The organism is Pseudomonas sp. Irchel 3E19 (assembly GCF_900187585.1).
GTDB lineage: Bacteria > Pseudomonadota > Gammaproteobacteria > Pseudomonadales > Pseudomonadaceae > Aquipseudomonas > Aquipseudomonas baetica.
The window spans coordinates 1-106,102 of record NZ_FYDT01000018.1 but is presented as its reverse complement, the minus strand read 5'-3'; the positions used below and the strand labels follow the sequence as shown (position 1 = coordinate 106,102).

The following is a 106,102-nucleotide window of genomic DNA, read 5'->3' as shown; positions in this document are numbered from 1 at the left end:
AGCACAGATGGCCAGGGGCGTCACCCCTTCAGCGAGCAAAAGGAGCATCCGCGCCCGCTGGCTGAGGCTTTGCTCCAGCGTACTCATGCGCAACCAGTCTTGAAGCGTAATGACGTCGGCGGGCTGCTGTGCAAAAGGAGCAATTGGTCGAGGCATGCGTGGAACCATCTCGGGACGAGGGGGCGCACAGTATATCTTTACATGTTAGAAAACAAACTAACCGCTCACGACACTAGGGTCTTTCTCACGCCTACGGCTTGTTCCTGCCCTCTAGGCGTGCTTATGAATTTACACCTGCCATTTCCAGGTGGAGGAGTAGATCCAAATCCCCATCTCCTCCCAATATGCGCGAACCCACATGTCTGTACCGTTGGTTTGTTTCAAGTCTGATGCCAGCCTTTTATAAACGTCTTCGGTAATGCGGCTTGGTTTGTTAGCCAGATTTGTAAGTTTTGCGGCATAATTTGCTGCGCGGCCCACCCAAACTAAGTCGTTATCACCTCGCACGCCAATTCGTGCTGCTTTCAATTGACTGGTGTCGATTCCTACAACATGCTTTAAGACAAAATCTGTGGTCCATACTTTTGAAATGGCGGGTTGAATAATATTTTGCACAGCGAAGTTTTTTTTAAAGCGCAGCGCGCTGCGGAGGTGTTTTTATATTCACCGGTGAAAATCCCCATAACGCGATCCCCATCGTACGCGGTGATTATCCCACCTTCGTTTTTAATGATGTCGGAAGCACATTTGAGGAAGGTTTTATAAATTTCGGTGCTGAACTCCCATTTTTTCATATTCACCATATCTGTAGAACCGTCCAGATCAGCATATAATACGGTCGCTGAATTCAGATCTTTTGCGTGATTTGAGTTTAGGCGAAGGTCTGCTGGGTTAGGAACTCCGGTCGTCTCTTGAACTTCCCAAACAGCTGTGAAGGTTTCGTCTACCCATTTTTCAGATCCTCAGCTAATGCCATATTCCATTCCTAATTGGTTATCGTGGTCAAGAGATAGGATTTCTGCACTGGCCACAGTTAGTAACTTTAGCAGTGAACGTTCGTGAGCAACCGAATGCCACTAACAGATCATTATGGTCGCAACCCTGACCTCCTTGTGGGCTAGGGCAGGATCAATATCAATGAAGCGAGCTATGGAGGTCTTATTAATTAGATATGTATACATCGTGATATTGAAAAGATAACAAAATCCGATGGTCTAGGTCGAAGGGGAACTGCTTCAGAATCAAAGGCCATATTCCATTTCGGAGATGAAATCTTCAAATTTTGGATCGTGCTCAATAGATTCATAAATGTGGTTGAGCACGAACAAAGCTGCAACCATTAGTTCAGTGTCCCTTCGGTTGTCATGCCGTTTATCACCGTGGAACAGATTGTTCCTGGCGATTTTTATGCAATCAAGCAACTCTGGCATTGTAGTCGGCGTAGTGGGTTTTCCGGACCATTGAACGCCTTCACCTGCATCGGCCACCAATCGATCCGGTGGCGCGTCGAAATAAATTGCCACCTCGGATGTCGCTCGCAAGCGGGGAAAAATATCCACTGGCAGATGGTTCGCGAATTTGGTCCATGCCGCATCAGTGCTTTCACCACGCCGAAAACCTCTTTTTTTCATCGCGTATTCAAAGCGAGAGAAAACCGCGAACAGATCATAGGCTGCCTGTGAAACACGTCTGCGAAAGTAATCTTGCAATTGGATCATGATAGTAAGCCCTAGGTAGGGTGGGCCAAGAATAATGGCAGACGCGAGCCGTTCTTCCCAACAAAGTCAACAGCTCAATGTAATGAATTGCCTTGGGTATTCTAAATACTTTCCAAGCTTGCAGCTTATCGTTTTTCAAACGCTACCGGAAACTGATCGTCCCAGTTTTGGATAGAAGCGGAGTGCCTGCTTTGGCCCAGTGCCGCCGGTGGCGACAGGCAGTGGTCGCCACCCTCTCTACTGGTCAAGGTGATTTCCAATCGTCATTCCATTGATAACTACAAATTGGGAATAGTATTTAGTTTTAGTAATGTACTAAAGCTTGGATGCCCTGAGGTGCCCGTGATCTCTAGGTATACGCGCTTTTAGTACATTGCGTGCTGTCAGGTAAGCGGGGCTCCGTTTTTTTTGCCCGGTTTTTTTCAGTTAGACCGAGTCGCGGCATTCGCGAGCAACCCCGCTCCCACAGGGGAACGCATTCCAAATGTGGGAGCGGGCTTGCTCGCGAAAGCGGAATAACTGTTAGTGCGAAATTTGTTTTGTGAATCACCATTCGGGTGCAAAACAGGCCAAAAAAAACCCCTGATTTATATCCTGTGCACCATTTAATTTCATAACTGCGACATTTTGCGCTGTTCCTGTGCGCAAATCGTTTGTTACAGTCCGGCTCAATCTCTTCCAACGACAATAAATTTGCCGAGACTTTTCCCATGATCGAATCCGTCGAATCCTTCCTCGCCCGCCTGAAAAAACGCGACCCGGATCAACCCGAATTCCACCAGGCCGTTGAAGAAGTCCTGCGCAGCCTGTGGCCGTTTCTCGAAGCCAACTCGCACTACCTGACTTCCGGCATTCTGGAGCGCATCTGCGAGCCGGAGCGGGCGGTGGTGTTCCGCGTGTCGTGGGTCGACGATCAGGGCAAGGTCCAGGTCAATCGCGGTTTCCGTATCCAGATGAACAGCGCCATCGGCCCGTACAAGGGTGGTCTGCGGTTTCATCCATCGGTGAACATGGGGGTGCTGAAGTTTCTCGCCTTCGAGCAGACCTTCAAGAATTCCCTGACCTCGCTACCGATGGGCGGCGGCAAGGGCGGTTCGGACTTCGATCCGAAGGGCAAAAGTGACGCAGAAGTCATGCGGTTCTGCCAGGCGTTCATGAGCGAGTTGTACCGCCACATCGGCGCGGACGTTGACGTGCCGGCCGGTGACATCGGCGTTGGCGCGCGGGAGATCGGTTTCCTGTTCGGCCAGTACAAGCGCCTGAGCAACCAGTTCACCAGCGTGCTGACCGGCAAGGGCATGACTTATGGCGGCAGCCTGATTCGCCCGGAAGCCACGGGGTTCGGTTGCGTGTACTTTGCTGAGGAAATGCTCAAGCGCCGTGAGCGGCGGGTCGAAGGCAAGCGCGTGGCAATCTCCGGTTCCGGCAACGTCGCCCAGTACGCGGCGCGTAAGGTCATGGATCTGGGCGGTAAGGTGATTTCCTTGTCCGACTCCGAGGGCACGTTGTATTGCGAGGCAGGCTTGAGCGAAGAACAGTGGCTGGCGCTGCTGGAGCTCAAGAACGTCAAGCGCGGGCGGATCAGTGAAATGGCTGCGGCGTTCGGTCTGGAGTTCCGCGCTGGTCAGCACCCATGGTCGTTGCCGTGCGACATCGCGCTGCCCTGTGCCACGCAGAACGAGCTCGACGCCGAAGCCGCCCGCACGCTGTTGCGCAACGGATGCGTGTGCGTGGCCGAAGGGGCGAACATGCCAACCACTTTGGAGGCTGTGGATATCTTTATCGAGGCGGGGATTCTGTTCGCGCCAGGCAAGGCCTCCAATGCCGGCGGCGTGGCCGTGAGTGGTCTGGAGATGTCGCAGAACGCCATGCGTCTGCTGTGGACGGCGGGCGAGGTGGACAGCAAGCTGCACGCGATCATGCAGTCGATCCACCACGCTTGCGTGCATTACGGCGAAGAGAACGGGCGGATCAATTACGTCAAAGGCGCGAACATCGCCGGCTTCGTCAAAGTCGCCGATGCGATGCTGGCGCAGGGCGTGGTTTAAGCGGGTTCGACGCGGATCACTTCAATCACTTGATCACCGGCGGGGCGTTGCCACAGCACCTCGTCGTTGAGACGCGCACCGAGCAAAGCCCGGCCCAAAGGTGAGCCCCAATTGATCAGGCCTTTGGCGGCGTCGGCCTGATCTTCGCCCACTAGTTGCACCCGGCGTTCGGTACTGTGTTCGTCAGCGTAGGTGACCCAACTGCCGATTTGCACCTTGTCGGTGGAGGTCGCGGCGACGGCGACCTGCGCGCTGCCCAGGCGCTGGTTGAAGTAACGCAGATCCCGTTCGAGATCGGCCAGACGCTGTTTGTCAGCCTGTTCGCCCTTGGCCGATTGCTCGGCGTGCAAGGCTTGCAGCTCGGCGACTTTCGCCTGCAACTGCGTCAGTCCCTGCGGCGTGACGTAATTGGGCTGCGTGCTGACCTGCCGTTCAACCGGCTGATCGGCTTGCGCGGCGGCGTTGTCTTCGTTGACGAAAGCGCGGCTCATGGTGTCCTCCTCTTCATAGAGTTTGGGCCATGGTCGCTGGCATTTGGTTTCACTGGATGTCTGGAAGCGACCTACTGCGAGCGATAAGCCCGCCCGGCGCCCTGGTCTTTCTGTTGCTGCCAGGCACGTTCGCGCTCATCCCAGTGTTCGTTGCGATAGTCTTCGCGACCTTTGTTTTCCAGCATCGCCTGACACTGGCGGAAGCCGTCGGTCCAGCCTTCGGCGTATTGCTTGTCCTTGAGATAGCGCGGCACGTTTTTGCGGAATTCACCGCTGATCGAACCGGCGGCTTGCCGGCCGCTGACACAACCGTCATCGAAACCGTCGGCGAAGGCCGGTGGGTAACCTTTGGCGATCAAATCTTCATGAGTGGTCTGGCAACCGCCCAGCAACAGCAAAACCCCCAGCAAACCCGCACACCGCCGCATCGCACACTCCCACGCCGGTTCTCGGCTGATAGGGAGAGTCTAGAAGGGGATTCGTTGGATGTTGGTGAAAGGCATGTGAGTAATTCGTTGAACACTGCAAAACCAATGTGGGAGCGAGCCTGCTCGCGAAAGCCATCTGTCATTCAACATTGAGGCTGACTGGAAGACCGCTTTCGCGAGCAGGCTCGCTCCCACAGGAGAGTTGCATTGGATTCAGATCAGTAGTGGTACCACTTCACCTCGAGCATGACCTCGGTTTCAGGCGTCGCGAGGTGACTGAACTCGCGCTGCGCACTCAAGCGCAAACCAAGATTGCGCGACAGTTCCCACTGCTGATTCAGGCTCAGGCTGCGGCGCACTTCGCCATTGAAGAAGTAATCGCCTTTGGCTTCCAGGCTGAGATTGCCCAGCGGGTTTTTCCACAGCACGCCGGTATTGAAACCGCCCGCCGGGGAAACGAACTCGGCGAAGTCATTGTTGTGTTCGACGCGCACCGTACCGAGAGCAAAACCGAGCACATCGTCGCCCAACTGCCATGTGCCGCCACCGCCACCATTGACGTGGCTGACCAGCGTCTCGTCATCATGCTTGCCCGGCACACGCTCAAGACCACCGGTGACTTGCCACGACAGCGGCTGCAGCAACTCATTGCGCGGCGTGAGCGAGCGAATGGTCGCCAGATCCAGTTGCTGGAATTGCCAGTGATTGCCTTCGTACTGACGCAGCTTCATTTGCAGGATTTCGATCTGCGCACCGAGCGGGAAGCTTTCGGCGTTGTCGTTGAGATCGTGATAGGCCATGCGCAAGCCGTACTCGCCAAACGCGCGATCACCACGGGTGCCGAGCCCGGCCTGCCATGTCCGCGATTCGTGGCCATCTTCGGGCAAGCCCGGTTGTGGAATTTCCAGCTCCGGCGCCGGGTTCTTGTTGATCGCCCGTAGCAGTTCGAAACTGCGCTGCGCCCGTTGCGGATCACGCTCCTGACCATTGGCGCGGTAGCGCTCCAGACGATATGCCGCGTCGATGATCAAGGCTTGGCGGGCGCGGGGCAGGGCCTTGAAGGTCGGGTCTTGCAAGACTTGCTGATCGGCGCTGACTTTCAGCACCCACTGCTGTTCTTCATCGCTTAACGGCTCGGCGCGACTGAGCAGTTCACGCTCGCGCGAGGGGCGGTACTCGATGCTTTCCACCAGCCCGGCTTCTTTCACGGCCTTGACCGTGTCGGTGGGGATCGCGGTCAGCGGGAATTGTTCGGTCAGGTGCAGGCTCGGCCGCGCCACTTGCAGCAATTCGAGCAAGCGGTAGGAGCAGTTTTCGTCGAAGAAGAAATAGTCGAACTGGATCTGCTTCAGCTCCCACACATGCTCGACCATGCGCGCGGTTTCTTCCTGCGTCAGATTCAGCCGGTATTCCCACAGATCACGGTTTTCCAGGCTGCGGTATTCGGAGAGTTTCTCCTGATACGGCACCAGCGCGAACAGGCCGGGATAGCCGCCCATCAAACCTTTCCAGGCGTAGAGGATGCTGTTGTCCGATCCCTCGATGTAAGCGCCGAAGTTGATCGCGTAACTGAGCAGCGACGTCTTGTCGGCCTGCACGTCAGCCTGATCGATGCGCAGCAACGTGTGGCCGAACATCGACGAAGGGCTATTGAGGTAAGCCGCCGGGAAGATCATCACCGCGCTATGCGGCGAGACGTCCTTGAACCACTGCTTGTACTCGGCGCACGCAGGCGTCGGCAGATCGGTCAGGTTGAGCTGCGCTTTCAGCCAGCGGCTGCGCGCCGGGTAGACGCATTGCGCGTGTTGCTCGCCCAGACTTGCCGGGGCGTACAACGCTTGCACCGTCGCGGCGAGTTCGTGATCGGGGTGTTCGTTGCCATCGGGCGCGAGAAAGAATTTCTGGTCGCTGACATAGCTGCGCCAGCCGCCGAGCTTGGCGGTTTCGTAATGACCGAGGGAAATCCAGAAGCGGTCGTTGGCCAGTTGCTGCAAACGTTGAGGGTCGATGTTTGGCGCGGCGGACAGCGGGGCGCAGACACAGAGCGCCAGCCAGGCAAGGCGTTTGAGCATAGTCGGCAACTTGAACAGGAAAGAAATAAAGACCCAAGGAGGGGCGGGCCGAAAAAATAAAACCCGCTCCCCGAAGGAAGCGGGCGGGGTCGAGCTTAAGCCTGAGTGGCGTACTTGGCCAGACGTGGGTCCGATTTCAGTACGGCCAGGGTGTTGGTATGCACGTCTTCAGCGGTCACGTCAGCCTTGCTGAAGATCTGCTGGAAGTGCTCGTGAGTGACTGCAGCGAAGTGCGCACGGTCTTCCGGCGCCACACCCAGTACCACGGCATAGGTGGTCAGCGCTTCGCCGTTACCTTTTGCCATGTCTTCGGACAGCTCGTTCATCATGCCATTCATGGCAAACCAGGATTTGCCGCCATAGGTCAGCGACGCGTTGGTCGAGCAACCGTTGGTGCCGGAAGTCATACCGAACGTGGCGTTACCGGAAGTGCCGTTGGTGGTGGATGCCAGGAAGTGAGCCGGGGTGCCACGCTGACCTTCGAACAGCATGTTGCCCCAACCGCAATCCGGGCCGCCTGGAGCTTGCGCCATTGCGTTGATGGATACAGCGGTGAAGAGAGTACCGAGAAGAATCCGTTTCATAGCTTTTATCTCTTTATGTGCATACCAATGGACAGGGTTCTGACACCTGACGGTGCCAGTGGGCCAGTATTAGTTCCAGCCGCGCAGTTTGGAGTTTAGGCACGTTCCCGGGGTTCCGTGAGTTTTTATAAAAGATTTGGCGATAACCCTGATTTCAAGGGGGGCAGGGCAGGGGCGGGCGGTTGTCTATGCTTTGTCACATGGCGCGCCTTGCCAGTGGGGCACGGGCAGCGCCAGAATGCCGCTATCTGCCCCGCCTGATTGTTAAGGAAGCCCGATGCCTGATCCTGTTGCTGCCAGCCTGCGTATAGCGCCCGAAGCGCTGACCCGTCCGTTTTCCGCTGAACAGTTCAGCTTCACTACCACCAATGATCTGGAGCCCTTTCGCGGTGTGCTCGGCCAGGAACGTGCGGTCGAAGCCTTGCAGTTCGGTGTGGCCATGCCACGCCCCGGTTACAACGTATTCGTCATGGGCGAGCCCGGCACCGGTCGCTTCTCGTTCGTCAAACGCTACCTGAAAGCCGAAGGCAAGCGCCTGCAGACCCCGGCGGACTGGGTCTACGTCAATAATTTCGATGAGCCACGCGAGCCACGCGTCCTGGAGTTGCCATCGGGCACGGCAGGCGCGTTTATCGGCGACATCAACGGTCTGATCGACAACCTGCTGGCCACTTTCCCGGCGGTGTTCGAACACCCGTCCTACCAGCAAAAGAAAAGCGCCATCGACCGCGCCTTCAACCAGCGCTATGACAAGGCCCTGGACATCATCGAGCGTCTGGCGCTGGAAAAAGACGTTGCCCTGTACCGCGACAGCAGCAACATCGCCTTCACGCCGATGCTCGACGGCAAGGCCCTGGATGAAGCCGAGTTCTCGCAGTTGCCGGAAGCCGATCGCGAACGTTTTCACGAGGACATTTCCGGCCTCGAAGAGCGCCTGAACGAAGAACTCGCCAGCCTGCCGCAGTGGAAGCGTGAGTCGAACAACCAACTGCGTTCGCTCAACGAAGAAACCATCACCCTGGCCTTGCAGCCGCTGCTGGCGCCGTTGTCGGAAAAGTACGCGGAAAACGCCGCTGTCTGCGGTTATCTGCAAGCCATGCAGGTGTACCTGCTGAAAACCGTGGTCGAGCAACTGGTCGACGACAGCAAGACTGACGCCGTCGCGCGCAAGCTGCTGGAAGAACAATACGCGCCGAGTCTGGTGGTCGGTCATCCGGTCAGTGGCGGTGCGCCGGTTGTCTTCGAGCCGCACCCGACCTATGAAAACCTGTTCGGCCGTATCGAATACACCACCGATCAGGGTGCGCTCTACACCACTTACCGCCAGCTGCGTCCGGGTGCCTTGCACCGCGCCAACGGTGGTTTCCTGATTCTTGAAGCCGAAAAAATGCTCAGCGAGCCGTTTGTATGGGATGCGCTCAAGCGCGCTCTGCAATCACGCAAGCTGAAAATGGAATCGCCGCTGGGCGAGATGGGCCGCTTCGCCACGGTGACCCTCAACCCGCAGCACATTCCGTTGCAGGTCAAAGTCATCATCATCGGTGCGCGGTCGCTGTATTACACGCTGCAAGACCTTGATCCGGACTTCCAGGAAATGTTCCGCGTCCTGGTCGATTTCGACGAAGACATCCCGATGGTCGACGAAAGCCTGGAGCAGTTCGCCCAGCTGTTGAAAACCCGTACTTCGGAAGAAGGCATGGCACCGCTGACCGCCGATGCGGTGGCGCGTCTGGCGACTTACAGCGCACGTCTGGCCGAACACCAAGGGCGCTTGTCGGCGCGCATTGGCGATCTGTTCCAACTGGTCAGCGAAGCGGATTTCATCCGTCACCTGGCCGGCGATGAGATGACCGATGCCGGGCACATCGAACGCGCCCTGAAAGCCAAGGCCACTCGCACCGGACGTGTGTCGGCGCGGATTCTCGACGATATGCTCGCCGGCATCATCCTGATCGACACCGACGGCGCGGCGGTCGGCAAGTGCAACGGGCTGACCGTACTGGAAGTCGGCGACTCGGCGTTCGGTGTGCCGGCGCGGATTTCCGCCACGGTGTACCCGGGCGGCAGCGGTATTGTCGACATCGAGCGTGAGGTCAACCTCGGCCAGCCGATTCACTCCAAAGGCGTGATGATCCTCACCGGCTATCTGGGCAGCCGGTATGCCCAGGAGTTCCCGCTGGCGATTTCCGCGAGCATCGCGCTGGAGCAATCCTACGGTTACGTCGATGGCGACAGTGCGTCGCTGGGCGAGGCGTGTACGCTGATTTCGGCGCTGTCGAAGACGCCGCTCAAGCAGTGCTTCGCGATCACGGGTTCGATCAACCAGTTCGGCGAAGTGCAGGCGGTGGGCGGGGTCAACGAAAAAATCGAAGGCTTCTTCCGTCTTTGCGAAGCACGCGGGTTGACCGGCGAGCAGGGCGCGATCATTCCGCAGGCCAACGTGGCGACGCTGATGTTGGATGAGAAAGTGCTGGCGGCGGTGCGCGCCGGGCAGTTCCACGTTTACGCGGTGCGTCAGGCCGACGAGGCGTTGAGCCTTTTGGTCGGCGAGCCGGCCGGTGAACCGGATGCAGACGGTCAGTTCCCTGAAGGCAGCGTCAACGCACGGGTGGTTGAGCGTCTGCGGGTGATTGCCGAGATGATCAGCGAAGAAGATCTGAAGGAAGCCGAGAAGGAACTGGCGCAGGAGGCGTTGGCCGAAGCCAAACCGGCGTAAGCCTTAACCCAGTTAAAAACCGGGCTGGAAATTGTGGGAGGGGGCTTGCTCCCGAAGGCGGTGTATCAGTTAACGAATCTGTTGCCTGACGCACCGCCTTCGGGAGCAAGCCCCCTCCCACCGTGTTTTTGTATAAATTCATCGGAGTTCGCCACAACTCTGACGTCAATATTCACACAATGACCATTCGGCGCCTTCTGGTTCCATAAAGTTTGCGCGGCGAACTTTTCTTCTATTCTCAGCTCAAGGATATCGACAGTATCACTGGATCGAGCCAGTCCTCCCGTGAGGGCTGAATACCGGCTTCACCGAGGGTCGCCGCCATGTCGCGCAACCTCTGCCTCACCCGTCAATGCCTGGGTCTTGTGACCCGTATCGAATGCGCCATCAAGCCGTTGGCCGGCGATACCGGCATGTGGACGCTGCTCTTCGCTGCCGGCATGGCCGGCGAACAACCTTCCGCAATCAAAGCCCAAGGCCCGTTTCACGGCCCGGTCGCTGCCGAGTCGATCCTCGATACCATCGTCGAAAGTCTGACCCTGCACGGCTATGAACTGGCCGACGATCCGCAAATCTGGAGCCTGCACCTGCAGGCTCAGCTTCGGCAGATCAACGGCGGGCGGGGGCGCAGCCTCAACAGTTAGGGCGCAGCGTCAGGCGTTTGCGTCTTGTCGAGTTTGACCTCAAAACCATATTGCACGGTGGCGAGGTCGGTTCGCTGATAGGTTTCTACGTGAGTCGGGCGGCCGTAAAAGTAATGCACGCCAAACAGCGCCGGGCCCTCTGGGCTCGCATCGTGGCTGACCGAGAGGATCTGCTTCAGGTACTTACCGCTATCGTCCTTGACGAAGAACCGCCATTCGTTGGCGGGGAATAGCTTCAGGTCTACTACCAGCGTGTTGTTTTTGATCTCCAGGCCTTTGGGCAAAGCCTTGGCTTGGTAGGTTTTCTTGTCGACCGTTGCCAGAAACAACGGCATCGAACCGACGGCAATTGCCGGGTTTTCCGGGAACAGATTCAAATCGTAGGTGATCGTCGCTCGCAGCGGATCGACTTGATACGCCTCGGGCGGCAGTTCGATCGGTTCATCAAGTTTGCCACTGCGCTTTTCGGTGAAGAACGTCACCGGGCTGACGCCGGGGTTGAAGTCATCGCCGAGCAATTCATCATTGAAGGTGCGGCGGTGAGAGAACTCGATTCGCGCAGCGCTAGGGTCTTCCACGGATTGATGAATTCGGATCCCCGCTTTCAACTGGTCTTCGGTCAGGCTCGCGCCTTTGAGCCAGTTCACGGCCATATCGTCGTACACCACCACCACCGGCAGATCCAGCGGCTGGATGGATTTTTCTGTGGTGTGCTGGTTGAAGGCGCGAATCGGCAGATCCAGGTTTTTGCGCGTTACGGTTGCCGAGGAAAAATCCAGCACACTGACTTCCAGCGTCTCGATCGGGCCGTTGAAGTAAACCTTGTTGTAGCGCTTGGGGTGTTGCTGCTCGAAGGCTTGCTGCTCGTCACTGAGCTGTTTTTCCAGAGGCTCGCTCCAGGTTTTCAGCTGCTGCAACTGCTTCAGTTGTTTTTCGTAGAACGCCACCTGTTCCGGGCTCTCGTTGATCGAGCCGGCGCGCACCAGGTATTGCCCGGTGGCGTCGCGGGCCTGGACGATCAATGGGTTGAGCTGAGCGTCGGCGACTTCCGGCGCCAGCGGCAGGCTGTTGCTGAATTCGACTTCGGCGTAGTTCTTCGCCAGTTTCAGCAGTTTGACGCTGAGGTTGTCATTGGTCCGGGTCTGGCCGACGTCTTTCTGCGTCAGGTCGAAACTGTAGAGTCGGCGCGGTGCGATGACTTCGACCTGGCCTTGCAGGCTCACCGGTTGCGGCTGGGTTTTCTTGTCCACATTCAGGCCGTCGATAAACGGGTAGGTCACAGTCAGGTCATCGGGGTTGGTGACGTTGGAACTGGACGGGCTCAACTGAATGCCGGGATCGGTTTCCGACCACTCCGGCTGATAAGCGATGACGCGCTTGTTGCTCAGGGTCACCGATTGCCATTCCACGCGATGGGGGAACAGGAAGCCGCCGGGAATATTCAGGTGGAAGGGGAATACCGGTTGCAGATCAGTGAGGTAATCGGAGCTGGCGTCCTTGTGCAGCACGAAAAGGCCATTGATGAATGTTTCGACCAGTGCCTGCGGGGTAGGGTAGTGCTTGAGTACGCCAAGCGCGTCTTCACCGTATTCGGTTCTTGCCGGATTGTTCTCGAGTTTCTGCTGTGCGCGTTCCAGCAGCAGCAGCGATCCGCCGAGCTCGGTGATGGCATCCTTGAGCTTCGGGTCGGTGATGGCGTCCAGTGACTGTTCGAACTTTGTGGTCTTTTCTTCAAGGCTGGCAGCGTGCTTGTCGTCGCCGGGCGAGCAACCGCCGAGTAACAGGGCAAAGCCAATTGCGGCAATCGTTATCGGCAATCGCAGATCCATTTCCACTCGTCCTGTCCACTGTCGCTGGGCTGTCAATGGTTTGGACACTAGCAGAAAAACTTTGAGACACACACGCAGGTGGCGGATTTCCGGGCGGTTTCTGGCTGTCACAGGTCGCTGGTATACTCGCCACCCATTACAACCCCCTTGTGTGAGATTCAATGGAACGCTTTATCGAAAATGCAATGTACGCCTCGCGCTGGCTGCTGGCGCCGATCTACATCGGATTGTCTCTCGGGCTGCTGGCGTTGGCGCTGAAATTTTTCCAGGAAGTTTTCCACATCCTGCCCAGCGTATTCTCGATGGCCGAGTCGGAGCTGATTCTGGTGCTGCTGTCGCTGATCGACATGGCGCTGGTGGGTGGCTTGCTGGTGATGGTGATGATTTCCGGCTACGAAAACTTCGTTTCCGAACTGAACATCGACGAAGGCAAGGAAAAACTCAGCTGGCTGGGCACCATGGACTCTTCGTCGCTGAAGATGAAAGTGGCGGCCTCGATCGTGGCGATCTCCTCGATCCACTTGCTGCGGATCTTCATGGACGCCAAGAACGTCGATCCCGAGCACCTGATGTGGTACGTGATCATCCACATGACGTTCGTGGTCTCGGCATTCGCCATGGGTTACCTGGACAAAGTCACCAAGCACTGATCAACGTTTAAGCTGAAAAACACCGCCCGTCTGTTGCGAAACAGACGGGCGGTGTCGTTTGTGGCTTGTGCTTTGTGGCGTGCGGGCATATCCCTGTAGAGGTCTTGGCTCGCCATTGCGTGAGGTGTGTTCATGAACCTGCAAGAGTTGAATGCCTTTGCTATCGCCAGAAAGGTCGATGAGCTGAACCTGATCTCCATGGAGGGCGGGATTTATCTGCTCGAAGCACGTATGCATGGCGCGGCGTATCCTTTGAGTGATCTCAAGGGCAACATGCTGACGCTGCGCTCGGTTGAGCATGCGCGGGATTTGCTGCATGCCTTTCCGGTATTGCCCTTCAACCTCGTACACACCTCGGTACATGATGAAATGTGTGGCTTGGGCCCCAGTGGCGAGGAAAGCCTGAAAGTGCCGCTGGCCTGGCGTTCTGCCCTGTAGGCGTTGCGCGCCATCGCCGGAACATCTGTGCTAGTCTGCTCGCCCTTTTGGTTCCGGGCGCGCCGGGACGCGCTGTGCACGCACGGCAAGTCTTTTGGCCGTCCGCACAGCGGAGCAGTGTCATGTCCGAAGTAAATCTGTCCACCGACGAAACCCGCGTCAGCTACGGCATTGGCCGTCAGTTGGGTGACCAGCTGCGCGACAACCCACCACCGGGCGTTAGCCTGGACGCGATCCTGGCCGGTCTGACCGACGCTTTTGCAGGCCAGCCAAGCCGTGTGGGTCAGGAAGAAATGTCCGCCAGCTTCAAGGTGATCCGCGAGATCATGCAAGCCGAAGCGGCCGCAAAAGCTGAAGCCGCTGCCGGCGAAGGCCTGGCATTCCTGGCTGAAAACGCCAAAAAAGAAGGCATCACCACGCTGGCTTCCGGTCTGCAATTCGAAGTGCTGACCCAAGGTGAAGGCGCCAAGCCATCCCGTGAAGACACCGTGCGCACTCACTACCACGGCATGCTGATCGACGGCACTGTGTTCGACAGTTCCTACGATCGTGGCCAGCCTGCAGAATTCCCGGTTGGCGGCGTGATCGCCGGTTGGACCGAAGCCCTGCAATTGATGAATGCCGGCAGCAAATGGCGTCTGTACGTGCCAAGCGAACTGGCTTACGGCGCTCAAGGCGTTGGCAGCATCCCGCCGCACAGCGTTCTGGTATTCGACGTCGAGCTGCTCGACGTTCTGTAAGACCTCATTGTTGGAGCGGGCTCGCTCGCGAAAGCGGTGTGTCATTCAACGATGATGTTGAATGTTATGGCCTCTTCGCGAGCAAGCCCGCTCCCACAGGGCTCGCTCCGACATGTTGCATTTTCATAGTTCGATCTTATGGTGCAGTTCATGCGAAGGGCGCAAGGCCCGGGCATAGCAGAACAGAAACAGATTGCGCACCAGCTCCTTGAGCACCAGCGGCTCGCTGGAATTAAGGCTGCTGACATCCAGATCCCCTTGATCCTGCAACTCATGCAGCGCTTCTTCTTCCAGCACAGCGCAGACTTCGCCGGTTTCCCGATGCAGGATTCTCAGATAAGGGTGTGGGCGATCCAGCCAGGCGTCGATCAAATAAGTCATGGTTCTCATCTCCTTGAAGGGTTTCAATGAGAATAATTCTTATTCATCAAATAGCAAGCGCCTATTGGCAGATTGCGAATTTTTCCGGGTAAAGATTGCGTAAGGTCAAAACGGCTGGCGTTTGGCTATTGCGTGGTTTTCTGGGGGAAAGCGAGGAGGGTGCAGCTCCATCCCACGGCTGGCGCGGGATGGATGACAACTGGCTCAGACTTTTCTGACGAACTCGGATTTGAGCTTCATCGGGCCGATGCCGTCGATCTTGCAGTCGATATCGTGGTCGCCATCGCACAAGCGGATGTTCTTGACCTTGGTGCCGACCTTGACCACCAGCGAGGTGCCCTTGACCTTCAGGTCCTTGATCACGGTGATGGTGTCGCCGTCTTGCAAGACGTTACCCACCGAATCTTTCTTCACTGCATCATCAGAGGCCACTTCGGCTTCGCCATTGGCAGACCACTCGTGGGCGCACTCCGGGCAGATCAGTTGGGCACCGTCTTCGTAGGTGTATTCGGAATTGCATTTCGGGCAGGGTGGCAACGTGCTCACTAAGGCTCCTTGGGGTGTGGATCGTTAAAAGTCGCACATTGTATAGGGTTTTACGCGAAGGAGGGCATAGCGCAGAAACAACTGTGGGAGCGACGGTGCGACGATTCGACTTGCTCCCACAAAGGGCAGAATCAGTGCGTACGGGCGACCGCAAACTCGCTCAGTTCAACCAGTGCATCGCGGTATTCGCTGGCCGGCAGCGCATCGAGGCACTTGATTGCACGGGCCACATAATCACGGGCCAGTTGCGCGGTGTACTCCAGCGAACCGGAGGCTTCAACGGCGACGCGGATGCTTTCCAGGTCTTCGATCCCGCCTTTCTGAATCGCTTGACGCACCAATGCAGCCTGCTCAGGCGTGCCTTCGCGCATGGTGTAGATCAGCGGCAGGGTCGGCTTGCCTTCGGCCAGATCGTCACCGACGTTCTTGCCCAGGGTTTGCGCGTCGCCCTTGTAGTCGAGCAGGTCGTCGACCAGTTGGAACGCCACGCCCAGGTGATCGCCGAAGGTACGCAGGGCTTCGCTCTGCTCGGCGGTGGCGCCGGCCAGTGCAGCAGCGCTGTGGGTTGAGGCTTCAAACAGCATCGCGGTCTTGCCGCGGATGACTTCCATGTAGGTTTCTTCGGTGGTGCTGGCGTCGCGCACCTTGGACAGCTGCAACACTTCGCCTTCGGCGATGATGCGCGTGGCCTGGGACAGGATCTTCATCACGGGCATCGAGCCCAGTTCGACCATCATTTCGAACGAGCGCGAGTACAGGAAGTCGCCGACCAGCACGCTCGGAGCGTTGCCCCACATGGCGTTGGCGGTCGAGCGGCCACGGCGCATGCCGGACATGTCGACCACGTCGTCATGCAGCAGAGTGGCGGTGTGCAGGAATTCGATGGTGGCGGCCAGCAGGCGCATATCGTCGCCTTCGCGACCCAAGGCCTTGCCACACAGCAACACTAATAAAGGACGCAGACGTTTGCCGCCGGCCGACGTGATGTAGTCGCCGATTTTCGATACCAGCGGTACTCGGGAAGTCAGCTGCTTCTTGATGATGCCGTCGACGGCGCTAAAATCGTCCGCCACCGCGCGGTAGAAAGCTTGGGGTTGCATCAGCGAGAGTCGCTCCAGAAGGGTTGCGCGGCATGCTAGGACCCCCGTCCAGACCTGTCAAGGCGCGATAGACGGCTACTTGCAAGCCTGTCGCGCCTTGCGTACAATCGCGCACCCTGAACTTCCTGGGCAGCACCTGCCTTACGCAATTGCAAGCGGGCCTTCCAGCCTCATGCAGCCATGCCAGCCAATACCTCTTCTTATAAAGAGCTGGGTGAGCAGGATTATCGGAGAAATACCATGTCTTATGCAGTAATCGTTACTGGCGGCAAGCAGTACAAAGTCGCCCCAGGTGAATACCTGAAGATCGAAAAACTGGAAGTCGCTACCGGCGAATCCGTTACCTTTGATCGCGTTCTGTTGGTTGCCAATGGCGACGACGTAAACATCGGCGCTCCAGTTGTTGCTGGCGCTACTGTTGTGGCTGAAGTGATCTCCCAAGGTCGTCACGATAAAGTCCGCATCATCAAGTTCCGTCGTCGTAAGCACCACATGAAGCGTATGGGCCACCGCCAGTGGTACACCGAGATCAAAATCACCGGTATTCAGGCTTAATTTCAGCCTAATTCCTCACTAGGAGAATTGAACTCATGGCACACAAAAAAGCTGGTGGTAGTACCCGTAACGGTCGCGACTCAGAAGCCAAACGCCTTGGCGTCAAGATGTATGGCGGCCAGAAAATCATTCCGGGCAACATCATCGTGCGTCAGCGCGGCACCCAATTCCACGCCGGTTACGGTGTTGGCATGGGTAAAGATCACACCCTCTTCGCGAAAATCGAAGGCGTGATCAAGTTTGAAGTAAAAGGCGCGTTCAACCGCCGTTACGTGAGCGTTGTCGCAGCTTAATTGCGCAATCGCTGGAAGAGCCCTGTCTTGCGACGGGGCTTTTTCGTTTGTGGGGTGAGTCTCTTGCAAAGCTGTTTGTATGGGCTGTCGGCGTGCGAAGCAGGTCGTGTTTTGGGGTCGCTGCGCTCATTTTTGCAAGAGTCTTATGTCTTGATTGTTTTTCGGCTCGTCCGTATGGCGAGAGGCGTTGGTTATGAAGTTTGTTGATGAAGTATCGATTCGCGTAAAGGCTGGTGACGGTGGCAATGGTGCCATGAGTTTCCGTCGGGAAAAGTTCATCGAAAACGGTGGCCCTAACGGTGGTGATGGCGGTGATGGCGGTTCCATCTACATGATGGCCGACGAAAACCTCAACACCCTGGTGGACTACCGTTACACCCGGCACTTCGATGCCGAGCGTGGCTCCAACGGCGGCAGCACCGACTGCACCGGCAAGAAAGGTGAAGATCTGATCCTGCGCGTACCGGTCGGTACCACGGTGATCGACTCCGCCACCCAGGAAGTCATCGGCGACCTGACCAAGGCTGGTCAGAAGCTCATGGTGGTGCAGGGCGGTTGGCACGGTCTGGGCAACACCCGTTTCAAATCCAGTACCAACCGTGCGCCGCGTCAGACTACGCCGGGCAAGCCGGGCGAGCAGCGCGACCTGAAACTGGAAATGAAAGTACTGGCTGACGTCGGTCTGCTGGGTTTGCCGAACGCCGGTAAAAGTACCTTTATCCGCTCGGTTTCGGCGGCCAAGCCGAAGGTTGCCGACTACCCGTTCACCACGCTGGTGCCGAACCTGGGTGTGGTCAGTGTCGATCGCTGGAAGAGCTTCGTCGTTGCCGACATTCCGGGCTTGATCGAAGGTGCTTCCGACGGTGCTGGCCTGGGTATTCGTTTCCTCAAACACTTGGCGCGTACGCGTCTGTTGCTGCACCTCGTCGATATGGCGCCGCTGGATGACTCCAGTGCTCCGGATGCGGCTGAGGTGATCGTCAACGAGCTGATCAAGTTCAGCCCGTCCCTGGCTGAGCGTGATCGCTGGCTGGTGCTGAACAAGTGCGACCAGATCCTTGAAGAAGAGCACGATGAGCGCGTCAAGGAAATCGTTGATCGCCTGGAATGGACGGGTCCGGTCTACGTGATCTCGGCCATCGCCAAGATCGGTACCGAGCGTCTGTGCCACGACATCATGCGTTATATGGAAGATCGTGCCGATCGCCTGGCCAATGACCCGGCTTACAAGGAAGAGCTGGCCGATCTCGATCAGCGCATCGAAGACGAAGCTCGCGCGCAATTGCAGGCGCTGGACGATAAGCGTGCCCTGCGTCGCAGCGGCGTGAAGTCGGTCCATGACATCGGCGACGATGACTGGGATGAAGAAGATGTGGATGACGAAGACGGTCCGGAAATCATTTACGTGCGTGACTGATTCGTTGTGTTGGAGCTGCCGCAGGCTGCGATCTTTTGATCTTCAGAAGATCGCTGGTGTGTGCTGAGCCTTCCTCGGGGTGGTGTTATCATCGCCGCAAGCCGTTTTTTCTAAGGCGCCGCTCAATCGAGCGGCGTTTTAGTATCTGGAAATCGCAAGTCACAAATAACGTCACGGGCAGCGCTGGGTCGCGCTGTCCTCAAGCTAAGGTTGAAGATGATGCGGAGCAAGGTGACAGGTGCGCAGCGTTGGGTCGTGAAGATCGGCAGCGCTTTGCTGACAGCTGATGGCAAGGGGCTGGATCGTGCGGCAATGAGTGTCTGGGTCGAGCAGATGGTGGCCTTGCATGAGGCTGGCGTCGAGTTGGTGCTGGTGTCCTCCGGGGCGGTGGCGGCCGGGATGAGTCGTTTGGGTTGGACCGCACGACCCAGTGCGATGCACGAACTCCAGGCGGCCGCTGCGATCGGTCAGATGGGCTTGGTGCAGGCTTGGGAGTCGAGCTTTGCCGAGCATGGCCGGCACACGGCGCAGATTCTTCTGACTCACGACGACCTGTCCGATCGCAAGCGCTACCTGAACGCTCGCAGTACCTTGCGTGCGCTGGTCGAGCTGAAAGTCATCCCGGTCATCAATGAAAACGACACCGTGGTCACTGACGAAATCCGTTTTGGTGACAACGATACGCTGGCGGCGCTGGTGGCCAATCTGGTCGAAGCTGATTTGTTGGTGATCCTCACTGATCGCGACGGCATGTTCGACGCTGATCCGCGCAACAATCCTGAAGCGCAGATGATCTACGAGGCGCGCGCCGATGATCCGAGTCTGGATGCGGTGGCGGGCGGCACGGGTGGTGCGCTGGGTCGCGGCGGCATGCAGACCAAGTTGCGCGCTGCGCGGCTGGCGGCGCGCTCTGGTGCGCACACCATCATCGTTGGTGGTCGGCTTGAGCGTGTGCTCGATCGTCTGAAGGCGGGTGAGCGCATCGGCACCTTGCTGTCGCCTGAGCGCGGCATGCTGGCGGCGCGCAAGCAGTGGCTGGCCGGGCATCTGCAAACCCGCGGCGCTTTGGTATTGGATGATGGTGCGGTGTCGGCGTTGTCACAAGGCAACAAGAGCCTTTTGCCGGTTGGCGTCAAACTGGTGCAGGGCAGCTTCCGTCGCGGGGAAATGGTGGTTTGCGTGGCGCCGGACGGTCGTGAGATCGCCCGTGGCCTGGCCAACTACAGTGCCCTGGAAGCACAAAAAATCATCGGTCAGTCGTCGGATGCGATTGTCGGTTTGCTGGGTTACATGGCTGAGCCGGAACTGGTTCACCGTGACAATCTGATTCTGGTTTGAGGAAAGCTCGATGCGTGTAGCAAAAGGATTGTTGGGTCTGCTGATGGCGATGCCATTGCTGGCTTCGGCCGAAGAAATCGGTCAGGTGTCGACGGTGTTCAAGTTTGTCGGGCCGAACGACCGGATTGTGGTCGAGGCTTTTGATGATCCCAAGGTAGAGGGTGTGACCTGCTACCTGTCGCGCGCCAAGACCGGCGGCGTGAAAGGTGGTCTGGGTCTGGCCGAGGATCGTGCAGAGGCCTCCATCGCTTGTCGTCAGGTTGGCCCGATCAAGTTCAGGGGTGAGTTGAAGGATGGCGATGAGGTGTTCAAGGAGCGCACGTCGCTGGTATTCAAGACCATGCAGGTGGTGCGCTTCCTCGACAAGAAGCGCAATACGCTGGTGTACCTGGTCTACAGCGATCGCCTGATCGAGGGTAGCCCGCAGAATGCGGTAACCGCAATCCCGATCCTGCCGTGGGTGCCAGTCCAGCAATAACACCGCAGATACCAGTGTGGGAGCGAGCCTGCTCGCGAAGAGGTCGTGTCAGTCGATAGAGCTATCAACTGGCAGATCGCATTCGTGAGCGGGCTCGCTCCCACATTTTTTTGCGCTGGATTTGCTAAATCGCAGGCAATAAAAAACCGACCCTGAGGTCGGTTTTTTAATGACTACGTCGCTTAGGCAGCTTCTTTCAGTGCCTTGACGTGGCCATTCAGGCGGCTCTTATGGCGAGCAGCCTTGTTCTTGTGGATGATGCCTTTATCGGCCATACGGTCGATAACTGGCACAGCCAGAACGTATGCAGCTTGAGCTTTTTCAGCGTCTTTTGCGTCGATGGCTTTAATTACATTCTTGATGTAGGTACGAACCATGGAACGCAGGCTGGCGTTGTGGCTGCGACGCTTCTCAGCCTGTTTTGCACGTTTTTTGGCGGAAGGTGAGTTGGCCACCGTCGAGCTCCTCGAAAGACTTTTTAGGAAATAGCAAACAAAATAGGCCGCGAATCATGCCGATGAAGAGTTCTCTTGTCAAGGGCACTTCAATCGTTCCGCTAAGTGGTAGGTATAAAGAGGCGGGATATTTATTTCCGGCGCTTGACCTGTAAACTCGCGAGCTTTGGCTCTGTGCTGTTGCGGCGCGGAGTATCGCACAAGTGGGCGCATTGTTCGCCTGCTGTTTATCGAAAGGCCCTGATTTCCTCAATGAATCTGCTCAAATCGTTGGCCGCCGTCAGCTCTATCACGATGCTTTCCCGGATTTTGGGGTTCGTTCGTGACACGCTCATTGCTCGCACATTTGGCGCCGGGATGGCGACGGACGCCTTCTTTATCGCCTTCAAACTGCCCAATCTGCTGCGGCGAATTTTCGCTGAGGGCGCGTTCTCTCAGGCATTTGTGCCGATTCTGGCCGAATATAAAAGTCAGCAGGGCGAGGAGGCGACTCGAACCTTTATCGCCTACGTATCGGGTTTGTTGACCCTGGTATTGGCCGTGGTAACGGCGCTGGGCATGATCGCCGCACCTTGGGTGATCTGGGCTACAGCCCCCGGTTTCACCGATACACCGGAAAAATTCCAGCTGACCTCCGATCTGTTGCGGGTGACCTTCCCCTATATATTGCTGATCTCCCTGTCATCGCTGGCCGGGGCGATCCTCAATACCTGGAACCGTTTCTCGGTGCCGGCGTTCGTGCCGACACTGCTCAACGTCAGCATGATCGTGTTTTCGTTGTTTTTGACGCCATACTTCGATCCACCGGTCATGGCGCTTGGCTGGGCGGTGCTGGTCGGCGGTCTGGCGCAATTGCTCTATCAACTGCCACACCTGAAAAAGATCGGCATGCTGGTGCTGCCGCGCCTGAATTTGCGCGACACCGGCGTCTGGCGGGTGATGAAGCAGATGCTGCCGGCGATCCTCGGTGTCTCGGTGAGCCAGATTTCGCTGATCATCAACACCATCTTCGCCTCGTTTCTGGTTGCAGGCTCGGTGTCGTGGATGTACTACGCCGATCGCCTGATGGAGCTGCCGTCCGGCGTCCTCGGCGTGGCACTGGGCACAATCCTGTTGCCGACTCTGGCCAAAACCTATGCCAGCAAGGATCGCCACGAGTATTCGCGGATTCTCGACTGGGGCTTGCGCCTGTGCTTCGTGCTGGTGCTGCCGTGCTCATTGGCCTTGGGGATTCTCGCTGAGCCGTTGACTGTTTCGCTGTTCCAGTATGGTCAGTTCAGTGGCTTTGATGCCGAGATGACCCAGCGCGCATTGATTGCCTATTCTGTCGGTCTGCTCGGGATCATCGTGATCAAAGTGCTGGCGCCGGGCTTTTATGCGCAACAGAACATCCGTACGCCGGTGAAAATCGCAATCTTCACGCTGGTGGTGACTCAGTTGTTCAACCTGTTGCTGATCGGCCCGTTGGCCCATGCCGGTCTGGCGTTGGCGATCAGTGCCGGCGCCTGTCTGAACGCCGGGTTGCTGTTCTATCAACTGCGCAAACAGCAGATGTACCAGCCGCAACCAGGCTGGGCCAAGTTCGGCTTCAAGCTGGTTGTGGCCGTGGCGGTGATGTCGGTGGTGTTGTTGGTCGGCATGCATTTCATGCCGGCTTGGGATCAGGGGCACATGCTTGAGCGCTTCCTGCGTCTGGGCGCTTTGGTGGCAGCGGGCGTGGTGGCGTATTTCGGTATGTTGCTGCTGCTCGGTTTCCGTCTGCGCGACTTCAATCGCAAGGCCTTGAGCTGAGGTTTTACCCTTTATAAGCGGGCACGGGCCGGCAGTTTTGTCGGCTCGATCACTTTGCGTTACGGTGTTGCCTGTCGTCTGTCGCCGGGTGTGGTTATAATCGGCCACTTTATGAGCAAGAAGCGCGTTATGCAGCTGGTTCGAGGCCTCCACAACTTGCGCCCCCAGCATCGGGGCTGCGTCGCCACTATTGGCAACTTTGACGGTGTTCACCGTGGTCACCAGGCTATCCTGGCCCGGCTGCGTGAGCGTGCGCTCGAGTTGGGCGTACCCAGCTGCGTGGTGATTTTCGAGCCGCAGCCACGGGAATTCTTTGCACCCGAGACCGCGCCGGCACGTTTGGTGCGGTTGCGCGACAAACTGCAACTGCTGGCCGCCGAAGGCGTTGACCGGGTCTTGTGCCTGGCCTTCAACCAGCGTCTGAGCAAGCTCAGCGCCAGTGAGTTCGTCGATACCATTCTGGTAGGCGGTCTCGGCGTGCAGCATCTTGAGGTCGGTGACGATTTCCGCTTCGGTTGCGACCGCCTCGGCGATTTCGATTTCCTGCTGCAGGCCGGGCAGGTTCACGGTTTTAGCGTCGAAGCTGCACAAACCGTCGAGCTGGATGGCATTCGTGTCAGCAGCACGCAAGTGCGCAACGCGTTGGCCGCCGCCGATTTTGCCTTGGCCGAACGCCTGCTCGGCCGCCCGTACCGCATCGCCGGTCGCGTGCTGCATGGCCAGAAACTGGCCCGGCAACTGGGTACGCCCACTGCCAATATTCAACTCAAGCGTCGTCGCGTGCCGTTCACCGGGGTATATCTGGTGGATGTGGACATCGACGGCAAGACCTGGCCCGGCGTCGCCAATATCGGCGTACGGCCCACGGTGCAAGGTGATGGCAAGGCCCACCTTGAAGTCCATCTTCTCGATTTTGCCGGCGATCTGTATGACCGGCGTTTGACGGTGGTTTTCCACCAAAAGCTGCGTGAAGAGCAGCGATTCGCCTCCCTGGAGGCGCTGAAAACGGCGATCAATGCGGATGTCGCCACCGCCCGTGCACTAGCCGCACCTAGCGCCCATCGCTAATGAAGAGCCTTAAATGACCGACTATAAAGCCACGCTAAACCTTCCGGACACCGCCTTCCCAATGAAGGCCGGCCTGCCACAGCGCGAACCGCAGATCCTGCAGCGCTGGGACAGTATTGGCCTGTACGGAAAGTTGCGCGAGATTGGCAAGGATCGTCCGAAGTTCGTTCTGCACGACGGCCCTCCGTATGCCAACGGCACGATCCACATCGGTCACGCACTGAACAAGATTCTCAAGGACATGATCATCCGCTCGAAAACCCTTTCGGGTTTCGACGCGCCGTACGTTCCGGGTTGGGATTGCCACGGCCTGCCGATCGAGCACAAGGTTGAGGTGACCCACGGCAAGAACCTGGGCGCGGACAAGACCCGCGAACTGTGCCGTGCCTACGCCACCGAGCAGATCGAAGGGCAGAAGAGCGAGTTCATCCGTCTCGGCGTGCTGGGCGACTTCGCCAACCCGTACAAGACCATGAACTTTACCAACGAGGCCGGTGAAATCCGCGCCCTCGCCGAAATCGTCAAGGGCGGTTTCGTGTTCAAGGGCCTCAAGCCAGTGAACTGGTGCTTCGACTGCGGTTCGGCGCTGGCCGAAGCCGAAGTCGAGTACGAAAACAAGAAGTCGTCGACCATCGACGTGGCATTCCCGATCGCTGATGAAGCCAGACTGGCTGCCGCGTTCGGCTTGCCGTCGCTGGGCAAACCTGCCTCGATCGTGATCTGGACCACCACCCCGTGGACCATCCCGGCCAACCAGGCGCTGAACGTTCACCCGGAATTCAACTACGCGCTGGTTGATGTCGGCGACAAGTTGCTGGTGCTGGCTGAAGAGCTGGTCGAAGCCTGCCTGGCTCGTTACAACCTGGAAGGCTCGGTCATCGCGACCACGACCGGTAAAGAGCTGGAACTGATCAACTTCCGTCACCCGTTCTACGACCGTCTGTCGCCGGTGTATCTGGCTGACTATGTCGAGCTGGGCGCTGGCACCGGTGTGGTTCACTCCGCTCCGGCCTACGGCGTGGACGACTTCGTGACCTGCAAGAAGTACGGCATGGTCAACGACGACATCCTCAATCCGGTGCAGAGCAACGGCGTTTACGTGCCGTCGCTGGAATTCTTTGGCGGTCAGTTCATCTGGAAGGCCAGCCCGGCCATCGTCGAGAAACTGACCGAAGTCGGTGCGCTGCTGCACACCACTATCATCGAACACAGCTACATGCACTGCTGGCGCCACAAGACCCCGCTGATCTACCGCGCCACCGCGCAGTGGTTCATCGGCATGGACAAAGAGCCAACCAGCGGCGACACCCTGCGTGTGCGCTCGCTCAAAGCCATCGAAGAGACCAAGTTCGTTCCGGCCTGGGGCCAGGCGCGCCTGCACTCGATGATCGCCAACCGTCCGGACTGGTGCATCTCGCGTCAGCGCAACTGGGGCGTGCCGATCCCGTTCTTCCTGAACAAGGAAAGCGGCGAGCTGCACCCACGCACCGTCGAGCTGATGGAAGAAGTCGCCAAGCGCGTTGAAGTCGAAGGCATCGAGGCCTGGTTCAAGCTCGACGCCGCCGAACTGCTGGGCGATGAAGCGCCGCTGTACGACAAGATCAGCGACACCCTCGACGTCTGGTTCGACTCGGGCACCACGCACTGGCACGTCCTGCGCGGTTCGCACCCGATGGGCCACGAGACCGGCCCGCGTGCCGACCTGTACCTGGAAGGTTCCGACCAGCACCGCGGCTGGTTCCACTCGTCCTTGCTGACTGGTTGTGCCATCGACAACCACGCGCCATACCGCGAGCTGCTGACTCACGGCTTCACCGTCGACGAGGCTGGCCGCAAGATGTCCAAATCGCTGGGCAACGTGATCGCGCCGCAAAAAGTCAACGACACGCTGGGCGCCGACATCATGCGTCTGTGGGTGGCTTCGACCGACTACTCCGGTGAAATCGCTGTGTCCGAGCAGATCCTGCAACGCAGTGCGGATGCCTATCGTCGTATCCGTAACACCGCACGCTTCCTGCTTTCCAACCTGACCGGGTTCAACCCGGCCACCGACCTGCTGCCGGCCGAAGAAATGCTCGCGCTGGATCGTTGGGCGGTGGATCGCACCTTGCTGCTGCAACGCGAGCTGCAAGAGCACTATGGCGAATACCGTTTCTGGAACGTCTACTCGAAGATCCACAACTTCTGCGTGCAGGAGCTGGGCGGTTTTTACCTCGATATCATCAAGGACCGTCAGTACACCACTGGTGCCAACAGCAAGGCCCGCCGTTCGGCGCAAACCGCGCTGTTCCACATCTCCGAAGCGCTGGTGCGCTGGATCGCGCCGATCCTCGCCTTCACCGCCGACGAACTGTGGCAATACCTGCCGGGCGAGCGTAACGAATCGGTGATGCTCAACACCTGGTACGAAGGTTTGACCGAACTGCCTGACAACGTCGAACTGGGCCGCGAATACTGGGAACGCGTCATGGCGGTCAAGGTAGCGGTCAACAAAGAGATGGAAATCCAGCGCGCGGCCAAAGCCGTCGGTGGCAACCTGCAAGCCGAAGTGACGCTGTACGCCGAAGATGCCCTGAGCGCCGATTTGGCCAAGCTCAGTAACGAACTGCGCTTCGTCCTGATCACTTCGACCGCCAGTGTTGCGCCGTTCGTGCAGGCTCCGGCCGACGCGGTAGCGACCGAGGTCAGCGGCTTGAAGCTGAAGATCGTCAAATCGGCCTTCCCGAAGTGCGCCCGTTGCTGGCACTGCCGCGAAGACGTCGGCGTGAACCCGGAGCATCCGGAAATCTGCGGTCGTTGCGTCGACAACATCAGCGGCGCTGGCGAGGTTCGTCACTATGCTTAATACCGTTAGCCGTTTCGGACGGTTGAGCTGGCTCTGGTTGAGTTTGCTGGTTCTGGTCATCGACCAGGCCAGCAAGTTCTACTTCGAAGACAAGCTTGAAATGTTCCAGCAGATCGTGATCATTCCCGATTACTTCAGCTGGACGCTGGCCTACAACACCGGCGCTGCCTTCAGCTTCCTGGCTGACAGCTCCGGCTGGCAGCGCTGGCTGTTCGCCCTGATCGCCATCGTGATCAGTGCGGTGCTGGTGGTCTGGCTCAAGCGTCTGGGCCGCAACGAAACCTGGCTGGCCGTTGCTCTGGCGCTGGTGCTGGGCGGTGCGCTGGGCAATCTGTATGACCGCATTGCCCTGGGCCATGTGATCGACTTCATTCTGGTGCACTGGCAGAACCGCTGGTACTTCCCGGCGTTCAACTTCGCCGACAGCGCCATCACCGTTGGTGCGGTGATGTTGGCACTGGACATGTTCAAATCCAAGAAAACCGAAGAGGCCGTTCATGACTGAACAGGTATTGGCTGAGCAACGCATTGGCCAGAACACGGAAGTCACTTTGCACTTTGCATTGCGCCTGGAGAATGGCGACACGGTCGACAGCACTTTCGACAAGGCCCCGGCGACCTTCAAGGTCGGCGACGGCAACCTGCTGCCGGGTTTCGAAGCGGCATTGTTCGGCTTCAAGGCCGGCGATAAGCGTACCCTGACCATCGAGCCGGAAAACGCTTTCGGCCAGCCGAACCCGCAGAACGTGCAGGTGATCCCGCGCTCGCAGTTTGCCGACATGGAGCTGTCGCCGGGTTTGCTGGTGATCTTCAACGATGCGGCCAATACTGAATTGCCGGGCGTGGTAAAAGAATTCGATGACGCGCAAGTGACCATTGACTTCAACCATCCGCTTTCTGGCAAGACGCTGACCTTTGACGTGGAAATCATCAACGTCAAAGCGCTGTAACTGACCGCACGCGGTCAAAAATGTGGGAGCGGGCTTGCTCGCGAATGCTGACTGACATTCAACATAGACGTTGTCTGACACACCGCTCTCGCGAGCAAACCCGCTCCCACATTAGATTTTTGCTGTTTTTGAGCAATGTGCTTGATCAGCAGGACGTACATATTTTTCGCGCGCAAGACACGAGGCACAGCATGCAAATCAAACTCGCCAACCCCCGTGGCTTCTGCGCCGGCGTGGACCGGGCGATCGAAATCGTCAACCGCGCCCTGGAAGTCTTCGGGCCACCGATCTACGTGCGTCATGAAGTGGTGCACAACAAGTTCGTGGTCGAAGACCTGCGCAGCCGTGGCGCGATCTTCGTCGAAGAACTGGATCAGGTGCCGGACGACGTCATTGTGATCTTCAGTGCTCACGGTGTGTCGCAAGCCGTGCGTACCGAGGCTGCCGGCCGTGGCCTGAAAGTATTCGACGCCACCTGCCCACTGGTGACCAAGGTGCACATCGAAGTCGCGAAATACAGCCGCGACGGTCGTGAATGCATCCTGATTGGCCACGCCGGTCACCCGGAAGTAGAAGGCACCATGGGTCAGTACGACGCCAGCAATGGCGGCGCGATCTACCTCGTCGAAGACGAGAAAGACGTGGCCGAGCTGCAAGTGCATAACCCTGAAAAACTGGCATTCGTCACCCAGACCACACTGTCGATGGACGACACCAGCCGCGTCATCGATGCCCTGCGCACGCGTTTCCCGGCCATCGGCGGCCCGCGCAAGGACGACATCTGCTACGCCACGCAAAACCGCCAGGACGCGGTCAAGCAACTGGCCGACGAGTGCGACGTGGTACTGGTAGTCGGCAGCCCGAACAGCTCCAACTCCAACCGCTTGCGTGAACTGGCTGAGCGCATGTCCACGCCGGCCTACCTGATCGACGGTGCCGAAGACTTGCAAAAGAGCTGGTTCGATGGCGTCGAGCGTATCGGCATCACCGCCGGTGCTTCCGCGCCGGAGGTGCTGGTGCGTGGCGTGATCCAGCAACTGCAGGCCTGGGGTGCGACCGGTGCCGATGAACTGGCCGGACGCGAAGAGAACATCACGTTCTCGATGCCTAAAGAGCTGCGCGTGCGTTCGATCTGACGCGCTGGGCTTTTTGACACAGCGCCTGTTCAGTCTTCTCACTGCTCAGGCGCACTCGACCGGTCGCCGCCAGCACTACCTGGCGCTGGCTGACCGGCTCGCGGGTCGAGCAAATATGTAATGTCCCTGCCTGAAACTTCCTCCCCGGCATCAGTGGTTGTCCCAGGCTGCTGAACCGCACGTAACGACTCACCCACCAATTGCCGACGATCGGCACCTTCGCATCACTCGAGCGTTCCGCCAGGATTGGATTGCTGCTGTCCTCCGGTCCCTTGCCGCTGATATCCAGAATGATCCGCCAGCCCTGACCCCAGTCGCCGTTGATGCCGTGAATCACCACGCTCTGGTTACGTGTAATCGCCATGCTGCGGGCATTGCGAATACCGTCGAGCAGCGCCTGCGCGGCCTGGTCGCGTTGATTGGATTCGGTGAGCGCCGCAAACGCCGGACTGACCAGCAGCAGAACAATTGCGCCAATCGCCAGTCCCATAAGCAGTTCGATCAGACTGAAACCCTGTTGCGGCATGAAAACTCCCTCCATGGAGTGTGTTGGCTGGCGCGATCGGTGCGCCGGGCAGGGCAAATCAACCGACACAGGCCGGTTGAATGTTCTAGCGTGTAGAAGCAGGTATAGCCGACGGCAACGGAGGGCATCGATGGATCATCGTACAAAAGGTTTCACGCTGATCGAGTTGCTGGTCGCCATCGCGATTTTTTTGGTCCTGGTCACACTGGCGGTGCCCGCTTTCACCCGATCGATACAAAGCAGCAAGGCCGATACCGAAATGGGCGATCTGCAGCGGGCGATCAATTTCGCCAGGCTCGAAGCGATTGACCGCGGCACGACGCTGCGCCTGCGTCCGACCGCCGGGGGCAGCGCTTGGACCGGCGAACTGGCGGTCTACGACGGTACTGGCACTGCGGCCAATGTGTTGCGGGTTGTTCCGGCGATGAGCAGCGGTGCGACTCTGACGCTAACCTCTGGAGTGACCGCGCTGGATTTCAACAACCTCGGCGGTCTGGCCGCACCCTCGACAGCGGTGGTTATCAGTTACACGCTGGGAACGCAAAGCAGGACGCTTAACGTGTGTTTGAACGGACGAATTCAATTGGGTGGAAGTTGCGGATGAGGGCAGGGAGCAAAGGCGTTCAGCAGGGCATGACGCTGATCGAAGTACTGGTCGCGTTACTGATTCTGACAGTCGGGCTGTTGGGCGCGGCAGCCGTGCAACTGAATGCACTGAAGTACACCGACAGTTCACGAATGACCAGTCAGGCCAGTTTCATCGCCTACGACATGATGGATCGCATACGCGCCAACTCCGGTGCAAATTACACCATTACGCCGCCAACCTCGGCCAACCTGGGCAACGCCCGGGATCAGGATCTCTACGATTTCACCACCAGTATCGTCAACTTCGGCGGTCCGACCGCCACCGGCAGCATTACCCTTAATCAACGCGTGTACACCATCACCATTACCTGGAGTGATGCGCGGGCAGCCAACACCGCCAGCGCTCAGCGCAGTTTTGTGCTGACCAGCCGTGCAGCGGTTGATCCGGTGGCGACACCATGACGCGTCATCAACGTGGTTTCGGTCTGATCGAGTTGCTGATCGCTCTGGCATTGGGACTGATCGTAGTCTTGGGCGTGGTGCAGATTTTCATCGCGGCGAAAAATACCTATGTCAGCCAGAACAGCGCTGCTGCCATGCAGGAAGACGCGCGCTTTGTGTTGAGCAAAATGATTCAGGAAATCCGCATGGTCGGAATGTTCGGCTGCCTTGGCGCCATCACCGATTCAAGCAATGCCGGGGACTTCAATGCGGCGCAGATCACGCCGATCAATTGGGATAACGCCAATCTCAAGTTGACGCTGGTCACGGCGGATATCGGCGGCAGCGGCGGCACACCCACCTGGACGGTGCTGTCTGATTGCCGCAACGGCGCGACGGCCTACACCGGGTTGCGAAGCCCGGCAACCGGGCAGATCGCTTTCCCGATACGACGTCTGATCTACAGCTTCAGCAACAACCAGATATTGATGGGTACTGGCAGCGGCAACCCGGCGCAACAGGTGCTGGTGAACAACGTCAGTGCTTTCAACGTGACGTTCGGTCTGGCGAGTTCCGCGACGGATGTCGCAGCCTTGACCTACAGCACCAACCCAAGTGATCCAGCGCGTATTCGCAGTGTGCGCCTGAGCCTGACCCTCGCCGACCCCAACAACCGGGTGCGTAATCAAACCTTCAATGTGGTTGCCGCTTTGCGCAACCGCTTGCAGTGAGGGCCAGGGTGATGAGGATTTCTCTCCATCAGCGTCAGACGCAAAGCGGCATGGTGCTGCTGGTCAGCCTGGTGTTTCTGTTGCTTATGACGATGATCGGCCTGTCATCGATGCAGAGTGCCAACCTGCAGGAAAAAATGGCCGGCAGCGTAGGCCTGCGCAATCAATCATTTCAGACCGCCGAAGCGGCGTTGCGTGTGGGCGAGAGCGCGGTGCAACTGGACAGTTTTGCCTTGGCAGTGTGCAGCGGCACGACGCAATGTGCGCCGCCGGCCGAGTCGTCGGTGGTGAGTGCGGCGGGGCTCAATTCGACCTCGGGGGTACTCTGGATCGCCACAGGCAACGGCTTCTATGGCGTACAGAACATCGGTACGACGCTGACGGCCGTGAATGTGCCGAGCAACACGTCAGCGACCCTTTACCGGGTGACCGCTGTCGGCATCGCCGGTACTTCGCGTAGCGTTGTGGAGAGTATCTATGCGAAGTTTTGAACGCTGCGCATCTCTGCTGGCCGGCATGCTGCTGACTTTCTATCTGGCCGCACCGGCTTATGCGTTCACGCCGTCTGACTCGCCCTTGCTGAGTGCGGCGGCGGTGCCACCGAACGTTATGTTGCTGATCGACGATTCGGGGAGCATGAACAGCATCATCTACGCCGTGGGGTTCGACCCGACTCTGCCGCGCACCCCGGCTCGCCAGTGTGATGCCTTCATTGGACTGTGCTTCAACTCAACGACAATCACCGGTGATTCAATATTTCTCTCAAGTTTGCCGACTGCTGGCTGCTTCGGCGGTGCCTACGCCTTCTACAACAACAGCCTGACACCGTTGTGCCTGAAACTGCCGGATCCGGTAGGTGGCGGCAATACCCGTTACTCGGACGATTACATTTCTTACGTGGTCGGTCTTGCGATCAACAATGGCACCCGCGACTTCACCACAGGAGCGATCCCCAACGATTACCGCATCAACGTTGCACGCAACGTTTCCACGGCATTGGTCAGCAGCAATCGGACTTTGCGCATGGGCCTGTCGACGTTCAACCCGGCGACCAGCAGCAATTTCGGCAGTGGTGGTTACATTGCCCGTTCCATTGCTGATCTGTCACCGGTCGCCGGCAGCGTGACCCAGGCCCAGGCTGACTCCAATTACAACGTGCTGATCTCCTCGATCAACAACTTGAGCGCCGTGGCCAACACGCCATTGGCGGAAACCTATTACGAAGTCACTCGCTACATGCGCGGCATGGCGCCGTTCTACAACAGCACGCCGAGCACCTACACCAGCCCGATCCAGTACCGCTGCCAGAAAAATTACGGCGTGGTGATCACTGACGGCTTGCCGACGTTCGACCGTACCTTTCCGACCAATGATCCGTTGGCCACGAACCGTTTGCCGAACTGGGACGGCGTCAACAATGACGGCGACAACCTCAACGGCGACGGTGAGGGTGACACGTTGTATCTGGATGACATCGCCAAATTTGCTTACGACATCGACATGCGCTCCACCGGCACCGACGCAGCAGGCAAGAGCTGGAGCGCAGTGGATTTCCCCAAGCAGAACATGAACACCTACACTGTGGGCTTCGCCGCTGACAACGACATGCTCTCGGACGCGGCGAGTTACGGGCAGGGTCGCTACTATCAGGCAACCGACAGCGCTGGCCTCAATGCGGCGTTGTCATCGGCGTTGAGCGACATCACCTCCAAGGCCGGTTCCGGTGGTGCCGGTATTGTCAGCGGGACCACCCTCAGCAGTAGCAGCAGTTTCTATCAGACCACCTATGATCCCAAGGATTGGCGCGGCACGATCAAGGCATTCGGCTTCACATCGGCCGGAACCGTTAATACGTCGACGGCACTCTGGAACACCGACACCACAGTTGTTCCGGGGGCCACCGCGCCGATTTACCAATCCTGGAACACCTCAAGCAACGCTGCCGTCGCCCTGGCCTACGGTAATTTTTCCGCGGCGCAGCAGACGACGCTAAGTGGAGGTTTGCCCACCGGCATCACCGGTATTGATCTGGTGGAGTGGAGCAAGGGCACCAACAAGAGCGGGCTCAAGGTTCGCAGCGTATTGCTCGGCGACATCATCAACTCGCCACTGGTGCTGGCCTCGCCTGCGGACAAAACCGCCTCGGACCTGTCGAACGACACCACTTACAGCGCTTACCTGACGACCAAAGCGGCGAACATGAGCGCCAGCCTAGTGGTGAATGCCAACGATGGTTTCGTCAACGTCATCAACTCGGCCAATGGCACCCGGCGTTACGCTTACATGCCATCCAGTGTGTTGCCGTCGTTGCGCTTGATCGCCGACCCGAATTACATCAATGGCGTCAGCCACAAGTTTCTGGTCGACGGCCAGGTCGGCGTGTATGACGCGCAACTTAACAACGCCTGGAAAACCCTGGCCATTGGCGGCACCGGTGCGGGTGGCAAAACCTTCTATGCGCTGCAACTGTTCGATGCCTCCGCAGGCAACGTCATGCGTGCGTTGTGGGAAGTCAGCGCGCCGGCCATCGCCAACACCGCCAACGTCTTTAATGATCTGGGTTATGCCTATGCGCGACCGGAAGTGGCACGCTTGGCCGATGGTCGCTGGGCGGCGTTTATCTCCAATGGTTATGGCAGCAATTCGGGGTTGGCAGCGCTGTATGTGCTGGATGTGCGCGACGGTTCGTTGATCAAAAAGATCGTTGTCGACAGTACGGACACCAGCAACGGTTTGTCCTCGGTGAAGCTCAAGGTCAACTCGCAAAACGTGGTGCAGGCTGCCTATGGCGGTGACTTGAAAGGGCGGTTGTGGAAATTCGACCTCAGCGCCACTGCGCCAGACAGCTGGGGCGTGGCGTTTTCCGGCAAACCGCTTTTCACCACGGCGGGCGGGGCGACGCAGCCGATCACGGCGCAACCTTTGCTGGCGGACAACGCAGCCGGCGGCAAACAGATCTTTGTCGGTACCGGTAAATTCAACGAAACCGCCGACAAGACCAACAAGGATTTGCAGGCGTTCTATTCAGTGTGGGATGCCGATGGCGGGGCCGGGCAGTTGACCGTCAGCAGTTTGCAGCCGCAGGCAATTACTGGCTCATTCTCCGGTAGCACCGGGCAATTCCTGACCACATCGCAAAATGACACGACGTATCCGGGGGAGAAGGGCTGGTACTTGCCGCTGGTGTATAACAACGTGCTGACCGGCGAGCGGGTGATTAATCAAGCGAGTATCGTGCTGGGCCGCATCGTCTTCACCACGGCCAGCGTCGACACCACCGATCCCTGTGCGAGTTTCGGTACCGGCAAACTGGTCGAACTCGATGCGTTCAGCGGTAAGATGCTCAACTACGCCGTGCTCGACACCAATTCCGACAGCCTGGTCGACAGTAATGACACGATCTCCAGTGGCGTGATATTCACTGGCGGCATTCCGACGTTGAACTTCATCTCCAGTGACGGCAAACGCAAAGGCATGACCGACACCAGCGGCACCATCACCATCATTGTAGAAAAGGGCGGCGGCGGCAGTCGTCGTATCATGTGGCGACAAATACAGTAAGTGAGAGTTTGAGGCATGCGCAGATCCAACCGAGGTTTCACCCTGATCGAAATCATGATCGTGATTGCGATCATCGGGATTGTGCTCACCATCAGCATTCCAAGTTACAACGAATACGTGAAGAAAGGCCGCCGCGCCGAAGTGGTGTCGCTGCTTTCGGAGCAGGCACAGAGCCTCGAACGTTTCTACACCAAGAACAATGTCTACACCGGTATCACCGGTTTGAGCGCGGGCAATGATTTCTACACCCTTACGCCGACGATCACAGATCAGACCTTCCTGCTGACGGCCGCCCGTAAAACGGGCACGGCCATGGCCACCGACAAGTGCGGGGATTTCACCCTGACCAACACCGGTGTCAGAAGCATGAACAACGCGACCACCGGGCTGACCACCAAGGATTGCTGGGGCCGCTGAGGCGCTTATTTTTGGGCGCCTTTTGCGCCCACTGTCTTTTTTACGGTTGGATCAAACATGACCAGGCAACAGCAAGTGGTGATTGTCGGTGGCGGGGTGATTGGCCTGCTGACGGCCTACAATCTCGCCTCCGAAGTGCGCAGCGTGGTGCTGCTGGACCGCTCGAATGTCGGCCAGGAATCGTCCTGGGCGGGTGGCGGTATCGTTTCTCCGCTGTATCCGTGGCGCTATAACCCGGCAGTCACCGCCCTGGCGCATTGGTCTCAGGATTTTTATCCACAGCTCGGCGCGCGCTTGTTTGCCGATACCGGCGTTGATCCTGAAGTCCACACCACGGGGTTGTACTGGCTGGATCTGGATGATGAGGCCGAAGCGCTTGCGTGGGCTGAACGGGAGAGCCGCCCGCTGCGGGCGGTGGATATCTCGGCGGCGCACGATGCAGTGCCGGTGCTCGGTGGTGGATTCTCGCGGGCTATCTACATGGCCGATGTGGCCAACGTGCGTAATCCACGGCTGGTGAAGTCGCTGAAAGCGGCGTTGCTGGCGCTGCCGAACGTGATCATTCATGAGCAGTGCGAGGTCAGTGGATTTGTTCGTGAAGGCGAGCGGGTTGTTGGCGTACAGACTTCCACTGGCGTGATCACTGGCGATCAGGTCGTCCTAACGGCTGGCGCGTGGAGCGGTGATCTGCTCAAGACGCTGGATCTGACGCTGCCCGTCGAGCCGGTCAAAGGCCAGATGATTCTCTACAAGTGTGCGGCGGACTTTCTGCCGAGCATGGTGCTGGCCAAGGGGCGTTATGCGATTCCGCGTCGCGACGGGCACATACTGATTGGCAGTACGCTGGAACATGAAGGCTTCGACAAGACCCCGACCGATGTAGCGCTGCAAAGCCTCAAGGCTTCGGCGGTGGAGTTGCTGCCGGCACTGGCGGATGCCGAAGTGGTGGGGCATTGGGCAGGGTTACGCCCGGGCTCGCCGGAGGGGATTCCCTACATTGGTCGGGTGCCGGGGTTTGACGGTTTGTGGCTGAACTGCGGGCATTACCGCAATGGGTTGGTGCTGGCGCCGGCGTCGTGTCAGTTGTTTGCCGATGTGATGCTGGGGCGGGCGCCGATTATTGATCCGGCGCCGTATGCGCCTGAAGGCCGCATCTAGTCAGACATTTCCAGAGTCCGACAGACCGCTTTCGCGAGCAGGCTCGCTCCCACAGTTATCTCGGCTGCTCACACATTTTGTGTTCACCGCCGATCCACTGTGGGAGCGGGCTTGCTCGCGAAGGAGCCCTCAATCCAGACCGAGTTTTTTCAGGCGATAACGCATTGACCTGAACGAAAGACTCAACCGCTGCGCCGCCGCCGTGCGGTTCCAGCGGGTTTCCTCCAGCGCCTGCAAGATCAGTTTGCGCTCGACGCTCTCCAGGTAGTCCTCCAGATTGTCGATCTGTGTCAGGTCTGCAATCCCGCCATCCGCCGCACAGTTGCCTTCGCTCAGCCGCAGGTCTTCAGCCTCGATCATGCGGTTTTCGCACAGCGTGTGCGCGCGTTCGAGCACGTTCTCCAGCTCCCTCACATTGCCCGGAAAGCGATAATTCTTCAGCGCTTCCAACGCCTGTGGATGCAGGCTTGCCGCCGGTTGGCCCGAGTCTTTGGCCAGACGCTTGAGCATGTGTTCCGCCAGCGCTTCAATGTCATCGCGGCGCTCGCGCAGGGACGGCACCCGCAACTCGATCACGTTGAGCCGGTAATACAGATCCTGGCGAAAGCGCTCGGCGGCGACTTCCGCATCGAGATCCTTGTGGGTTGCGCAGAGAATGCGCACATCGACCACGCTTTCCTGCTGGCCGCCGACGCTGCGTACGGCTTTCTCCTGAATCGCCCGCAGCAACTTGACCTGCATCGACAGCGGCAGGTCCGCCACCTCATCAAGAAACAGCGTGCCGCCGTGTGCCGCCTGGAACAGTCCCGGCTTGTCTTCGACTGCACCAGTAAAACTGCCTTTGCGATGGCCGAAAAACTCGCTCTCCATCAGCTCCGACGGTATCGCCCCGCAATTCACCGGCACGAACGGTTGGCCGGCGCGCGGCCCTTGTTCGTGAATCAGGCGCGCGACCAGTTCCTTGCCACTGCCGGATTCACCACTGATGTAAACCGGTGCCTGGCTGCGAGCGAGTTTGTCGATTTGCTTGCGCAGCGTGCGCATCGGCAGCGAGTCGCCCAGCAATCGTCGATCAATCGAGACCGCCGCGCTGCCTGCCGTCGGCATACGCAGGGCGGTCGCGACCAGTTCGCGCAGGCGCGTGAGATCCACCGGTTTGGTCAGAAAGTCGAACGCCCCGGCCTTCAATGCATTGATTGCCGTCTCGAGGCTGCCGTAGGCGGTGATCATCGCTACCGGCAGTTGTGGATAGCGTTGCTGGATGTGCTGTACCAAATCCAGCCCCGTGCCGTCGGGCAGGCGCATGTCGGTCAGGCACAGGTCGAAGGTCTCGCGATGCAGCAGGGCCTGGGCTTCGCCGAGATTGCGAGCGCTGAAAGTGTTGAGTTTCATCCGTCCCAGGGTGATTTCCAGGAGTTCGCGGATATCCGGTTCGTCGTCGACGATGAGGATCTTTTGCCGTGGGCTCGTGTTCAACTTTGTTTCCGTCCGTGAGCAAAGGTGATGCGAAAGCAGCCGCCGCCTTGGCGTGGTTTGAAGTCTAGGCGCGCCTGGTTGCTTTCGCACAGCTCACGGGACAGATAAAGCCCAAGGCCGGTGCCCTGGTTGCTGGTGGTAAAGAACGGTTCGAACAGGTGGGCCTGTTCATCAAGCGCCACGCCGGGGCCGTTGTCCTGCACTTCGAGCACGGCCAACTGGCTGTCGGTGTCGATAAACAAGGCCAGCCAAACCTCGGCCTGATCGTGCAGCAGGGCGCTGTGACGCCAGCCGTTGCGTAACAGATTGTCGAGAATTTGCGTGAGCTGGTTGGGGTCCATCAGGGTGGTGAAATCACCTGAATTGATCCGCAGATGAATGCGCTGGCGCTCGGTGGCCTGTTCGCGGCTTTCGCTGACGAAGTGTTCCAGCCACGGCTTGAGATCCAGCCGTTGCGGTGCGCTCTGTTGGCGGCGGGACAGTTGCAAGACGTTTTCGATGACTCGATTCATGCGCTGGGAGTGATCTTGAATGATCTGCGTCAGACGCCGATCCGCGCTATCGAGTTCCTCGGATTCCGCCAATAGCTGTGCGGCGTGACTGATGGCGCCCAGTGGATTGCGAATTTCGTGGGAGATACCGGCGGTCAGGCGCCCGAGCGCGGCAAGCTTCAGTTGCTGTGCCTGTTGGGCGATTTGCGCCAGGTCTTCAAGAAATACGAGGGTCTGTTGATTGGGGCTCTGTTCGAGAGCGATGAAGCTGGGCTGCAATTCCAGACCGTTGCCGGGTATTTTCAGGCTCTGTGGGCGCAGGGTCGGGTTGTTCATCCACAGTTGCAGACGATCGACCAAAGCGCTCGAGTAGTCGTCGATCAAGTGCCCTTGAAGGTGTGATTGCGCGAGCAGGGTTTGGGCGCTGTGATTGGCCAGTTGTACTCGGCGCTGTTCGTCGAGAACCAGAATCCCGGTGCGCATGCGTTGCAGAATCAACGCGTTGAGGGCTTCAAGGCCAACCACTTCGCTGGCCCGCCGCTCAGCCAGGTTTTCACTGACTTCAAGGCGTCGGATCAGCCCCTGCACCAGCAACGAGGCGGCAAAACACAATGCGCCGAGGGTGCCCGCCTGCAGGTATTCATTGGCGCTCAGGGGATGGCTGAAACTCAGCAGGAAACTCAGGCCGACAATCCCGAGAGCGCCAATGGCAGCGATCAGCAGGCCGATGCGGCGGCGCAGCAGGGTGTTGCTGATCGCAACCGAGACCACCAGCAAATTGCCGAAGGCGCTGGCGACTCCGCCCGCGGCAAAGAACAGAGCGCACAGCAGCAGGACATCGACGAGGGCCAGGCTGAACAACTGCGCTGGTCGCCGGGTGTTCTCGAGGAACACCACCAGCAGAATGTTCAGTACCAGATACAGCCAACTGCCGCCGCGCAGCAGATCGTCGTTGGCCGACGTCAGCAGGCGGTTGTCCATGTTGCTGGAGATCAGCAGCACCAGCGTGATGCCGACACTTAAACGGTAGAGATGATAAAGGCGCAGCAGACGCTGAGCCTGTTTGCTGTTGGCGTGGGTGGCCTCAGCGATCACTGGAACCAGGGCCTTGCTCAAGGTGAGCCTGGCTGCAATACCACTGTTGTTGCACGCTCAGCGCACGGTCGCGCGGCAAATGTACGCCGCAATGGGCGCAGCGCACCATCGGTGGCGCGTCCTGTTCACGAGGGGCGCGATTGGATTGATTGGACGCGGCGGGCGCCTTGAACTTACGCCACAACCATATCGCGGCGAAAATCACGACGATCCAGAACAATAAACGAAGCATGATGAGCGGCTTTTCGACTGATGATCCGGCAGTTTAGCCAAGGACCCGACAAGCGCACAGCCTATTAATGCGCGGCAATAAAAAAGGGAGATCCGCAGATCTCCCTTTTCTGTACTGCCGGTGTGATCAGTCGAACACGCCGAAAGTCATGTAGCTGAACCAGGAACGGTCGGTGTTGCTCGACTCAGGCTCTGGCTCTTCGATCACGTCGCCGTTCTCGTCTTTAGGCTTGAGCTCGTTCGGGATCGCGTCTTTCGCGTCCTGGAACTGCTTCTGCACGTCCTGATTGGCGCGGGTTTCGCCCGGCGGCAGCGGTGGACGCGATTCGATCAGGCCCAGAGTCGCCTTGCTCAGGAACGAACGGTTGTCGGCTTCGGCAACCCGTGGCACGAACTGACCGTCTTGCAGGCTCGGGTGATTCGGGTAGTTGAGCTTCAGGGTTTCGAGGCTGGTGGCTGCCAGTTCGTCCAGGTGCAGACGTTGATAGGCTTCAGTCATCACCGCCAGGCCGTCGCCGACCGATGGGGTTTCCTGGAAGTTTTCCACCACGTAACGGCCACGGTTGGCAGCGGCTACATAGGCCTGACGGGTCAGGTAGTAGTCGGCCACGTGGATTTCGTAGGCGGCCAGCAGGTTGCGCAGGTAGATCATGCGCTGCTTGGCATCCGGCGCGTAGCGGCTGTTCGGGTAGCGGCTGGTCAGCTGGGCGAACTCGTTGTAGGAGTCGCGCGCGGCGCCCGGGTCACGCTTGGTCATGTCCAGCGGCAGGAAGCGCGCCAGCAGGCCGACGTCCTGGTCGAACGAAGTCAGACCTTTGAGGTAATACGCGTAATCCACGTTCGGGTGCTGCGGATGCAAACGAATGAAACGCTCGGCGGCGGACTTTGCAGCTTCCGGTTCGGCGTTTTTATAGTTGGCGTAGATCAGCTCCAGCTGTGCCTGATCGGCGTAGCGACCGAACGGATAACGCGACTCCAGAGCCTTCAGCTTGGCTGTGGCGCTGGTGTAGCTGTTGTTGTCCAGGTCAGTCTGAGCCTGCTGATACAGCTCGGCTTCGCTGAGGTTTTCGTCTACGACTTCCTTCGATGAGCAAGCAGCGGTCAATGCGAGGATGGCGATCAGCAGCAGGTGTTTCACTTGCATGGCGGCTTGCGTCCCTATGACGGCCGCTGTCTTGGGCGGGGCCGTCCTGTTATGATGAGCGCCCCGTTGAAAAGCCTCGGGGCAAAAGACGCCGTATTTAACCACAAGCGCGCAGCCGAAACCAAAAGCTGTGCCGACGCACAGTCAGAGCATGTCCGATAAAATTGAACTTCGCGCAGAGGTGCCGTCCGATTTGGGCGGCCAACGCCTCGATCAAGTCGCTGCCCAACTCTTCGCTGAGCACTCACGCTCGCGCCTTTCCGCCTGGATCAAAGAAGGTCGCCTGACTGTGGACGGGGCGGTCATCCGCCCGCGCGACATCGTGCACGGCGGTGCCATCCTTGAACTGACTGCCGAGCAAGAAGCCCAGGGCGAGTGGATCGCCCAGGACATCGAGCTCGACATCGTCTATGAAGACGACGACATCCTGGTGATCAACAAGCCTGCGGGCCTGGTGGTGCACCCGGCTGCCGGTCACGCCGATGGCACCCTGCTCAACGCCTTGCTGCACCATGTGCCGGACATTATCAATGTCCCACGCGCCGGTATCGTGCATCGTCTGGACAAGGACACCACCGGTCTGATGGTGGTGGCCAAGACCATTCAGGCGCAGACAAAGCTTGTTACTCAATTGCAGAGTCGCAGCGTCAGCCGGATCTACGAGTGCATCGTGATCGGTGTTGTCACCGCCGGTGGCAAAATCAATGCCCCGATCGGTCGTCACGGCCAGCAACGCCAGCGCATGGCGGTGATGGAAGGTGGCAAGCCTGCCGTCAGCCACTATCGCGTGCTGGAGCGCTTCCGCTCTCACACTCATGTTCGGGTGAAACTGGAAACCGGTCGTACTCACCAGATTCGCGTGCATATGTCGCACATCAACTTCCCGTTGGTCGGCGATCCGGCGTACGGCGGTCGTTTCCGCATACCGCCTGCTGCGAACCTGAACATGGTCGAAACCCTCAAGAACTTCCCGCGGCAGGCTCTGCATGCGCGGTTCCTTGAGCTGGATCACCCGACGACCGGTGAGCGCATGAGCTGGGAATCGCCGTTGCCGGAAGATTTCGTCTGGCTGCTGACCCTGCTCAAGCAGGATCGCGAGGCTTTCGTCGGATGAACTGGCTGACGCCGGACTGGCCTGCGCCGGCCAGCGTCAAAGCCTGCGTCACCACCCGCGAGGGTGGTGTCAGCGAGGCGCCGTTCGACAGCCTCAATCTGGGCGATCATGTTGATGACCGTCCTGAGGCTGTTGCCGAGAACCGTCGGCGCCTGACTGATCACTTCTCTATAAAGCCTGCCTGGTTGCAGCAAGTGCACGGTATTGCCGTGGCACATGCTGACCCAGGCATTGTTGCGACAGCAGACGCCAGCTGGACAGCAACGCCCGGTATTGCCTGCGCGGCAATGACGGCGGATTGCTTGCCGGCGTTGTTCTGCGATCGTGCTGGCACACGTGTGGCGGCGGCCCATGCCGGTTGGCGCGGTCTGGCGGCGGGTGTACTCGAAGCCACGCTCGACACGCTCGATGTCCCGGCTGAAGAGGTGCTGGTCTGGCTCGGCCCGGCCATCGGCCCGAAAGCCTTTGAAGTAGGCCCGGAAGTACGGGAAGTCTTCATCAATCAATTGCCCGCAGCGGCCGAAGCCTTTTTGCCGAGCCACAATGCCGGCAAGTTCATGGCTGACATCTATCTGCTGGCGCGCCTGCGTCTGGCTGAACGCGGTGTCACTGCTGTTTATGGTGGCGGTTTCTGCACCGTGACCGATCCGCGCTTCTTCTCCTATCGCCGTGCGTCGCGCACCGGTCGCTTTGCCTCCCTCATCTGGCTCACCCGCTAGACTTGCCTGACCTGCATCAACTCTCCGCCGCTTGAATCTCGCAGAATCGACCGCATCTACAGTGGTATCTGGCAGGTTTCTTTATTCAGGATGGTTTTTAGGTCCGGCCTGCTCAAAAGGAAGGTGACCCATGCGTATAGACCGTTTAACCAGCAAACTACAGTTGGCCTTGTCCGACGCCCAGTCGTTGGCTGTTGGCCACGATCATCCGGCCATCGAGCCGGCGCACTTGATGCAAGCCATGCTTGAACAGCAGGGTGGTTCGATCAAACCCCTGTTGATGCAAGTCGGCTTTGACGTCAACAGCTTGCGCAAAGAGCTGACCAAAGAGCTCGACCAATTACCGAAAATCCAGAATCCGACTGGCGACGTCAACATGTCGCAGGATCTGGCGCGCCTGCTCAATCAGGCTGATCGTTTGGCCCAGCAGAAAGGCGACCAGTTCATTTCCAGCGAACTGGTGTTGCTCGCCGCCATGGACGAGAACAGCAAGCTCGGCAAGTTGCTGCTCGGCCAGGGCGTGAGCAAGAAAGCCTTGGAAAACGCGATCAACAATCTGCGCGGTGGCGAAGCGGTTAACGACGCCAACCACGAAGAGTCGCGTCAGGCGCTGGACAAATACACCGTCGACCTGACCAAGCGTGCCGAAGACGGCAAGCTCGATCCGGTGATCGGCCGTGACGACGAAATCCGTCGCACCATTCAGGTTCTGCAACGCCGGACCAAGAACAACCCGGTGCTGATCGGTGAGCCTGGCGTGGGTAAAACCGCGATTGCCGAAGGTCTGGCCCAGCGCATTATCAACGGCGAAGTGCCGGATGGCCTCAAGGGCAAGCGTCTGCTGTCGCTGGACATGGGCGCGCTGATTGCCGGTGCCAAGTACCGCGGTGAATTCGAAGAGCGCCTGAAATCGCTGCTCAATGAGCTGTCGAAGCAGGAAGGGCAGATCATTCTGTTCATCGACGAACTGCACACCATGGTCGGCGCCGGTAAAGGCGAAGGCTCGATGGATGCTGGCAACATGCTCAAACCCGCCCTGGCACGCGGCGAATTGCACTGCGTTGGCGCGACCACGCTGAACGAGTACCGCCAATATATAGAGAAGGACGCGGCCCTCGAACGGCGCTTCCAGAAAGTATTGGTGGATGAGCCGAGTGAAGAAGACACCATCGCGATCCTGCGTGGCCTCAAGGAGCGTTACGAGGTTCACCACAAGGTCGCGATCACTGACGGTGCGATCATTGCAGCGGCCAAGCTCAGCCATCGTTACATCACTGATCGGCAACTGCCGGACAAGGCGATCGACCTGATCGACGAAGCCGCCAGCCGTATCCGCATGGAGATCGACTCCAAGCCGGAAGTACTCGATCGTCTGGAGCGTCGCCTGATTCAGTTGAAGGTGGAATCCCAGGCACTGAAGAAAGAAAGCGACGAAGCGGCGATGAAGCGCCTGGAAAAACTCCAGGAAGAAATCGTCCGTCTTGAGCGTGAGTATTCGGATCTGGAAGAGATCTGGAATTCGGAAAAAGCCGAGGTTCAGGGTTCTGCGCAGATTCAGCAGAAGATCGAACAGTCGCGTCAGGAACTGGAAGCCGCGCGCCGTAAAGGCGACCTCAACCGCATGGCCGAGTTGCAGTACGGTGTGATCCCGGATCTGGAGCGCAGTCTGCAAATGGTCGATCAGCACGGCAAAAGCGAAAACCAGTTGCTGCGCAGTAAGGTGACTGAGGAAGAGATTGCTGAAGTCGTGTCGAAGTGGACCGGCATTCCAGTATCGAAAATGCTCGAAGGCGAGCGCGACAAGCTGATGAAGATGGAAAGCCTGTTGCACAAGCGCGTGATCGGTCAGGAAGAAGCGGTCGTGGCGGTTTCCAATGCGGTGCGTCGTTCGCGTGCCGGGTTGTCTGACCCGAATCGTCCAAGCGGCTCGTTCATGTTCCTCGGCCCTACCGGAGTCGGTAAAACCGAGTTGTGCAAGGCGCTGGCCGAATTCCTCTTTGATACGGAAGAGGCGATGGTGCGGATCGACATGTCCGAGTTCATGGAGAAACACTCCGTGGCTCGTTTGATCGGTGCGCCACCGGGATACGTCGGTTACGAAGAGGGCGGTTATCTGACCGAAGCGGTACGGCGCAAGCCTTACTCGGTGATCCTGCTGGACGAAGTCGAGAAGGCGCATCCGGATGTGTTCAACATCCTCCTGCAAGTGCTTGAGGATGGGCGCCTGACCGACAGCCATGGCCGTACAGTGGACTTCCGCAATACGGTGATCGTCATGACCTCGAACCTCGGTTCGTCGCAGATCCAGGAGCTGGTAGGTGATCGTGAGGCCCAGCGTGCAGCGGTGATGGATGCGCTGACCAGTCATTTCCGTCCGGAGTTCATCAACCGGGTCGATGAAGTGGTGATCTTCGAGCCATTGGCGCGGGATCAGATCGCGGGCATTACCGAGATCCAGTTGGGTCGTCTGCGCAGTCGTCTGGCCGAGCGCGAGCTGAAGCTGGAACTGAGCCCGGAAGCGATGGACAAGTTGATTGCCGTCGGTTACGACCCGGTCTATGGCGCACGTCCTTTGAAACGGGCGATTCAGCGCTGGATCGAAAACCCGCTGGCGCAGTTGATCCTTTCGGGTCACTTCATGCCAGGCGACACGGCAACCGGCACGGTCGAGAACGACGAAATCGTTTTCAACTAAGTCCAGACACCAATGAAAATTGGCAGGCCCCACATTGTGGGGCCTTTTTTTTCGTTAGGCTGTTGAACTCAAAGGAAAAGGCTTGTAAAGTGCGCCCCGCAGTCAGTCGCCAAGACGGTCTCAGCTCACTGAGTTGAAATCTGAAATAAGTTGCAAATCATTAACTTGAAAGCAATTTAGGGGGTTGACAGAGGTGTTCTAGGTTGTAGAATAGCGCGCCTCAGACACACGAACGCAGCGATGCGAACGAGTGACTGGATGCAACAAGTTTCACCGTTGTAAATTGAAATATGTAGTTCCGTGATAGCTCAGTCGGTAGAGCAAATGACTGTTAATCATTGGGTCCCAGGTTCGAGTCCTGGTCACGGAGCCAATTTCAAACCGGGGTATAGCGCAGTCCGGTAGCGCGCCTGCTTTGGGAGCAGGATGTCAGGAGTTCGAATCCCCTTACCCCGACCATTTTTGGGTCGTTAGCTCAGTTGGTAGAGCAGTTGGCTTTTAACCAATTGGTCGTAGGTTCGAATCCCACACGACCCACCATTTTTGAAACCAGTTAGCGCTGGGATCGAATCTTAAGATCAGAAGCCAAAAGCGCTGATCGAAGAAGGCGATCTTTGAAAGGTCGCCTTTTTTTTACCGGGGTATAGCGCAGTCCGGTAGCGCGCCTGCTTTGGGAGCAGGATGTCAGGAGTTCGAATCCCCTTACCCCGACCATATTAAAAATCCTCGTATCGAAAGATACGGGGATTTTTTTTGCCTGCAAAAAATTCCCGATGGCACAGCAGAAACAAATGTGGGAGCGAGCCTGCTCGCGAAGGGGTTGTGTCATTCAACAATGACGTCGACTGACACACCGCTTTCGCGAGCAGGCTCGCTCCCACAGTTTTTAGATCAGTGCAGCTTCAGGCGCGGTTCCGTGCCACGACCAATCTTGCTGCCGAGCATCAGCATCGCCGTGCGGAATGGCCCGTACAGCGCCATCTGGTGCATGCGGTACAGCGACACGTAAAACATCCGTGCCAGCCAGCCCTCGAGCATCACGCTGCCGGTGAGGTTGCCCATCAAGTTACCCACAGCCGAAAAACGCGACAGCGAAATCAACGAGCCGTAGTCGGTGTACTTGTACTCCGGCAGGGTCTTGCCTTCGATGCGCAGTTTCAGCGATTTGGCCAGCAAGGATGCCTGCTGGTGTGCGGCTTGTGCACGCGGTGGCACGTTACGGTCGGTGCCAGGTTGGGGGCACGCGGCGCAATCACCGAAAGCGAAAATGTTCTCGTCGCGGGTGGTTTGCAGGGTCGGCAGCACTTGCAGCTGATTGATGCGGTTGGTTTCCAGGCCATCGATGTCCTTGAGGAAACCTGGGGCACGAATACCGGCTGCCCAGACTTTCAGGCTGGCCTTGATTTCGTTGCCATCGGCAGTGATCAGGCTGTCGGCCGTCACTTCGCTGACCGACGCATTGGTCATTACATTGACCCCGAGTTTCTCCAAGGTCTTGTGCACCGGCCCGCCGATGCGCTCCGGCAGGGCTGGCAGCACCCGTGGCCCGGCTTCGATCAGGGTGATGTGCATGTTTTCCGGTTTGATCCGGTCGAGGCCGTAAGCTGCTAGCTCATGGGCTGCGTTGTGCAGTTCTGCCGCCAGTTCGACGCCCGTGGCGCCAGCGCCGACGATGGCTACGCTGATCTGCTCGACCACATCGGTTTGCCCCGCGTGGGCACGCAGATAGTGGTTGAGCAATTGCTGGTGAAAACGCTCGGCCTGTTTGCGGGTATCGAGGAACAGGCAATGTTGTGCCGCGCCTTGAGTGCCGAAATCGTTGGTGGTGCTGCCGACGCTGATCACCAGCGAGTCATAGGCCACTTCGCGCGCGGGTACCAGCTCTACGCCGTTTTCGTCGTAGGCGGCGGCCAGCTGGATTTTTTTCTGTGCGCGATCAAGCCCGCTCATGCGCCCCAGCTGGAACTCGAAGTGGTTCCATTTGGCCTGGGCAACATAGTTGAGTTCGTCTTCGGAAGAGTTCAGCGATCCAGCCGCCACTTCGTGCAACAGCGGTTTCCAGATGTGCGTCAGGTTCGCGTCGACCAGCATCACACTGGCCGTGCCGCGCTTGCCCAGAGTCTTACCCAGACGGGTAGCCAACTCCAGACCGCCGGCGCCGCCGCCGACAATAACAATACGATGGGACATGGGGATAACTCGCAAGGTTTTTAAAGGAAATCGGTGCGGTTACCTTCGCGAGCGCCAGGCAGCTCATAGCGTCAGATAACTGATAAGTCGGCTCAACAGGCCCAGACCAATGGTCACTGTCAGCACCAGCACCAAGAGCATCCACGGCCGGAAAGGCCGGCGCTCGACACGGTGTTGGGACAGTTGCAGGTACTCTTCGACATGCTTTTGGTCTTCGGGTTTCAGGCGGCTGGTCATAAAGGCCTCGTCAGGTAGACGTTGCTGAATGTGCAGAAGCTACAGCGGTTTTCAACCGGGGTTGAACGCAGCATAGCCGCTGTCCGGAACCGGTTCGACAGACACACCGTCATCGAGGCGAATGATCCCGCTTTGTAACACCCGCGCGGTGATTCCGCCATGCCCGCGCACCGCTTGAAAAGTGCCGGGGCCGAGGTTGTTTTGCAGGCGTGCGCAGGGCTGGCACCAACCAGTGGTTTCAAAAATCGCCTGACCGATGCGAAAGCGCCGGCCCTTGAGGCTGAACAAGTTGATCCCGCTTATAACGAGATTGCGCCGCAGATCTTCAGGCTTGACCGGTTGATCGTGCGTGCGCCCCATCAAGGCGCTGATCACGGCAAGATGCTCCCACTGAATCAGCGTCACCTGTCGCGCGTTACGCACCCCGGGGCGGGCGTGATCGCCGGTCAGTCCGGCTTCCAGTCTTGCTTCCACGGCATCGAGTTCGATCATCGGCCCACGGGATTCGGGGCGCACGCCTATCCAGCGCACTCGTCCGTTTTGTGGCACATCGGCGATCAATTGTTGAAGTGGTGTCACAGGCTGATCCCTACGTCGAAAACGATGCTGCGGCCCAGGTTGCTGCGCAGAAAGTCCGGTGCATCGGGGTGAGCAAATAGTACACGGGCGAATGTCGGGCCGACGAGGGACAGCGAGCGCCAGCCCTGGCGCAAGTATTCGGTGGGTGGCGGAAAGTGGCTGTTCAGATCCAGCACTTCGCGCTTGAGGCTGGCGAAGGCGATGATGTCCAGTTCGCCCAGATCCATGCCGCGTTCCTTGTAGTTGTGGGCTTTCTTGCGCAAGGTCGGCGCCAGTCTGAGCAGGAACTCATTGGCCGGAATCCGGCGCGGCTTGGCTTCGCGGCGCACCAGTTGGCTGAGGGAGAACGCACTGCGCCGCCGCTTCAATTCATCGCGCCATTCGTCGTTGAGTCGGCGGCCTTCGTCGAGAACGAAGAACACTTCGAAATTGGCATCACGAAACAGCACATCCGGCGGCTCGCCGGCAGGCGCAAATTCATCGGCCCGGTAGGGAATGTTCAGGCCTTGCAGCAGGCGCTGGCAGACCCAACGCTCACGCTCCCATTTGCGGGCATTGGACAGGAACGCGTTGGCTTGCTCGGCCGCAATGGTCAGCAGGCGTAAATAATCGGAGTCATCCATAGGCCCAAGCTTAGCGTTCAATTGCGACAAGCAGAAAGCCTTGCGTGGCAAAGTGCGTCAGTAGGCAGTCAAGAACGGCGGTGTAGACTCAGTGGAACTGAATCATGCCGTCAAACCGAGGTGACTTATTGTGAAATTTCGCTGGTTGCTGGTATTTGTTCTTGTACCGCTCTGGGCTCACGCCCTGGAAAATGGCGAACGGCTCGCCCCTTGGACGTTGCTTGATCAGTACGATCAGGCCTACACGCTCGACAACAGCACCACGACGCTGCTGGTGGCGCGGGACATGGATGGCGCCAAACTGATCAAGGAAGCCTTGAAGGATCAGCCCAAGGGCTATCTGGAGGCGCGCCACGCGGTGTTCGTTGCGGACATCCAGCGTATGCCGGCGCTGATTGCCAAGATGTTCGCCGTGCCCGCCATGCGTGATTACAGCTACCGGGTCATGCTCGACCGCGAGGGCCGGGTCGCTTCGCGATATCCCGGCGCAGAGGGCCAGGTGTTGTGGATACAGCTCAAGGACGGCCGGCTGCTCGAGCAACATGAGTACGCCAACGCTGCCCAGTTGCGCGAGGCGCTGGAGAAGGCGCGGCCATGATCGGTGCCGAGGTGCTGTCGACTGCAAGCCAGGTGCTGGGCTGGCTGATCTATTTGCCTGTGCTGCTCTGGGCGATCTTTCGCGCACCGTGGGTCGAATTGTTCAGTGACAACCGCCGCCAGCACTTGCTGTTCGGCACGGTGTTCGCGTTGTTTCTGTTGTGGCTGGTGCGCAGGGATTTTGACACCGGAGTGTCTTATCACTTCATCGGCATGACGGCGGTGACGTTGCTGCTGGACTGGCCACTGGCGATAGTCGGCGGCCTGGTGGCGCAGGTCGGCCTGTTGCTGCTCGGGCGTCAGGATCTCGCGGCGTTTGGGGTCAACGGCGCCTTGTTCATTTTGCTACCGGTGCTGATCACCGAGTGCGTGGCGATCCTCGTCGAGCGTGCGCAGCCGCGCAATCCGTTTGTGTATATCTTCTGTTCGGGGTTTCTCGCGGCGGCGTTGTCGGCGTTACTGTGCCTTTTGTTGAGTCTGACGCTGCTCTGGTACGACGGCCTCTTCGCCTTGCCTGAATGGCTGGAAGACTTCATCGGTTACCTATGGCTGATCATTTTTCCCGAAGCATTCATCAACGGCATGGTGATCAGTGCGCTGGTTGTATTCAGTCCGGAATGGCTGGAGACCTTCAATCGCACGCGCTACCTTTCGGCGCCGTGGAAGGACGACGATCCCAAGTCTTGATCCATATCAAACCCGTCACGGGCGGGCCATTTCATGCTCGCGCAAATCCCTTCAGGAGCAGCAGCATGAGTGTTTACGAGTGGGCGCGGCAGGAAACCCGGCAGAGTCTGGAGATGGCGCAGGAGGTGGGGTTCGATCCGGGCTTGAGCCTGCGCGCCCTGCTCAGTGCGGTGGTGCAACAGAGCAAGGCGGTGCGCAATGCCGAAGACCTGGCCGACGAGTTGCGCTTTCTGGCGGAAAACCTCGACGACGATCAGGACTACGGCTTCATGCGTCCTTGAGTGGGATCAGTGACGCGGGTCGAAATCGCCGGAAAACAGTTCATCTTCGGCATCCGGGGCGACCGGAATCTTGTGTTCTTCGGAAGCCCAGGCGCCGAGGTCGATGAGTTTGCAGCGATCGGAGCAGAACGGCCGAAACTTGTTCGCCGGTGTGAATTCCACGGGGGCGCCGCAGGTCGGGCATTCAACGGTTGGGATCTGGCTCATGATTGGCCTCCACTTAAAGTCAGGTAAAAGTCATGCAAGCGCTCGACCTCACTGTGCAACCAGGCGAGGTCGCGGTCGTTGACCACCACGTCGTCGGCACGGCTCACACGATCTTCGCGGCTGGACTGAGCCTTGAGGATCGCCTGAACCTGCTGTTCGCTGGTCTGATCACGTTGCAAGGTGCGTTCGATCTGCAGTTGTTGCGGGGCGTCGATCACCAGAATCCGCTGGGTCATCGCGTATTGCCCGGATTCGATCAGCAGCGGTGAAACGAGAATCGCGTAAGGCGATTTTGCCTGCGCCAGATGATGGGCGATTTCCTCGGCGATCAACGGATGCAGCAGGGCTTCGAGCCAGCGGCGCTGCTCCGGCACTTCAAAGATCAGTTTGCGCAGGGCCGCGCGATCCAGCGTTCCGTGCGCTTGTAACACGCCAGCGCCGAAGTGTTCGGCAATCTTCGCCAACGCCGGACGTCCCGGTTCGACCACCCAGCGCGCCGCATGATCGGCGTCGACCACATGGATGCCGAGGTCGATAAAGTGCTGGGCCGCCGCGCTTTTGCCGCTGCCGATGCCACCGGTCAGGCCGAGAATCCAGGGTTTTTCCACAGGGGTATTCATTTCAAACCGACAAACTGCCAATAGAAGTCGGTTATTTGACCACCCCAGAGCAAGGCAATCCAGCCGGCAATTGCCAGATACGGGCCGAAGGGGATTGGTGTTGAGGTGTTCTGCTCACGCAGGCGCAGCAAAATCACCCCGACAATGGCGCCAACCAGCGATGACAGCAGGATGGTCAGCGGCAGAATCTGCCAGCCACCCCAGGCGCCGAGCAGCGCCAGCAGCTTGAAATCACCGTGGCCGATGCCGTCTTTACCGGTCAAAAGTTTGAACAGCCAAAACACCGACCACAGCGCCAGATACCCGGCCACCGCACCCCATAGTGCATTATGCAGGGACGTGAACAGGCCGAAACTGTTGACGATCAACCCCAACCACAACAGCGGCAGCACCAGTACATCGGGCAGCAACTGATGCTCGGTGTCGATCAGACTCATCGCCAGCAAGCCCCACGTGAGGAAGATCAACACACAGGCCGGCCACCCGAAGCCCAAATACCAGGCGATGAACGCCGAGAGCAGGCCGCAGGCCAGTTCGGTCAGGGGATAACGTTTGCTGATCGGCGCAGCGCACGCCGAGCAGCGTCCGCGCAGTAGCAGATAACTGAGCAGCGGGATGTTCTCCCATGCGCGAATCCGGTGCTGGCAGTGTGGGCACTCGGAATGCGGCAGCATCAGGTTGTAGGTCGGCTGCGGCGTATCGATCGGCAAGCCCAAGACGTCATGGGCCTGTTGGCGCCAATCGCGCTCGAGCATTTTCGGCAAACGCCAGATCAGCACATTGAGAAAGCTGCCCACCACCAGCCCGAGCAGCAGGGCGGTGAGGACAAAGGCCAGCGGATACAGACTGAGAAGTTGGTCGATAGGCATGTCAGATCGCTGAGCCAAGTTGGAAGATCGGCAGGTACATGGCCACTACCAGCCCGCCGACAATGACCCCGAGCACCACCATGATGAACGGTTCCATCAGGCTGGTGAGGTTGTCGACCATGTTATCGACTTCCTCCTCGTAAAACCCCGCGACCTTGTCGAGCATCTCGTCCAGTGCCCCGGACTCCTCGCCGATCGCTGTCATCTGCACCGCCATATTCGGAAAGACGCCGGTGCTGCGCATTGAAAAATTCAGCTGCATGCCGGTGGAGACGTCTTGGCGTATACGCAGCACCGCACGCTTGAACACCACGTTGCCGGTGGCGCCGGCCACCGAGTCGAGGGCTTCCACCAGCGGTACACCCGCGGCAAATGTAGTCGACAGGGTTCGAGCAAAACGTGCGACAGCGGACTTGTATATCAACGTGCCGACCAAGGGCAGCTTCAATAGCCAGGTGTCTTTGCGGTCACGCAAGGCCTGGGAGGTTTTCAGCGCATGACGGGTGCCGAAAATTGTCGCTACCAATACGCTCAGTATCGCCCACCACCATTGCTGCATGAATTCCGAGAGGCTGATCACCATCAGGGTGAACGCTGGCAGTTCGGCGCCGAAGCCGGAAAAAACCGACTGGAACTGCGGCACCACTTTGACCAGCAGAATCCCGGTCACCACGGCGGCCACCAGCACCACGGCGGTGGGGTAGGTCATGGCTTTCTTGATCTTGGCCTTGAGGCGTTCACTTTTTTCCTTGTAGGTTGCGACCCGCTCCAGCAACGTATCAAGGGCGCCGGACTGCTCACCGGCATCTACCAGGTTGCAATACAACTCGTCGAAGTACTGCGGCTTTTTGCGCAGGGCGTTGGCGAAACTGTTCCCGGCCGCGACTTCTTGTTTCACCTCGTCTACCAGTTTGCGCATGGCCGGGTTGTCGAAGCCCTCGCCAATGATGTCGAACGACTGCAGCAGCGGTACGCCGGCCTTCATCATGGTTGCCATTTGCCGGGTGAACAGGGCGATGTCCTGAGCCTTGATGCGTTTGCCGAAACTCAGTATCGATACCGATTTCTTGCGCACCTTGCCCGGATTGATCCCTTGTTTGCGTAGTTGAGCCTTGATCAGTGCCGGATTCTGCCCGCTCAACTCACCGCTGAGTTTGCTGCCTTTCTTGTCCGTGCCTTCCCAGGCGTAAACGCTGATTTTCGCTGCCTTGACCGCCATGTTCAGTCCTTGGTGACCCGGTTGATTTCTTCCAGGCTGGTGATGCCCTGCATGGCCTTGTGCAGCCCCGAGGTGCGTAAATCGTCGAAGCCGTCGCGACGCATCTGAATATCGATTTCCAGCGAGTTGCCTTCGGCCATGATCAGCCGTTGCAGGTCCGGTGTGTTCTTCACCACTTCATAAATCCCCACGCGCCCCTTGTAACCGCCGTTGCAGTGATCGCAACCGACCGGCTCGTAGATCGTGAAATGGCCGATGCGTTCCTCGGGGAAGCCTTCCTTGAGCAAGGTCTCACGAGGAATCTCGATGGGTTTCTTGCAGTGGCTGCACAACTTGCGCGCCAGCCGCTGGGCGATGATCAGGCTGACAGAGGTGGCGATGTTGAAGCCGGGGATGCCCATGTTGTGCAGGCGGGTCAGGGTTTCGGCGGCGCTGTTGGTGTGCAGTGTGGACAATACGAGGTGGCCGGTCTGCGCAGCCTTTATCGCGATCTCGGCGGTTTCCAGATCGCGGATCTCGCCGACCATGATCACGTCCGGATCCTGACGCAGAAACGAGCGCAAGGCCTGGGCAAAGTCGAGCCCCTGCCTGGGGTTGACGTTGACCTGATTGATGCCTTCCATGTTGATCTCCACCGGGTCTTCAGCGGTGGAGATATTGATGTCGACGGTGTTGAGGATATTCAGCCCGGTGTACAGCGACACGGTTTTGCCCGAGCCGGTGGGGCCGGTGACCAGAATCATTCCCTGTGGCTGCTTGAGCGCGGCCATGTACAGGTCTTTCTGCGCCGGCTCGTAGCCAAGCGCATCGATGCCCATTTGTGCGCTGGAGGGGTCGAGGATCCGGATCACTACTTTTTCGCCCCACAGGGTCGGCAGGGTGTTGACCCGGAAATCGATCGACTTGCTCTTCGACAGGCGCATCTTGATCCGCCCGTCCTGCGGTTTGCGCCGTTCCGAGATGTCGAGGCTGGCCATGACTTTCAATCGTGCGGCGATGCGCCCGGCCAGTTGAATCGGCGGCTTGGCCACCTCACGCAGGATGCCGTCGGTGCGCACCCGCACGCGGTAGTTCTTTTCGTAGGGTTCGAAATGCAGGTCGGAGGAGCCGCTCTTGATCGCATCGAGCAGCATCTTGTGAACGAAACGCACCACCGGCGCATCGTCGGCATCGATGACGCCGATGGCGTCCTGCTTGCTGTCGTCGATGGCTTCGACATCGAGGCCGTCAAGGTCGACGTCGGCCATTTCCTCTAGACCGGTGGTGTGGGTGTCGAAGAATTTTTCGATGGCATCGGTGAGCTTGTCATCCTCTACCAGAATGGCTTCGGTGCTCAGTCCGGTGCTGAACTGGATGTCGTTGATCGCTTGATGATTGCTCGGGTCGGAAATGCCCACGAACAGTTTGTTGCCGCGCCGCCACAAGGGCAGGGCGTGGTGCTGGCGCACCAGTTTTTCACTGACCAGGCCTTTAGGCTGGGTTTCCTTGTCCAGGCAATTAAGGTCGAGGAACGCCATGCCGAAGTGCTCGGAGGCAATCTCGGCGACCTGCGCGCTCTTTACCAGTTTGTTCTGCACCAGATAACTGACCAGCGACAGACGATTGCGCTGGGCCTGTTGCCAAGCCTGCTGGGCGCTTTTTTCCGTGAGCAGTTCGGCCTGCACCAATTGTTTGGCCAGACCGCTCAGAGCGATGTCATTCATGGGGATTCCGCACGCTTGCCGTTCATGACTTATAGCCTAGACAAGTGACAGCGCCAAACACGCTCGGTGCAGGTGACAAAAAGTGTCAGATAGTGCGGTTGCGGGTTGTAGGAAACTGCGCGGGTCAGGGGGCGTACTCAGTCTTCGCGGCGTTGACCTTGTTGGCATGGGCTATGCTGAGTCCATCTCAGATCATGAGATTTCGACTCATGCATGGAGCGTGTCTATGACAAAACAACAAGGTTTCACTCTGATCGAGCTGCTGATCGTTGTGGCGATTATCGGGATTCTGGCGACTATCGCCCTGCCGCAGTATTCCAAGTATCAGGCTCGGTCCAAGGTGACGGCGGGGCTGGCGGAAATCAGTGCGCTGAAAGTGCCGTTCGAGGACACCATCAATCAAGGGACAAACCCGACGCTTGCCATCGTGAAGGGGGATACGGTCACGACCACTTCAAATTGTGCGTTGACGGCTTCAGGTACGGCCGCTGATGGCGCGGGAACCATTGTTTGTACGATCGCCAATGCTCCAGCGCCAGTGTTGGGCAAAACCATTACGCTGACTCGTTCCTCCGGCACGGGCGCAGGCGTTTGGAGCTGTGGTACCACAGTGGCTCCGGATTACTCGCCAAAAGGCTGCACTGCCACCGGCACGTAATGTCAGGCAATGTCTGATGAATGCCCCGCACTGCGGGGCATTTTTCATTGCGCAGTGGTTCTCAAAAGCTTCAATAATTTCAGCACCTTAGGAACTTTCCGAAAAACCGCAACTTGCATGTGAATATTTCCCCGGTCATGCAATTTGCATGAATCCGGAATTTTGCATTATTTGTAAGCTATTGATTTATATGGTTTTTGTGTCGATTGAAAAGTTGGCACAGCGTTCGCAATATATCCAGTAACCCTGCTGACAAGACATCCAGCAGACTTTCCAGAAAAACAGGAGTTACTCGTATGAAGAAGTTCGCTATCACTGCCGCTGCTGCTACCGCGCTGACCCTGACCATGGCTTCCGGTGCATTTGCACAATCCACCCAGGCTACCCAGGCACCAATGACTCTGGCTGCCGGTGAAGTGACTCAGGCAAAAGAAGCTACTTCCGACACCTGGATCACCACCAAGGTCAAAGCTGATCTGGTCACCGAAAAAGGCATCCCAGGTACTGACATCAAAGTTGAAACCAACAAAGGCGTTGTGTCGCTGTCGTCGACTGCTGCAGTAACCGAATCGCAGAAAGACGTTGCTGTGGCAATCGCCAAGAAAATCAAAGGCGTCAAAGCGGTCTCCGCTGACGGCCTGAAAGCCGAGTAAGGCATGACTTCTCGCCTGGACCGGGAGAAGGCGCGACAGACGGGCCGAGCAATACGTCTGCCGCAACTTTAGAGTTCATGCGAACGGTCACACGGAGGTGACCATTACGGGCCCCGGCACTTGTGTCGGGGCCTGTTTTATTTCAGGGACGAGAGAATTAAATGGCACCACAAAACAATTGTGGGAGCGGGCTTGCTCGCGAAGGCGTCAGGTCAGTCAAATTCGTCGTGACGGACCTGACGCCTTCGCGAGCAAGCCCGCTCCCACATGGGATAGTGAGTGGGTTTAGTTGCCGCGTTTGCTGTTGATCTGGCGCAGGCGATTGCCTTCAAAGCGCAGGTATTGGTACATGCCGTTGCTCGGGCCGTAGGTCCATTCTTCGACCTGAAATTCTTCGCGGCGATTGGCGCTGCGCTTGTAGCCCAGCACATCGCGGCTGACCGGCTCACCGCACTTTTGCAGCACTTCGCTTGAGCGGTCGCCAAGGCTGATCAGTTGGCTGCCGCAGCGCAGCGTATCGGACGCCGAAGCAGCGCCGGCCGCGAGTGTCAGCGCCATCGCGGCCAGCCATTTGCGCTTCATCACTCGGCATCCAGATGCATTTGCGTGACCACTCGGCCGTCGCTCTCGGCTTCACCCAGATTGGCGTCGATGAAGTACACGCGGTCGTCTGCCAACTGGCCCTTGTCCACCAGATAATCCTTGATGCTGCTGGCGCGATCCTGACCCAACTGACGCAGCAATACATCGCTGCCGCTCCAGAAACTGATCACGCCGGCGCGCAGCTTCGCGGTGCGCTCTTCCTTGCCCAGGTCCTTCCATTCGGCCGGTGGCTGGGTTTTCAAACGAGTGCGATAGATGCCTTCAAGCAGTGGACCTTTTTCGCCGTCCGGTACCTGAATCAAGGAGGCCTGCGCAGGAACCTTGTCACCGCGACGCTGGAGCATTTTGTAGTAGTTGTACTGGTATTCACGTTCCAGACGCTGTTCGGCGAGCAGTGGGCCATCGCTGCTTTTCGCGGCCGTGCCTTCGATTTCCAGGCGCAGGGCCGGGCGCTCCTTGAGCGCTTGAGACAGCTTGACCAGCGCGGCTTCGGCCTCTTTGTTCAGCTCGCTGGAGCCGGGAGCAAACGACACCGTGCCGAGGTCTTGCGAACCACCGCCGCTGACCAGCCCGCCAATCAGCTTGAATGGCGCAGCGGCGGCTTTGACGATCAGGTTGCGCAGGGTCTGCCAGACAATCGGCATCACGCTGAACTGTGGGTTGTTCAAGTCGCCCGTGACCGGCAGTTCGATGGAGATCTTGCCGTCGACGTCCTTGAGCAAGGCAATCGCCAGTTTCAGCGGCAGGCTCACGGCATCCGGGCTGTCGACTTTTTCGCCCAGTTGCAGTTGCTCGACCACCACTTTGTTCTCGGCTTTCAACTGGCCTTTGGTGATCAGGTAATGCAGGTCGAGGTTGAGCCGGCCCTTGCGGATGCGGTAACCGGCGAATTTTCCGGAATAGGGCGTCAGCGTGGTCAGCTCGACACGTTTGAAACTGGTAGTGATATCGAGGCTGGCCATCGGGTCGAACGGATTGACCGCGCCCTTGATGGTCACTGGCGCATAGCGATCAACCTTGCCTTTGATATCGACAGTGGCCGGTTTCACCTGACGACTGTCGATGGTGCCGATCTGGCCATTGAGTTGCTGAACGGCGGTGGCGAAGTTCGGCGTCAGGCTGAAGTCGGCGAAGTTGGCTGAACCGTCATTGATTGCGATGCCGCCGATGTGGATGCCCAGCGGTTTGTCTTTGCTCGCCGGTTTGGCGGCGGCGGTTTTTGCGCCGCTGTCGGCCGGTTGCGGGATCAGCAGATCGTCGATGTTGGTGGTGCGGTCATCGTTGATCATGAAGCGCACATACGGCTGGAACAGGTTGACCTTGTCGATCGACAGGCTGTCGCCGTGCTGATAGTTCAGGCCTTCCACCACCACTTGCTGCCACTTGAGGAAGTCGCGGGTTTTCAGGGTGTCGAGGGTGTGCAGTTGATCGATCTGAGCCCGGCCGGTCACGCTGAGCGCCAGCGGATCGGTGCTCTTGAGATTGACCTTGAGGTCACTGCCGAGCATGCCGCTGCGCAGTTCGAGACGAATGAACGGATTGATGTAGGACTGCGCGACACGCAGGTCGATGTCCTGGGTTTTCACATTGAGTTGGGCGGTGACCGGCGCGAGATTGACCACGCCGTCGGCCATGATCTTGCCTTGCTTGCCTAGCCCCGAATCGAGTTTGACCTTGAAGGGCGAGCCGTTGAGGCTGTCGAAATCCTGCAAGTCAGCGTTCAGCGGGCCGACATCCAGTGCCACCGGCGGATTGGCCGAACGGTCAGCCAGATGCACCTGGTAGTTACGCAATTGCACATCTTTGAGCAGCACTTGCCACGGCTTGCTTGGCGCGGTGGGTTCAGCTTTCGGTGAATCGGCCGCGGCCGGCGTACTTGCCGGCTCGGCGGCGGCTTTGGCGGCGGGTTTCGACGGTTGGCTGGCGAACAGTTTCTGCCAGTCCAGTTGGCCGTCGGCTTCGAGCGCTGCCCAGGTTTCCAGTTTGTTGCTGCGGATCTTGCCGACCACCACTTGCTGCTTGGCCAGGTCCACGGTGGTGTCGCTGATGTCGAGGCGTTCGAGTTTCGCCAACGGGCGCCCGTCCGGTGCCTTGATGGCGAACGGCGCGATGCTGACCGCGACGTTGTTCAAAAGCAGTTCGGTTTCTTTCGACAGATTGAGTTTGTACTCGGTGCTGAGGCTGACCACGCCGTTTTCCAGCACCAATGGCACCGCGTCACGCACATAGGGCCAGAAGGATTTCATCTGGCCGTCGGTGATTTTCAACGTCCCTTCGGAGGCAATCGGGATCAGGCTGAAGTTGCCTTTCCAGTCGATCTGCCCACCGGCCGGGCCGACGGCGACCAATGTCATGTCGGCGCTGTCTTCGGGCAGGGTGCTGAGGTTTTTCAGTTCGAAGTCGAGTTTGTCGTAGAGGAACTCGATCGGCTCGCTAGGGCGCGCATCCTCGAAATGCAGGGTGCCATCCGCCAGTTTGATGCGGTCGATGCGCAGCGGGAATGGCTTGGCATTCGGGTCGGCCGGGGTCGGTTCACTGGCCGGCAGTTTGAACAGGCCGAGCAGGTTGAGCTTGCCGTCTTTGCCGAAGAGGATTTCGGTCTTGGATTTTTCCAGCTCGATATCGGACAGGTGCAGCGCTTTGGTCCACAGGCTGTCGAGTTGCAGGTTGGCGTAGAGGCGTTCGAAACCGACCTGTTCCTTGCCTGGTTCGCCGATGACCAGACCCCACAGGGTGACCTCAAGGCTGAACGGATTGAGCTCGATACGCTGGAGGTGCGCAGGCACCGTCGCGTAATTGGCCAGTTGCTGGTTGGCAATACGCAGGGCGATGCCCGGCAAAATCAGAAACCCCAGCAAGCTGTAGAGGGCCAGAGCGGTCAACAGGGCGCCAATCGCGCGAATCAATCCTTTGGGCATGTGCGGCTTCATCTGTCTGAATCGGAGTGCCTTGGAGTATGGCATGCGTTTCCGGTTCCGAAGTACTTGGCGTGGCACAGGATTGTTCAGATTCTTCTGTAGGAACAAATTCCATGTGGGAGCGAGCCTGCTCGCGAAGGCGTCATATCAGTCGCTCTACTTGTTGGCTGATACACCGCTTTCGCGAGCAGGCTCGCTCCCACATTAGATAGTTGTCAGCCGCGCGAGCGGTTCAGAGCTGCAGGATCAGGGTTTTCAGCGGCGGCTGTTGGTCCATCGACGGGAAATCCGCGCCCGGCGTCATCACGCTCCATTCGCGCACCGGACGGCCGGCCTTCTCGGCGCAGCGCAACACTTGCTCACGCCAGTCGTCCATGCTGACCTTCGCCAGATTGTTGCAGCAGATCAGCACACCGTTGTCGGCGGTGGTCAGCAGTGCCGGTTTGAGCAGGCTCTGATAGTCGCGCAACAGGTCGACGGTGCCGAACGCGCTTTTGGCCCAGGCCGGTGGATCGAGCAGCACCAGATCGTATTGGCGTTGTTCCAGGCGCTGGTAGCTCGGCAGCTTCTGCCCGCGCCGCTGGCTGATCGGCAGGCCGGCGAGCTGGCGGATGGCCGGGAAGTAATCGGACTGGATAAATGCCATCTCGGGCAATTGCGGATTGAGCTGGCCGTTTTCGCGACCGACCGCGAGGTTGCCTTCGGCGAAGTCCAGATTGCACACCTCACGCGCACCACCGGCCGCAGCACTCAGGCCAACGCCGCAGGTGTAGGCGAACAGGTTGAGCACGCTTTTGCCTTTGGCGTGATCCTTGACCCAGCCGCGGGTGTTGCGCAGGTCGAGGAAAAGCAGTGGATCCTGCCCGGCATGGCGTCCGCGCACGCGGTAATTGAGCCCCCATTCGTGCCCGACCAGATCAGCCAGCGCGGCGTCCTCGGCTTTATAGACGCTGTCTTCGCGATCGATACGCGAGTTGCCACGGGAGCGGTCGTTATAAACCAGCAGGGTTTCGAAGCCGAGGGCCTGATTGACCATGGCGTGCAGTTGCAACAGATCGTCACGCTCCAGCGTCTGGTGAAAGCTCTGCACCAGCAATTGCGGGCCGTAGCGGTCGATGGTCAGGCCGCCGGCGCCTTCCTGGCTGCCGTGGAACAGGCGATAGCAATCGGTGCCCTGGCTGTTCAGCTCGGCGAGCAAATCGTGGCGTTGGTCGAGGGCGGCGCGCAGCGCCTGATTCAAGGAAGACATGCGTGCGCCTTGCTGGTGAGAATTGGGGCGCGGGAGTTTAGCAGCTTGGCGGGCAATCGAGTTGCGGCCTTCGCGAGCAAGCCCGCTCCCACATGGGAATGCATTTCAAATGTGGGAGCGGGCTTGCTCGCGAAGCTTTTCAGGTCGGCAGGCCCATACGACGTTTGGCTCTCTGCACCGAGCCATTACGCATCGCCCAACGCAGCATCGGCGCGCTGCGCCTGACGCTGGCGCGGATCAGTTGCCGTTGCAGCGAACTCTGCCGCACATCGAGCATGTCGCTGGCCCAGTCCGGCAACAGGTCGATACCGGCCTTCATCATCAGATCGCCAAAGGGCCGCGCCAACAGGCTGGGGGCTGGCGCGTCGAGCAGCAGGCGCAGGACTTCACGGCTGCGTTCATCGCACAGCAACTGCGGGCGCATGCGTTGCAGATAATCCGCCACAGCTTGCCGTGACTTCGGTACGTCGCGGGCGCCCAAGCGTTCGGCGACCAGGGCGATTTCCGCGTAATAACGATCCTGATCCGCCAGCGACAACTGCGGATTGCGGTAACGCAAATGCGCGGCGAGGAAGTTGCTGACTTCCGCCACATGCACCCACGTCAGCAAATCAGGATCACTGGCCGCATAGGGCCGACCATCCGGCGCGGTGCCGACTACTTGCAGGTGAATGGTGCGCACTTTCTCGATCAGCCAGTCGGCATCGCGGCGCGAACCGAAGGTAGTGCCGGACACAAACTGGCTGGTGCGGCGCAGACGCCCAAGCATGTCCTGACGAAAGTTCGAGTGATCCCAGACCCCGGCCAGCGCCAGCGGATGCAGTGCTTGCAGCAACAGCGCACTGATGCCGCCGATCAACATGCTGCTGAAGTCACCGTGCACCTGCCAACTGACGGAGTCCGGGCCGAACAGACCGGGATCGCCCTTGGGGTTTTCCAGGTCGAGCTGACCGAGGGACAGTCCGGTCAGGCTCATGAGTTGGGTTTCGATACGGCTGCGGATGAATTCCATGACCACTCAGTGATGAAGGGCGGGCGCGACCGGTTGACCGCGCCCGAAGTGTTACTGATTGAGGCGCTTGTCGATCAGGCCTTGCACCACGCTCGGGTCGGCCAGGGTCGAGGTGTCGCCGAGGCTGTCGAGTTCGTTGCAGGCGATCTTGCGCAGGATGCGGCGCATGATCTTGCCTGAGCGGGTTTTCGGCAAGGCCGGCGCCCACTGAATCAGGTCCGGTTTGGCGAAGCTGCCGATTTCCTTGCTGACGTGGGCCAGCAGTTCTTTCTTCAATTCGTCATTCGGATCGGTGCCGTTCATGGGGGTGACGAAGGCGTAGATGCCCTGGCCTTTGACGTCGTGGGGATAACCGACCACGGCCGCCTCGGCGATGCTGTCGTGCAGCACCAGCGCGCTTTCCACTTCAGCGGTGCCGATGCGATGGCCGGAAACGTTGATCACATCGTCGATACGCCCGGTGATCCAGTAATCGCCATCCTCATCGCGACGGGCGCCGTCGCCGGTGAAGTAGTAACCGGGGTAGGGTTTGAAATAGGTGTCGACCATCCGTTGCGGGTCGCCATAGACGCTGCGGATCTGCGCCGGCCAGCTTGATTTGATGGCGAGCACGCCACTGCCGGCGCCTTTGATTTCCTTGCCCTGCTCATCCAGCAGCACCGGCTGCACGCCGAACATCGGTTGCGTGGCGCAGCCCGGTTTGATCCGCTGTGCGCTGACCAACGGGCTGAGCATGATGCCGCCGGTTTCGGTCTGCCACCAGGTATCAACGATGGGGCAGCGCTGTTCGCCGACCACATTGAAATACCATTCCCACGCTTCCGGGTTGATTGGCTCACCGACACTGCCGAGTAATCTGAGGCTCGCGCGCGACGTTTCCTTCAACGGTTCGGCGCCTTCGCGCATCAACGCACGCAGGGCGGTGGGCGCGGTGTAGAAGATGTTGACCTTGTGTTTGTCGATCACCTGCCAGAAGCGCGAGCTGTTCGGATAGCTCGGTACGCCTTCGAACATCAACGTGGTCGCACCATTGGCCAGCGGGCCGTAGACGATGTAGCTGTGGCCGGTGACCCAGCCGACGTCGGCGGTACACCAGAACACTTCGCCGTCGCGGTAGTCGAGCACGTACTTGAAGGTCATCGCCGCTTGCAGCAAGTAGCCACCCGTGGTGTGCAGCACACCTTTGGGTTTGCCGGTGCTGCCGGAGGTGTAAAGGATGAACAGCGGATCTTCGGCGTCCATCGGCTCTGGCGGGCAGTCGTCGCTGACATCGCGCACGGCCTGGTGATACCAGAGATCGCGGCCCTCGACCCAGTCCACATTGCCTTGGGTGCGCTCGACCACGACGACGGTGCTGACAGCCGGGCAATTTTGCAGGGCTTTATCGACGTTCTGTTTCAGCGGCACGAATTTACCGCCGCGCACGCCTTCGTCGGCGGTGATCACCGTGCGGCAATCGGCATCGAGGATGCGGTCACGCAATGAATCCGGGGAGAACCCGCCGAACACCACCGAATGAATCGCACCGATCCGTGCGCAGGCGAGCATGGCGTAGACGGCTTCGGGGATCATCGGCATGTAAATGCAGACCCGGTCGCCTTTCTTGACGCCACGGCTTTTCAGCACGTTGGCCAATCGGCAGACATGGTGATGGAGTTTTTTATAAGTGATTTGCGCCGATTCGGCAGGGTCGTCGCCTTCCCAGAGCAGGGCGGTCTGATCGCCGCGTTGTTCGAGATGGCGGTCGATGCAGTTGTAACTGACGTTCAGCTTGCCGCCGGCAAACCAGGCGGCTTCACCGGTTTTCAGGTCGTAGCGCTGAACGGTCTGCCACGGTGTGCTCCAGTCGAGGAAGCGCAGGGCCTGTTCGGCCCAGAAAGCGCTGGGGTGTTCAATGGATTCGCGGTACAGGCGCTGATAGTCGTCCTGACTCAACTGAGCAGCCCGGCGGACGGCATCGGCTTTGGGGAACGTGCTGATATCGAACATGACGGTTCCTTATTCTTGTTGTGCGAAGAATAAAGATGCGCCGAGCGGTCAACAGGTTCAAGCCAGATTCGGAATCTGATGTTGAATGCACCGGAAATAACTGTGGGAGGGGGCTTGCTCCCGAATGCGGTGTGTCAGTCAACATTTCTGCTGAAGGACACACTGCATTCGGGAGCAAGCCCCCTCCCACAGGGTTACAGCGGTGCGTTCAAATCAACCGCGGTGACGACCACGGAAGTAGTTGATCAGGCCTTGGGTGGAAGGATCGTCAGCCGTGGTTTCATCGCTGCCGACCAGGCGGTTGTAAACGCCTTTGCCCAGTTCCTTGCCCAGTTCCACGCCCCACTGGTCGAAGGCGTTGATGCCCCAGACCACGCTTTGCACGAACACTTTGTGCTCATACATGGCAACCAGCGCGCCGAGACGACGCGGGCTGATGCGCTCGACCACCAGGGTGTTGCTCGGACGGTTGCCCGGGATCACCTTGTGCGGTGCGATTTTGTGGATTTCTTCCTCGCTCACACCCTTGTCGCGCAGTTCTGCCTCGGCTTCCGGCAGGGTCTTGCCGAGCATCAGCGCCTGGCTCTGCGACAGGCAGTTGGCGTACAGCCACTGGTGGTGGTCGGACACCGGGTTGAAGCTGACGATCGGCACGATGAAGTCGGCCGGGATCAGTTGGGTGCCTTGATGCAGCAATTGGTGGTAAGCGTGCTGACCGTTGCAGCCGACGCCGCCCCAGATAACCGGACCCGTGTCGGTCGATACCGCGGTGCCGTCCTGACGCACGCTCTTGCCGTTGGATTCCATGTCCAATTGCTGCAAGTGCTTGGTGATGTTACGCAGGTAGTGGTCGTACGGCAGGATCGCGTGGCTTTGCGCGCCCCAGAAGTTGCCGTACCAGACACCGAGCAGCGCCAGCAGCACCGGCATGTTCTGTTCGAACGGCGCGGTCTGGAAATGCTGGTCCATGGTGTAGGCACCGGACAGCAGTTCCTTGAAGTTGGACATGCCGATGGCCAGGGCGATCGGCAAACCGATGGCCGACCACAGCGAATAACGACCGCCGACCCAGTCCCACATCGGGAAGATGTTTTCTTCGCGGATACCGAACGCCACGGCGGCGGCATTGTTGCTCGATACGGCGATGAAGTGACGATAAAGCTCGGCTTCCGAACCACCTTGCGCCAAGTACCAGGCACGCGCGGCTTGAGCGTTCTTCAGGGTTTCGAGGGTGTTGAACGATTTCGACGAAACGATGAACAGCGTGGTTTCGGCGCGCAGTTTCTGCGTCAGCTCGTGGAACTCGCTGCCGTCGATGTTCGCCAGATAGTGGCAACGCACGCCTTTCTGCGCGTAGGACAGCAACGCTTCGGACACCAGTTCAGGGCCGAGGAACGAGCCACCGATGCCGATGTTGACCACGTCAGTGATCGGCTTCTCGGTGTAACCGCGCCACAGACCGTCGTGGATGCGACCGACCAGATCGGTGATCTGGTTCAGTACCTTGTGGACTTCCGGCATCACGTTGACGCCGTTGACCGACAACTTGTCGCCGACCGGGCGGCGCAGGGCGGTGTGCAGCGCCGGGCGGCCTTCGGACGAGTTGACGATTTCGCCGTCGAACAGCGCTTTGATCGCGCCTTTCAGGTCGACTTCATTGGCCAGACCCACCAGCAAGTTGCGGGTCTCGGCGTTGATCAAATTCTTCGAATAGTCGAGAAACAGTCCGCAGCTGCTGAGGGTGAACTGATTGAAGCGCTGCGGATCGGCGTTGAAGGCTTCGCGCATGCTGAAATCCTGCATGGCTTGGCGGTGGTCTTTCAACGCTTGCCAGGCAGGCAGAGCGGTAACGTCATGAGGAGTGCGGTAGTACGCCATCGCTGCGGTTTTCCTTTTTACTTGAACGGCCTTTTGAACACGGAACAGGCCAGCACGCCATGGTTGGGCATGGGCCAACTGCGTCGACACGGTTTCTGGACACAGGGCGAATACAGTAAACCTCGCGCTGCGTTCTGTCTTGACTTTGTCTGACCCGATCCCTGTACTTTTTTAACATTGATACCGGGAACGAGCCGACAAACGGAGGGTAGCGAGCCTCAATTGAGCACAAACGACTGTGGGAGCGAGCTTGCTCGCGAAGGCGTCATATCAGTCGACATCTTGGTCATCTGACAGATTGCATTCGCGAGCAAGCCCGCTCCCACAGGGGTATTGCAGTGTTTTTAAGCGGGTGTATCGAGATTCAGGTGCAGGTTATCGATCAACCGCGTGGTGCCGAGGAACGCCGCCACCAGAATCACCAGGTCGCGATCTTCGGCCGTCGCCGGACGCAAGGTCAGGGCATGGCGAATTTCCAGGTAATCGGGACGCAGGCCGGCGGCTTCCAGCTGTTGCAACTGCGCACTGATCAGCGCCGGGAAATCCCGCTGACCTTGCTTGATCGACTCGGCAATCGTGCTCAGCGTGCGGTAGACCACCGGTGCCACCGCACGTTGTTCCTCGTTGAGGAACCCGTTGCGCGAGGACAGCGCCAGGCCATCGGCGGCGCGCACTGTCGGCTCGCCGATAATCTGGATCGGCATGTTCAGGTCATGCACCAGCGCGCGGATCACCGCCAGTTGCTGGTAGTCCTTCTGGCCGAAAATCGCCAGATCCGGCTGGACCATGTTGAACAATTTGCTGACCACCGTCGCCACACCTTCAAAGTGCCCCGGACGGCTGGCACCGCACAGGCCTTCGGAGAGTTGCGGCACGCTGACTCGGGTCTGCCCGGCCATGCCGTCGGGGTACATTTCTTCGACCGTCGGGGCGAACAGCAGATCACAGCCGGCTTCCAGCAGTTTTTCCTGATCCGCCGCGAGGGTGCGTGGATATTTGTCGAGGTCTTCGCCGGCGCCGAATTGCAGCGGATTGACGAAAATGCTCGCCACCACGAAGTCCACCCGTTGAGTGGCCTTGGTGACCAGCGCCACGTGGCCGCTGTGCAGATTGCCCATGGTCGGCACGAAGCCGATGCGCTTGCCTTCGCTACGGGCGCGGGCTACGGCGGCACGCAGTTCGCGTACGGTTTTTACGGTGTTCATACAGAGAATCCGTGTTCGATCCCAGGGAAAGTAACGCTTTTGACTTCGCTGACGTAAGCCTTCAGCGCGGACTGGATGCTGTCCTGACCGTGCATGAAGTTCTTCACGAACTTGGGTACGCGGCCGGTGATCGACAGGCCGAGCATGTCGTGCAAAACCAGTACCTGACCGTCAGTGGCGTTACCGGCGCCGATCCCGATCACTGGAATCTTCACGGCCTGGCTGATTTCGGCAGCCAGTTCACTCGGCACGCATTCAAGCAGCAGCATCGACGCGCCTGCCTGCTCCAGCGAGATCGCATCGGCACGCATTTGCCGCGCCTGGTTCTCGTTGCGGCCCTGCACTTTGTAGCCGCCGAGAATGTTCACCGCTTGCGGGGTCAAGCCCATGTGCGCGCAGACCGGAACACCGCGTTCGGCCAACAGACGGATCGACTCGGCCAGCCACAACTGACCTTCAACCTTGATCATGTGCGCACCGGCCTGCATCAGCATGGCGCTGTTGGTCATGGTTTGTTCGAGGGTGGCGTTGGCCATGAACGGCAGGTCAGCCAGGATCAGGGCATCGGTGTTGCCGCGTTTGACGCAAGCGGTGTGGTAGGCCATTTCCGCAGTGGTCACCGGCAATGTGCTGTCGTGACCTTGCAGGACCATGCCGAGGGAGTCGCCTACCAGCAGCACTTCGACACCGGCCTGGTTGCAGGCGTGGGCGAAGGTCGCGTCATAGCAGGTCAGCATGGTGATCTTTTCACCTTTCTGCTTGAGGCTCTGGAGCGTGGTCAGGGTGATGGCTGGCATGTAAAAAATCCTCTTTCAGGCGCTCTGGAAACTACTGCGAGTAACGCGCGTGATTCTTCATCTACTCAGGCGCACGCTCTTTTGTCGTGCTTATAAGGCCTGGATTGCGCCCGTATGTGCCGGGTTGGCGGCAGCGGGACGCCTATAGTCGTGATGAGCCAACAGGAAGTCAATTGCGTGTGTTACCGCGTTGTTACGAGGCGAGTGTTACCGGCGTTACTGATGCGATTCAGCGGCGCGGCGGGGCTGATTCGAGGGGTTTTTGTCCGACAAAATCCAGCGTATGCAATAAACCAATGTGGGAGCGAGCCTGCTCGCGAAAGTGGTGGATCGGTCAAGACAGTGCTGAATGACACACCGCTTTCGCGAGCAGGCTCGCTCCCACAGGGATTGCAATCAATCTGTCGGGAGGCGTTCCAAACCGACGAATGGGCAGGCTGCCAGCAGGTCGGGCAGGGTGCGGCCGTCGGCCAGGCGCAAATCGTGCGGGGCCAGTTCGGCGAGGGGATAGAGCACGAACGCGCGTTCCTGAATTTGGTAATGCGGGACTTTCAGGCGTGGCTCGTCGATCAAACGATCACCGAACAGCAGAATATCCAGATCCAGCGTACGCGGGCCCCAGCGTTCGAGGCGTTCGCGACCTTGGTCATTCTCGATGGCTTGCAATGCATCGAGCAGTTCCAGTGGGGCGAGCGAGCTGTCGAGCGCCGCGACCGCGTTGGTATATCGCGGTTGGCCCGGCAGCAATGAGTCGCTTTGATAGAAGGTGGAAACGCCGGCCAGGGTAGTCTGCGGCAATTGCCCCAGCGCCTCGATGGCGCTACGCAATTGTTCGGCCGGGTCAGCGAGGTTGCTGCCCATGCCGATGTAGATACGTTCCATGCCTTACTCGCCCGATGCGCTCGGAGCACCGGCGGTGCGCTTACGCTTGGAGCCGCTGCTGCGGCGACGTTTGCGCGGAGCACCGCTGGCGTCATCACCTTTGCCGCTGAGGTCACGAATCATGTCTCGACGTTCGCTGTCGTTGGCGTCCTGATAATCGGTCCACCATTCGCCCAGGCCATCGGTCTGCTCGCCAGCACTTTCACGCAGCAGCAGGAAGTCATAACCGGCGCGGAAGCGTGGATTGTCCAGCAGCAGATCAGCACGTTTGCCGCTGCGACGTGGCAGGCGTTCCTGCATGTCCCAGATTTCGCGAATCGGCATGGTGAAGCGCTTGGGAATCGCAATGCGCTGGCACTGCTCGGCGATCAGCTCGTGAGCCGCTTCCTGCATGGCCGGAATCGGCGGCATGCCACGTTCTTGCAGACGCAGCACACGGGCCGGCAGGGCAGGCCAGAGCATGGCGGCAAACAGGAACGCCGGCGTCACCGGTTTGTTCTGCTTGATGCGCAAGTCGGTGTTGGTCAGCGCTTCGCTGATCAGCGTGTGGGTGTATTCGGGGTTGTATTCCAGTGCGTCGGCACTGGCCGGGAACAACGGTTCGAACAGTTGCAGATCGACCAGCATTTCGAAGGTGATCGCGCCGTGGCCGGAGAGGAACAGCTTGAGCACCTCTTCGAACAGGCGTGCCGACGGAATCTCGCGCAGCATCGGCGCCAGTTCGCGGATCGGTTGCACGGTGTGTTTCTCGATGCCGAAATTGAGCTTGGCGGCGAAACGCACGGCCCGCAGCATGCGCACCGGGTCTTCCTGGTAACGCTGCTTCGGATCGCCGATCAGGCGGATCAGGTGATTGCGGATGTCGTGTACGCCGTTGGCGTAGTCGAGAATGCGCTCACTGACCGGGTCGTAATACAGGGCGTTGATGGTGAAGTCGCGGCGTTGCGCGTCTTCTTCCAGGGTGCCATAGACGTTGTCGCGCAGAATCCGCCCGCTTTCGTTACGCGAAGACTGATTGCTGTCCTCGTCGTCTTCGTTTAGCGGGTGATTGGCGCGGAAGGTCGCGACTTCAATGATTTCGCGACCGAAATGGATATGCACCAGTTTAAAGCGACGGCCAATGATTCGCGCATTGCGGAATTCGGCACGGACTTGCTCAGGGGTAGCGCTGGTGGCGACGTCGAAATCCTTGGGCGTGATGCCCAGCAGCATGTCGCGCACGCAACCGCCGACCAGATAGGCCTGGTAACCGGCGCCCTGCAAGCGTTCGACGATATTCACCGCATAGCGGCTGAATTGCGTTTTCTGCAGCGAATGTTGACCGCTGTTGAGCACTTCAGGGGTGCTGCGGATGTGTTGCGTACGACGCACGGGAGTTCGGAATGACTGGAACAACTTCTTCAGCATGGGATGCACTGTTTGAAGGAATGTTCGGCCATACCAAAGAATGACCGCATGATGGGCGCAGATTCTAGCATTTAGTCGGGGGATGGTGTAGGACACGGCAGATTTGAGCTGTAAGCCGCAAGCTGCAAGGGTCGAGGAGGGCAAAACAGCAGGATTTTCCGGACGGGAGAAACTACAAGGGGAGCCGAAGCTCCCCAAGAAGTAGTTGCGTGCTCTTTTTATTATTGATTCGGGCTTCTTGTTTTTGTTGAGTGCCCTCGCCATGAAGCTTTTCCTTCATGACCCTCCCAATCGGGAGCCAAGAGCAAACGGATTGCTTTGGTCGCTGAATTGCAGTGATCTCTCGATCCAACCAGTACAGGCTCTGTCTTAGGACAGTTTTTGTTGTTCTCGGCCTGGTCGTGGGGCAAGCCCCAAATACAACGCCTCTCCAAAAGAATCAGTTAGCTGCGCCTCTCGCCGTCTTGTTTTTATTGTGCGTGAGTCGATTCGTCTTATTTTTATTGTCTTGTACATTGCTTGTTATTGTTCTTGTACCAAACATATAGCAGGGTGCGTGCCAACTTTTGCGAAGCCCAATAAAACAAGGGGTTAGGTCGATATAACCGTTTTCGAGTGGCGAAAAAAAGCCGGGGTTTCGTTACCGATAACCCCGGCTTCTGTTACGTGAATGGACTGAGGTAACAGTTTTTTCACATCTTCATGCGTTACCCGCGCACTCGACAGGTAACGTTCAGCTCTCGCTGGCGACCCCGGTCTTGCGTCGAGGGATGCCCAGACGCTGACGGCGTTCCCACAGGCATTTCCGGCTCACACCCAGTTTGCGTGCCAGTTCGGTCTCGGTCATGTGGTCCTGGTGCTCGAGGACGAAGTGCTGGAAGTAGTCTTCCAGCGACAGATCTTCGGTCGGCTCGTGGCTGTTGTTGCTGGTGTTACCTGCCGTTTGTGGTGGGAGGCCGATGAACTCGTCGTCTTCCAGATCGCTCAGCTCGATATCGATGCCCAGCAGATCGGCGGAGATTTCCGGGCTCTCGCTGAGAATCACCGCGCGCTCGACGGCGTTCTCCAGTTCACGCACGTTACCCGGCCAGGAATAGTGACGGATGGCCTGTTCGGCATCGGCAGCAAATTTCAGGTCGGTACGGTTGATGCGCGCACTTTGACGAGCGAGGAAGGCAGTGGCGATTTCGTTGACGTCGGCGCCACGCTCGCGCAGGGCCGGCAGTTTCAACGCGATCACGTGCAGACGGTAATAAAGGTCTTCACGGAACTGGCCGATTTTCGCCAGGCTCTTGAGATCGCGGTGGGTCGCAGCGATCAAACGCACATCGACCTTCTGCGACTGCACCGAGCCGACCCGGCGAATCTCGCCTTCCTGCAACACGCGCAGCAAACGAGCCTGAGCTTCCAGTGGCAATTCGCCGATTTCGTCGAGGAACAATGTGCCGCCGTCCGCCGCTTCCACCAGACCGGCGCGACCGGCGCTGGCACCGGTAAACGCGCCTTTCTCGTGGCCGAACAGTTCGGATTCGATGAGGCTTTCCGGGATGGCTGCGCAGTTCACCGAAATCATCGGCGCCTTGGCGCGTTTCGACAGGTTGTGCAGCGCGCGCGCCACCAGTTCTTTACCGGTGCCGGATTCGCCCTGGATCAAGACATTGGAATCGGTTGGCGCGACTTTGCGGATCTTGCTGTACAGATCCTGCATGGGCGGGCACGAGCCGATGATGCCGATCTCGCCGTTGCTGTTGTCGACGGCGGATTTGCCGCTGCCATTGGTCGGCTTGCTGGCAACCGCTTCGCCAGCGGCTGGCGCCGACTGGCGGTCACGCAGGATCCGCGCGACAGCCTGAAGCATTTCATCGTGGTCGAAAGGCTTGGCGATGTAATCCACCGCGCCCATCTTCATCGAGTCGACCGCCGAACGCAGGCTGGCGTAACTGGTCATGATCAGCACCGGCGTGCCTTGGCCGAGCTTGATCAGCTCGGTGCCCGGAGCGCCCGGCAAGCGCAGATCGCTGACGATCAGATCGAACGTAGGAATGGTGAAGCGTTCTTGTGCTTCCTGCACTGAACCGGCTTCGCTGACCTGGTACTGGTTGCGTTCCAGCAGGCGGCGCAAGGCGGAGCGGATAATGGTTTCGTCTTCGACGATCAAAATGTGCGGCATTGATTCGATACTCTCGACGGTCTCAGTTCACAGCGGACGTCGCTTCGACATGACGCGGTAAGGTCACCCGAATACGGGTGCCACGTTGGCTTTGTACATCAGCCGGGCTGTCGATGGTGATTTGTCCATAATGCTCTTCAACGATGGAATAGACCAGTGCAAGGCCCAGACCGGTGCCTTCGCCAGGATCCTTGGTGGTGAAGAAGGGTTCGAACAATCTATCCATGATGTTCTTCGGAATACCGCTGCCTTCGTCCTCGACGATCAGATCGACCGTGTGTTCGCCGGCTTCACTCTTGACCCGCACCGCACTGTGCGCAGGCGACGCATCACGGGCGTTGGAGAGCAGATTGATCAGGACCTGAGCGAGTCGCTGCGGGTCACCTTCGACCCAGTGATCCGGGTCGCACAGGTTGTAGAACTGCACTTCGAAATTGCGTCGGTTCAAGGCCAGCAGGCCGATGGCGTCCTGAGCCACTTCCGCCAGACAAACGGGCTCGTCGCTGTGCTGATGGCTGCCGGCATGGGCAAAACTCATCAGCGACTGAACAATGCGCGACACGCGTTTGGTCTGTTCGAGAATCTGTCCGCTGATCTCGGTCAGTTCGCCGTCGTCTTCGCGCTCTTCGCGCAGGTTCTGCGCCAGACAGGCGATGCCGGTGATCGGATTGCCGATTTCGTGAGCCACACCCGCTGCGAGGCGGCCGATGCTGGCCAGGCGCTCGGAGTGCACCAGTTTGTCTTCGAGCATCTGGGTTTCGGTGAGATCTTCAACCAGTAACACCAGACCACTGTTACCCGGTGCAAGCGGTTCGTCGATCGCCGCTTTGTGCAGGTTCAGCCAACGGGTCTGGCCATCGAGGGCCAAATGCTGTTTGTGCAAATGTTCGTCGGGCAGATTGATAAAGCCCTGGAGCAATTCTTTCCACGGATCGCCGATCGTGCTCAGGCGCGAACCGACCACGCGCTGGGCGGCGATGCCGGTCAGCTCTTCCATGGCCTTGTTCCACATGAGGATCTCTTGATCCTTGGCCAGCGAGCAGACGCCCATCGGCAGTTCCTGCAACGTCTGACGGTGGTAGCGGCGCAGGGCGTCGAGTTCGGCGGCAAGACCTGTGAGGCGTGAGTGGTAATCCTCAAGGCGGCTTTCGATGAAGTGAATGTCTTCGGTGACATAGTTTTCGCCGCCAGCCTTGTACGGCAGGAAGGTTTCGACCATGTCCTGCGCGACGCTCGGGCCCATCAGGCCGGAGAGGTTGGCTTCGATGCGGTCGCGCAGGCGGCGCAAGGCATACGGGCGGCGCTCGTCAAACGGCAGATAAAGGTCGCGCAGCGCCTGTTCGACTTCTTTCTGCGCAGCCTTGGCACCCAGCGGTTTGGCCAGTTGCGTGGCGAATTCCTGAGGCGAGGCGGCGTGCAGTTCCCTTCGTTGCGGGCGGCGCACGTTATCCACCGCGCAGGCTTCGGCGGCGCTCGCCTCTTCGGGGCTGGCGTTGGTGAACAGCGAGATCAGAGTGAACATCAGGACGTTGGCGGCGAGCGAGGCGATGGCCGCCATGTGCCAGCTGGTGTCGTCGAGAACATAAATCATGTTCAGCAGCGGGATGTAGAAGCCCTGCAGATTGCCGACCAGCGGCAACAGCATGGTCACTACCCACACCAGAATCCCCGCCAGCAGACCGGCGATGAAACCGCGACGGTTGGCGGTCGGCCAGTACAGTACCGACAGCACGCCCGGCAGGAATTGCAGAGTCGCTACAAAGGCCACGATGCCGAGGTTGGCCAGATCCTGCCCGGCGCCGAGCAGCAGATAGAAGCAGAAGCCGGCCATGATGATCGCGACAATCAGCGCCCGACGCGTCCACTTCAGCCAACGGTAGATATTGCCTTCGGCCGGCGGCTGATAAAGCGGCAGCACCAGATGGTTCAGGGCCATGCCCGACAACGCCAGGGTGGTGACGATGATCAACCCGCTGGCCGCTGACAGGCCGCCAACGTAGGCGAGCAATGCCAAAGGCTTGCTGTTGGCGGCAATGCCGATGCCGAGGGTGAAATATTCCGGGTCAGTGGTGGCGCCGAGCTTGAGGCCGGCCCACAGGATCAGCGGCACCGCCAGACTCATCAACAGCAGGAACAGCGGCAGACCCCAACTGGCACTGACCAATGAACGCGGGTTGAGGTTTTCGGTAAAGGTCATGTGATACATGTGCGGCATCACGATCGCCGAAGCGAAAAACACCAGCAGCAGCGTGCGCCACGGGCCTTCCTGCAATGGCGTGTGCAATGCGGCAAGGGCGGTCTGGTTTTGCAACAACCACAACTCAAGCTGTTGCGGGCCGTCGAACACGCCATAGAGCGCGTACAGGCCCACGCCGCCGAGGGCGATCAGTTTGATCACCGACTCAAAGGCAATCGCAAACACCAGCCCTTCGTGCTTCTCGCGGGTGGCGATGTGGCGCGAGCCAAAGAAAATCGTGAAGAGAATGATCAGCGCACAGAACGCCAGTGCCACGCGACTCTGAATCGGCTCACCGGTCAGAATCCCGATGGAGTCGGCCACTGCCTGAATCTGCAACGCCAGCAACGGCAATACGCCGATCAGCATGAAGATCGTGGTCAGCGCCCCGGCCCAGGTACTGCGAAAGCGGAAGGCGAACAGATCCGCCAGCGACGACAGTTGATAGGTGCGGGTGATTTTCAGGATCGGATAGAGCAATACCGGCGCCAGCAGAAACGCGCCGGATACGCCGAGATAACTGGACAGAAAGCCGTAGCCGTACTGATAGGCCAGGCCGACCGTGCCATAGAACGCCCAGGCACTGGCATAGACCCCCAGCGACAGGGTGTAGGTCAGCGGATGGCGAATGATCGCCCGCGGGATCATGCCCCGTTCGCTGATCCAGGCTACGCCGAACAGCACCGCCAGGTAGGCGGCGCTGACCAGGATCATCTGGGTCAGGCTAAAGCTCATCGGCATCTTTTTGGCTCTGCAGGATGAAGGTCACGACAATCAGGATCAGCCAGAGCAGATAGGGGCGATACCAGGCGCCCGTAGCGTCGATCCACCAATCCATGATGGCGGGAGAAAACAGATAGATCCCCACGACCAAAAGCAGGACCAAGCGATAGATGTACATCCCGGCCTCTCTTTTTTATGCGCGTGCCCGAAAACGTGCGGCGATGGTAACGGATGGCGGCGTGACTGCAAGTGTCGTCACAGCAGTTGTGCTTCGGGCAGGGTCAGTGTGCGCGGGATTTTCGCGGCATCCCAGTGGGCGTTGCCCCAGTTGAGCAGCTCTTTGGGTGAGGCGTGTTCGAGTTCGGCGCCGGGGGCTTGCCCCAGTGCGCGCAGAGCCCGCAGCAGCAACGGCGTGGCTTGATCAGCTTCAAGTGGTGGCGAGCGGTAAGACTTGCCGAGCTTGTTGCCATCCGGCTGGGTGATCAAGGGCAGGTGCAGGTAGCGCGGCTGGCGCAGGCCCAGCAGTTCTTGCAGATAGAGCTGGCGCGGCGTCGAGTCGAGCAGGTCGGCGCCGCGCACGATGTCGGTGATGCCTTGCCAGGCATCGTCGAGGACCACGGCCAATTGATAAGCGTAGAGTCCATCGCGACGGCGAATGACGAAATCGCCGACGTCGCGGCCCAGATGCTGACGGTATTTGCCCTGCACCCGGTCGATGAAGTGGTATTCCAGTTCCGGCACGCGCAGGCGGATCGCCGCATCTTGCTGGTCGTGGCCGGCGTTGCGGCACAGGCCCGGATAAATCCCGTGATAGGGCTCCAGTTGTTTGCGCGAGCAAGTGCAAGCGTAGGCCAGGCCATGATTGAACAGGCTGTTGAGCACTTCGGCATAAGCCTCATGCCGATCGCTCTGGCGCACCATCGCGCCGTCCCATTCGAAACCGTAGCTTTCCAGCGCCTTGAGGATCGCCCCCTGCGCGCCGGGCTCTTCCCGGGGCGGATCGAGATCTTCCATGCGCACCAGCCAGCGGCCATCCACCGAGCGCGCATCGAGATAAGAGGCGAGGGCGGCGACCAGTGAGCCGAAGTGCAGATGGCCACTGGGGGTTGGGGCGAAGCGGCCGATGTAGGCGGGGGATGTCTTGGCAGTCATGGGAGCCATATAACTTTTCAGGTTTCGCGCACATTACCTTTGTGGGAGGGGGCTTGCTCCCGAATGCGGTTGATGAGTCAACATCTCTGTTTATGACACACCGCATTCGGGAGCAAGCCCCCTCCCACAACGGCAGAGAAGGCAGGCAAAAGGCAGAAACAAAAACGGAGCGTTCGCACGCTCCGTTTTTGGTTCAGGCCGAGATTACTTGCCGACCTGCTTTTCCTTGATTTCAGCGAGGTTCTTGCAGTCGACGCACATGTCGGCTGTAGGGCGTGCTTCGAGGCGCTTGACGCCGATCTCGATGCCGCAGGATTCGCACCAGCCGTAATCTTCGTTCTGGATCAGATCAAGCGTCTTGTCGATCTTCTTGATCAGCTTGCGCTCGCGATCGCGGGCGCGCAGCTCCAGGGCGAATTCTTCTTCCTGGCTGGCACGGTCGGCCGGGTCAGGGAAGTTGGCCGCTTCGTCTTTCATGTGGTCGACAGTACGGTCGACTTCCTGCATCAAGTCCTGCTTCCACTTGTTCAGGATCTTGGTGAAGTGGGCGCGCATCGGAGCGCCCATGTACTCTTCGTCTTTGGCCTGAACATAAGGTTCGAAACCGCTGACGGTCGGATTAGCCTGTTGCTTTGCTTGGGTGGGCATGAAATGGACCGCCTCTACTCTTGTAATCCATTGCGCAGGATTGCTCCATCACCGACACCTGCCGGCCCTGCGGCTGCAAGCGGGCGAACTTACCAGATCAATTCGGCCTGCGCTACTCCCGGATGTCGAGGCCCCGGCGGGTGGCGCTTGCAAATGTTTGGCAAGCCGTGTCTGGCGGTGTGGGAGACCTGTTCAATCACTGATTTTAGTCAATCCTGGAGGGTACGCGCGTGTCATTACATTCCAGAGTTCTTGAGGCTGTGACCGCTACGGGTTCTCGCTCGTTCCGGCAGATGGGTAGAATCGTTTCTTTTCCCCCGTCGAAGGAAGGCCAATGGCTCAGCCCTACAGTGCGCGCAGTCGTGCGATCGAACCGTTCCATGTGATGGCGCTGCTGGCGCGGGCCAACGAGTTGCAGGCCGCCGGGCACGACGTGATCCATCTGGAGATCGGCGAGCCGGACTTCACCACGGCCGAGCCGATCATCCGTGCCGGGCAAGCGGCGCTGACCGCGGGCAAGACCCGTTACACCGCGGCGCGCGGCATTCCTGAATTGCGTGAGGCGATTTCCGGTTTTTACCAATCTCGCTATGGACTGAACATCGACCCGCGGCGGATTCTGATCACCCCGGGTGGCTCCGGCGCCTTGTTGCTGGCCAGCGCATTGCTGGTCGATCCCGGCAAGCACTGGTTGCTGGCCGATCCCGGTTATCCGTGTAACCGACACTTTCTGCGCCTGGTCGAAGGCGCGGCGCAACTTGTTCCTGTCGGGCCGGACGTGCGTTATCAGCTGACGCCGGATCTGGTCGAGCGGCACTGGGATCACGATAGCGTCGGCGCACTGGTGGCCTCGCCGGCCAACCCGACCGGGACGATCCTGACCCGCGACGAACTGGCCGGGTTATCCACAGCCATCAAGGCGCGACATGGGCATCTGGTCGTGGACGAGATTTATCACGGCCTGACCTATGGCACCGACGCGGCGAGTGTTCTGGAAGTCGACGACAGCGCCTTCGTCCTCAACAGTTTCTCCAAATACTTCGGCATGACCGGTTGGCGTCTGGGCTGGCTGGTAGCGCCGGACGCTGCGGTGAGTGAGCTGGAGAAGCTGGCACAGAACCTCTACATCAGCGCGCCAAGCATGGCCCAGTATGCGGCGCTGGCCTGTTTTGAGCCGGACACCATTGCAATTCTCGAAGAACGCCGCGCCGAATTCGGACGTCGTCGGGACTTCCTTCTGCCGGCCCTGCGCGAGTTGGGATTCAACATCGCTGTGGAGCCTGAAGGCGCATTCTACTTGTATGCCGATATCAGCAAGTTCGGCGGCGATGCCTTCGCGTTCTGTCGTCATTTCCTTGAAACCGAGCACGTTGCATTTACCCCGGGGCTGGATTTTGGTCGTTATCAGGCCAGTCACCATGTGCGTTTTGCCTACACGCAAAACCTTTCGCGCTTACAGGAAGCGGTGGAGCGGATTGCGCGTGGCTTGAAGAGCTGGCAAGGCTGATGCGTTTTTATCCACCTCTGGAAGAGGCGCGACTGATCCGTCGTTACAAGCGTTTTCTCGCCGATATCGAGACTGTTACCGGCGAGTTGCTGACCATTCACTGCCCGAACACCGGCTCGATGCTCAATTGTCAGGTCGAGGGCGGCCAAGTCTGGTTCAGCCGCTCCAACGACCCGAAGCGTAAATTGCCCGGCACCTGGGAAATCGGCGAAACCCCGCAAGGGCGGTTGTTTTGTGTGAACACCGGGCGCGCCAACGGGCTGGTGGAAGAGGCCTTGCAGGCAGGCGTCATCAGTGAGTTGAACGGCTTTACTGCGTTGAAGCGTGAAGTGGCTTACGGGCAGGAAAAAAGCCGCATCGACTTTCGCCTCGAATACCCGAGCGGCCCGGCTTATGTCGAAGTGAAAAGCGTCACTCTGGGCTTCGATGGCACCAATGTGGCGGCATTTCCCGATGCAGTTACCCAGCGCGGCGCCAAGCATTTGCGTGAGTTGGCGCATCTGGCGCGGGACGGGATTCGTGCGGTGCAGTTGTATTGCGTGAACCTCACCGGGATTGAAGCGGTGCGTCCTGCGGTGGAAATCGATTCGGCCTATGCAGAGGCGCTGCGCGAGGCGGTGGCCTGTGGCGTTGAAGTCCTGGCTTATGGCGTTCGGCTCAACCATGAAGAGATGGTGATCGACCGCCGACTGGACGTGTTGCTCAACGGCTAAACATCGATCCACAGGCCCTGTGCGTCTTCGCGGCAAGCAACAGCCGTCAACGCTTGCCCGGCGCAGGGCCCGGAAACGCATTCACCGTCCTCGATCAGAAACAGTGCGCCGTGGGTGGCACACTGGATCAGGCTGTTACTCGGGTCGAGAAACTGGTCGGGGTGCCATTCCAGGCCCACGCCGCGGTGCGGGCAACGGTTCAGATAAACATACGCCTGACCGTTGCGGCGCACGGCAAACAGCCTTTTGCCGTCGATATCAAAACCGCGACTGCCGGCCTCGGCCAGTTCGGCGCTGCTACATAAAAACTTCATGCTGATCACCTGATACGAAAAACCCCGGGGCGCGGTGTGCTCCAGCTTGAACCAGAGATCCCGAAACTTGACTCGCACTGTTTAAGACAAGGACAGACTCGACGCCCAGCGTAAGGAATTAAGAATGGACGTTTCCAAAGGGGTGGCAGCAGCCCAACCCAGTAGTTCCCTCGCAAGGCTGCTGGACGCATAGCCTCCAATGATGTCGCCTGATCGTCGACTGGCAATCTCGACAATCAGATTCGATGCGGTGGTGTCTTTGAACGCGTCGACAAACTCTTTTACCGTAACACCTTGCTCCGATCCCAAGTTGATGACGGGCAAACCGAACTTATTAACTGGTACGGATAAACGTTTTTCATCAACTGCTTCTGCGGCCAAAACGTGAGCGTTGGCGAGGTCGTGTACGTCAATGAAATCCCTAATGGTTGAGCCGTCCCGGGTATCCCAATCGACGCCATTGATTTTAAACGGCTTACCAAGCGCCTCGCACTCAATCAATGAGTTCAAGAGGCTGCTTTTGTTGCTTCCACGAAATCCAGTTCTGAGTTGATGATCGCTGCCAATTGGATTGAAATACCTGAAGATGACGAACTGTAAATCACTGACTTTCGCAAGGTCCTTCAATGCAAGCTCCAGAAAATATTTGGATCGTGCGTAGGGGCTTGTAGGGTTGGGTGGCAGGTTTTCATCGAAGCGCAGAGCCGTCTCGGAGTTGTAGAGAGAGGCCGTACCGCTGAAAATTAGTTTGTTTACCCCGAGTTCCAACAGATGGTTAATCATAATCATGGATTTCGAGAAGTTATTATTATAGTAAAGCTCGGGATTCAGAGTCGATTCCGCAACGTCTATTTTGGCAGCGCAATGAATGACCAGAGATACATCAGGATGGTCATTAATGAGGGTGGTAAGAAGGCTTTTGTCGGCAATGTCACCTTGATAATAATCGAATGGCATGTTCGTGCCATTGGCGTCCGAGGGTTGCTCATCCAGAATGACAGGGTGATGTCCAGCATCAGCCAGCGCAAAGGCAATCGTGTTGCCAATATAGCCTGCACCGCCAGTAATAAGTGCTTTCATGTTTTATTTCCAAATAAATCGAGAAAAGTGTCAGTTGCGTAACTTAGTTGGCTTTCCGGGTGGGCAAAGTTAAATCTGATCCAGCCGGGCGCACCAAATTCTTTTCCGTCTGATACTGCGATTCCCTTGTGCAGTAGCTTATCGTAGACGTTATTGCCTGCTGCGCTGGTATCGATCCAGGCAAGATAGGTCGCCTCTGCAGGGACGTATTTGAGAGAGGTCTGGAGTAAGCAGTCATACATCATTCGCTGGTTTTTACGAAGTTGCGTTAAAAGCGACTCCAGCCACGCCGAGCAGTGATGGTAAGCCTGTTCGAGCGCAACTAGACCCAATGCATTTATTCCTGTGCAGTAGAGCGCTTGGCTGGAAATGAACTGGTCACGAATTTTACGAGAGGGAATGACCGCATAGGCTACCGAAATGCCTGCCAGATTGAAAGTTTTGCTCGGAGACAAGAGGGTGATTGATCTATCCTGCAAGCCCCTCACTGAGCCAGCAGGGACATGCTTTTGACCACTCAGAATAAGATCGGCATGAGCTTCGTCTGAAACGATTGTCGTGCGCAAGTCTTTAATGCAATCCGCCAAGGTTTCCAGGTCTGCACGCGAGGAAACAGTGCCGGCTGGATTTGCAGGGTTGCATAAAACTACAGCGCAAGGATTTTCCAATGAGATCTTTTGAAGGTCGCTCACGGTAAAAGGTTTTTGAGATAGTTGTGTATCGATCTCTATTGCTTCTACATCGAAACTTTTGCCGATGTCGAGCAGTTTGTGATAGTTGGGGCGCTGAGTGAAAATCGAGCCATAGTCGTACAAACATTTTACTGCATTTCGAACCCCGGAAATAGTATTGGGGACGATCACAATCCAGTCGCGATCGACGTCCCAAGCGTAACGGGTTTTACACCAACTCTGAATGGACCCATAAAGGCTTTCAGGAGCGTGAGGGTATGAAAAGTGCCCTTCCATAACCCTTTTGCTTATCGCCGATAATATCGGTTCTGGAGTGGCAAATGCCATGTCGGCCACCCAGTGCGGTTGGGTATCTGGATATCGGGCAAGTGCCAAGGTATTACTTGCTAAACGATTGGCTGCGCGTAAACTGGTCATTTGAAAAGAGCATGCATGGAAGTGAAATCGAATTCATCGTAAGGTCGGGCGTTTTCGCTTTCCAATAAGGAAAGCAAGTGCTGAGACATGTCGAGTCTGTTTTCGCTGAATTCTGCCAAAGCGTAGCGTATGTCTTTTATTGCGTATTTGAGCTTACAGTGGATGTCTTCGTAGTTTTCGGACAATGACTGGCTTAACTTTTGTCTGGCGATTGCGCCCATCCAGAAATCATTGTTTGAAGTGATGATCTCAAACGCGAGGTCTCTTTGTTGTAAAGAATTCATGAGCGGAAGCATCTGACCCATCAGGCCTAGACAGGAAAGGCCCCATAGATTGTAAAATAGCTTGAATTGAGTGGCAGCCGACAATTTATCGAATGTATATATCTTTGACGAAGTGGCCTGCAAGAAGGCATTACACTCCGGTGGCGCATAATCGGATGATGCAAAATAAATTAAGCTGCCGGTGATTGCTCCAGACCTGCTGCCTGTAAACGGCGCCTCAAAAAAAGCCAGGTTCGCTCGACAAAATGAATCGTTGATGTCCACAATTATTTTGCATGTCAGAGTAGATAGCTCGATGAACTGAGTATTGCGTGCGTTACTGGCCAACGCTAAATCCAATAGGCCGCGCCAGACTTTATCTGCAATTACCGCGTCAGGCAGGCAAGAGACGACGAAATCATACTGAGAGAGATCAAGCGTTACCAAGGCTCCCGCTGATCTCTGGTGGAAGGCTACGTTCCATTGTTTGGTTGCGAGGAACTTGGCCAAGGAGGAGGTGATGGTTCCCTTTCCTATGAACAGTACGCTATACATATTGGGCGCCGTGTACCGTAAAGGAGTCGGAGGCAAAGCCCAGTTTGTAGGATCTCAACGGGGTAATTCCGCAGCATTTCAAAAATGGTAAATCTATCGTGATTGGATTGCATTTCAATATCGGTGACGCGCTGTAATCCGTAATGTCGAGCGTTGAAAATCCTTTGGCTTGAAAGTCACGGGTGCGAAAGTTTCTATAAGTCAAATGAGGATGTAGAGTAATCTCTTCATTCGTCGACTGCAGGACGTCGTGGCTGATTGAGTTGTCACCACCTTCCCAGTGGAATGTTTTAGAGGTGTCTGTTATTTCAACCGCACCAATGTGCTTCGTATAACCAAGCAATGCGCCTCGTATAATCGAGTGTGGAGCGTCGACTATGGCCAGCAGTGGGAAATAGTACTCTACAGCATTGTAAGTGGTTGCGACTTTCAGGATGACTTCGTGGCTTGTGATGAAATCGTTGTCACTAAAGCACGTTGATCGCATCTTCGAAATCGTCAGAAGCATTTTCTGGTCCGCTATCATATTTAAGTCTAATAACTTAAGCAAGTCGGCAGTACGGGACGATGGGGTGACTTTTGCGTCGAACTGAATGTGCAGGTTTTCGCATTGAAAGGTCCATGGCGCGATCATAATTATTCCTTCAAGTCTAAATGTTGGCTTACATGCCTCGTGCTGTTTTCAGTCGCGCATGGCAGTGTTCATTCTGTCACCCAGTGCTTGGCATTTGAGGGTGTCAAGTGAGCAAGAAACAGCAGGAAAAGTAGTGCTGTCGCACTACAGGCCAAAATTGCCAAGTCCACACCACCTGCTTTTTGTAGGATTGGGCTAAGAATGTATCCGGTTGTTATACCGGTAAATGCATACATGCCTCTGACACCATTTAACTTGGCCGTCATTCCTTTGGGGATTTTGCTTTGAAATTGGTTGTGAGATCTTAGGAACATGACCTGGAAGGAAAAGCCGATTAGAAATGACAAGGCACTTATCAGTAGACTCGATGATGTAAATATAAACGCAAGCTCAGACGCTGTAATGATCGCGATCAGCACTACATAGAGTTTGAAGTGTTCACCAAAGAAGCGTTCAAACAAGAGGTTGGCGACAATCAGTCCAATCACTTGTGAGAATATTACTGACGTATACAGCTCGGTAGGCCTGGCGGATACACTCTGGCAATAAGCAAGCAAAACGCTTAGGAATAATCCTGACAGAAGCATGCCGATGAATATGAATTGGTTGGCCGGATTCAGCTCTTTTGGTGCGGGTTGTTTTAAGGCGACGACGCCGGAAGTTTTTGCAGGGACGTTGAGGGATGAGGTGAGAAAGCTGAGCAAAAGGCAGGTCCACAATATTGCCACGGTGAAATCTAGATAGTCCTCTGCAACCATGAGCGCCAAGCACAAGGGGGCTGCCGCCATGGCGACGGTAATGGACAGTTGCATGCGCGTGTGCACGCGTGATAGTTCCGATTTATCCACTTCACTGTTGATGACCGCTAATCGGCGGAAATTGATCATGCGAAGCACGGAGCCAATACAGAACATCAAGATGCAACCCCAGCCGAGCGCTTTGGTCAGGCCGAACATAAAGTAGGAAAGTGTCCCGAAGAGTCCGAGAGCCCCAATCAATCCTAGGTAGCGTTTTCGGTCATAAGCGTCGATGTAAGGAGCAATAATTAATCCAGTAAATACCGTGGAAGCAGCCAGTGCACTGAGGAAAAGGGACATTTCAAAACTGCTGAGGCCCAAATGATCCACAATCAACGGGATCGATGCCTGGGTGAATCGTTCTGTGAGGGAAATGCTGAAGCATAGCAATAAAATCATTGAGCTTTTGAGTATGTTCATCACTGAATTCCTTGTGTTTTCTGTCTACGTTTCTCGTGTTATGAACGTAGCTTGTGTTTCAAGTGAGCTATTTATTATTTTGTACAGGCACCACACCATCGTCGGTCTGAACTCTGCCTTGATAAATTGTTTGTCAGAAGTATCATCTATTATAGAGCTGCTGGTTAAAGCGGCCGAAGCCTCGCCGCGAGTGAAAAGTTGATAAGCTTCTACCTTGGAGCGGGTGTACTTGACGTGCTCATAGCGTTCTAGTTCTGGTACCAGACTCGATGTTGAAGGATGGATAGCGATAGAGTTAAAAGAGTTGTGCAATAGAACCATGGGCATGGTTTTTTCGAACCAGGCTTTCTCAAGCTCGATGTCGTTTAGGTTTTCGAAATGAAAATCTACCCAGGAAAATTGTTTGCCTGCGCGGTTTTCTCGGAACCCCGCAGGTACCAATAACTTTGTCTTATGCAGTTTCGCATGGCAGATCGCTTCATGAAACGTTTCATGTAAAGAGACCTTTGTACTTAAGCGTTCGGCTTGGCGATGGGAGTCAGTTCCAATGGGGCCCAAGGTGGCGATAACTCCGGACATTTAATGCTCCCTTTGAAACAGTGTGTCGGCTTTCTTTAATCTATTATTTTCCAAAAAAACCGATTCGATTATTTCTCGCGAGTATTTGAATTTTTCAAGGAAGTGAAGTCTTGTTGATTCAAGTTGGCCGGACATTTCCATGATTATTGGGCATTTGGCTATCTGGTTTTGCAAGTGCTCTGCAGTTCGACGCAGCTGCACGTCTGGTATTTCTCTGTTCACAATGTCTTGGATAAGTTGATTTTCGATAGCGGGGGAGTTGAGTTGGATTAACTCCTGTTCGTAAATGAAACTTCTTCTGTCAGGCTCGTTTGCGAGGTAGAGCAGTTTCAAACTGCAAATCGCGATCTTGCTGTAAAGTCTTCTTTGTACTTCGAGCGTTGCTAGGGGCAGTTGCGCTGAGTAGTAAGCAAGAGGTTGTGCCTGATATGAAAAAAATTGCGCTGTGTCCGCGTTGGTGAAGTCCGGTTTTGAAAGGTTCAGCTCGTCTTTTATCAAAGAGTCAAAGTTAACGGAGAGTACAGCGTTGGAGGGATAAGCCAGCGCTTCAGAGCTCATCAGAATTAGAGGGGCGGCTGCCGACTGCCTGTTTTTGTGGAAAAGTACTGCCTCGATGTCCGGGGGGCTGACAATGCACAGGATGTCGGTGTCTGACTCATAGTCGTACGCTGCGGAGTTGGTTCGAGACTCCCCTCTCGCCGTGGAGCCTGTCAGGGCGAGCGTGCAAGGTATATCGTTGTCCGACAATGACTTAATGAAATCACAGGTTTCAATCCGCTTACTCATTTTTGATATCCGTACTCTCGGGCGCTTCGAATAAATATTCACATTTTATTGATATGAAACATTTCTAAGTATGTATTGAGCCGTCAGCCAAAAGCACCCTTTGCCATGTTGGCGAACAAGGAATAGGCAGATTGGACCTCGCTGATATACTGATTTTCCGGGGAGTCGAGTGCTGTGATATTCGACGATACGATATCAACCTTGTTTGATGTCGGATTCCATTGATAATTGACGGTTACTGAAATTGCGTAGCTCGTGCCGCAGAGGCTGAAGCATACGTTCATGTACTCGGGTATCATCAATGGCAGCTGGTTGATAATCGCATAGATCGCCAGTGCACAAACTCTTGCCTGACAGGTTGCTGCAAATGCTGATTTGGGTAAATGCAGGGCGTCTGCTGCATCACCAATTACATGCACATCGGGTATTTTCAATGACTCAAGAGTCTGAGTGTTTACCGGGCACCAACCGTTGTCGCCGGTCAAGCCATTGGCTGCGGCGAAAAGATCTGCTTTTTGCCGTGGGATGATATTAATGATATCCCCTTTGAATACGCCCGCTTCGCAAACGAGTTCTCGACTTGAGGCCCTGAGTTCGGTAACCGTCCCACCTTGTTTGGCGCCAATCCACTGGATGTTGCTATTTTCCGTGCCATAACCATAGAGGCGGGACCACGCCAGTTCAAACTGTGCCTGTTTGGGGAATCTTTCTTTGGAGTCGAGGAATATTATTTTCGAGTTTGGCTTGTGTGTTTTTAAATATTCTGCGATTTGACTGACGCGCTCGTACGGCCCAGGTGGGCACCTGTACTCAGTATTGGGTGCGGACATCAGTACTGTTCCGCCATCCGGCAGGTCGTGCAGTTGTTTTTTTAGAATGTTTAGTTGTTTACTGCCTTGCCATGCATGAGGGAATATTTCTGCCAGGTCGTAGCTATGCCCTTTGATGTGCTCAAAGTCAAAACTAATCCCTGCGGCGACTATACATTTGTCGTAGTTATAGACAGTCTTGCGTGTTTCCACGCATTTCTTTTCGGGGTTTATTTTTGTTGCGCGATCGTAGACGACATTTATTCCCTCGGAGACCAATTGACGGTAGTCAAAGGTCAATGTTTGCTCTTCTCGTTTGTCGACTAGGTATTCCGCGCTCAAGGGGCCGCAGTGATACTCTCGGTTCTCTTCGATAAGGGTAATATTTGCAGTGGGTTGGAGTCGCTGGAGCGTACGTGCGAACGTTGCACCTGCGAAACCGCCACCGATGACCACAATGTTTATTTTTTCAGGCATGGCCACTTTTAAAACGGGCCCGGCCAGTGCGTCCAGCGCTGCAAACCCTACGCCTGTTGCCAGCCATCTTAGTAACGTTCTTCGTTCTTCGATCATAGGTTCCATCCTTAGAGTTCAAGCTGATTTCCGATCGGGGGAGCAGGCTTTTTTCGGGAGGCTGTTCCTCTGCCAGTATCGCTCGGGCTAGGGATTGACGAGATGTTCGTGTCTGGACTTCGGTAATAACCAAAATGCAATGACAAACTGGAATAACGATTCAGCGCCCGCAGGATCGCTTATGTAGAAGTGAGCTTGCGGGGCTGATTGTTCTTAAGGCATATTGCGTTATTTCACAACATCGGCGAAATACGATTGGGAGTTTTGTAGGTAGACTTTTGGAATCTTCAAGTCACCATATTTTTCCGAGTGCTTGCCTACGTAAGCGCCTCGGTTCTCTTTCGGGCCGAACGACTTGTAGGTGTCTTCCAACATGGTTTTATCTTTTAAGATGGTGATATGAATGAGCGGTTCGCCCAGCTTTGTTGGAATCAGATTTATGGATTCTGTTTTTTTCTGCTCAGGGTCGGAGTGCGCTGCGAAATTGATTGCCTGATCCTTTGCGAAGGAATCAAGAAACTCTTTTTCCATTCCTTTGGGTGGGTTGAAGACAATAACTACAGCTTTTTGCGTGTCGGTTGCCTGCAAGGCCTTTTCAGCCAAGGCGGTAGTGCTGACAATGCCAAAAGAAAGCGAAAACAGCGAAGCTAGGATGGTCTTATTCATTGGGTTCCCTTGTATTCCTTGGGGCGCACGTCCAGATTTCCGGCCAGTTCTTGCCGGAGATGAATGTGTTTAGCTGTGAGGGTAGCGCTGGGCGCTAATCATATAAGAAGCGATCTGAATTTAGAATTTACCTGTAATAAATTTTGCGTTGTTGTAAATGGTTTTCAACTAGGGCTCAGCGCTGTTAGGGTTAGTTGAATATCGCGCTTATATCCTCAGTGCTTCAAATGGGCAAGTGACAGTCTGTAACGGAGTGTGTATTGATTCCGTCCGTTGGATGGTTGATTTGCATAGCTATCAATGCACGTGTGAGGGGGTTTAGTAGAGGTTTTTTCAGACGCAAAAGTCTTAGTGAGGATGTTTGAGCGACTTGGTTGTCTTGACGCGTTTCGTTTTAGTCAAGATAATTTGAAGTATTACGCTGTCCATGGGAAGGTGAAGCAAAGGGCTGCCTTGCTCGGGCAGGTTGTGCTTTCTAACTACCAAAACATTGATGCATAGATTGGTGCTGCCGTTTATTTCAAGGAAGGGAATTAATGAGGCTTTCGCTCGTATTTACTATAACGTCTTTTTTGTTAGCTACTAACATCGCGTTAGCTGGTGACGATCTGGTAGGAGTCATGGCTGCCAATGGTTGTGTAAACTGCCATGGAGTAGAAGGGCGAGGGAGCGCGGTGGGCAATATTCCACCGTTGTCGGGACGCTCAAAGGATTTTTTGGTATTCACATTGAATGGCTATAAAACCGGTTCTTTACAGGGGACTGTGATGAACAGGATCATGAAAGATATTGACGACAAGCAAATTGACAGATTGGCTAATTACTTTACGTCCTTCAAATGACTCGTCAAAAAGAGCTGTACTGATTGTGCGCTTTGGTGCGGTCCTACCTTTTCTCGGCGGCTTGTTCCAGTCAATAGCACTCAGCTTTTTGTCATAACGATTGTTGTTTTACGTTGTGTCATTGGGGGCAGATTGGCGTTTCGGTGGCAGTCGTTCACGAGGAGTGCCGGTCCATTTTAAATCGTCATTGCAGGCAATGGCCGGCAGGGTTCAAACTTTCAGCCGCCTCAGGTGGCTCGTTGGCCTAGGATGGCGCCGCTGCTGAAAACGCTCTTCGTTCAATTTCTATTTCGCAAAAAAACTAATTAGGCCGTGTCTCTACATGATCCCCATACTGAAACCACGTGAGTTGCTCATTGGCTTGGGGTTATTGTGCTTGATCAGTGTCTGGTTCTCCTTGGCGCTTGGCCCGGTCAGTTTGCCGTTGTTCGATACCCTGCGCGCGGCGTTGCGCCTGATCGGCGTGCCGCTGGCGCCGGAAGGCCTGGAGCAGGCTGAGCTGATTCTCGGGCAGATTCGTCTGCCGCGAACGTTGCTCGGGCTGGCGGTCGGCGGCGTGCTGGCCCTGTCGGGCGTGGCGATGCAGGGACTGTTTCGTAACCCGCTGGCGGATCCGGGGCTGGTCGGGGTTTCCAGTGGCGCGGCGTTGGGCGCGGCCATAGCGATTGTCGGCGGCTCTTTTTTTGGCGGTTTGCCGGAGTGGTTCGGGCCTTATCTGTTGTCGGTGTGTGCGTTTCTCGGTGGGCTCGGGGTGACGGCGCTGGTGTATCGCCTTGGCCGGCGCAACGGGCAAACCCATGTCGCGACCATGTTGCTGGCGGGGATCGCACTGACCGCGCTGGCCAGTTCGGCGGTCGGGCTGTTCACCTATCTGGCGGACGACGCGACCCTGCGTACGCTGACGTTCTGGAACCTGGGCAGTCTCAATGGCGCCAGTTATGCGCGGTTGTGGCCGTTGCTGATTATCAGTGCCGGCGTTGCGCTGTGGTTGCCGCGTCGGGCGAAAGCGCTGAATGCCTTGCTGCTCGGTGAGTCGGAGGCCGGGCATCTGGGCATTGATGTCGAGCGGCTCAAGCGTGAGTTGGTGTTCTGTACCGCCTTGGGTGTCGGTGCGGCGGTGGCAGCGGCAGGGATGATCGGATTTGTCGGGCTGGTGGTGCCGCATCTGGTGCGTTTGCTCGCCGGTCCCGACCATCGCGTGTTGTTGCCGGCTTCGGTGCTGGCCGGGGCGAGCTTGTTATTGCTGGCCGACCTGGTAGCGCGTCTGGCGCTGGCTCCCGCGGAGTTGCCGATCGGTATCGTCACGGCGTTTATTGGCGCGCCGTTCTTCCTTTATCTGCTGCTGCGAGGGCGTGCCTGATGTTGCGTGCGCACAATCTGCATATCCGTCGTGGCCGCAAGACTGTGCTCAGCGACGTCACCCTGCAACTCGAATCCGGCGAAGTCCTCGGTGTGCTGGGCCCCAATGGCGCCGGTAAAAGCACCTTGCTCGGCGCTTTGTGCGGTGAGTTGCTGGCGAGTGAGGGCGAGGTCTCGCTTGATGGTCAGTCGCTGGCGCACTGGACGGGCACGCAACGCGCCCAGCGATTGGCCGTGTTACCGCAGGTTTCAACGCTGGATTTCGCCTTTCGCGTTGAAGAAGTGGTTGGCATGGGCCGTCTGCCGTATCAAAGCGGTCGGGTACGTGATGACGAGATTGTCGCCGCAGCATTGGCGGCGGCGGATGCCGGGCATCTGAGCGGGCGCAGCTATCTGGCGCTGTCCGGCGGCGAACGCCAGCGCGTGCATCTGGCGCGGGTGCTGGCACAACTCTGGCCGGGGCAGGCCGGGAAAACGCTGCTGCTGGATGAGCCGACCTCGATGCTTGATCCGCTGCATCAGCACACAACCTTGCAGGCCGTGCGCGAGTTTGCCGATCGCGGCGCGGCGGTGATGGTCATCCTGCATGATCTGAATCTGGCGGCGCGCTATTGTGATCGGGTGTTGCTGCTTGAGGGCGGGCGACCGGTAGCGCTGGATACACCGCAGCAGGTGTTGCAACCGGATACGCTTAAAGCGGTTTTCGGTCTTGAAGTATTGGTGCAGCCGCACCCGGAGCGTGGGCATCCGCTGATCATCGCCCGCTGATTTTCTCGTCGAGGTGATTGCATGCGTTGGCTGTGGTTATTGACGGTGTTGTGGCTTGCGGGGTGTCAGCATGTGGCCGTTCCGCCGCCGGTCAGTGGCGAGATTCTTGATCTGCACAGCGGTGAGGTGCTGACGGCGCAACAACTGTTGGCGCGCCTTGCTGAACCGCAGCGAGTCATCATAGGCGAGCAGCATGACAACGCCGATCACCACGCCACGCAGTTATGGCTTTTGCAGTCTCTCGGCGAGCGGCGAGCGCAGGGCAGTCTGTTACTGGAAATGCTCACGCCGGATCAGCAGCCGAAGGTTGATGCGCTACGCCGTTCGGCTTCTCCGCTTAGCGACCTCCCCGGTGCGCTGGCCTGGCAGGACGGTTGGGACTGGAAACTCTATGGACCGATCGTTCGCTTCGCCCTCGCTCAGCCTTATCCGCTGCTGGCAGCCAATCTGGATAACAGCGAAATCCGCGCCTTCTATCGCAGTCCGCCGGTCTTGAATGGCCCGCGCAGCACTGCTGAATCGGTGAAAACCGTTTTGCTGGGGCAGATCAGTGATTCCCACTGTGGCCTGCTGCCGGAATCGCAGATGCCAGCGATGTTGGCGGTTCAGCAACAGCGTGATCGGCGCATGGCCGAACGTCTGTTGGCAGCCCCCACACCCTCGTTGTTGCTGGCCGGTGCATGGCATGCGCGCAAGGATGTTGGAGTGCCGCTGCATGCAGTGGATTTGGGCGCGACTCAGTCACCCACAGTGCTGATGCTGGCAGAGCTGGGCGATGAGGTCAGCACGGCGATGGCCGACTACGCCTGGTACACACCTGCCAAGCCGAAACAGGATTATTGCGAGCAGATGCGCAAACAGTTCGGCCAATGACTTTTCCACAGGCAAAAAAAGACCCGGTAAAAACCGGGTCAAATAACCGTGATTAGCCTGATGAGGAGATAATCTGAGAGTCCGAACCAAGGGCTTTTCAGAATATCGACTGATCTCGCGATCAGTTGTGATAATCATAGCGATTCTCATTACCGAGTCAACCACTGTTTTTTCATTTGCTTGAATTAATCGCCAATATGGCGGGAATGCCCCGGAAAACGGGGACTTAAAGCTGACCTTTGGCCGCAGTCAGTTGGGTGATCTGTCCGTTGAGCTGGCTGATGCGCCGCGCCATGCTCTCGATCAGGCTGTGGGCGATCTTCGGATTGCTGCGGGTCATGCTCAAAAACTGATCACCTGGAATCAGCATCACCGTGCTCGCTTCACGGGCAATCACCGTGGCATTGCGTGGCTCGCCGGTGAACACCGCCATGGCGCCGAAAATCTCATCCTTGGGCACTTCACCGACCTTGTGCCCATCGACAAAGGCTTCGGCATGCCCATCGATGATCACAAATACGTGATCGGCGGCATCGCCTTGCTGAATCAGCACCTCACCCGCTTCAACCCGTTTGAAACCGTTGGTACTGCGAAACTCTCGCGGTTTGAGTTCGGCCACAGCGTGGACGAGAATCGCCATTTGTCCGAGCAGATACTCGACAAATTGATCCGCACGATGGGTGTCGGCAAACAAATGCTGGAACACGTCACTGCGACGATAGGGCTGCAGGCGTAGCGGCCCGTCACTGCACAAACGGCAATCGGTCCAGGCGTCGCCCCGCTGAAGGCCGATCAAATCGCCTTCCTGCCAATAAAACAGTGGCCGTGCGCCGATGTAGCCGCTGATCACGCCTTCGGTCAGCAGAAACACCTGATCGGCAGGCAACGGCGCCAGCAAGTCATCAGTTATTTCCAGCTCAAGCGCCGGCCCGCACTGTGCAAGCCCTTCCAGCCATTGCGCAGGCAAGTTCTGCAAACGGTTGATCAGTGCGTCGGCAAAAGCCGATTGTTCCCCAAGCAGGTACATGGCGGTCAGTGCCCGTTCAATTCTTGTGACGTGAGGAAATAGCGTCGAGTTGTTTGTTCAAGGCGTCCTTGCGCTCTGCAGGGATGTCATTCCAATGCACATCCATCAACGCGCCTTCGATCGCATATAACAACACCTTTGATGCACGAAACCCGCGGGTACGCACGGCCCTGTAGGCGTCGACCGCACCCAGGCGACGCAAGTCGGAGGCGCTGTGGATGCCCACGGCATGCAGCCATTGCGCCGACGTCTTGCCAAGATTCTTCAGGTGTTGCAGTTCATCATTCATCAAGCCTCCTTGCGACGGCCGAATGGTGCGTGGGCGAGCTTCTCAGGAGTGTAGCCATCAGTAGGAAAAGCGTGGTTGTTTGGTCGGATTCAACGCAAACGCTTCTAAGAAACGACAACCGGAGGGGGTGAAAGACCTGCGAACGCAGAAAGAAGGGGGCAAACAAATATCAAATGTGGGAGCGAGCCTGCTCGCGAAAGCGGTCTTACTTTCACGATCAGGGTAACTGACACTCCGTCTTCGCGAGCAGGCTCGCTCCCACAGGGTGGGGTGTGGTGTCAGAGATATCAGCGAGTGCGATAACGCAGACGCGTTCCGAAATTCATCGACATCAAAATCTCGTCAGCGCTGAGCTCTGGCGGGAAGTAAGCCCCCGAAATCTGCGCATGGGCGAGGCTTGCGCCCTCCAGCGATGCGTTACGGAAGTCGATGCCACGCAAATCGGCAGAACGGAAGTACGCGTCCCGGAAATCCACGCCATCGGCATTCAGTTCACGCAGGTCGAGGCCACGGAAGTCGCCACCGACCATATCGATCGGGCCATCCTGCGGGCGTTCCTTGTTGAAACCTGTGATGTCATCTTTGTGCAGCAGGGCATACAGCGGGGAATCGAGAAGTTTTGGCTGGCTCATGTCATATCACCGTTGGTTTTATGACGCCAGTATAGTGCCACTATTTGGCGGCCGTGAAGCAAGCGAGGGCTTCACGGCCGAAATAGTTTCTTACAGGCCTGGCAGGCGTTGGCGGATCTGCGCCACGACAGTGTCCAGCGTGCCGGATTCATTGGTCTGCACGCGTTTGCTGCGCAGAATCTCCTCCGGCGTCAGCGCTTCGCGATTGGCCTGTTGCGCTTCAATCACAGCCAACGTAGCGTCGGACGGATCCTGTTTGTCGGCCTGACGAATCGCCAGCCAGCTCTCGATCACCGCTTGCGGAGCATTGCAGTCGAGGATCAGGAACGGCGTACCCGTGGCTTCAGCGATTTTTGCCGCGCTGTCGCGTTGTTCACGCTTCAGATAGGTCGCATCAATGACCACCGGGAAACCGGCGTGCAGGATGACTTCAGCGATTTCATGCAGGCGCGCGTAGGTCTTGGTGCTGGCGTCGGCGCTATAAATGCCGGCCTGCACATCATTGGCGACGGTTTGCTCGCCGAACAGACGCTTGCGTTCAACGTCCGAGCGCAGACGAATCGCGCCCAGTGCTTCGACCAGACGCATGGCCACGTGGCTCTTGCCGACAGCGGAAACGCCGTGGGTGATGGCCATGAAGCGCGAAGGAATGGTGCTGTAGCTTTCCGCCAAGTTGGCGTAGTTGCGGTACTGGCGCAGGGTGGTGGCGCGTTGCACCGGAGTCGCGTCTGCCGGCATGCTGAACAGTGCAACCTTGGCACGAACCAGGGCGCGATAGGCTTTATAGAAGTTCAGCACTTCCAGGCCTTGATAGTCGCCGGTCAACTCCAGGTATTGGCTGACGAAGCGACGAGCGAGCGATTTCAGACCGCGGTCTTCAAGGTCCATCGCCAGGAAGCCAGTGTCGGCCCAGACGTCGGTGAAGCGGAACGGTTCGTTGAATTCGATGCAGTCGAAAATCACCACTTTGCCGTCGATGACGGTGGCGTTGCCCAGGTGGATGTCACCGTGGCATTCGCGGGTAAAACCTTCGGCCTTGCGCTGAGCGAACAGCGGCTTTAGGCGCTCGAAGCTGCTTTCGGCCCAGGCTTTCAGAGCCTCGAGTTGCAGCAGATCGTTTTTGTCGCTGAGGAACGGCAGGATCTGTTCGAAGTTTTGCGACACCGGTGCCATCACGCTGTCCGGGGTGCCAGCGTCGTGCTCGGCTGGGACTTTCGGCGCGGTGAGGTGGAACTTGGCGATCTGTTCAGCCATTTCGTCGATATGCTGAGTGGTCAGCTCGCCGTTGGCTTGCAGGGTGCTGAGCAAACCGGTCTGTGGGAACTGACGCATTTTCAGCACGTATTCGATGGCCGGGCCATCGCCGCCCAGTTGCGGTGCCTCGACGCTACCGGTGACCGGCAACACTTCCAGATACAAATCTTCGGTCAGGCGCTGGTTCAAACGCAGCTCTTCACCGCAGAAATGCTCGCGTTGTTCGAGATGGGTGAAGTCGAGGAAGCCGAAATTAACCGGCTTCTTCACTTTGTAAGCGAAGGGCCCGGTGAGGATCACCCAGGAGATATGGGTTTCGATGACCTGAAACCCTTCAACAGGGTGCGGGTAGAGGGCCGGGTTTTGCAGGGCAACGATCAGTGATTGGCTCACGGGCGATCCTTCAGAGACTGGGGGGAAATCGAGGTCGCCATTATGGCCGCTCGCCAGCGCTACGCAAACCTCGGAGCGCTCCTGTTGAGTATGAATAAAGTGCGTATAATCCGCCGCCATGACTCGAACTCGATCCCCCCGTACCAAGAAAAAACCACCTGCCAAGGGCCTGCGCCCGTGGTTGGGCTGGGCCATTAAACTCAGCCTGGTCGGCCTTGTGGTGCTGGCCGGCTTCGCCGTTTACCTCGATGCCGTGGTGCAGGAGAAGTTCTCCGGCAAGCGCTGGACCATCCCGGCCAAGGTATACGCGCGCCCGCTCGAGCTGTTCGTCGGACAAAAGCTCAGCAAGGACGATTTTCTCACCGAACTCGACGCCCTCGGCTATCGCCGCGAAGCCGTGAGCAACGGCCCGGGTGCCGCAGCGGTCAGCGGCAATACCGTCGATCTGAATACCCGTGGCTTCCAGTTCTATGAAGGCCTGGAGAAACCGCAACCGGTGCGCGTGCGCTTCTCGGGCGATTACGTCGCCGAGTTGTCGGCTACCAACGGCTCGAAACTGTCGGTGGTTCGACTTGAACCGCTGATGATCGGCGGGATTTATCCGAAGAATCTCGAAGACCGCATTCTGATCAAGCTCGATCAGGTGCCTCCATACCTGCTGGAAACTCTGGTCGCTGTCGAAGACCGCGACTTCTATAGCCATTGGGGCGTGTCGCCGAAGTCGATTGCCCGCGCCATCTGGGTCAATACTTCGGGCGGCAAGATGACTCAGGGCGGCAGTACGCTGACTCAGCAGTTGGTGAAAAACTTCTACCTGACCAATGAACGTAGCCTGACCCGCAAGCTCACCGAAGCGATGATGGCGCTGTTGCTGGAGTTGCATTACGACAAGAAAGAAATTCTTGAGGCCTACCTCAACGAAGTCTTCGTCGGTCAGGACGGTCAGCGCGCGGTGCACGGTTTCGGTCTGGCCAGTCAGTTCTTCTTCGGCCAGCCTCTGTCCGAACTGAAATTGCATCAGGTCGCGATGCTGGTGGGCATGGTCAAAGGCCCGTCCTATTACAACCCGCGTCGCAACCCCGAGCGTGCACTTGAGCGTCGTAATCTGGTGCTCGACGTGCTTGAGCAACAAGGCGTGGCAACTGCGGAGCAGGTCGAAGCAGCGAAGAAAATGCCACTGGGCGTGACCACTCGCGGCAAACTGGCCGACAGCTCCTTCCCGGGCTTTATCGATCTGGTCAAACGCCAGTTGCGCGAAGACTATCGCGACGAAGACTTGACCGAAGAAGGTCTGCGGATCTTCACCAGTTTCGACCCGATCCTGCAGATGAAAGCCGAAGCGTCGGTCAACGACACCTTTAAACGTCTGTCCGGGCGCAAAGGCTCCGATGACGTTGAAGCGGCGATGGTCGTGACCAATCCGGAAACCGGCGAAGTCCAGGCGATGATCGGCAGCCGACAGGCGAGTTATGCCGGTTTCAACCGCGCGCTGGATGCGGTGCGGCCGATCGGCTCGTTGATCAAGCCAGCGGTGTATCTCACTGCGCTGGAAAAACCGAGCCAATACACCCTGACCAGTTGGTTGTCGGATGATCCGTTGTCGGTCAAAGGTGCGAACGGTCAGGTGTGGAAACCACAGAACTATGATCGTCGTTCCCACGGCACAGTCTTCCTCTATCAGGGCCTGGCGCATTCCTACAACCTGTCGACCTCGCGTCTGGGTCTTGAGGTGGGCGTACCGAATGTCCTCAAGACGCTCGGGCGTCTGGGCGTGACCCGTGAATTTCCGGCATTTCCGTCGATGTTGCTGGGTGCCGGCGGCATGACCCCGATCGAAGTGGCGACCATGTACCAGACCCTCGCCAACGGTGGTTTCAATACGCCGATGCGCGGGATTCGCAGCGTACTGACCGCCGAAGGTGAGCCGCTCAAACGGTATCCGTTCCAGATCGAGCAACGTTTCGATCCGGCGTCCATCTACCTGATCCAGAACGCCATGCAGCGCGTGATGCGCGAAGGTACCGGCAGTTCGGTTTATAACGTGCTGCCGAAAACCCTGACGCTGGCCGGCAAGACCGGTACCAGTAACGACTCGCGTGACAGCTGGTTCGCCGGTTTCAGTCAGGACTTGCTGGCGGTGGTCTGGCTGGGTCGCGATGACAACGGCAAGACACCGTTCACCGGGGCCACCGGTGCGTTGCAGGTCTGGACCAGTTTCATGCGCAAGGCCGATCCGCTGCCGCTGGACATGCCGCAGCCGGACAACGTCGTGCAGGCGTGGGTTGATTCGCGTACCGGGCAAGGCTCTGATGCCAACTGCCCGGGGGCGGTGCAGATGCCGTATATTCGCGGCAGCGAACCACCACCCGGCGCTGCATGTGCAGGCGAAACGCCTGCGTCTGGCGAGTCGGTGATGGATTGGGTCAAGGGCTGGATGAATTAAGCAAAGAGGGTTTCAAGTGAACAAGTGGTTGATTCCAGCGGTGACCGCCGTGGCTTTGCTCAGCGGCTGCTCTACCGTACAGCGTGGTTCGATCCCGGTAGTCGATTCGGGCACGGCCGTGTCCAACAGTGAACGTATTTCCGCCAATGGCGGCTTCCGCCAAACCACGGTCAAGCGTCCTGTGCAGGCTCAGACTCAAGCCATTCCACAAGGCGACACGGGTGTCGTGGTGATGGTGCCGGGTGGCGGTGCGACAACATCGGCACCGATCAGCGCTGCGCCGATCGTTCCGGGCCCGGCGTCCGGCGGTATTACGTCGGGGCCGTACAACCCGTCGTCGGTTCAGTCGGCACCGGTCAATTCCGGCAGCTACAGCATGCCTTCGACGCCAAGCGGCATTCCTTCGGCCAGCAGTGGCGGCGGTCTGTCGGCAGACGAGCAACTGGATGGTCCGGTACTCGCCTTGCTGACCACCGCCCAACAGCAACAGGCCGGTGGCGATCTCAATGGTGCGTCTTCCAGCCTGGAGCGTGCGCAGCGTGTTGCCCCGCGTGAGCCGCAAGTGCTTTATCGCCTGGCGCAGGTGCGTATGGCCCAAGGCGATGCGCCGCAAGCCGAACAGTTCGCCCGTCGTGCCCTGACCATGGCCAACGGTCGTCCAGACCTGCAAGCCAACCTGTGGGAAATCATCGCCCAATCCCGTGAGAAACAGGGTGATTCCGCTGGCGCTGCTCAGGCCCGTCAGAAGGCCAAGGTTTCGCTGTGATGGATGTTCGGTTCCCGAAAATCGCCGATCAGTTGCTGCTGATCGAACGTGAGCTGCGTACGCAGGGATGGTGGGATGAAGTCTCGCCGTCTGTTGAGGCTTTGAGCAGTGTCGAGCCGTTTTCGGTCGACACGCTCGATTTCGAGCAGTGGCTGCAATGGATCTTCCTGCCGCGGATGAAGATGATCCTCGAGCAGGATCTGCCGCTGCCGAACGCCTCGGGCATTCAGGAAATGGCGGAAATGGTCTTCGCTCAGCGCAATTTGCAGGGCAAGGATCGGCAACTGCAGGTCCTGCTCAAAGAGTTCGACCTGCTGATTACCGCTTCGCGCTAGCGCCGATCCCATGCAGGAGCTGGCGCAGGCTGCGATCTTTTGATCTTGTTCTTGAAAGCAAAGATCAAGAGATCGCAGCCTGCGGCAGGTCCTACAGGTATCTATTCACAATTCTGTGCTATCTGCTTCTGCGCTTCGACGATGCGCTCTTGTCGTTGTGCATCGTCTAGCCGACGCGTTTCTCCCTCCACTTCCTCACGCAAACGCGGATTGTTCTGCAATTGCGCCAGGTTCGTGCGTGCCTGCTCGCAAAACGCCTTGAGTTGCGCTTGTTGATCGGCGACTTGTTTCTTGATCTTGCTATCGATGGCCTTCTGATCCCCCAGTACACCACTGCCCGGCGTAACCGCAGGTTTCGGCGCAGGCGAGGAGGGGGGCTGCACGATGGTGGACGGCTGGCCCTGTGGTGGCTGCGCGTCGAAGTGTGTGACACCTTGGGCGTCGACCCATTTGTAGATTTGAGCGGCCATGCACCACGGGCTGAGGCCGATCAGTAGGGTTAACAGAAGCATTCGCATGCTGATTCCTTGGCAAAATTGCGCAATTGACGCTAACAGAGTAGCTGTTTTCAGGTTTTTTCTTGCGTTCTCATGTGCTTACCCACAATTAACCACATAGACGACTTGACTTGGAGAGGGCGAAACAGAAGAATCCAAAGTCCGCTGTAGAGGGACTGCCAGAAGCAGACCCACTCGGTAGATCATGAGGCGCACATCCGCGCCGACCTGTTACACCCGCAACGCGTTACCTCGCGCTGGGTGGGAAAGGCCCGCAACACTTGGGACGATCCCAATACTTGCTCAGTCAGTGCTGACGTAGTCAGCGACCACCGTCGCTCATGCTCTGCCGAGAAGTAAACCTATTAAGACCCGTCCCATTTTTCGTGGGCGGTATTCTGGCGTTTTAGAGGTGAACAACGTGGAGCTTTTATCTGGCGGTGAGATGCTCGTCCGCTTCTTGCGTGACGAAGGCGTCAAATATATCTACGGGTACCCGGGTGGTGCTCTCCTGCATGTTTACGATGCCCTGTTCAAAGAACCGGAAGTGACCCACATCCTGGTTCGTCACGAACAAGCGGCGACCCATATGGCTGACGGCTACGCCCGTGCCACCGGTAAAGCCGGTGTGGTATTGGTGACTTCCGGTCCAGGCGCCACAAACGCCATCACCGGTATCGCCACGGCCTATATGGATTCGATTCCAATGGTGATCATTTCCGGTCAGGTGCCAAGCACCATGGTCGGCACCGATGCGTTCCAGGAAACCGACATGATCGGTATCTCCCGGCCGATCGTGAAGCACAGCTTCATGATCAAGCACGCTTCGGAAATCCCGGAAGTCATGAAGAAGGCCTTCTACCTGGCGCAATCCGGTCGTCCGGGCCCGGTCGTGGTCGATATCCCGAAAGACATGACCAACCCGGCCGAGAAGTTCGAATACATCTTCCCGAAGAAAGCCAAGCTGCGTTCCTACAGCCCCGCCGTTCGCGGTCACTCCGGGCAAATCCGCAAGGCGGCAGAAATGCTCCTGGCGGCCAAGCGCCCTGTGTTGTACTCCGGCGGCGGCGTGATTCTGGGCAACGGTTCCGCACCGCTGACCGAACTGGCGAAAATGCTCAATCTGCCCGTGACCAATACGTTGATGGGCCTGGGCGGTTTCCCGGGTACTGATCGTCAGTTCATCGGCATGCTCGGCATGCACGGCAGCTACACCGCCAACCTGGCGATGCACCACGCTGACGTGATCCTGGCGGTCGGTGCGCGTTTCGACGATCGCGTGATCAACGGCCCGGCAAAGTTCTGCCCGAACGCCAAGATCATTCACATCGACATCGACCCGGCTTCGATCTCCAAGACCATCAAGGCTGACGTGCCAATCGTTGGCCCTGTCGAGAGCGTCCTGACCGAAATGGTCGCGATCCTCAAGGAAATCGGCGAGACCCCCAACAAGGAGTCCGTGGCCAGTTGGTGGAAGCAGGTTGATGAGTGGCGCGGTGATCGCGGCCTGTTCCCTTACGACAAGGGCGACGGCAGCAAGATCAAGCCGCAGACCGTGATCGAAACCCTGTGCGAAGTGACTAAGGGCGATGCCTTTATCACCTCCGACGTGGGTCAGCACCAAATGTTCGCTGCGCAGTACTACACGTTCAACAAGCCTAACCGCTGGATAAACTCCGGTGGCCTGGGCACCATGGGCTTCGGTTTCCCGGCGGCCATGGGTATCAAGTTGAGCTTCCCGGATGACGACGTTGCCTGCGTCACCGGTGAAGGCAGTATCCAGATGAACATCCAGGAACTGTCGACCTGCCTGCAATATGGCTTGCCAGTGAAAATCGTCATCCTGAACAACGGTGTTCTGGGGATGGTGCGTCAATGGCAGGACATGAGCTACGGCAGCCGTCACTCGCACTCGTACATGGAATCGCTGCCTGACTTCGTCAAGTTGGCTGAAGCCTATGGCCACGTTGGCGTGCGCATCACCGATTCGAAAGATTTGAAGTCGAAGATGGAGGAAGCGTTCGCCATGAAGGATCGCCTGGTCGTGATCGATATTTCGGTCGACACCAGCGAGCACGTCTACCCGATGCAGATCAAAGACGGCTCGATGCGCGATATGTGGCTGAGCAAGACGGAGCGTACTTAATCATGCGGCACATTATTTCCTTGCTTCTGGAAAACGAACCCGGCGCTTTGTCTCGCGTAGTCGGCCTGTTCTCGCAGCGCAACTACAACATCGAAAGCCTGACCGTGGCCCCGACCGAAGACCCGACCCTGTCGCGTCTGACGCTGACCACCGTTGGACACGATGAAGTCATCGAGCAGATCACCAAAAACCTGAACAAGCTGATCGAAGTGGTCAAGCTGGTGGACCTCTCGGAAAGTGCTCACATCGAGCGCGAACTGATGCTGGTCAAGGTCAAGGCCACTGGCGCGCAGCGCGCCGAGATCAAACGCACTACCGATATTTACCGTGGACAGATCGTCGATGTCAGCGCCAGCGTGTATACCGTTCAATTGACCGGTACCAGCGACAAGCTCGACAGCTTCATTCAGTCCATCGGCACCGCATCGATTCTGGAAACCGTCCGTAGCGGCGTGACCGGCATTGCCCGCGGCGACAAAGTACTCAGCATCTAAACCAATTAGCGAATGGCCTGAACGGCCTGGATATATAGGGGAAATTCATGAAAGTTTTCTACGATAAAGACTGCGACCTGTCGATCATCCAGGGCAAGAAAGTTGCCATCATCGGTTATGGTTCCCAGGGCCACGCCCAGGCGTGCAACCTGAAAGACTCCGGTGTCGACGTTACCGTTGGTCTGCGTAAAGGTTCGGCCACCGTTGCCAAAGCCGAAGCTCACGGCCTGAAAGTGACCGACGTTGCTTCCGCGGTTGCTGCGGCCGACCTGGTCATGATCCTGACCCCGGACGAGTTCCAGTCCTCGCTGTACAAGAACGAAATCGAGCCGAACATCAAGAAAGGCGCCACCCTGGCCTTCTCCCACGGCTTCGCGATCCACTACAACCAGGTTGTTCCGCGTGCCGACCTCGACGTGATCATGATCGCGCCGAAAGCCCCGGGCCACACCGTGCGTTCCGAGTTCGTGAAGGGTGGCGGTATCCCCGACCTGATCGCGATCTACCAGGACGCATCGGGCAACGCCAAAAACGTTGCACTGTCCTATGCTGCCGGTGTTGGCGGCGGTCGTACCGGCATCATCGAAACCACCTTCAAGGACGAGACTGAAACCGACCTGTTCGGCGAACAAGCCGTTCTGTGCGGCGGTACCGTTGAGCTGGTCAAAGCCGGGTTCGAAACCTTGGTTGAAGCTGGCTACGCGCCGGAAATGGCCTACTTCGAGTGCCTGCACGAACTGAAGCTGATCGTTGACCTCATGTACGAAGGCGGTATCGCCAACATGAACTACTCGATCTCCAACAACGCTGAATACGGCGAGTACGTGACCGGTCCTGAAGTGATCAACGCCGAATCCCGTCAGGCCATGCGCAACGCCCTGAAACGTATTCAGGACGGCGAATACGCCAAAATGTTCATCAGCGAAGGCGCAACCGGCTACCCTTCGATGACCGCCAAGCGTCGTAACAACGCCGCTCACGGTATCGAAATCATCGGCGAGCAACTGCGCTCCATGATGCCGTGGATCGGTGCCAACAAGATCGTCGACAAAGCCAAAAACTAAGTCGTCCCTTGTACGAAAAACGCGGCCTCGGCCGCGTTTTTTCGTTTGCGTCGGTGGTTCTGGTATAAAGCTGCATCGTTTGTGGCCGAACTGTCGTCCTCAAGCATCTGTCGAAATTTCTTCAAACCGTTGCAAGGTAATGTCCATGAGCGAACGTCCCGAAGAGCCGAGCAAGGCTTCTGACGCCGAAAGCCTGCTGCCCATCGATGAACACATCGAAGAAGGGCACGACGCAGAAGGTCGTAAAGTCCGGCATCGTGGTATCTATCTGCTGCCGAATCTGTTCACCACTGCGAACCTGTTCGCAGGGTTCTATTCCATCATCAACTCGATGAGCGCCCAGGCTGCGTTGAGCGCCGGGGACTCGGCGAACGCGAGCAAGTATTTCGCCTTCGCCGCGATCGCGATTTTCGTCGCCATGGTGCTCGACGGTCTCGACGGTCGAGTGGCGCGCATGACCAATACGCAAAGTGCGTTCGGCGCCGAGTATGACTCGCTGTCCGACATGGTCGCCTTTGGTGTCGCCCCGGCGTTACTGGCCTTCGGTTGGGCACTGGGTGACATGGGCAAGGTCGGCTGGATGGTCGCCTTCATCTATGTGGCGGGTGCGGCGTTGCGTCTGGCGCGCTTCAACACTCAGGTTGGCACTGCGGACAAGCGCTATTTCATCGGTCTGGCCAGTCCGGCGGCTGCTGGTGTGGTGGCAGGGATTGTCTGGGCATTCAGCGATTACGGCATTCAGGGTTCGAAGATGTCGTTCCTGGTCGCGTTGATGGTGGCGGCCGCCGGCATGCTGATGGTCAGCAACATCAAGTACAACAGCTTTAAGGAGCTGGACCTGAAGGGCCGCGTACCGTTCGTGGCGATCCTTGCGGTGGTGCTGGTGTTCGCCGTGGTCTTCAGCGATCCGCCGCGCATTCTGCTGCTGGTGTTCCTCGCCTACGCCGCTTCTGGCCCTGTGCAGTACCTGTTGCATCTTCGTCGGCACAAAAAAGCCGAGTGATGTAATTTCCCGCATACTCCGCAGTCTATGGGTGCATCTGTCCTCCAAAGCTGCGGAGTTGCCATGTTGATCAAAGTCCCCAAAGCGTCCGATTGCCACGAGTCGGATGTCACGCCTGAAGCCATTTATCTCTCTCGCCGCCAATTATTGGGGGCCACTGCTGCCGGTATCGCCGTCAGCAGCCTGCCGCGCTGGGCAAGGGCCGACGAAGCTGCTCGCTATGCTGATGTCGAGGCGGGTAAAGCGCCTGCCTGGCTTACCGAGAAGCTCTCCTCTACCAAATGGGGGGCGGTCAACGTCAAGGATGAGGCAATCACGCCTTATAAAGACGCAACCCACTACAACAACTTCTATGAGTTCGGCACAGATAAGGGTGATCCGGCAGCGAATGCCGGTTCGCTGAAAACCGAACCTTGGAGTGTGGTGGTAGATGGGGAGGTGGGTAAGCCAGGGCGGTATGCGCTGGAAGACTTCATGAAACCGTATCAGTTGGAGGAGCGCATCTACCGCCTGCGCTGTGTTGAAGCGTGGTCGATGGTTATTCCGTGGATCGGCTTTCCTATTTCGGCGCTGCTCAAACAGGTCGAGCCGACCTCCAAAGCCAAGTACATCCGTTTCGAGACACTGCAGGATCCCAAAAGCATGCCGGGGCAGCGCTCTGGCTTTGCCTTGATCGAGTGGCCTTATGTAGAAGGCTTGCGCCTGGATGAGGCGATGAATCCTTTGGCGATTCTGGCGGTGGGCATGTATGGCCGCGAATTGCCTAATCAGAACGGCGCGCCGCTGCGTTTGGTGGTGCCATGGAAATATGGCTTCAAGAGCGTCAAATCCATCGTACGGATTAGTCTGGTCAGCGAGCAGCCGAAGACGACATGGCAGAGTATTGCGGCGGATGAATACGGGTTTTATGCGAACGTGAACCCTACGGTTGATCACCCGCGTTGGACGCAAGCACGGGAGCGCCGGTTACCGAACAGTCTGTTCAAGCCGAATGTGCGCGATACCCAGATGTTCAACGGCTACTCGGATGAAGTCGCTTCTTTATATACAGGGCTCGATCTGCGGAAGAATTATTGATGCGATTTCCGTTCTGGCGTGTAGGCGTTTTTATAGCGGCGGCGATTTGGCCGTTGCTTTGGTTTTATCAGGCTTTTGCCGATTTTCTCGGCCCGGATCCGGGCAAGGTGCTGGTTGATCGGTTGGGACTCGGTACGTTGGTGCTGTTGCTGATCACGTTGAGCATGACCCCTCTACAGAAGCTGACCGGTTGGGCGGGGTGGATCGCAGTCCGTCGGCAGTTGGGACTTTGGTGTTTTGCCTATGTGGTTGTACATCTATGTAGCTACATGGCATTTATTCTGGGGTTCGATTGGTCCCAACTAGGGGTAGAGCTGCGTAAGCGGCCGTACATTATTGTCGGAGCGCTGGGTTTCCTAGGGTTGTTGGCATTGGCGGTGACGTCCAATCGCTACAGTCAGCGCCGGTTGGGTGTTCGCTGGAAGAAGTTACATCGGCTGGTGTACGTGATTTTGGGGCTGGGATTGCTGCATATGCTGTGGATCGTTCGGGCTGATCTCAAGGAATGGGCGATCTATGCCTTTATAGGCGGTCTGCTTCTGTTGCTGCGTATTCCTCCTGTTGCTCGTCGAATCCCGCGTTTATTGGCTAAGAAACAGATTCTGCAAGAAAAGCGAAATTAACGGTTGACGGCAGATTCCAGACGTCTATAATTCGCCCCACTTCCGGCGCAGTCGAAACGGAAAACTCCTTGAGATTCAATGAGTTATACGGTTTTCGATAGCGGGTTGCTTCAGTTCATCGAAGCCTGGAAGGAGTTGGAAGAGCGGTGACGTTTGGCTCTTTTAACGGTTCGATCTTCTCGGTCGAAAGCGGAGAAAAAGAGGTGTTGACAGCAGCGTGTAACGCTGTAGAATTCGCCTCCCGCTAACGAGAGATCGGAAGCGCAAGTGGTTGAAGTTGTTGAAGAATTCTTCGAAAGCTTCTGAAAATAATCACTTGACA

At 57.7% G+C, this 106,102-nt stretch carries 102 protein-coding genes, 4 tRNA genes and 1 pseudogene; 51 read left to right on the top strand and 56 right to left on the bottom strand.

Going from position 1 to position 106,102, the window contains the following annotated elements; genetic code table 11:
* From CKW18_RS14055 to CKW18_RS14045, 3 genes and pseudogenes are all read right to left on the bottom strand, one after another.
* A pseudogene (locus CKW18_RS14055) lies at positions 1-156 on the bottom strand (IS630 family transposase); the annotation flags it as partial.
* A 132-nt stretch (positions 157-288) separates the two neighbouring features.
* Complete coding sequence (locus tag CKW18_RS30785; protein WP_218274348.1) at positions 289-615, bottom strand: hypothetical protein; 327 nt, start codon at positions 613-615, stop codon at positions 289-291.
* Between the two features lie 626 nt (positions 616-1,241).
* Positions 1,242-1,718, bottom strand: a complete 477-nt coding sequence (locus tag CKW18_RS14045) for a hypothetical protein (RefSeq protein ID WP_095189342.1) — start codon at positions 1,716-1,718, stop codon at positions 1,242-1,244.
* 710 nt (positions 1,719-2,428) lie between these two features.
* Between CKW18_RS14045 and gdhA the strand changes: the two genes are divergently transcribed.
* Positions 2,429-3,766 (top strand): NADP-specific glutamate dehydrogenase, encoded by a 1,338-nt coding sequence (gene gdhA / locus CKW18_RS14040; protein WP_095189341.1) that lies wholly within the window; start codon positions 2,429-2,431, stop codon positions 3,764-3,766.
* Here gdhA and CKW18_RS14035 read toward each other — a convergent pair.
* The 4 genes from CKW18_RS14035 to CKW18_RS14020 all read right to left on the bottom strand — a co-directional run bounded on the left by CKW18_RS14035 (position 3,763) and on the right by CKW18_RS14020 (position 7,341).
* On the bottom strand, positions 3,763-4,257 hold the full coding sequence (locus CKW18_RS14035; protein WP_095189340.1) for a GreA/GreB family elongation factor: 495 nt from the start codon (positions 4,255-4,257) through the stop codon (positions 3,763-3,765). The genes gdhA and CKW18_RS14035 overlap by 4 nt on opposite strands.
* A gap of 71 nt (positions 4,258-4,328) precedes the next feature.
* Positions 4,329-4,685 (bottom strand): hypothetical protein, encoded by a 357-nt coding sequence (locus CKW18_RS14030; RefSeq protein WP_095189339.1) that lies wholly within the window; start codon positions 4,683-4,685, stop codon positions 4,329-4,331.
* Between the two features lie 218 nt (positions 4,686-4,903).
* Positions 4,904-6,757, bottom strand: coding sequence for a DUF4105 domain-containing protein (locus CKW18_RS14025; protein WP_095189338.1), 1,854 nt, complete (start codon positions 6,755-6,757; stop codon positions 4,904-4,906).
* 95 nt (positions 6,758-6,852) lie between these two features.
* Positions 6,853-7,341, bottom strand: coding sequence for a DUF3015 domain-containing protein (locus CKW18_RS14020; protein WP_007909797.1), 489 nt, complete (start codon positions 7,339-7,341; stop codon positions 6,853-6,855).
* Positions 7,342-7,618: 277 nt separating this feature from the next.
* Here CKW18_RS14020 and CKW18_RS14015 point away from each other — a divergent pair, with 277 nt between their 5' ends.
* The gene (locus CKW18_RS14015; protein ID WP_095189337.1) at positions 7,619-10,057 is read left to right on the top strand and encodes a Lon protease family protein; all 2,439 of its coding nucleotides are present in this window, start codon (positions 7,619-7,621) and stop codon (positions 10,055-10,057) included.
* Between the two features lie 323 nt (positions 10,058-10,380).
* Positions 10,381-10,701 carry a hypothetical protein gene (locus CKW18_RS14010; protein ID WP_095189336.1) on the top strand — a complete coding sequence of 107 codons (321 nt, stop codon included), beginning with the start codon at positions 10,381-10,383 and terminating at the stop codon, positions 10,699-10,701.
* On the opposite strand, the gene CKW18_RS14005 is transcribed toward CKW18_RS14010, so the two are convergent.
* The gene (locus CKW18_RS14005) at positions 10,698-12,530 is read right to left on the bottom strand and encodes a hypothetical protein (protein WP_095189335.1); all 1,833 of its coding nucleotides are present in this window, start codon (positions 12,528-12,530) and stop codon (positions 10,698-10,700) included. The two genes, CKW18_RS14010 and CKW18_RS14005, sit on opposite strands and share 4 nt — an antisense overlap.
* A 161-nt stretch (positions 12,531-12,691) precedes the next feature.
* Here CKW18_RS14005 and CKW18_RS14000 point away from each other — a divergent pair, with 161 nt between their 5' ends.
* From CKW18_RS14000 to CKW18_RS13990, 3 genes are all read left to right on the top strand, one after another.
* A complete protein-coding gene (locus tag CKW18_RS14000) occupies positions 12,692-13,180 on the top strand; it encodes a TIGR00645 family protein (protein ID WP_095189334.1) in 489 nt (162 codons plus the stop codon).
* A gap of 132 nt (positions 13,181-13,312) precedes the next feature.
* Positions 13,313-13,618, top strand: coding sequence for a DUF6482 family protein (locus tag CKW18_RS13995; protein WP_095121727.1), 306 nt, complete (start codon positions 13,313-13,315; stop codon positions 13,616-13,618).
* Between the two features lie 122 nt (positions 13,619-13,740).
* Positions 13,741-14,358 carry an FKBP-type peptidyl-prolyl cis-trans isomerase gene (locus tag CKW18_RS13990; protein WP_095189333.1) on the top strand — a complete coding sequence of 206 codons (618 nt, stop codon included), beginning with the start codon at positions 13,741-13,743 and terminating at the stop codon, positions 14,356-14,358.
* Positions 14,359-14,481: 123 nt separating this feature from the next.
* On the opposite strand, the gene CKW18_RS13985 is transcribed toward CKW18_RS13990, so the two are convergent.
* The 3 genes from CKW18_RS13985 to CKW18_RS13975 form a co-directional block, all read right to left on the bottom strand.
* Positions 14,482-14,739 (bottom strand): hypothetical protein, encoded by a 258-nt coding sequence (locus CKW18_RS13985; protein WP_064118734.1) that lies wholly within the window; start codon positions 14,737-14,739, stop codon positions 14,482-14,484.
* A 204-nt stretch (positions 14,740-14,943) separates the two neighbouring features.
* Positions 14,944-15,285, bottom strand: coding sequence for a zinc ribbon domain-containing protein YjdM (locus tag CKW18_RS13980; RefSeq protein WP_003228364.1), 342 nt, complete (start codon positions 15,283-15,285; stop codon positions 14,944-14,946).
* 131 nt (positions 15,286-15,416) lie between these two features.
* Entirely contained in the window at positions 15,417-16,385 is a 969-nt protein-coding gene (locus CKW18_RS13975) for a polyprenyl synthetase family protein (RefSeq protein WP_095189332.1), read from the bottom strand.
* 240 nt (positions 16,386-16,625) lie between these two features.
* Between CKW18_RS13975 and rplU the strand changes: the two genes are divergently transcribed.
* The 5 genes from rplU to CKW18_RS13950 all read left to right on the top strand — a co-directional run bounded on the left by rplU (position 16,626) and on the right by CKW18_RS13950 (position 20,466).
* Positions 16,626-16,940 (top strand): 50S ribosomal protein L21, encoded by a 315-nt coding sequence (gene rplU / locus CKW18_RS13970; RefSeq protein WP_007950961.1) that lies wholly within the window; start codon positions 16,626-16,628, stop codon positions 16,938-16,940.
* Positions 16,941-16,975: 35 nt separating this feature from the next.
* Positions 16,976-17,233, top strand: coding sequence for a 50S ribosomal protein L27 (rpmA, locus tag CKW18_RS13965; protein ID WP_003176049.1), 258 nt, complete (start codon positions 16,976-16,978; stop codon positions 17,231-17,233).
* Positions 17,234-17,426: 193 nt separating this feature from the next.
* The gene (gene cgtA / locus CKW18_RS13960; protein WP_095189331.1) at positions 17,427-18,650 is read left to right on the top strand and encodes an Obg family GTPase CgtA; all 1,224 of its coding nucleotides are present in this window, start codon (positions 17,427-17,429) and stop codon (positions 18,648-18,650) included.
* Positions 18,651-18,869: 219 nt separating this feature from the next.
* On the top strand, positions 18,870-19,988 hold the full coding sequence (proB, locus tag CKW18_RS13955) for a glutamate 5-kinase (protein ID WP_095189330.1): 1,119 nt from the start codon (positions 18,870-18,872) through the stop codon (positions 19,986-19,988).
* A 10-nt stretch (positions 19,989-19,998) separates the two neighbouring features.
* On the top strand, positions 19,999-20,466 hold the full coding sequence (locus CKW18_RS13950) for a CreA family protein (RefSeq protein WP_095189329.1): 468 nt from the start codon (positions 19,999-20,001) through the stop codon (positions 20,464-20,466).
* A 182-nt stretch (positions 20,467-20,648) separates the two neighbouring features.
* Here CKW18_RS13950 and rpsT read toward each other — a convergent pair whose 3' ends face one another.
* Positions 20,649-20,921 (bottom strand): 30S ribosomal protein S20, encoded by a 273-nt coding sequence (rpsT, locus tag CKW18_RS13945; protein WP_095189328.1) that lies wholly within the window; start codon positions 20,919-20,921, stop codon positions 20,649-20,651.
* Between the two features lie 252 nt (positions 20,922-21,173).
* On the opposite strand from rpsT, the gene murJ reads away from it, so the two are divergent.
* The 6 genes from murJ (at position 21,174) to ispH (ending at position 28,711) form a co-directional block, all read left to right on the top strand.
* Positions 21,174-22,712 (top strand): murein biosynthesis integral membrane protein MurJ, encoded by a 1,539-nt coding sequence (murJ, locus tag CKW18_RS13935; RefSeq protein WP_095189327.1) that lies wholly within the window; start codon positions 21,174-21,176, stop codon positions 22,710-22,712.
* Between the two features lie 129 nt (positions 22,713-22,841).
* Entirely contained in the window at positions 22,842-23,780 is a 939-nt protein-coding gene (gene ribF, locus CKW18_RS13930) for a bifunctional riboflavin kinase/FAD synthetase (protein WP_170947251.1), read from the top strand.
* A 13-nt stretch (positions 23,781-23,793) separates the two neighbouring features.
* Positions 23,794-26,625 (top strand): isoleucine--tRNA ligase, encoded by a 2,832-nt coding sequence (gene ileS / locus CKW18_RS13925; protein ID WP_095189325.1) that lies wholly within the window; start codon positions 23,794-23,796, stop codon positions 26,623-26,625.
* Positions 26,618-27,130: a signal peptidase II gene (gene lspA / locus CKW18_RS13920; RefSeq protein ID WP_095189324.1), complete on the top strand. Its 513-nt coding sequence runs from the start codon at positions 26,618-26,620 to the stop codon at positions 27,128-27,130. Before ileS ends, lspA begins: the two co-directional genes overlap by 8 nt.
* A gap of 7 nt (positions 27,131-27,137) precedes the next feature.
* On the top strand, positions 27,138-27,575 hold the full coding sequence (fkpB, locus tag CKW18_RS13915) for an FKBP-type peptidyl-prolyl cis-trans isomerase (RefSeq protein ID WP_170947253.1): 438 nt from the start codon (positions 27,138-27,140) through the stop codon (positions 27,573-27,575).
* A gap of 191 nt (positions 27,576-27,766) precedes the next feature.
* Positions 27,767-28,711, top strand: coding sequence for a 4-hydroxy-3-methylbut-2-enyl diphosphate reductase (ispH, locus tag CKW18_RS13910; protein WP_095189322.1), 945 nt, complete (start codon positions 27,767-27,769; stop codon positions 28,709-28,711).
* On the opposite strand, the gene CKW18_RS13905 is transcribed toward ispH, so the two are convergent.
* Positions 28,683-29,237 (bottom strand): GspH/FimT family protein, encoded by a 555-nt coding sequence (locus CKW18_RS13905; RefSeq protein ID WP_095189321.1) that lies wholly within the window; start codon positions 29,235-29,237, stop codon positions 28,683-28,685. The genes ispH and CKW18_RS13905 overlap by 29 nt on opposite strands.
* Positions 29,238-29,367: 130 nt before the next feature.
* Here CKW18_RS13905 and CKW18_RS13900 point away from each other — a divergent pair, with 130 nt between their 5' ends.
* Genes CKW18_RS13900 through thiO form a run of 7 tightly spaced genes read left to right on the top strand, consistent with a single transcriptional unit; the run spans position 29,368 to position 36,133 of the window.
* Positions 29,368-29,841: a GspH/FimT family pseudopilin gene (locus CKW18_RS13900; protein ID WP_095189320.1), complete on the top strand. Its 474-nt coding sequence runs from the start codon at positions 29,368-29,370 to the stop codon at positions 29,839-29,841.
* Positions 29,838-30,287: a type IV pilus modification protein PilV gene (gene pilV, locus CKW18_RS13895; RefSeq protein WP_095189319.1), complete on the top strand. Its 450-nt coding sequence runs from the start codon at positions 29,838-29,840 to the stop codon at positions 30,285-30,287. Before CKW18_RS13900 ends, pilV begins: the two co-directional genes overlap by 4 nt.
* On the top strand, positions 30,284-30,997 hold the full coding sequence (locus tag CKW18_RS13890) for a PilW family protein (RefSeq protein ID WP_095189318.1): 714 nt from the start codon (positions 30,284-30,286) through the stop codon (positions 30,995-30,997). The genes pilV and CKW18_RS13890 overlap by 4 nt, the downstream gene beginning before the upstream one ends.
* An 11-nt stretch (positions 30,998-31,008) precedes the next feature.
* Entirely contained in the window at positions 31,009-31,488 is a 480-nt protein-coding gene (locus CKW18_RS13885) for a PilX N-terminal domain-containing pilus assembly protein (protein ID WP_095189317.1), read from the top strand.
* Positions 31,475-34,558 carry a pilus assembly protein gene (locus tag CKW18_RS13880; protein ID WP_095189316.1) on the top strand — a complete coding sequence of 1,028 codons (3,084 nt, stop codon included), beginning with the start codon at positions 31,475-31,477 and terminating at the stop codon, positions 34,556-34,558. Before CKW18_RS13885 ends, CKW18_RS13880 begins: the two co-directional genes overlap by 14 nt.
* Positions 34,559-34,573: 15 nt before the next feature.
* A complete protein-coding gene (locus tag CKW18_RS13875) occupies positions 34,574-34,975 on the top strand; it encodes a type IV pilin protein (protein WP_047303296.1) in 402 nt (133 codons plus the stop codon).
* Between the two features lie 57 nt (positions 34,976-35,032).
* Positions 35,033-36,133 carry a glycine oxidase ThiO gene (gene thiO / locus CKW18_RS13870; protein ID WP_095189315.1) on the top strand — a complete coding sequence of 367 codons (1,101 nt, stop codon included), beginning with the start codon at positions 35,033-35,035 and terminating at the stop codon, positions 36,131-36,133.
* A 129-nt stretch (positions 36,134-36,262) separates the two neighbouring features.
* Here thiO and CKW18_RS13865 read toward each other — a convergent pair whose 3' ends face one another.
* The 4 genes from CKW18_RS13865 to CKW18_RS13850 form a co-directional block, all read right to left on the bottom strand.
* Positions 36,263-37,609: a sigma-54 dependent transcriptional regulator gene (locus CKW18_RS13865; RefSeq protein ID WP_095189314.1), complete on the bottom strand. Its 1,347-nt coding sequence runs from the start codon at positions 37,607-37,609 to the stop codon at positions 36,263-36,265.
* Positions 37,606-39,195 carry a PAS domain-containing sensor histidine kinase gene (locus CKW18_RS13860; protein WP_095189313.1) on the bottom strand — a complete coding sequence of 530 codons (1,590 nt, stop codon included), beginning with the start codon at positions 39,193-39,195 and terminating at the stop codon, positions 37,606-37,608. The genes CKW18_RS13865 and CKW18_RS13860 overlap by 4 nt, the downstream gene beginning before the upstream one ends.
* A complete protein-coding gene (locus CKW18_RS13855; protein ID WP_095189312.1) occupies positions 39,185-39,427 on the bottom strand; it encodes a PP0621 family protein in 243 nt (80 codons plus the stop codon). The genes CKW18_RS13860 and CKW18_RS13855 overlap by 11 nt, the downstream gene beginning before the upstream one ends.
* A gap of 126 nt (positions 39,428-39,553) precedes the next feature.
* The gene (locus CKW18_RS13850; RefSeq protein ID WP_007909854.1) at positions 39,554-40,570 is read right to left on the bottom strand and encodes an outer membrane protein assembly factor BamD; all 1,017 of its coding nucleotides are present in this window, start codon (positions 40,568-40,570) and stop codon (positions 39,554-39,556) included.
* 151 nt (positions 40,571-40,721) lie between these two features.
* Between CKW18_RS13850 and rluD the strand changes: the two genes are divergently transcribed.
* The 7 genes from rluD (at position 40,722) to CKW18_RS13815 (ending at position 45,812) form a co-directional block, all read left to right on the top strand.
* Positions 40,722-41,684: a 23S rRNA pseudouridine(1911/1915/1917) synthase RluD gene (rluD, locus tag CKW18_RS13845; RefSeq protein WP_095189311.1), complete on the top strand. Its 963-nt coding sequence runs from the start codon at positions 40,722-40,724 to the stop codon at positions 41,682-41,684.
* The gene (pgeF, locus tag CKW18_RS13840; protein ID WP_095189310.1) at positions 41,681-42,403 is read left to right on the top strand and encodes a peptidoglycan editing factor PgeF; all 723 of its coding nucleotides are present in this window, start codon (positions 41,681-41,683) and stop codon (positions 42,401-42,403) included. The genes rluD and pgeF overlap by 4 nt, the downstream gene beginning before the upstream one ends.
* Before the next feature lie 130 nt (positions 42,404-42,533).
* Positions 42,534-45,098 (top strand): ATP-dependent chaperone ClpB, encoded by a 2,565-nt coding sequence (gene clpB / locus CKW18_RS13835; protein WP_095189309.1) that lies wholly within the window; start codon positions 42,534-42,536, stop codon positions 45,096-45,098.
* Positions 45,099-45,395: 297 nt separating this feature from the next.
* Positions 45,396-45,471: transfer RNA gene (locus CKW18_RS13830), tRNA-Asn, on the top strand.
* A gap of 9 nt (positions 45,472-45,480) precedes the next feature.
* Positions 45,481-45,557 (top strand) — tRNA-Pro (locus CKW18_RS13825).
* Between the two features lie 5 nt (positions 45,558-45,562).
* Positions 45,563-45,638 (top strand) — tRNA-Lys (locus tag CKW18_RS13820).
* A 97-nt stretch (positions 45,639-45,735) separates the two neighbouring features.
* Positions 45,736-45,812, top strand: a tRNA-Pro gene (locus CKW18_RS13815).
* A 177-nt stretch (positions 45,813-45,989) separates the two neighbouring features.
* Here CKW18_RS13815 and CKW18_RS13810 read toward each other — a convergent pair.
* The 4 genes from CKW18_RS13810 to CKW18_RS13795 all read right to left on the bottom strand — a co-directional run bounded on the left by CKW18_RS13810 (position 45,990) and on the right by CKW18_RS13795 (position 48,727).
* Positions 45,990-47,288 (bottom strand): NAD(P)/FAD-dependent oxidoreductase, encoded by a 1,299-nt coding sequence (locus tag CKW18_RS13810; RefSeq protein ID WP_095189308.1) that lies wholly within the window; start codon positions 47,286-47,288, stop codon positions 45,990-45,992.
* A gap of 63 nt (positions 47,289-47,351) precedes the next feature.
* A complete protein-coding gene (locus CKW18_RS13805; RefSeq protein ID WP_095189307.1) occupies positions 47,352-47,525 on the bottom strand; it encodes a DUF3094 family protein in 174 nt (57 codons plus the stop codon).
* Between the two features lie 51 nt (positions 47,526-47,576).
* Positions 47,577-48,104 carry an MOSC domain-containing protein gene (locus CKW18_RS13800; RefSeq protein WP_095189306.1) on the bottom strand — a complete coding sequence of 176 codons (528 nt, stop codon included), beginning with the start codon at positions 48,102-48,104 and terminating at the stop codon, positions 47,577-47,579.
* Entirely contained in the window at positions 48,101-48,727 is a 627-nt protein-coding gene (locus tag CKW18_RS13795; protein WP_095189305.1) for a DUF1780 domain-containing protein, read from the bottom strand. Before CKW18_RS13795 ends, CKW18_RS13800 begins: the two co-directional genes overlap by 4 nt.
* 130 nt (positions 48,728-48,857) lie before the next feature.
* On the opposite strand from CKW18_RS13795, the gene CKW18_RS13790 reads away from it, so the two are divergent.
* The 3 genes from CKW18_RS13790 to CKW18_RS13780 all read left to right on the top strand — a co-directional run bounded on the left by CKW18_RS13790 (position 48,858) and on the right by CKW18_RS13780 (position 50,292).
* Complete coding sequence (locus tag CKW18_RS13790) at positions 48,858-49,325, top strand: FAD/FMN-containing dehydrogenase (protein ID WP_095189304.1); 468 nt, start codon at positions 48,858-48,860, stop codon at positions 49,323-49,325.
* Complete coding sequence (locus CKW18_RS13785) at positions 49,322-50,011, top strand: energy-coupling factor ABC transporter permease (RefSeq protein ID WP_095189303.1); 690 nt, start codon at positions 49,322-49,324, stop codon at positions 50,009-50,011. The genes CKW18_RS13790 and CKW18_RS13785 overlap by 4 nt, the downstream gene beginning before the upstream one ends.
* 65 nt (positions 50,012-50,076) lie before the next feature.
* Complete coding sequence (locus CKW18_RS13780) at positions 50,077-50,292, top strand: hypothetical protein (protein WP_007959584.1); 216 nt, start codon at positions 50,077-50,079, stop codon at positions 50,290-50,292.
* 6 nt (positions 50,293-50,298) lie between these two features.
* Here CKW18_RS13780 and yacG read toward each other — a convergent pair whose 3' ends face one another.
* From yacG to pilB, 5 genes are read right to left on the bottom strand one after another with little or no spacing between them, the layout of a single operon-like run.
* Positions 50,299-50,499: a DNA gyrase inhibitor YacG gene (yacG, locus tag CKW18_RS13775; RefSeq protein ID WP_016773149.1), complete on the bottom strand. Its 201-nt coding sequence runs from the start codon at positions 50,497-50,499 to the stop codon at positions 50,299-50,301.
* Entirely contained in the window at positions 50,496-51,119 is a 624-nt protein-coding gene (gene coaE, locus CKW18_RS13770; RefSeq protein WP_095189302.1) for a dephospho-CoA kinase, read from the bottom strand. The genes yacG and coaE overlap by 4 nt, the downstream gene beginning before the upstream one ends.
* Positions 51,116-51,988 carry an A24 family peptidase gene (locus CKW18_RS13765; protein ID WP_095189301.1) on the bottom strand — a complete coding sequence of 291 codons (873 nt, stop codon included), beginning with the start codon at positions 51,986-51,988 and terminating at the stop codon, positions 51,116-51,118. Before CKW18_RS13765 ends, coaE begins: the two co-directional genes overlap by 4 nt.
* 1 nt (position 51,989) lies before the next feature.
* Positions 51,990-53,207 carry a type II secretion system F family protein gene (locus tag CKW18_RS13760; protein ID WP_095189300.1) on the bottom strand — a complete coding sequence of 406 codons (1,218 nt, stop codon included), beginning with the start codon at positions 53,205-53,207 and terminating at the stop codon, positions 51,990-51,992.
* A gap of 2 nt (positions 53,208-53,209) precedes the next feature.
* Entirely contained in the window at positions 53,210-54,910 is a 1,701-nt protein-coding gene (gene pilB, locus CKW18_RS13755; RefSeq protein ID WP_095189299.1) for a type IV-A pilus assembly ATPase PilB, read from the bottom strand.
* 226 nt (positions 54,911-55,136) lie between these two features.
* Here pilB and CKW18_RS13750 point away from each other — a divergent pair, with 226 nt between their 5' ends.
* Positions 55,137-55,568, top strand: a complete 432-nt coding sequence (locus CKW18_RS13750; RefSeq protein ID WP_095189298.1) for a pilin — start codon at positions 55,137-55,139, stop codon at positions 55,566-55,568.
* Positions 55,569-55,864: 296 nt separating this feature from the next.
* A complete protein-coding gene (locus CKW18_RS13745; protein WP_095189297.1) occupies positions 55,865-56,221 on the top strand; it encodes a BON domain-containing protein in 357 nt (118 codons plus the stop codon).
* A gap of 285 nt (positions 56,222-56,506) precedes the next feature.
* Here CKW18_RS13745 and CKW18_RS13740 read toward each other — a convergent pair whose 3' ends face one another.
* The 15 genes from CKW18_RS13740 to dksA all read right to left on the bottom strand — a co-directional run bounded on the left by CKW18_RS13740 (position 56,507) and on the right by dksA (position 77,090).
* Positions 56,507-56,803 carry a DUF2845 domain-containing protein gene (locus tag CKW18_RS13740; protein WP_095189296.1) on the bottom strand — a complete coding sequence of 99 codons (297 nt, stop codon included), beginning with the start codon at positions 56,801-56,803 and terminating at the stop codon, positions 56,507-56,509.
* Complete coding sequence (locus CKW18_RS13735; RefSeq protein WP_095189295.1) at positions 56,803-59,754, bottom strand: DUF748 domain-containing protein; 2,952 nt, start codon at positions 59,752-59,754, stop codon at positions 56,803-56,805. Before CKW18_RS13735 ends, CKW18_RS13740 begins: the two co-directional genes overlap by 1 nt.
* A 220-nt stretch (positions 59,755-59,974) precedes the next feature.
* Positions 59,975-60,991 carry a class I SAM-dependent rRNA methyltransferase gene (locus CKW18_RS13730; protein ID WP_095189294.1) on the bottom strand — a complete coding sequence of 339 codons (1,017 nt, stop codon included), beginning with the start codon at positions 60,989-60,991 and terminating at the stop codon, positions 59,975-59,977.
* A gap of 139 nt (positions 60,992-61,130) precedes the next feature.
* Positions 61,131-62,003 carry an oxygenase MpaB family protein gene (locus CKW18_RS13725; protein ID WP_095189293.1) on the bottom strand — a complete coding sequence of 291 codons (873 nt, stop codon included), beginning with the start codon at positions 62,001-62,003 and terminating at the stop codon, positions 61,131-61,133.
* 51 nt (positions 62,004-62,054) lie between these two features.
* Positions 62,055-63,992 carry an acetate--CoA ligase gene (gene acs, locus CKW18_RS13720; protein WP_095189292.1) on the bottom strand — a complete coding sequence of 646 codons (1,938 nt, stop codon included), beginning with the start codon at positions 63,990-63,992 and terminating at the stop codon, positions 62,055-62,057.
* Positions 63,993-64,205: 213 nt separating this feature from the next.
* Entirely contained in the window at positions 64,206-65,870 is a 1,665-nt protein-coding gene (gene pgi / locus CKW18_RS13715; RefSeq protein WP_095189291.1) for a glucose-6-phosphate isomerase, read from the bottom strand.
* Positions 65,871-66,214: 344 nt separating this feature from the next.
* Positions 66,215-67,075, bottom strand: a complete 861-nt coding sequence (panC, locus tag CKW18_RS13710; RefSeq protein WP_095189290.1) for a pantoate--beta-alanine ligase — start codon at positions 67,073-67,075, stop codon at positions 66,215-66,217.
* Positions 67,072-67,872, bottom strand: a complete 801-nt coding sequence (gene panB, locus CKW18_RS13705; RefSeq protein WP_095189289.1) for a 3-methyl-2-oxobutanoate hydroxymethyltransferase — start codon at positions 67,870-67,872, stop codon at positions 67,072-67,074. Before panB ends, panC begins: the two co-directional genes overlap by 4 nt.
* A 396-nt stretch (positions 67,873-68,268) precedes the next feature.
* Positions 68,269-68,754, bottom strand: coding sequence for a 2-amino-4-hydroxy-6-hydroxymethyldihydropteridine diphosphokinase (gene folK, locus CKW18_RS13700; protein WP_095189288.1), 486 nt, complete (start codon positions 68,752-68,754; stop codon positions 68,269-68,271).
* A 3-nt stretch (positions 68,755-68,757) separates the two neighbouring features.
* Entirely contained in the window at positions 68,758-70,161 is a 1,404-nt protein-coding gene (locus CKW18_RS13695) for a polynucleotide adenylyltransferase PcnB (RefSeq protein ID WP_095189287.1), read from the bottom strand.
* A gap of 733 nt (positions 70,162-70,894) precedes the next feature.
* Positions 70,895-72,331, bottom strand: a complete 1,437-nt coding sequence (locus tag CKW18_RS13690) for a sigma-54 dependent transcriptional regulator (protein WP_095189286.1) — start codon at positions 72,329-72,331, stop codon at positions 70,895-70,897.
* A 22-nt stretch (positions 72,332-72,353) separates the two neighbouring features.
* Entirely contained in the window at positions 72,354-75,308 is a 2,955-nt protein-coding gene (locus CKW18_RS13685) for a sensor histidine kinase (protein WP_170947250.1), read from the bottom strand.
* Positions 75,292-75,468 (bottom strand): hypothetical protein, encoded by a 177-nt coding sequence (locus CKW18_RS13680; protein WP_003176118.1) that lies wholly within the window; start codon positions 75,466-75,468, stop codon positions 75,292-75,294. Before CKW18_RS13680 ends, CKW18_RS13685 begins: the two co-directional genes overlap by 17 nt.
* 77 nt (positions 75,469-75,545) lie before the next feature.
* Positions 75,546-76,442, bottom strand: coding sequence for a tRNA glutamyl-Q(34) synthetase GluQRS (gene gluQRS, locus CKW18_RS13675; RefSeq protein ID WP_095189284.1), 897 nt, complete (start codon positions 76,440-76,442; stop codon positions 75,546-75,548).
* Positions 76,443-76,646: 204 nt separating this feature from the next.
* Entirely contained in the window at positions 76,647-77,090 is a 444-nt protein-coding gene (dksA, locus tag CKW18_RS13670; protein ID WP_042561095.1) for an RNA polymerase-binding protein DksA, read from the bottom strand.
* Between the two features lie 334 nt (positions 77,091-77,424).
* On the opposite strand from dksA, the gene CKW18_RS13665 reads away from it, so the two are divergent.
* Together CKW18_RS13665 and sfsA are read left to right on the top strand one after the other, a co-directional pair.
* On the top strand, positions 77,425-78,597 hold the full coding sequence (locus tag CKW18_RS13665; RefSeq protein ID WP_095189283.1) for a pyridoxal phosphate-dependent aminotransferase: 1,173 nt from the start codon (positions 77,425-77,427) through the stop codon (positions 78,595-78,597).
* Positions 78,597-79,310 (top strand): DNA/RNA nuclease SfsA, encoded by a 714-nt coding sequence (gene sfsA, locus CKW18_RS13660; RefSeq protein WP_095189282.1) that lies wholly within the window; start codon positions 78,597-78,599, stop codon positions 79,308-79,310. The genes CKW18_RS13665 and sfsA overlap by 1 nt, the downstream gene beginning before the upstream one ends.
* Here sfsA and CKW18_RS13655 read toward each other — a convergent pair.
* The 10 genes from CKW18_RS13655 to CKW18_RS13610 form a co-directional block, all read right to left on the bottom strand.
* Positions 79,307-79,624, bottom strand: coding sequence for a Rieske (2Fe-2S) protein (locus CKW18_RS13655; RefSeq protein WP_095189281.1), 318 nt, complete (start codon positions 79,622-79,624; stop codon positions 79,307-79,309). The two genes, sfsA and CKW18_RS13655, sit on opposite strands and share 4 nt — an antisense overlap.
* A gap of 81 nt (positions 79,625-79,705) precedes the next feature.
* Positions 79,706-80,704, bottom strand: a complete 999-nt coding sequence (locus CKW18_RS13650; protein ID WP_095189280.1) for an NAD-dependent epimerase/dehydratase family protein — start codon at positions 80,702-80,704, stop codon at positions 79,706-79,708.
* Positions 80,701-81,813, bottom strand: a complete 1,113-nt coding sequence (locus CKW18_RS13645; protein ID WP_095189279.1) for a MalY/PatB family protein — start codon at positions 81,811-81,813, stop codon at positions 80,701-80,703. The genes CKW18_RS13650 and CKW18_RS13645 overlap by 4 nt, the downstream gene beginning before the upstream one ends.
* Complete coding sequence (locus CKW18_RS13640; protein WP_095189278.1) at positions 81,810-82,631, bottom strand: NAD(P)-binding domain-containing protein; 822 nt, start codon at positions 82,629-82,631, stop codon at positions 81,810-81,812. The genes CKW18_RS13645 and CKW18_RS13640 overlap by 4 nt, the downstream gene beginning before the upstream one ends.
* A complete protein-coding gene (locus tag CKW18_RS13635) occupies positions 82,624-83,265 on the bottom strand; it encodes a hypothetical protein (RefSeq protein ID WP_095189277.1) in 642 nt (213 codons plus the stop codon). Before CKW18_RS13635 ends, CKW18_RS13640 begins: the two co-directional genes overlap by 8 nt.
* Positions 83,266-83,333: 68 nt before the next feature.
* Positions 83,334-84,482: an MFS transporter gene (locus CKW18_RS13630; RefSeq protein WP_095189276.1), complete on the bottom strand. Its 1,149-nt coding sequence runs from the start codon at positions 84,480-84,482 to the stop codon at positions 83,334-83,336.
* 24 nt (positions 84,483-84,506) lie between these two features.
* Positions 84,507-85,061, bottom strand: a complete 555-nt coding sequence (locus tag CKW18_RS13625; RefSeq protein WP_095189275.1) for a hypothetical protein — start codon at positions 85,059-85,061, stop codon at positions 84,507-84,509.
* A complete protein-coding gene (locus CKW18_RS13620; protein ID WP_095189274.1) occupies positions 85,062-85,847 on the bottom strand; it encodes a hypothetical protein in 786 nt (261 codons plus the stop codon). It lies immediately after the preceding gene.
* An 83-nt stretch (positions 85,848-85,930) separates the two neighbouring features.
* The gene (locus tag CKW18_RS13615) at positions 85,931-87,229 is read right to left on the bottom strand and encodes an FAD-dependent oxidoreductase (protein ID WP_170947249.1); all 1,299 of its coding nucleotides are present in this window, start codon (positions 87,227-87,229) and stop codon (positions 85,931-85,933) included.
* A gap of 228 nt (positions 87,230-87,457) precedes the next feature.
* Positions 87,458-87,895 (bottom strand): hypothetical protein, encoded by a 438-nt coding sequence (locus CKW18_RS13610; RefSeq protein ID WP_095189272.1) that lies wholly within the window; start codon positions 87,893-87,895, stop codon positions 87,458-87,460.
* 536 nt (positions 87,896-88,431) lie between these two features.
* Here CKW18_RS13610 and CKW18_RS13605 point away from each other — a divergent pair.
* From CKW18_RS13605 to CKW18_RS13590, 4 genes are all read left to right on the top strand, one after another.
* Positions 88,432-88,737, top strand: a complete 306-nt coding sequence (locus CKW18_RS13605; protein WP_095189271.1) for a c-type cytochrome — start codon at positions 88,432-88,434, stop codon at positions 88,735-88,737.
* Positions 88,738-89,059: 322 nt separating this feature from the next.
* Positions 89,060-90,097: an iron ABC transporter permease gene (locus CKW18_RS13600; RefSeq protein ID WP_095189270.1), complete on the top strand. Its 1,038-nt coding sequence runs from the start codon at positions 89,060-89,062 to the stop codon at positions 90,095-90,097.
* On the top strand, positions 90,097-90,864 hold the full coding sequence (locus CKW18_RS13595) for a heme ABC transporter ATP-binding protein (protein WP_095189269.1): 768 nt from the start codon (positions 90,097-90,099) through the stop codon (positions 90,862-90,864). Before CKW18_RS13600 ends, CKW18_RS13595 begins: the two co-directional genes overlap by 1 nt.
* Before the next feature lie 21 nt (positions 90,865-90,885).
* The gene (locus CKW18_RS13590; protein WP_095189268.1) at positions 90,886-91,737 is read left to right on the top strand and encodes a ChaN family lipoprotein; all 852 of its coding nucleotides are present in this window, start codon (positions 90,886-90,888) and stop codon (positions 91,735-91,737) included.
* A gap of 226 nt (positions 91,738-91,963) precedes the next feature.
* Here the strand turns inward: CKW18_RS13590 and CKW18_RS13585 are convergent, their stop codons facing one another.
* The 4 genes from CKW18_RS13585 to CKW18_RS13570 form a co-directional block, all read right to left on the bottom strand.
* Positions 91,964-92,764 carry a Crp/Fnr family transcriptional regulator gene (locus tag CKW18_RS13585; RefSeq protein WP_095189267.1) on the bottom strand — a complete coding sequence of 267 codons (801 nt, stop codon included), beginning with the start codon at positions 92,762-92,764 and terminating at the stop codon, positions 91,964-91,966.
* Positions 92,765-92,780: 16 nt separating this feature from the next.
* Entirely contained in the window at positions 92,781-93,053 is a 273-nt protein-coding gene (locus CKW18_RS13580; protein WP_064392505.1) for a TfoX/Sxy family protein, read from the bottom strand.
* A 287-nt stretch (positions 93,054-93,340) separates the two neighbouring features.
* Positions 93,341-93,685: a pentapeptide repeat-containing protein gene (locus CKW18_RS13575; protein WP_095189266.1), complete on the bottom strand. Its 345-nt coding sequence runs from the start codon at positions 93,683-93,685 to the stop codon at positions 93,341-93,343.
* Between the two features lie 90 nt (positions 93,686-93,775).
* Positions 93,776-95,332, bottom strand: a complete 1,557-nt coding sequence (locus tag CKW18_RS13570) for a bifunctional aminoglycoside phosphotransferase/ATP-binding protein (RefSeq protein WP_095189265.1) — start codon at positions 95,330-95,332, stop codon at positions 93,776-93,778.
* Between the two features lie 118 nt (positions 95,333-95,450).
* On the opposite strand from CKW18_RS13570, the gene mrcB reads away from it, so the two are divergent.
* From mrcB to CKW18_RS13555, 3 genes are read left to right on the top strand one after another with little or no spacing between them, the layout of a single operon-like run.
* Positions 95,451-97,775 carry a penicillin-binding protein 1B gene (gene mrcB / locus CKW18_RS13565; protein ID WP_095189264.1) on the top strand — a complete coding sequence of 775 codons (2,325 nt, stop codon included), beginning with the start codon at positions 95,451-95,453 and terminating at the stop codon, positions 97,773-97,775.
* A 16-nt stretch (positions 97,776-97,791) separates the two neighbouring features.
* A complete protein-coding gene (locus CKW18_RS13560; protein WP_095189263.1) occupies positions 97,792-98,541 on the top strand; it encodes a M48 family metallopeptidase in 750 nt (249 codons plus the stop codon).
* Positions 98,541-98,876, top strand: a complete 336-nt coding sequence (locus CKW18_RS13555) for a YqcC family protein (RefSeq protein WP_095189262.1) — start codon at positions 98,541-98,543, stop codon at positions 98,874-98,876. Before CKW18_RS13560 ends, CKW18_RS13555 begins: the two co-directional genes overlap by 1 nt.
* Positions 98,877-98,977: 101 nt before the next feature.
* Here CKW18_RS13555 and CKW18_RS13550 read toward each other — a convergent pair whose 3' ends face one another.
* Positions 98,978-99,394, bottom strand: a complete 417-nt coding sequence (locus tag CKW18_RS13550) for a DUF4124 domain-containing protein (RefSeq protein ID WP_095189261.1) — start codon at positions 99,392-99,394, stop codon at positions 98,978-98,980.
* Positions 99,395-99,794: 400 nt separating this feature from the next.
* On the opposite strand from CKW18_RS13550, the gene CKW18_RS13545 reads away from it, so the two are divergent.
* From CKW18_RS13545 to msrQ, 6 genes are all read left to right on the top strand, one after another.
* Positions 99,795-101,519, top strand: a complete 1,725-nt coding sequence (locus CKW18_RS13545) for an acetolactate synthase 3 large subunit (RefSeq protein WP_095189343.1) — start codon at positions 99,795-99,797, stop codon at positions 101,517-101,519.
* Between the two features lie 2 nt (positions 101,520-101,521).
* Positions 101,522-102,013 carry an acetolactate synthase small subunit gene (gene ilvN, locus CKW18_RS13540; protein WP_003176102.1) on the top strand — a complete coding sequence of 164 codons (492 nt, stop codon included), beginning with the start codon at positions 101,522-101,524 and terminating at the stop codon, positions 102,011-102,013.
* 47 nt (positions 102,014-102,060) lie between these two features.
* A complete protein-coding gene (gene ilvC / locus CKW18_RS13535) occupies positions 102,061-103,077 on the top strand; it encodes a ketol-acid reductoisomerase (RefSeq protein ID WP_003228216.1) in 1,017 nt (338 codons plus the stop codon).
* Positions 103,078-103,222: 145 nt separating this feature from the next.
* A complete protein-coding gene (gene pssA / locus CKW18_RS13530) occupies positions 103,223-104,080 on the top strand; it encodes a CDP-diacylglycerol--serine O-phosphatidyltransferase (RefSeq protein WP_095189260.1) in 858 nt (285 codons plus the stop codon).
* Between the two features lie 63 nt (positions 104,081-104,143).
* Positions 104,144-105,157 (top strand): protein-methionine-sulfoxide reductase catalytic subunit MsrP, encoded by a 1,014-nt coding sequence (msrP, locus tag CKW18_RS13525; protein ID WP_095189259.1) that lies wholly within the window; start codon positions 104,144-104,146, stop codon positions 105,155-105,157.
* Entirely contained in the window at positions 105,157-105,780 is a 624-nt protein-coding gene (gene msrQ / locus CKW18_RS13520) for a protein-methionine-sulfoxide reductase heme-binding subunit MsrQ (protein WP_095189258.1), read from the top strand. Before msrP ends, msrQ begins: the two co-directional genes overlap by 1 nt.
* Positions 105,781-106,102 lie beyond the last annotated feature (322 nt).

What these genes read in the sequence shown, in the direction of transcription:
- CKW18_RS14045 (WP_095189342.1), bottom strand. Translation starts at nt 1,718, where the DNA reads ATGATCCAATTGCAAGATTACTTTCGCAGACGTGTTTCACAGGCAGCC.
- gdhA (WP_095189341.1), top strand. Translation starts at nt 2,429, where the DNA reads ATGATCGAATCCGTCGAATCCTTCCTCGCCCGCCTGAAAAAACGCGAC.
- CKW18_RS14035 (WP_095189340.1), bottom strand. Translation starts at nt 4,257, where the DNA reads ATGAGCCGCGCTTTCGTCAACGAAGACAACGCCGCCGCGCAAGCCGAT.
- CKW18_RS14030 (WP_095189339.1), bottom strand. Translation starts at nt 4,685, where the DNA reads ATGCGGCGGTGTGCGGGTTTGCTGGGGGTTTTGCTGTTGCTGGGCGGT.
- CKW18_RS14025 (WP_095189338.1), bottom strand. Translation starts at nt 6,757, where the DNA reads ATGCTCAAACGCCTTGCCTGGCTGGCGCTCTGTGTCTGCGCCCCGCTG.
- CKW18_RS14020 (WP_007909797.1), bottom strand. Translation starts at nt 7,341, where the DNA reads ATGAAACGGATTCTTCTCGGTACTCTCTTCACCGCTGTATCCATCAAC.
- CKW18_RS14015 (WP_095189337.1), top strand. Translation starts at nt 7,619, where the DNA reads ATGCCTGATCCTGTTGCTGCCAGCCTGCGTATAGCGCCCGAAGCGCTG.
- CKW18_RS14010 (WP_095189336.1), top strand. Translation starts at nt 10,381, where the DNA reads ATGTCGCGCAACCTCTGCCTCACCCGTCAATGCCTGGGTCTTGTGACC.
- CKW18_RS14005 (WP_095189335.1), bottom strand. Translation starts at nt 12,530, where the DNA reads ATGGATCTGCGATTGCCGATAACGATTGCCGCAATTGGCTTTGCCCTG.
- CKW18_RS14000 (WP_095189334.1), top strand. Translation starts at nt 12,692, where the DNA reads ATGGAACGCTTTATCGAAAATGCAATGTACGCCTCGCGCTGGCTGCTG.
- CKW18_RS13995 (WP_095121727.1), top strand. Translation starts at nt 13,313, where the DNA reads ATGAACCTGCAAGAGTTGAATGCCTTTGCTATCGCCAGAAAGGTCGAT.
- CKW18_RS13990 (WP_095189333.1), top strand. Translation starts at nt 13,741, where the DNA reads ATGTCCGAAGTAAATCTGTCCACCGACGAAACCCGCGTCAGCTACGGC.
- CKW18_RS13985 (WP_064118734.1), bottom strand. Translation starts at nt 14,739, where the DNA reads ATGACTTATTTGATCGACGCCTGGCTGGATCGCCCACACCCTTATCTG.
- CKW18_RS13975 (WP_095189332.1), bottom strand. Translation starts at nt 16,385, where the DNA reads ATGCAACCCCAAGCTTTCTACCGCGCGGTGGCGGACGATTTTAGCGCC.
- rplU (WP_007950961.1), top strand. Translation starts at nt 16,626, where the DNA reads ATGTCTTATGCAGTAATCGTTACTGGCGGCAAGCAGTACAAAGTCGCC.
- rpmA (WP_003176049.1), top strand. Translation starts at nt 16,976, where the DNA reads ATGGCACACAAAAAAGCTGGTGGTAGTACCCGTAACGGTCGCGACTCA.
- cgtA (WP_095189331.1), top strand. Translation starts at nt 17,427, where the DNA reads ATGAAGTTTGTTGATGAAGTATCGATTCGCGTAAAGGCTGGTGACGGT.
- proB (WP_095189330.1), top strand. Translation starts at nt 18,870, where the DNA reads ATGCGGAGCAAGGTGACAGGTGCGCAGCGTTGGGTCGTGAAGATCGGC.
- CKW18_RS13950 (WP_095189329.1), top strand. Translation starts at nt 19,999, where the DNA reads ATGCGTGTAGCAAAAGGATTGTTGGGTCTGCTGATGGCGATGCCATTG.
- murJ (WP_095189327.1), top strand. Translation starts at nt 21,174, where the DNA reads ATGAATCTGCTCAAATCGTTGGCCGCCGTCAGCTCTATCACGATGCTT.
- ribF (WP_170947251.1), top strand. Translation starts at nt 22,842, where the DNA reads ATGCAGCTGGTTCGAGGCCTCCACAACTTGCGCCCCCAGCATCGGGGC.
- ileS (WP_095189325.1), top strand. Translation starts at nt 23,794, where the DNA reads ATGACCGACTATAAAGCCACGCTAAACCTTCCGGACACCGCCTTCCCA.
- lspA (WP_095189324.1), top strand. Translation starts at nt 26,618, where the DNA reads ATGCTTAATACCGTTAGCCGTTTCGGACGGTTGAGCTGGCTCTGGTTG.
- ispH (WP_095189322.1), top strand. Translation starts at nt 27,767, where the DNA reads ATGCAAATCAAACTCGCCAACCCCCGTGGCTTCTGCGCCGGCGTGGAC.
- CKW18_RS13905 (WP_095189321.1), bottom strand. Translation starts at nt 29,237, where the DNA reads ATGCCGCAACAGGGTTTCAGTCTGATCGAACTGCTTATGGGACTGGCG.
- CKW18_RS13900 (WP_095189320.1), top strand. Translation starts at nt 29,368, where the DNA reads ATGGATCATCGTACAAAAGGTTTCACGCTGATCGAGTTGCTGGTCGCC.
- pilV (WP_095189319.1), top strand. Translation starts at nt 29,838, where the DNA reads ATGAGGGCAGGGAGCAAAGGCGTTCAGCAGGGCATGACGCTGATCGAA.
- CKW18_RS13890 (WP_095189318.1), top strand. Translation starts at nt 30,284, where the DNA reads ATGACGCGTCATCAACGTGGTTTCGGTCTGATCGAGTTGCTGATCGCT.
- CKW18_RS13885 (WP_095189317.1), top strand. Translation starts at nt 31,009, where the DNA reads ATGAGGATTTCTCTCCATCAGCGTCAGACGCAAAGCGGCATGGTGCTG.
- CKW18_RS13880 (WP_095189316.1), top strand. Translation starts at nt 31,475, where the DNA reads ATGCGAAGTTTTGAACGCTGCGCATCTCTGCTGGCCGGCATGCTGCTG.
- CKW18_RS13875 (WP_047303296.1), top strand. Translation starts at nt 34,574, where the DNA reads ATGCGCAGATCCAACCGAGGTTTCACCCTGATCGAAATCATGATCGTG.
- thiO (WP_095189315.1), top strand. Translation starts at nt 35,033, where the DNA reads ATGACCAGGCAACAGCAAGTGGTGATTGTCGGTGGCGGGGTGATTGGC.
- CKW18_RS13855 (WP_095189312.1), bottom strand. Translation starts at nt 39,427, where the DNA reads ATGCTTCGTTTATTGTTCTGGATCGTCGTGATTTTCGCCGCGATATGG.
- CKW18_RS13850 (WP_007909854.1), bottom strand. Translation starts at nt 40,570, where the DNA reads ATGCAAGTGAAACACCTGCTGCTGATCGCCATCCTCGCATTGACCGCT.
- rluD (WP_095189311.1), top strand. Translation starts at nt 40,722, where the DNA reads ATGTCCGATAAAATTGAACTTCGCGCAGAGGTGCCGTCCGATTTGGGC.
- pgeF (WP_095189310.1), top strand. Translation starts at nt 41,681, where the DNA reads ATGAACTGGCTGACGCCGGACTGGCCTGCGCCGGCCAGCGTCAAAGCC.
- clpB (WP_095189309.1), top strand. Translation starts at nt 42,534, where the DNA reads ATGCGTATAGACCGTTTAACCAGCAAACTACAGTTGGCCTTGTCCGAC.
- CKW18_RS13810 (WP_095189308.1), bottom strand. Translation starts at nt 47,288, where the DNA reads ATGTCCCATCGTATTGTTATTGTCGGCGGCGGCGCCGGCGGTCTGGAG.
- CKW18_RS13805 (WP_095189307.1), bottom strand. Translation starts at nt 47,525, where the DNA reads ATGACCAGCCGCCTGAAACCCGAAGACCAAAAGCATGTCGAAGAGTAC.
- CKW18_RS13795 (WP_095189305.1), bottom strand. Translation starts at nt 48,727, where the DNA reads ATGGATGACTCCGATTATTTACGCCTGCTGACCATTGCGGCCGAGCAA.
- CKW18_RS13785 (WP_095189303.1), top strand. Translation starts at nt 49,322, where the DNA reads ATGATCGGTGCCGAGGTGCTGTCGACTGCAAGCCAGGTGCTGGGCTGG.
- CKW18_RS13780 (WP_007959584.1), top strand. Translation starts at nt 50,077, where the DNA reads ATGAGTGTTTACGAGTGGGCGCGGCAGGAAACCCGGCAGAGTCTGGAG.
- yacG (WP_016773149.1), bottom strand. Translation starts at nt 50,499, where the DNA reads ATGAGCCAGATCCCAACCGTTGAATGCCCGACCTGCGGCGCCCCCGTG.
- coaE (WP_095189302.1), bottom strand. Translation starts at nt 51,119, where the DNA reads ATGAATACCCCTGTGGAAAAACCCTGGATTCTCGGCCTGACCGGTGGC.
- CKW18_RS13765 (WP_095189301.1), bottom strand. Translation starts at nt 51,988, where the DNA reads ATGCCTATCGACCAACTTCTCAGTCTGTATCCGCTGGCCTTTGTCCTC.
- CKW18_RS13760 (WP_095189300.1), bottom strand. Translation starts at nt 53,207, where the DNA reads ATGGCGGTCAAGGCAGCGAAAATCAGCGTTTACGCCTGGGAAGGCACG.
- pilB (WP_095189299.1), bottom strand. Translation starts at nt 54,910, where the DNA reads ATGAATGACATCGCTCTGAGCGGTCTGGCCAAACAATTGGTGCAGGCC.
- CKW18_RS13750 (WP_095189298.1), top strand. Translation starts at nt 55,137, where the DNA reads ATGACAAAACAACAAGGTTTCACTCTGATCGAGCTGCTGATCGTTGTG.
- CKW18_RS13745 (WP_095189297.1), top strand. Translation starts at nt 55,865, where the DNA reads ATGAAGAAGTTCGCTATCACTGCCGCTGCTGCTACCGCGCTGACCCTG.
- CKW18_RS13740 (WP_095189296.1), bottom strand. Translation starts at nt 56,803, where the DNA reads ATGAAGCGCAAATGGCTGGCCGCGATGGCGCTGACACTCGCGGCCGGC.
- CKW18_RS13735 (WP_095189295.1), bottom strand. Translation starts at nt 59,754, where the DNA reads ATGAAGCCGCACATGCCCAAAGGATTGATTCGCGCGATTGGCGCCCTG.
- CKW18_RS13730 (WP_095189294.1), bottom strand. Translation starts at nt 60,991, where the DNA reads ATGTCTTCCTTGAATCAGGCGCTGCGCGCCGCCCTCGACCAACGCCAC.
- CKW18_RS13725 (WP_095189293.1), bottom strand. Translation starts at nt 62,003, where the DNA reads ATGGAATTCATCCGCAGCCGTATCGAAACCCAACTCATGAGCCTGACC.
- acs (WP_095189292.1), bottom strand. Translation starts at nt 63,992, where the DNA reads ATGTTCGATATCAGCACGTTCCCCAAAGCCGATGCCGTCCGCCGGGCT.
- pgi (WP_095189291.1), bottom strand. Translation starts at nt 65,870, where the DNA reads ATGGCGTACTACCGCACTCCTCATGACGTTACCGCTCTGCCTGCCTGG.
- panC (WP_095189290.1), bottom strand. Translation starts at nt 67,075, where the DNA reads ATGAACACCGTAAAAACCGTACGCGAACTGCGTGCCGCCGTAGCCCGC.
- panB (WP_095189289.1), bottom strand. Translation starts at nt 67,872, where the DNA reads ATGCCAGCCATCACCCTGACCACGCTCCAGAGCCTCAAGCAGAAAGGT.
- folK (WP_095189288.1), bottom strand. Translation starts at nt 68,754, where the DNA reads ATGGAACGTATCTACATCGGCATGGGCAGCAACCTCGCTGACCCGGCC.
- CKW18_RS13695 (WP_095189287.1), bottom strand. Translation starts at nt 70,161, where the DNA reads ATGCTGAAGAAGTTGTTCCAGTCATTCCGAACTCCCGTGCGTCGTACG.
- CKW18_RS13690 (WP_095189286.1), bottom strand. Translation starts at nt 72,331, where the DNA reads ATGCCGCACATTTTGATCGTCGAAGACGAAACCATTATCCGCTCCGCC.
- CKW18_RS13685 (WP_170947250.1), bottom strand. Translation starts at nt 75,308, where the DNA reads ATGCCGATGAGCTTTAGCCTGACCCAGATGATCCTGGTCAGCGCCGCC.
- CKW18_RS13680 (WP_003176118.1), bottom strand. Translation starts at nt 75,468, where the DNA reads ATGTACATCTATCGCTTGGTCCTGCTTTTGGTCGTGGGGATCTATCTG.
- gluQRS (WP_095189284.1), bottom strand. Translation starts at nt 76,442, where the DNA reads ATGACTGCCAAGACATCCCCCGCCTACATCGGCCGCTTCGCCCCAACC.
- dksA (WP_042561095.1), bottom strand. Translation starts at nt 77,090, where the DNA reads ATGCCCACCCAAGCAAAGCAACAGGCTAATCCGACCGTCAGCGGTTTC.
- CKW18_RS13665 (WP_095189283.1), top strand. Translation starts at nt 77,425, where the DNA reads ATGGCTCAGCCCTACAGTGCGCGCAGTCGTGCGATCGAACCGTTCCAT.
- sfsA (WP_095189282.1), top strand. Translation starts at nt 78,597, where the DNA reads ATGCGTTTTTATCCACCTCTGGAAGAGGCGCGACTGATCCGTCGTTAC.
- CKW18_RS13655 (WP_095189281.1), bottom strand. Translation starts at nt 79,624, where the DNA reads ATGAAGTTTTTATGTAGCAGCGCCGAACTGGCCGAGGCCGGCAGTCGC.
- CKW18_RS13650 (WP_095189280.1), bottom strand. Translation starts at nt 80,704, where the DNA reads ATGAAAGCACTTATTACTGGCGGTGCAGGCTATATTGGCAACACGATT.
- CKW18_RS13645 (WP_095189279.1), bottom strand. Translation starts at nt 81,813, where the DNA reads ATGACCAGTTTACGCGCAGCCAATCGTTTAGCAAGTAATACCTTGGCA.
- CKW18_RS13640 (WP_095189278.1), bottom strand. Translation starts at nt 82,631, where the DNA reads ATGTATAGCGTACTGTTCATAGGAAAGGGAACCATCACCTCCTCCTTG.
- CKW18_RS13635 (WP_095189277.1), bottom strand. Translation starts at nt 83,265, where the DNA reads ATGATCGCGCCATGGACCTTTCAATGCGAAAACCTGCACATTCAGTTC.
- CKW18_RS13630 (WP_095189276.1), bottom strand. Translation starts at nt 84,482, where the DNA reads ATGAACATACTCAAAAGCTCAATGATTTTATTGCTATGCTTCAGCATT.
- CKW18_RS13625 (WP_095189275.1), bottom strand. Translation starts at nt 85,061, where the DNA reads ATGTCCGGAGTTATCGCCACCTTGGGCCCCATTGGAACTGACTCCCAT.
- CKW18_RS13620 (WP_095189274.1), bottom strand. Translation starts at nt 85,847, where the DNA reads ATGAGTAAGCGGATTGAAACCTGTGATTTCATTAAGTCATTGTCGGAC.
- CKW18_RS13615 (WP_170947249.1), bottom strand. Translation starts at nt 87,229, where the DNA reads ATGATCGAAGAACGAAGAACGTTACTAAGATGGCTGGCAACAGGCGTA.
- CKW18_RS13610 (WP_095189272.1), bottom strand. Translation starts at nt 87,895, where the DNA reads ATGAATAAGACCATCCTAGCTTCGCTGTTTTCGCTTTCTTTTGGCATT.
- CKW18_RS13605 (WP_095189271.1), top strand. Translation starts at nt 88,432, where the DNA reads ATGAGGCTTTCGCTCGTATTTACTATAACGTCTTTTTTGTTAGCTACT.
- CKW18_RS13600 (WP_095189270.1), top strand. Translation starts at nt 89,060, where the DNA reads ATGATCCCCATACTGAAACCACGTGAGTTGCTCATTGGCTTGGGGTTA.
- CKW18_RS13595 (WP_095189269.1), top strand. Translation starts at nt 90,097, where the DNA reads ATGTTGCGTGCGCACAATCTGCATATCCGTCGTGGCCGCAAGACTGTG.
- CKW18_RS13590 (WP_095189268.1), top strand. Translation starts at nt 90,886, where the DNA reads ATGCGTTGGCTGTGGTTATTGACGGTGTTGTGGCTTGCGGGGTGTCAG.
- CKW18_RS13585 (WP_095189267.1), bottom strand. Translation starts at nt 92,764, where the DNA reads ATGTACCTGCTTGGGGAACAATCGGCTTTTGCCGACGCACTGATCAAC.
- CKW18_RS13580 (WP_064392505.1), bottom strand. Translation starts at nt 93,053, where the DNA reads ATGAATGATGAACTGCAACACCTGAAGAATCTTGGCAAGACGTCGGCG.
- CKW18_RS13575 (WP_095189266.1), bottom strand. Translation starts at nt 93,685, where the DNA reads ATGAGCCAGCCAAAACTTCTCGATTCCCCGCTGTATGCCCTGCTGCAC.
- mrcB (WP_095189264.1), top strand. Translation starts at nt 95,451, where the DNA reads ATGACTCGAACTCGATCCCCCCGTACCAAGAAAAAACCACCTGCCAAG.
- CKW18_RS13555 (WP_095189262.1), top strand. Translation starts at nt 98,541, where the DNA reads ATGGATGTTCGGTTCCCGAAAATCGCCGATCAGTTGCTGCTGATCGAA.
- CKW18_RS13550 (WP_095189261.1), bottom strand. Translation starts at nt 99,394, where the DNA reads ATGCGAATGCTTCTGTTAACCCTACTGATCGGCCTCAGCCCGTGGTGC.
- ilvN (WP_003176102.1), top strand. Translation starts at nt 101,522, where the DNA reads ATGCGGCACATTATTTCCTTGCTTCTGGAAAACGAACCCGGCGCTTTG.
- ilvC (WP_003228216.1), top strand. Translation starts at nt 102,061, where the DNA reads ATGAAAGTTTTCTACGATAAAGACTGCGACCTGTCGATCATCCAGGGC.
- pssA (WP_095189260.1), top strand. Translation starts at nt 103,223, where the DNA reads ATGAGCGAACGTCCCGAAGAGCCGAGCAAGGCTTCTGACGCCGAAAGC.
- msrP (WP_095189259.1), top strand. Translation starts at nt 104,144, where the DNA reads ATGTTGATCAAAGTCCCCAAAGCGTCCGATTGCCACGAGTCGGATGTC.
- msrQ (WP_095189258.1), top strand. Translation starts at nt 105,157, where the DNA reads ATGCGATTTCCGTTCTGGCGTGTAGGCGTTTTTATAGCGGCGGCGATT.